This window comes from Streptomyces termitum, from assembly GCF_014650175.1.
Taxonomy (GTDB): domain Bacteria; phylum Actinomycetota; class Actinomycetes; order Streptomycetales; family Streptomycetaceae; genus Streptomyces; species Streptomyces termitum.
Map to the genome: position 1 here is coordinate 1 of NZ_BMUL01000023.1, position 88,827 is coordinate 88,827.

Below are 88,827 nucleotides of genomic sequence, written 5' to 3' on the forward strand. Positions count from 1 at the left end.
GCTCGCGATCCCGGCGTCCCGGCAGGCACGGGCGACACGAACAGCGATTTCGCCACGGTTGGCGATGAGCACCTTGCGCACGACGGCTCCTCAGACGTGTGTGGATCGGGTCCGCGCGCCCTCGGCACGCGGACGCAGCGGCAGATGCGCCTCTACGAGAGTCCCCTCCAGCGGGGAACTGCTGACGGTCAGCCGGCCGCCGATGTCCTCCATCCGCTCCGCCATCGAGCGGAACCCCTGGTGGCCGTGGCCCGGCCGCAGCGCGCGCCCCGAGTCGAAGCCGCGCCCGTCGTCCTCGACGCTCGCGTAGGCCCACCACCGGGTACAGCGGACGACGACCTTCACCTGGCGGGCGTCCGCGTGCGCGAAACTGTTGCGCAGCGCCTCGCAGACCACCAGGTACAGGTCCCGGCGCCGGGCGTCGGGGATCAGCCCCTCGTCGCCCGTCGTCCGGACGCTCAACCGGACGCCCTCGGGGGCGAGTCCGGCGGCGAACCGGCGCACGGCGGAACCGAGCGCGGGCAGCGCGGCCCGGCTCCGCTCCCCGCGCACCAGGGCGCGCAGCCGCAGCTCGGCCTCGCGCAGCGCGTGCCCGGCGGCGAGCAGCCGGCCGGTGTCCTGGGGGACCGGCGGCTCCGTCGCGCACCGCTCCACCATCGCCCGGGCGGCGGTGACGCCCCGGGCGACCTCGTCGTGGAGCTCGCGCGCGATGCGCCGCCGCTCGCCCCAGCAGCAGGCGCCCGGCCCGGCCCGCTCCACCGGCCCGGCCGCCCGGAGCGCCTCGCCCAGGGCCCGTACCGACGGCCCGTCCAGGCAGCCGCTCTCCATCATCTGGAGCACGGCACACTCCATCAACAGGGCGGAAGCGAGCGGGAGATGGGGACCGGCGGGGCCCGGTCCCGGCACGCCCGGCGCCCCGCCCCCGCCCCCGGGCCCTGAGCCGGGGACGGGAGGGGACGCCGGGCCGTAGGCGGCGGTGAGCACCGCACCGGCCCACCGCCTCAGGGGTTCGCGGACCGGGGCGTCCCGGTCCTCCGGGGGCAGCACGCCGGGCAGCGCCGCCTCGAACCGGCGCAGCACCGCCTCGACGTGCTCCCGCAGCGGCCCCGAAGGACCGCCCGCCTCGACGGGGACGAGGGCGCGGGCGACCCCGCCCCGGGGCGGGGCGCTGCGCGCCACCCGGTCCAGGCCCTGCTGGAGCGCCTCGGCGAAACCGGGGCCGATGAGGGTGCCCCAGCCGCCCGCGCCCGCCGGGGCGGTCATCGGGAGGAGACGGCCCGCTGGAACGCGCCGTCGAAGAACAGCAGCCCGTCCGCGTCACCACCCCGGCCGGTGCCGACCACGGTCCCCACGAAGAGGGAGTGGTCGCCGACGTCGTACGCCGTGGACAGCTCGCACTCCAGCCACGCCAGCGCCCCGTGCAGCAGGGGCGCGCCGGTGCGCGGACCCGGGGCCCAGTCGACCCCGGAGAACTGCTCGGGCCCCAGCGGGCGCTTCTTGTCGGCGAAGAACCGGGCCAGGGACTCCTGCCCCGCACCCATGATCGACACCCCGAAGTGCCCGGCGGCGCGGATCGCGCCGTGCATGACCGCGCTGTGGGCCACGCAGCACAGGACGGTCGGCGGGTCCAGGGAGACCGAGGTGAAGGCGTTGGCCGTCATCCCGTGGACGTGCTCCCCGCCGACGGACAGCACGGTCACGCCGGTCGCGAACCGGGCCATGACCTCGCGCAGCGACGCCGGCTGCGCGAGCTGCTCCCAGGAGGCGGCGACCTCCGTCGACACCGAATTCATGATGATTCCTTCGGATAATCCATGGAGGGAAACGTACGGGGCGGCGGGAATCCTCCGGTAACTCTCCGGTCTGCCGAATCCGGGCACCCCCGATTACCGGTGCGTGACCCGGTGCTGGCCGGTCGCGGAACGCCTCTCGGTAAGGTCGGGAAGCTTCGCCAAGACACTATGGAACCAGTGTGAGGGGTGTTCATGGAAACCGTCCCTGCCGATCAGCGGCTCGCCGAACCGTATCTTCTGGACTGGCTGTCCTCGGTCGGTCTCGACGTCCACTACGTACGGGCCGAGGGAAACACGCTCTACTACCGGGACGCGAACGGGGAGGAAATTCCCGTCGTCGATTTCGCGGGCGGTTACGGCTCGCTGATCCTGGGCCACAACCACCCGCGGATCACGGCGCACGCGCAGCGGCTGCTCGCCGCGGGCACCCCCGTGCACGCGCAGTTCTCCCGGCACCCGTACGCCAACGACGTGGCGCTCGCGCTGAACCGGATCATCCGGCGCGAGCTGGGCACGGACGAGTCCTACGCGGCGATCTTCGCCAACACCGGTGCCGAGGCCGTCGAGGCCGCCGTCAAGCACGCCGAGCTCGACCGGGGGATGCGCCTGCGGGACCTCGCCGGCGAACTGGCCGACCACCTGGCCGCCGCCCGGCTCGCGGTCCTCGGCGGCGCGACCGTCGCCCCGGAGGCGTACGCCCTGGCCGGGGTGGAGCGCCCGGCCGGGCCGGAGGACGGCTTCGGCGCCCTGACGGCGGCGGTGGAGCGGCACAACGCCCGGCAGCTCGACCGCCCGCCGGTCTTCCTCACCCTGGAGGGCGGCTTCCACGGCAAGCTCGTCGGCAGCGTGCAGCTCACCCACAACGAGGGCTACCGGGCCCCCTTCGCGGCGCTCGCCGCCCCGGCCCGCTTCGTCCCGGCCGGCAGCCCCGAGGCGCTCAAGGCGGTCGTCGAGGCCGAGCGGGCCACCGTCCTGGACCTGGTCGTCCGCGACGGTCAGGTCCACGCCGTCGAGCGGAATTCCCCGGTCTTCTGCGCCTTCGTCCTCGAACCCGTGCAGGGCGAGGGCGGCATCCACGTCCTCACGAAGGAATTCGCCCGCGAGATCCAGCGGATCTGTGCGGAGATCGAATGCCCGGTCGTCGTGGACGAGGTACAGAGCGGAATGGGCCGCACCGGCGATTTCCTGGCGAGTTCGGCACTCGGGCTGCGCGGCGACTACTACACCCTGGCCAAGAGCCTCGGCGGCGGAATAGCGAAGACCTCGGTGATGCTCACCCGCGGTTCCCTGTACCGCCCCGAATTCGAGCTGGTGCACAGCTCGACCTTCGCGAAGGACGCCTTCTCCTGCTACGTCGCGCAGGAGGTCCTGGAGATCCTGGAGGCCGACGGCGGCGCCGCGTACCGCACGATCCGCGAGCGCGGCGAGAAGCTGGAGGGCATGCTCCGGGCGGTCGCGGCCGACCACCCCGACGCGGTCAAGGACGTCCGGGGGCGCGGCCTGATGCTCGGCCTGGAGTTCCACGACCAGGCGGGCTCCGCCTCCGCGGCGATCCGGGAGAGCGCGGGCCTGCTCGGCTACACGGCCGCCGGATACCTGCTGCGCGAGCACCGCATCCGTACGTTCCCGACCGCGAGCGCCGTCAACACGCTGCGGTTCGAGCCGTCCCTGCTCCTGACGGACGCGGAGATCCGGCAGCTGGAGGAGGGCCTGCGGGCGCTCTGCGTGATCTTCCGCGAGGCGGACGGCGCGCGCCTGACCGGGACCCCGGCGGCGGCCTGACCCCGCGCACCGGGGCCGGAACCCGACCGGGATCCGGCCCCGGGACCCGGGGGCGTACATGAGGGGTCATACGGAGACGCGTCTGCCCCGGGGGTTCGGGGCGGCCGGCGGGGGCAGCAGGGTCAGGGTCGAGGAGCGGTGCTTGCCGCCGCCCCAGCCGGGCCGCCGCTCCAGGAGTTCGGGCCGGGCGGTGGCCACCGCCAGCAGCGGAGCCGTCCCCGCGTCGTCCGGGAGGGACGCGAGCCGGTCCAGTACGGCGTCGTCCGCGCGGTGCGCGTCGTCGACGACCACCACGACCGGTTCCAGCACGGCGGCGGCGGTCAGGAACTCCGCCCAGGCATCGAGGACTTCGCCGTCCGACGGTGGCCGCGCCGGGGCGGCGCCGGGGCCGAGGAGCGGGAGCAGCAGCCGGTAGAGCAGGGCGCGGCGGGCCTTCGGCAGCCGCAGCCGCCAGACGGCCGCGGCGAGCCGGGCCCGCGCGCCCTGGAGGCCGTCCCGGGGCAGGACGCCGCAGTAGCGGGCGAGGGTCGCCCGGGGGATCGACAGCGGGCCGGTGCCCGGGGCGCGCGCGATGAGCACGCGGGCCGTGGACCCCGGCTGCACGGCGATGCTCCGCTCGAACTCGGTGAGCAGATGGGACTTGCCGACGCCCGGCGCGCCCAGGACGGTCACCAGGTGCGGCACGGAGCTGTGCCGGGCCCAGTCGAGCAGGCCGTTCAGCACGCCCAGTTCGTGCTCGCGGTCGGTGCGCAGGGCGGCGTCGGCCCCCACCAGACCGAGGACCTGCCAGTCGTCCGAGCAGTCGTCGGCCGTCCGCGCCGCGACGAAGGACCCGGTCGCGAGCCGGGTGGCGCCGCTCATCCAGACCTCCCCGTCGGGTAATCGGCCGAGCATCGCCCGCGCGTCGTCCAGCAGGGAGCCCACCGCCGACGGCCGGCTGCCCTCGGCGGCCGCGGCGAGCCGCACCAGGGCCCGGCCGGTGGTCACGGCGGCCCGGAAGGCGGGCGCCCCGCCCGGGGGGAACCTCTCGCGCAGCGCCAGGGCGGCCCGTACGGCCCGCTCGGGGTCGTCGTCCCGGTGCCCGCCGACCCCGAAGAGGGCCAGGGTGAGCGAGCCGATCGCGGCGACCACCGTGCCGCCGAAGTGGGCGATGACGTCCTCGACGGCGTGCTGGGCGGTGTCGATCTCCCCGGGGGCGACCTCGTCCAGACTGCCCCGGCGCAGCCCCACGAGCAGGGCGCTTACGGGGATCCGCTCGGTCACGCCGGCCCGGCCGGTGCGCGGCGCCCCGGTGGGAGCGGGGGCCGGTTCGGGGGCCGGGGGAGCGGCGGCGGGAGGGTCGGCGAAAACAATGACGGAATCGACGGAAGCGATGGAAGCGACGGAGCCGACGGAGTCGATGGAAGCGACGGAGCCGACGGACGCGGAGAAGCCCGGGGGTTCGACGGCCGCCGGGGCCGCGGCGGTCCAGGTCAGCGCGGGGTCGTGGGTGAGGATCGCGTGCTGGAGGGTCCGCAGATCGTGCCCCGGCTCCAGGCCGAGGTCCTCGACCAGGGCCGATCGGACCCGCTCGTAGGCGCCGAGCGCGTCGGCCTGCCGGCCGCAGCGGTACAGCGCGAGCATCAGCTGCCCGCAGGCCCGCTCCCGCAGCGGCTCCGCCTCGGCCATCATCGTCAGTTCGCCGAGGAGCGAATAGTGGCGCCCGCACTCCAGTTCGGCGTCGAACAGGTCCTCCAGGACGTCGAGCCGGTCCCGGCGCGCGGCGTCCAGTTCCGGCCAGGTGATGCCGGACTCCGCCAGGTCGGCGAGGAGCGGTCCGTCCCACAGGTCGAGCCCCTCCCGCAGCAGCCGCGCCGCCTCGGCGGGCGCGGACGCGGCGAGCGCGGCCCGGCCCCGGGCCACCCGTCGGCGGTAGACCAGCAGGTCCACGTCGTCCGGGTCGACGCGGAGCACGTACCCCGGTGCCTTGGTGACCAGCTCCGGCGCGGTGGTGCCGGGCGGGGCGGTGGCGGCGCCGTCGGCGAGGACGGTCCGCAGCCCCCAGATCGCGTTGTGCAGGATCTTCCTGGCCGACGCCGGTACGTCCTCCAGGTCCCACAGCGCCTGGACGAGTTCGCTCGTGGCCACCACCCGGTTGGCGTGCAGCAGGAGATAACCCAGCGTCGCGCGCTGTTTCGTCCCGCCCAGGACGACCGGGCCGTCCGCCGCTATCGCTTCCAGTGGCCCCAGCAGTCTGAATTTCATGGCCCCCGCTCCAAGGAATGAAAGTGACGTGGGAGCGCATCGGGCGGACGAGGCGTAAGAATGAGAGTGTCGCCCGGCGCTTCTGATGCGCTTTCCGTGAAAATCTGCCCAAAGGTTCTCACGGGGGCCTTGAGGCGGTCTTGAGCAGGGAGTGACCGGAACCCGACCGTCCGATAGCCGGAAGGTGCTGGTCGGACGGGTTGCCGACGGACCTGCCCGGCGGGTCCCGCCGACTCCGGCGGCTGGAAGGGGCCGGGTGGGACCGGCCGCCGGCCGCGTGCCCGCCCGATGGTGACCGCCGGATAAGTAGGTGACTTCAAAGTGCCTTCTTCCCCGTTCCGGAACGCTGCCGCATGCTGGTTCCAAGAATTCCTGACGACGTCGCCTCACCGCGGGGCGGAGCTGCCGGATACCGAGAGGAATCGTTATGGCCGACAAAGTGGAATCCTTCTCGGAAATCGAGGACAAGTTCTTCTCCTACATCCAGGACATCGTCTACTGCACGATGATCACCGTGGACAAGAAGGCGCGCCCCCGGGCCCGGGTCCTGCTGCCCATCTGGGAAGTGGTCGACGGGAAGCCGATCGGCTGGCTGGCCGCCTACAAGACCCCGGTGAAGGTGGCGCACCTGGCCAACAACCCGCACACCACGTACTCGTACTGGAACCCCCGCCAGAACGCCGTCTTCATCGACAGCGTCTCCACCTGGGCCGAGGACCCCGAGACCCGGCGGTACGCGTGGGACCTCTACCGCAAGGGGAGCCCGGCGGGCGTCGGCTACAACCCGCTCAACTTCTGGCGCGGCGGCCCCGACGACCCCAAGTACCACGTGCTGCGCATCGACCCCTGGCGCGTGCAGGTGCTGCGCGGGTCGGACCTCAGCAGCCGCATCTGGACCGACGAGAGCAGGAGGTGAGGCCCCGGCACGGCGAGACGACGGCGCGCGGACGCGCGTCCTTCCGGTGGTGGGTGTGACTCCCGGCGCGGACAGGTGAGGGGATCCCTGTCCGCGCCGGGGCTTTTCCCGTGGAGCCGCACGCGCGAGGACCCGTACCGATCCTTCCGGTACGGGTCCTCGCGCGTGCGGCTCCGCTCAGGCGTCCGCGCCCGCCGGCAGTCCCGTGGCGGCGAGGCCCTCGACGACGAGGTCCGCGACACCGGCGGCGTGCGCGTCGAGGTAGAAGTGCCCGCCGGGAAAGACGCGCAGGTCGAAACCGCCCGTCGTGTGCGCCCGCCACCCGGCCGACGCGGCCGTGTCCACCACCGGGTCGCGGTCGCCGACCAGCGCGGTGACCGGCACGGGCAGCGGTGCCCCGCCGGACCAGCGGTAGGCGCCCAGCGCCCCGTAGTCGGCGCGCAGGGCCGGCATCACCATCTCCCGCAGTTCGGGGTCGTCCAGGACGTCCGGGACGGTGCCGCCGAGCGCGCGCACCGCGGCGAGCACCTCGGCGTCGGTGGTGAGGACGTCGTTGACGTGCGGCCGGGGCGCCGGGGCGCCGCGCCCGGAGACGTACAGCCGGCGCGGCGCGGGAAGCCCGTCGCGCAGCAGCCGCCGCAGCGTCTCGTACGCGACGACGGCGCCCATGCTGTGGCCGAAGAGGGCGTACGCCCCTCCGGTGAGGGGCCGCACCTCCTCGGCGAGGGCCCCGGCCAGCGCGTCGACGCTGTCGAAGGGCCGCTCCCGGCGCCGGTCCTGCCGGCCCGGGTACTGCACGGCGAGCACGTCCAGCCGTCCCGCCAGGGCCTTCACGAGCGGCAGGTAGGAGCTGGCCGCGCCGCCCGCGTGCGGGAAGCACACCAGCTTCACCGCGCCGTCGGGGGCCGTTCCGAACCGCCGGAACCAGATGCTGTTCACTGCGTCCCTTTCTGAAAGACCGCTTCCGCTCGCCCCTCCCGCTCCAGGCGGGGGAGCATGAACCGCCAGAAACGGCCGAGCCGTTGCGGCGAGAGCCATTCGGGGTTCTTCCGGCCGAGTGCCTCGAAGCCCACGGTCGACGCGGCCACCACCGTCGCCGCGTCCTCCGGCGCCGTGCCGTCCGCGAGGACGCCCCGGTCGGCGGCCGAGGCGAGCGTGCTGCCGATCCAGTCCTTCCACTGCCCGTGCAGGTCCACCTCGCCCCGCCAGGCCGCCTCGCAGCCCAGGGAGAAGCCGGCGCGCAGCACGACATCGTTGTTCAGCTGGTCGAACAGCTCGTGGGAGGCGTCGACCAGCAGGCGCAGGGGACACTCGGACGGCGCGGGCGTCCGGCAGGTGATCAGCCGGAGCCGGCGTTCGGCCTCCGCCTCGATCGCCTCCGCCAGGGCGCTCTTGCTGGGGAAGTGGAAGTGGAGCGCACCGCCGCTCACCCCGGCCCGGCTGCTGATGGCGGAGATCGAGGCGGCGACGAAGCCGTCCGTGTCGAAGATCTCCGCTGCGGACCGAATGAGCGTCCCACGCGTACGGACCGCGCGTTCCTGCTTTGCCATGGTGCTCTCCGTGGATGCCTGGGGCTCGGCCTGACGGGCCCTCAAGGCCGACCAGCGTAATGAACCGTCCCTGCGGTTTCCATCCGCCGGTTCGACGCCGTCCGGAACCATGCGGACCGCCGACCGGCCGGAACGGGGTTCGGACGGGGATCGCGGTGCGCCGCTCCGGCCCACCGCGACCGGTCCGCCGGGCCCGGCCGGGACCGGCGGACCGCACCCGCCGGGCCCGGTACGGCGTACCGGGCCCGAAGGGTCAACCGATCACTCGGGCAGCAGAGTTCCCGCGACCGGCCGGTCGATGGCCATGAGCCACCGGCCGTCCTCGCCGAGGCGCAGCACGTCGGTGCAGCTGCCCTCCAGCCGCACGGGCTCCCCGTCCGGACCGGTGCTGTCGACGCTGAACCGCACGCCGATCAGGGCCACGTCGCCGGCCACGTACGCATGGGTCACCTCGGCCTTCAGGAACGGCTTGGGCGCCAGGAACTCCTTGAAGAACGCCAGCCGCGCCTCGCCCGTCAGGGGAGATCCGGAGAAGTTCGAGATCGCGTCGTCCCGGTACAGAAGGTCGAACAGCGCCCCGTCGCCGGAGTTGAAAAGCTGAATGAAGATCTCGTTCTGGGTGTCGGTGTCTCCGGTGAGATCCGGGTTGTTGACGTCGAAGTCGACGGTGACGCCGGGAATGCTCATGGGAATGAGGCCCCACTTTCTTGATCATGGCATGTGATCGCCTGAGAGAGGTGCACGAAGAAGTTACCCAGCACTTCACCGAACACTTCTCACGCAGCGGTAACCCGCCACTCACCAGGGGCCTTCGGAGGCGATGACCCGGGCGTGAGCGGACGACGGAAGAAAGGAGACCGGGCGGCATTAAAGTCGGCCCGGAATCGAATGACGAAACGGCAGAGGAGAGCAGGATGGCCACGGTCGACATCGACTCCGGCACCCTACGGAAAGCGGTGCGGGAGCTCGTCCCCACCCTCCGGGCGAACGGACCCGCCACGGAGGAGCGAGGCTGGCTCGTCGAGGAGAACATCGAACTGCTGGAGCAGGCCGGCGTCTTCCGGTCCGCCGTCCCGCGCAGGTTCGGCGGCCTCGACCTCCCCCTCGCCGACCAGCACGCGGTCGTCGCGGAGATCGCCCGCGGCTGCGGATCGACCGGCTGGGTGGCCAACGCCTGGATCTCCAGCGCCTGGATCGTCTCCCAGTACCCCGACCGCGCCCAGGAGGAGATCTACGGGACGAGCGGCGGCTCCCTGAAGGTCTCCGGCGGCTTCACCCCGACCGGCCGCGCCACCCGCACCGAGGACGGCTTCGTCCTCAACGGCGGCTGGCGCTTCAACACCGGCATCCGCGCCGCCGACTGGAACATCCTCGCCGCCCTCGTGGAGCGCTCCGACGACGTCCACGAGGAGGTCTACGCGATCGTGCCCGCCTCCGCGATGACCCTCGCCGACGACTGGGACGTCACCGCCGCCGCCGGCACCGGCAGCTGCACCTCCTCGGTGAAGGACCTCTTCGTCCCCGCCCACCGCGTCGTGGACGGCTTCGAGGTCCTGGAGGGCCAGGTCGCCGACCGCGCCCACACCGCCGGCACCGGCCGGGAGTACGGGCTCACCGCCTACGTGATGGCGCTCTCCGCCGCCGCCTACATCGGCATGGCCCGCGCCGGCCTCGAACTCTTCCTCGACCGGCTCCCCGGCAAGAGCATCGCCTACACGCACTGGGAGGAGCAGCGGGCGCACCCGCACATCCAGTTCCAGGTCGCCGCCGCCGCCAACAAGATCGCCGCGGCCCAGGCGCTCGCCGACGACTGGACCCTGCGCATGCAGGGCGCCGCCGACGCCGACGAGCGGCTCGGCGTGAACGACCGGGTGGAGATCCGCAGCCGGATCACGTACGCCGTCCTGCTGGCGAAGGAGGCCGTCGACCTCCTGCACTCGGTCAGCGGCGCGTCCGTCATCCAGCGCGCCCAGCCCTTCCAGCGCGTCCACCGGGACATCCAGGGGCTCGCCCTGCACGGCCTGATGGCGCCGCTCGGCGGCTTCGAGGCGTACGGCCGGATCCTCGTCGGCCTCGACCCGGACACCGAGTTCTTCTAGACGGGACGGCAGGACCGGACGGCCGGAGGCCGGGGACGGGGGAGAGGGCCCCCGTCCCCGGCCTCCGGCCGTCCGCGTGCGCGCTCTCCGGCCGTCCGGGTGTACGGGCCGTCCCACTGCCACGCGAGGCCCGGCCGTCCGCGTGCGCGAGCCGGGCCGTCCGTGCGCGTGGGCCCGTCCTGCCGCCGTGCGGGGGCCCGGGACGCGACGAGGCCGCGGACCGGGCGCAGTGTGCGCTGCGCGCGGTCCGCGGCCTGCTGCCACGGGGGGCGGTCCGGCCGGCCCCGGCGGCCCGGGGACCCGTACGGGCCCGGGACCGGCCGGACCGGAACCGCCTACTGCTCGCCGTACGGGTCGTCGATCGCGTAGCGCCAGTTGCCGTCCGCGCCCTTGCGCAGGACGTCGACGCCCACGCCCGTCAGCAGCTCGGGCGCGCCGTCGTCGTCGACGGTGGCGATCGACCAGTCCACGATCAGCAGCGCGGTGTCACCCGTCACGAACGACTGGCGCGGCTTGGCGCTCATCTTCGGCTTGCGGGCCAGGAACTCCTTGACGGCCGCCTTGCGGGCCTCGCCGGAGAGCGGCCGGCCGGGCTCCCAGACGGCGACGGCCTCATCGGTGTACATCGCGTTCACCGCGTCGGCGTCCCCCGAGTTGAAGGCCGCCTCGTACAACGCGGTGTGCTTTTCCACATCGTTGGTCAGAAGACTCATGACGAGCTTTCCCTGCTTTCTTCAGACGTGACGCCGAGGAGTTGGCGTGTTTCCGGCGCAGAAGCGTTCCGAACGTATCCGGGACCGCCTCACCGGATGTCCACCGCCCAGTAACGGAACGGCGCCGGAACAGGGAAACCGCATCGGTTACCCGGTCATGAGCGGCTGTTGAGAGGAAATCGGCCGACCGGTTCTAAAGTCGGCGTTCGAGTGTGGTGACGTGATGACTCAGCTTTCACGCCGTTTCGAAGCCAGCCAAGAAAGGGCAGCCGACCGCGATGACGAGCAATGGCAATTCTGTGGAGAACCGGGCGCCGCGCGGGGACGAAGGAGCCGTGGCCGTCATCGGCATGGCCGGCAGGCTTCCGGGCGACTGTGGTCCGGCGGGCTTCTGGGAGCTGCTCCGCGACGGCGCCGACGCGATCACCGACGTGCCCGAGGGCCGCTGGAACACCTCCGCCGCCGCCCCCGGAGCGGGCGTCCGCCGGGGCGGGTTCATCGACGGCGTCGGCGACTTCGACGCCGCCTTCTTCGGGATCTCGCCGCGCGAGGCCGCCGCCATGGACCCGCAGCAGCGCCTCGTCCTCGAACTGGCCTGGGAGGCCCTGGAGGACGCCGGCGTCCTGCCCGCCGCGCTGCGCGACTCCCGTACCGCCGTCTTCGTCGGCACCCTCCGCGACGACTACGCCGGCCTCGCCCACCAGCACGGCGAACAGGCCCTCACCCAGCACTCGATGACCGGCCTCAACCGGGGCGTCATCGCCAACCGGGTCTCCTACCACCTGGGCCTGCGCGGACCGAGCCTCACCGTCGACGCCGCCCAGTCGTCCTCGCTGGTCGCCGTGCACCTGGCCTGCGAATCCCTCCGCTCGGGCGAGTCCGCCACCGCCATCGCGGCGGGCGTCAACCTCAACATCCTGGGCGAGAGCGCCGTCGCCGAGGAGCGCTTCGGCGGCCTCTCCCCGACCGGCACCGCCCACACCTTCGACGCCCGCGCCGACGGCTTCGTCCGGGGCGAGGGCGGCGCCGCCGTCCTCCTCAAGCCGCTGGACCGGGCCCTCGCCGACGGCGACCGGATCTACGGCGTCATCCGGGGCAGCGCGGTCAACAACGACGGCGCCACCCCCGGCCTCACCGTGCCCAGCCGCACGGCCCAGGCGCAGGTCATCCGCGCCGCCCACGAAAAGGCTCGAATCAGCCCCTCCGACGTGCAGTACGTCGAACTGCACGGCACCGGCACCCCCGTCGGCGACCCCATCGAGGCCGCCGCCCTCGGCGACGTCTTCACCGCCCACCGCGCCCCCGGCGACCCCCTCCTCGTCGGTTCCGCGAAGACCAACGTCGGCCACCTGGAAGGGGCCGCCGGACTGGTCGGCCTGCTCAAGGCCCTGCTGAGCCTCACCCACCGGCGCATCCCCGCGAGCCTGAACTTCGAGACGCCGAACCCGGCCATCGACCTCGACGCCCTCCGCCTCGCCGTGCCGCGCGCCCTCGGCCCCTGGCCGCACCCCGACCGCCCCCTCGTCGCGGGCGTCTCCTCCTTCGGCATGGGCGGCACCAACTGCCACGTCGTCGTCACCGAGGCCCCCGCCGCCGCGACCCCGGAGCCGGCCCCGGCGGACGGGCGGGGCGTGCTGCCCTGGGTCCTCTCCGCGAAGACGCCGGACGCCCTGCGCGCCCAGGCCGCGCGGCTCGGCACCTTCGCCGGCGGGGGAGCGGCGGGCACCGCCGACACCGGCCGCTCGCTGCTGGCCACCCGTACCCTCTTCGACGAGCGGGCCGTCGTCCTCGCCGACGCGAAGGAAGGTTTCCTCACCGGTCTCGACTCCCTCGCCCGGGCCACCCCCCACGCGGGCGTCGTCACCGGCCGGGTGCGGGACGGCCGGCTCGGCTTCCTCTTCACCGGCCAGGGCGCGCAGCGCGTCGGGATGGCGGGTGAACTGCACGCCTCGTTCCCGGTGTTCGCCGCCGCCTTCGACGAGATCGCGGACCTTCTGGACGCGGGTCTGGGCGGTTCGGTGCGTGAAGTGATCGCGTCGGGGGAGGGGCTGGACGAGACCGGTTGGACGCAGCCCGCGCTGTTCGCCGTCGAGGTCGCGCTCTTCCGGCTGGTGGAGTCCTGGGGTGTGCGCCCGGACTTCGTGGCCGGGCACTCGATCGGTGAGCTCGCCGCCGCGCACGTGGCCGGGGTGTTCTCGCTGGAGGACGCGGTCCGTCTGGTGGTGGCGCGGGCGCGGCTGATGCAGGCGCTGCCGAAGGGCGGCGCGATGGTCGCCGTACAGGCCACCGAGGACGAGGTGCTGCCGTTCCTCGACGACGCGGTGGCGGTCGCGGCGGTCAACGGCCCCGCCTCCGTGGTCCTCTCCGGCGACGAGACCGCCGTCCTCGCGGCGGCGGAGAAGCTCGCGGAGCAGGGCCGCAAGACCAAGCGGCTCTCGGTCAGTCACGCCTTCCACTCGCCGCTGATGGACCCGATGCTGGCGGAGTTCACGGCCCGCGCCTCCGAACTCGCCTACACGGCACCGGAGATACCGGTCGTCTCCACCCTCACCGGCGCGCTCGCCACCGGCGACGACCTGCGCACCGCCCAGTACTGGGCCGACCAGGTCCGGGGCACCGTCCGCTTCGCCGACGCCGTGGACACCCTGGCCGCCGAGGGCGTCACCTCGTACCTGGAGATCGGCCCCGACGGCGTCCTCTCCGCCCTCGCCGAAGGAGCCGTGCCCGCCCTGCGCCGGGGCCGCGACGAGGTCACCGGCCTGCTCACCGCCCTCGCCACCCTCTTCACCCGGGGCGTCCCCGTCGACTGGGAGGCGCTGTACGAGGGGACCGGCGCCCGCCGCGTCCCCCTGCCCACGTACGCCTTCCAGCGCGAGCGGTACTGGATCGACGCCCGCGGCACCGGCCGCGCCGCCCCCGCCCTCCCGGCCGCCCCCGCCGAGCGGACGGATTCCGCCCCCGCCCCCCGGGGCGCGCTCGGCGCCCGGCTGGCCGCGCTGACCCCCGCCGAGCGGTCCCGCGCCGTCACCGACCTGACCGCCGCGCACATCGCCGCCGTCCTCGGCCACGACGACGGGCGCCGCGCCGACGCCCGCACCTCCTTCAAGGACCTCGGCTTCGACTCCCTCATGTCCGTCGAGCTGCGCGACCGGCTCGCCGAGGCCACCGGACTGCGCCTGGCCGGCGGCCTCCTCTTCGACCACCCCACCCCGGAGGCGCTCGCCGCCCACCTGGAGGCCGGACTCACCGGCACGGCCGGCACCGCCGACGACGTACCGTCCCCCACCCCGCTCCAGGACGACGAGCCCATCGCCATCGTCGGCATGGCCTGCCGCTACCCCGGCGGCGTCGCCTCCCCCGAGGACCTGTGGCGGCTCGTCGCCGACGGCACCGACGCCATCTCCGGCTTCCCCACCGACCGGGGCTGGGACGAGGACCTGTACGACCGGGACCCCGAACGCTCCGGCAAGAGCTCCGTCGACGAAGGAGGCTTCCTCCACGACGCGGCCCTCTTCGACGCCGGCTTCTTCGGCATCTCGCCCCGCGAGGCCCTCGCCATGGACCCGCAGCAGCGCCTCCTCCTGGAGACCGCGTGGGAGGCCGTCGAGCGCGCCGGCATCGACCCGCACACCCTCAAGGGCAGCCGCACCGGCGTCTTCGTCGGCGCCACCGCCCTCGACTACGGGCCGCGCCTGCACGACGCCCCCCAGAGCGTCGAGGGCCACCTCCTCACCGGCTCCACCAGCAGCGTCATGTCCGGCCGCATCGCCTACCAGCTCGGCCTCGTCGGCCCCGCGCTCACCGTCGACACCGCCTGCTCCTCCTCCCTCGTCGCCCTCCACATGGCCGTCCGGTCGCTGCGCCAGGGCGAGACGACCCTCGCCCTGGCGGGCGGCGCGACCGTCATGTCCGCGCCCGGCATGTTCGTGGAGTTCTCCCGGCAGCGGGGCCTCGCCGCCGACGGCCGCAGCAAGTCCTTCTCCGCCGACGCCGACGGCACCTCCTGGGCGGAGGGCGTCGGCCTCCTCCTCGTCGAGCGGCTCTCCGACGCCCGCCGCCACGGCCACCGGGTCCTCGCCGTCGTCCGGGGGACGGCCGTCAACCAGGACGGCGCCTCCAACGGCCTGACCGCCCCCAACGGGCCCTCCCAGGAACGCGTCATCCGCCAGGCCCTCGCCGACGCCCGCCTCACCCCCGCCGACGTCGACGCCGTCGAGGCGCACGGTACCGGCACCCGCCTCGGCGACCCCATCGAGGCCGAGGCCCTGCTCGCCACCTACGGCAGCGGCCGGGACGACCGGCACCCCGTCTACCTCGGCTCCCTCAAGTCGAACATCGGGCACGCCCAGGCCGCCGCCGGCGTCGGCGGCGTCATCAAGATGGTGCAGGCCATGCGGCACGGCCTGCTGCCGCGCACCCTGCACGTCACCGAGCCCACCCCGCACGCCGACTGGCAGGCCGGCGCGGTCGAGCTCCTCACCGAGGCCCGCGCCTGGCCCGAGACCGGCCGCCCGGCCCGCGCCGCCGTCTCCTCCTTCGGCATCAGCGGCACCAACGCCCATGTCATCGTCGAACAGGCGGAACCGTGCGACGCGGCCCGGCCCCCGGCGGAGCGGGACGCCCCGGCATCCGGCACCGCACCCGTCCTGTGGGCCCTGTCCGCCCCCGACCGGACCGCCCTCGCCGCCCAGGCCGAACGCCTCCACCAGCACCTCACCGCGGCCACCGGCACCGCGGCCCCCGAGACCGCGGCCACCGGCGCCGCGGCCGCTGCCACCGCCCCCGGGGCCGACCCGGTGGACACCGACCCCGCCGCCGTCGGCCTCGCCCTCGCCACCACCCGCGCCACCTGGACCGAGCGGGCCGTCGTCACCGGCACCACCGCCGACGACCTCCGCACCGGCCTCGACGCGCTGCGCCACGGCCTCGACGCCCCCCACCTGGTGACCGGCTCCGCCGCCCGAGCGGGCCGCACCGCCCTCCTCTTCACCGGCCAGGGCGCCCAGCACCCCGGCATGGGCCGCGAACTGTACGAGACCCAGCCCGTCTTCGCCGCCGCCCTCGACCGGGCGTGCGCCGCCCTCGACCCGCACCTCGACCTCGGCCGCCCGCTGCGCGACGTCATGTTCGCCGACGCCGGTACGGACGACTCCGCGCCGCTCCACGAGACGCGCGCCACCCAGCCCGCCCTCTTCGCCCTGGAGACCGCCCTCCACGCGCTGCTCCGGGCCCACGGCCTCACCCCCGACGCGGTCGCCGGACACTCCGTCGGCGAGATCGCCGCCGCGCACGCCGCCGGCGTCCTCTCCCTCGACGACGCCGCCGCGCTCGTCGCCGCCCGGGGCCGGCTCATGCAGGCCGCCACCCCCGGCGGCGCGATGATCGCCGTCCAGGCCTCCGAGGACGAGATCGCCCCGACCCTCGCCCCGTACGCGGACCGGCTCGCCGTCGCCGCCGTCAACGGCCCCGACGCCGTCGTCGTCTCCGGCGACGCCGAGGCCGCCGAGGCCGTCGCCGGGACCTGGCACGCCCAGGGCCGCAAGACCCGCCGCCTCACGGTCAGCCACGCCTTCCACTCGCCGCACATGGACGAGATCCTCGACGCCTTCCGCGCCGTCGCCGAGACCCTGACCTACCACGCGCCGCGCGTCCCGGTCGTCTCCACCCTCACCGGCGCGCTCGCCACCGGCGACGACCTGCGCACCGCCGACTACTGGGTGCGCCAGATCCGCGGCGCCGTCCGCTTCCTCGACGCCACCCGCACCCTGGAGGACGAGGGCGTCACCGTCTTCGTCGAGGCCGGCCCCGACGCCGTCCTCACCGCCATGGCCGCCGGCTCCTTCCGCGCCCCCGGCTCCCGGGCCGTCGCCCTCCAGCGGGCCGGCCGCCCGCAGACCACCGCGCTCGCCACCGGACTCGCCACCGCCCACACCCTGGGCGCCCCCCTCGACCTGGCGTCGTTCTTCCCCGGCGCCGCCCGCGCCGACCTGCCCACCTACGCCTTCACCCGCGCCCCCTACTGGCTGCGGCCCGAGGCCCGCACCGACGCCCGCAGCCTCGGCCTCGACCCGGCCGGACACCCGCTCCTGGCCACCTCCGTCGAACTCGCCGACCGCGACGGCCTCGTCCTCACCAGCCGGCTCTCCACCACCGCCCACCCCTGGCTCGCCGACCACCGCATCCAGGACACCGTCCTCGTCCCCGCCACCGCCTTCGTCGAACTCGCCACCGCGGCGGGCCGCGCGGCCGGCGCCGAGCACCTCGCCGAACTCACCCTGGAAGCCCCCCTCGCCCTGCCCGGGGAACGCGACGCCGTCCGCGTCCAGCTCGCCGTCGCCGCCCCCGACGCCTCCGGCGCCCGCTCCTTCACCCTCCACTCCCGGCCCGACACCGACGAGGAGCAGGCCGCCTGGACCCGCCACGTCTCCGGCACCCTCGCCCCCGCCCCCGACCCGGCCGCCGAGGACCCCGCCTTCGACGCCCTGCGCGCCTGGCCGCCCGCCGGCGCCCGGCCCCGCCCCACCGACGACGCCTACCCCCGGCTCGCCGCCCTCGGCTACGGGTACGGCCCCGTCTTCCAGGGCCTGCGCGCCCTCTGGGACGGCGCCGACGGCAGCACGTACGCCGAGGTCGCCCTCCCCGACGAGCAGCACGGGGCCGCCGCCCGGTACGGCGTCCACCCCGCCCTCCTCGACGCCGTCCTCCACCCCGTCGTCCTCGACGCCGCCGACCCCGACGCGCCCGACACCATCCGCCTCCCCTTCGCCTGGAGCGGCGTCACCCCCTACGCCTCCGGCGCCACCACCCTGCGCGTCCGCGTCACCCCGACCGGCCCCGACACCGTCGCCCTGCACCTCGCCGACGCGGCGGGCGCCCCCGTCGCCGCCGTCGACACCCTCCTCCTGCGGCCCGTCGCCAAGGACCGGATCGCCCCCGCGCCCACCACCGACGGCCTCTTCACCGTCGCCTGGACGCCCCTCACCGGCCCGGCCGCCCCCACCGGACCCGCGCCGCGCGTCACCGAACTCCCCGACACCACCGACCCGGCCGCCCTCGCCGCCGACGGCGAAGAAGCCGACGTCCTCGTCGTCCGGATCACCCCCGACCCCGCCCCCCACACCCCGGCCGCCGCCCACGAGACGGCCGCCCGCACCCTCGCCCTCGCCCAGCGCCTCCTCGCCGACGACGACCTCGAACGGGCCGGCACCCGCTTCGCGTTCGTCACCACCGGCGCGGTCGCCACCACCCCCGGCGACCCCGTCCCCGGCCTCGCCGCCGCCCCCCTGTGGGGCCTGCTGCGCACCGCCCAGAGCGAGCACCCCGGCCGGATCGTCCTCGTCGACACCGACGGCGGCCCCGAGGCCGAGGAACGGCTGCCCGCCGCCCTCGCCGCCGACGAACCCCAGCTCGCCCTGCGCGGCACCCGGATCCACGCCCCCCGGCTCAGCCGCGACCGGACCCCCGCCCCCGACGGCGCCCCCCGCCTCGACCCCGACGGCACCGTCCTCGTCACCGGCGGCACCGGCGGCCTCGGCGGCCTCCTCGCCCGCCACCTCGTCACCGCCCACGGCGTCCGCCACCTGCTGCTCACCAGCCGCCGCGGCCCCGCCACCCCCGGCGCCGACCGGCTCGCCGACGAACTCACCGCCCTCGGCGCCCACGTCACCACGGTCGCCGCCGACGCCGCCGACCCCCTCGCCGTCGCCGCCCTCCTCGCCGGCATCGACCCCGACCACCCGCTCACCGCCGTCGTGCACACCGCCGGCGTCCTCGACGACGCCACCCTCGGCTCCCTCACCCCCGGGCAGCTGGCGGACGTCCTGCGGCCCAAGGCGGACGCCGCCTGGCACCTGCACGAGCAGACCCGCGACCTCGACCTCGCCGCCTTCGTCCTCTTCTCCTCCGTCTCCGGCCTCACCGGCACCGCCGGACAGGCCAACTACGCCGCCGCCAACACCTACCTGGACGCCCTCGCCGCCCACCGCCGCGCCCAGGGCCTGCCCGGCCTCTCCCTCGCCTGGGGCCTGTGGGACTCCAGCCACGGCATGGGCGCCCGGCTCGGCGAGGCCGACCTCGCCCGCTGGACCCGCGCCGGCATCACCCCCCTCGACCCGGACACCGGCCTCGCCCTCCTCGACACCGCGCTCGCCACCGACGACGCGCTCCTCGTCCCCGCCCTCCTCGACCCCGCCCGGCTGCGCGGCGCCGACGGCCGGCCCCCCGCCCTGCTCCGCGCCCTCGTCCGCTCCCGCCCCGCCCCCGCGCGGGCCGCGGCCGCCCCGAGCCCGGCGGCGGGCGGCACCGACGGCTGGGCCGGCCGGATCGCCGCCCTCCCCGAGGAAGAGGGCCGGACCGCCGTCTCCGACCTCGTCCGGGGCGCCGTCGCGGGCGTCCTCGGCCACGCCGCCCCCGACGGGATCGACCCCGACCGCGCCTTCAAGGAGCTCGGCTTCGACTCCCTGGCCGCCGTCGAACTCCGCAACCGGCTCAACACCCTCACCGGACTGCGGCTGCCCGCCACCGCCGTCTTCGACCACCCCTCGCCCGCCGCCCTCGCCGCCCACCTGCACCGGCGGACCGCGGGCAGCACCCCGGCCGCCGCCCCGGTCCGCCGCCCGGCCGCGACCGCCGACGAACCGATCGCCATCGTCGGCATGGCCTGCCGCTTCCCCGGCGGCGTCGCCTCCCCCGACGACCTGTGGCGGCTCGTCGCCGACGGCACCGACGCCATCAGCGCCTTCCCCGACAACCGCGGCTGGGACCTGGACGCCCTCTACGACCCCGACCCGGAGAAGACCGGCACCTCCTACACCCGCCACGGCGGCTTCCTCCACGACGCCGACCGCTTCGACCCCGCCTTCTTCGGCATGTCGCCCCGCGAGGCCACCGCCACCGACCCGCAGCAGCGCCTCCTCCTGGAGACCGCCTGGGAGACCTTCGAGAGCGCCGGCATCGACCCGGCCACCCTGCGCGGCACCCCCACCGGCGTCTTCACCGGCGCCATGTACGACGACTACGCCTCCCGGCTCGCCAAGAGCCCCGAGGAGTTCGAGGGCTTCCTCCTCGCCGGGAACCTCTCCAGCGTCGTCTCCGGCCGCCTCGCCTACACCTACGGCCTCGAAGGCCCCGCCCTCACCGTCGACACCGCCTGCTCCTCCTCCCTCGTCGCCCTCCACCTCGCCGCCGGCGCCCTGCGCCAGGGCGAGTGCGACCTCGCCCTCGCGGGCGGCGTCACCGTCATGTCCGGCCCCCACACCTTCGTCGAGTTCTCCCGCCAGCGCGGCCTGTCCACCGACGGCCGCTGCCGCTCCTTCTCCGCCGACGCCTCCGGCACCGGCTGGGCCGAGGGCGTCGGCCTCCTCCTCGTCGAGCGGCTCTCCGACGCCCGCCGCCGGGGCCACCGGGTCCTCGCCGTGCTGCGCGGCTCGGCCGTCAACCAGGACGGCGCCTCCAACGGGCTGACCGCCCCCAACGGCCCCGCCCAGGAACGCGTCATCCGCCAGGCCCTCGCCGGGGCGGGCCTCGCCCCCGCCGACGTCGACGCCGTCGAGGCGCACGGCACCGGCACCAGCCTCGGCGACCCCATCGAAGCCCAGGCCCTCCTCGCCACCTACGGCCAGGACCGGCCCGAGGACCGGCCGCTCTACCTCGGCTCCCTCAAGTCGAACATCGGGCACGCCCAGGCCGCCGCCGGCGTCGGCGGCGTCATCAAGATGATCCAGGCCATGCGCCACGGCACCCTGCCCCGCACCCTCCACGCCGAGAACCCCTCCCCGCACATCGACTGGGAGACCGGCGCGGTCGAACTCCTCACCGAGGCCCGCGCCTGGCCCGAGACCGGCCGCCCGGCCCGCGCCGCCGTCTCCTCCTTCGGCATCAGCGGCACCAACGCCCACGTCATCCTCGAAGCCCCCCAGGCCCCGACCCCGGCCCGGACCCAGGCCCCGGCCCCCGGCGACGACACCACCCCCCGCCCCTGGCTGCTCACCGCCAAGGACGAGCCCGCCCTGCGCCGCCAGGCCGAACGCCTCCACCGGCACCTCACCGACCACCCCGGCCACGACATCCACGACACCGGCCTCTCCCTGGCCACCACCCGCGCCGCCCTGGACCACCGCGCCGCCGTCCTCGCCACCGACCGCACCACCCTCCTCGACGGCCTCGCCGCCCTCGCCCGGGGCGAGACGGCCCCCGCCGTCGTCCGCGCCGCCCCCGGCCCCCGGGGCCGTACCGCCTTCCTCTTCACCGGCCAGGGCAGCCAGCGGCTCGGCATGGGCCGCGACCTGTACGCGGCGTCCCCCGTCTTCCGCCGGGCCCTCGACGAGGTGTGCGCCCACCTCGACACCGAACTGTTCCGCCCCGTCAAGGACGTCCTCTTCGCCCCCGCCGGCTCCGCCGACTCCGCCCTCATCGACCAGACCGCCTTCACCCAGGCCGCCCTCTTCGCCATCGAGGTCGCCCTCTTCCGCCTCGCCGAACACCACGGCCTCACCCCCGACTACCTCCTCGGCCACTCCATCGGCGAGGTCACCGCCGCCCACCTCGCCGGGGTCCTCGACCTCGCCGACGCCTGCACCCTCGTCGCTGAACGCGGCCGGCTCATGCAGGCCGCCCGCGAGGGCGGCGCCATGGCCGCCCTCCAGGCGAGCGAGGAGGAGGTACGGGCCCTGCTCGCCGACCACGACCCGAACGCCGTCGCCATCGCCGGACTCAACGGCCCCCGCTCCACCGTCATCTCCGGCGACGAGGCCCTCGTCGCCGAGATCAGCACCCTGTGGCGGGCCCGCGGCCACAAGACGAAGCGACTGCCCGTCAGCCACGCCTTCCACTCCCCGCACATGGACGAGGTCCTCGACGAGTTCCGCGCCGTCGCCGAATGCCTCACCTACCACGCCCCCCGCATCCCCGTCGTCTCCAACGTCACCGGTGTCCTCGCCACCACCGAGCAGCTCACCTCGCCCGGCTACTGGGCCGACCACATCCGCGGCGCGGTCCGCTTCCACGACGGCATCCGCCACCTGGAGGAACTCGGCGTCACCGACTACGTGGAGATGGGCCCCGACGGCGTCCTCACCGCCATGGCCCAGGACTGCCTGACCCGCGAGGCGGGCCTCCTCGCCCCCATGCTGCGCGCGGGCCGCCCCGAGACCGAGACCGCCGCGGCCGCCCTCGCCGGCACCGTGCTGCGCGGCGCCCGCCCCGACTGGGACACGTACTTCCCCGGCGCCCGCCGCACCGACCTGCCCACCTACTCCTTCGACCGCTCCCGCTACTGGCTGGAGGGCGACACCGCCCCCGGCGACGCCGAGGGCCTCGGCCTCGCCGCCACCGGCCACCCGCTGCTCGGCGCGGCCGTCCGCGTCGCCGACCGGGACGCGTACCTCCTCACCGGCCGGCTCTCCCGCCGCACCCACCCCTGGCTCGACGGCCACGCCGTCCAGGACACCGTCCTGCTGCCCGCCACCGGCCTCCTCGACCTGGCCCTGGCCGCCGCCGACCGGGTCGGCCTCGACCGGGTCGACGAACTGACCCTCGCCGCCCCCCTCCTCCTGCCCGAACGGGGCGCCGTCCAGCTCCAGCTCGTCACCGGCGAACCTGACGCCGACGGCGGCCGCGCCCTCGCCGTCTACGCCCGCCCCGACGGCGACGACGACGGCACCGAACAGCCCTGGACCCTGCACGCCGAGGGCCGCCTCGCCGCCGCCACCGGCACCCCGGCCCCCGAGGGGCTGCCCGTCTGGCCGCCGGCCGGCGCCACCGAGACCGACCTCGACGGCGTCTACGACCGGCTCGCCGCCGCCGGATACGGCTACCAGGACGCCTTCCGCGGCCTGCGCCGCCTGTGGACGGCCGGCGACGACCTCTACGCCGAGGTCGCCCTCCCCGACGACCACCGCGCCGACGCCCCCCGCTTCGGCCTCCACCCCGCCCTCCTCGACGCCGCCCTGCACCCGCTGCTCCCCGGCGTCACCGCCCCCGGCGGCACCTCCTGGCTGCCGTTCTCCTGGTCCGGCGTCGGCCTGCACGCCACCGGCGCCACCGTCCTGCGCGTCCGCCTCTCCCTCGACCGCACCGCCCCCGACGCGCTGCGCGCCGCCCTCACCGTCGCCGACGGCACCGGCGCCCCCGTCGCCACCGCGGACTCCCTCCTGCTCCGCCCCCTCGCCGAGGACGCCCTCCGCGGGGCCGGCACGACCGCCCGCGACGGCCTGTTCGCCCTCGCCTGGACCCCGCTGCCCGCCCCCGGACCCGTCCCGCCCGGCACCGCCCGGACGGAGATCGTCGACGACGACGCCGTACGCGCCCTGACCGCCGCGCTCGACGACGGCGCCGAGGCCCCCGCCCTCCTCCACCTCACCGCCGCCGCCGACGGTCCCGCCGTCCCCGGGGACGACCCCGGCCTGCCCGACCGGGCCCGCGCCGCCGTCCACCGCGTCCTGCGCACCGTACGGGCCTGGCTCGCCGACGACCGGCTCGCCCGCACCCGCCTCCTCGTCACCACCCGGGGCGCCGTCGCCACCGGCACCGAGGACGTCGCCGACCCGGTCCACGCCGGAGTCTGGGGCCTCCTCAGGTCCGTCCAGACCGAGAACCCCGGCCGCGTCGTCCTCGTCGACCTCGACCCGGCCGCCGCCCCCGCCGACCGTGCCGCCGAGGACCGGCTCCTCGACGCCGCCGTCGCGAGCGGCGAACCCCAGACCGCCGTGCGCGCCGCCGCCCTCGCCGTCCCGCGCCTCACCCGCACCACCCCGCCCGCCGAACCGCAGGCCGCCCCCGCCTGGGACCGGGGCACCGTCCTCGTCACCGGCGCCACCGGCGCCCTCGGCACCGTCATCGCCCGCCACCTCGTCACCGAGCACGGCGCCCGCCGGCTCCTCCTCCTCAGCCGCCGCGGCCCCGACGCCCCCGGCGCCGCCGAACTCCGCACCGGACTCGAAGCCCTCGGCGCCCACGTCTCCACCGCCGCCTGCGACGTCACCGACCGCGCCGCCCTCGCCGCCGTCCTCGCCGCGATCCCGGCCGAACACCCGCTGACCGCCGTCGTGCACACCGCCGGCGTCCTCGACGACGGCATCGCCGCCCAGCTCACCCCCGACCGCCTCGACACCGTCCTGCGGCCCAAGATCGACGCCGCCTGGCACCTCCACGACCTCACCCGCCACCTCGACCTCACCGCCTTCGTCCTCTACTCCTCCGTCGCCGGCCTCATCGGCACCGCCGGACAGGCCAACTACGCCGCCGGAAACACCTTCCTCGACGCCCTCGCCGCCCACCGCCGCGCCCACGGCCTGCCCGGCCTCTCCCTCGCCTGGGGCCTGTGGGCCGAGGCCAGCACCCTCTCCGGCGGCCTCGACGAGACCGACCTGCGCCGCCTGGCCCGCGTCGGCCTGCGCCCCCTCGCCACCCGCGAGGCCACCGCGCTCTTCGACGCCGCCCCCGCCACCGGCGAGGCCGTCCTCGCCGTCACCCGCCTCGACACGGCGGCCCTGCGCAGCCGGGGCGACGACCTGCCGCCCGTCCTGCGCGCCCTGGCCGGACCGGCCGCCCGCCGCACCGCCGCCACCGCGGGCGACGGCACCGACGGCCAGCCCCCGCTCGCCGAACGGCTCGCCGCCCTCGGCCCCGCCGACCGCGCCCGCACCCTCACCGACCTCGTCCGCGCCCAGGTCGCCGGCGTCCTCGGCCACGGCGACCCCGGCGGCATCGCCCCCGACCGCGCCTTCCAGGAGCTCGGCTTCGACTCGCTCACCGCCGTCGAACTGCGCAACCAGCTCAACCGGGCCACCGGACTGCGCCTGCCCACCACGCTCGTCTTCGACCACCCCACCCCGCAGGCGCTCGCCGCCCACCTCCTCGACGGCCTCGCCGTCCGCGAGGCGTCGCCCGCCGACCCCGTCCTCACCCCCCTCGCCGGACTGGAGGCGGCCATCGCCGCCGCCGCACCCGACCAGGAGGCCCGTGACCTCATCACCGCCCGCCTGCGGGACCTCCTCAGGACGGCCGAGACCGCGCACGGCGGCCCGCAGGACGCCCCCGAGGACGACCAGGACCTGGAGACGGCGAGCGACGAGGAACTCTTCGCGCTCCTCGACGACCTGGACTGACCCGCCGCCCGCCCCGCCCGGTGCCGCGCCGACCCCCGGCGCGGCACCACCCCCACGCCCCACGCCCGACGCACACACCACCACCCGGGAGCTGAATTCACGTGGCTGACGAGGTACAACTCCGCGAATACCTCAAGAGGGCCATCGCCGACGCCCGAGACGCCCGCAAGCGTCTCCGCGAGGTCGAGGACAAGGAGCAGGAGCCGATCGCGATCGTCTCCATGGCCTGCCGCTACCCCGGCGGCGTCGCCTCCCCCGAGGACCTGTGGCGCCTGGTGGCCGACGGCGTCGACGCCGTCTCCGACTTCCCCACCGACCGGGGCTGGGACCTGGAGCACCTCTACGACCCCGACCCCGAGAAGACCGGCACCTCCTACTCCCGCGAGGGCGGCTTCCTCTACGACGCCGACCTCTTCGACCCGGAGCTCTTCGGCATGTCCCCCCGCGAGGCCCTCGCCGCCGACCCGCAGCAGCGCCTCCTCCTGGAGACCGCCTGGGAGACCTTCGAACGCGCCGGCATCGACCCCGTCTCCCTCAAGGGCACCCGCACGGGCGTCTTCACCGGCGTCATGTACAACGACTACGGCTCCCGCCCCCACCTCCCCCCGGAGGGCTTCGAGGGCTACCTCTTCAGCGGCAGCGCGGGCTCCATCGCCTCCGGCCGCGTCGCCTACACGTACGGCCTCGAAGGGCCCGCCGTCACCGTCGACACGGCCTGCTCGTCCTCCCTCGTCGCCCTTCACCTCGCCGCCAACGCCCTGCGGCGCGGCGAGTGCGAACTCGCCCTCGCGGGCGGCGTCACCGTCATGTCCACCCCCGTCGCCTTCGTCGAGTTCTCCCGCCTGCGGGGCCTCGCCGCCGACGGCCGCAGCAAGTCCTTCTCCGCCGACGCCGACGGCACCGGCTGGGCCGAGGGCGTCGGCCTCCTCCTCCTGGAGAAGCTGTCCGACGCCCGCCGCCACGGCCACCGGGTCCTCGCCGTCGTCCGCGGCTCGGCCGTCAACCAGGACGGCGCCTCCAACGGGCTGACCGCCCCCAACGGCCCCGCGCAGGAACGCGTCATCCGCCAGGCCCTGGCGAGCGCCGGCCTCACCCCCGCCGACATCGACGCCGTCGAGGCGCACGGCACCGGCACCCGCCTCGGCGACCCCATCGAGGCCCAGGCCCTCTTCGCCACCTACGGCCAGGACCGGCCCGGCGACCGCCCCCTCCACCTCGGCTCCCTCAAGTCGAACATCGCCCACGCCCAGGCCGCCGCCGGTGTCGGCGGCATCATCAAGATGATCCAGGCCATGGAGCACGAGGTGCTGCCCCGCACCCTCCACGCGGACCGGCCCACCACCCACGTCGACTGGGACGCGGGCGCCATCGCCCTCCTCCACGAGGCCAGGCCCTGGCCCAGGACCGCCACCCCGCGCCGCGCCGCCGTCTCCTCCTTCGGCTTCGGCGGCACCAACGCCCACGTCATCATCGAGGAGCCCCTGCCCGCACCGGCGGAACCGGAGGAGACCCCCGGGAGCACGGACGGGCCGACCGCCCTGCCCGTCGTCCCGTGGACCGTCTCCGGCAAGACCGCCGACGCCCTGCGCGACCAGGCCCGCCGCCTCTACGCCCGCCTCACGGCGGACCTTGGCGTCTCCCCCCTGGACGTCGGCTTCTCCCTGGCGACCGGTCGCGCCTCGCTGGACCACCGGGCGGTGGTGACGGGCCGCGACCGGGCCGAACTCCTCGCCGGGGTCCGCGCCCTGGCCGAGGGCGGTACGGCCCCGGGCCTGGTCCACGGCGAGCGCGCGGGCGGCCGGCTCGGCTTCCTCTTCACCGGCCAGGGCGCCCAGCGCGCCGGAATGGCCCGTGAACTGCACGCCTCGTTCCCGGTGTTCGCGTCGGCCTTCGACGAGATCGCGGATCTCCTGGACGCGGGTCTGGGCGGTTCGGTGCGCGAAGTGATCGCGTCGGGGGAGGGGCTGGACGAGACCGGCTGGACGCAGCCCGCGCTGTTCGCGGTCGAGGTCGCGCTCTTCCGGCTGGTGGAGTCCTGGGGCGTGAAGCCGGACTTCGTCGCCGGGCACTCCATCGGCGAGCTCGCCGCCGCGCACGTCGCCGGGGTCTTCTCGCTCCAGGACGCGGTCCGCCTGGTGGTGGCGCGGGCGCGGCTGATGCAGGCGCTGCCGGAGGGCGGTGCGATGGTCGCCGTACAGGCCACCGAGGAGGAGGTGATCCCCCTGCTCGACGGTGCCGTCTCGGTCGCCGCCGTCAACGGCCCCGCCTCCGTGGTCCTCTCCGGTGAGGAGACGGCCGTCCTCGCGGCGGCCGGGAAGCTGGCGGAGCTGGGTCGCAAGACCAAGCGCCTGTCGGTCAGCCACGCCTTCCACTCGCCTCTGATGGACCCGATGCTGGCGGAGTTCACGGCCGTCGCCTCCGAACTCACGTACACGGCACCGGACATCGCGGTCGTCTCCACCCTCACCGGCCGGCTCGCGACCGGTGACGACCTGCGCACGGCCGCCTACTGGGCCGACCAGGTGCGGGGCACCGTCCGCTTCGCCGACGCCGTGGACACCCTGGCCGCCGAGGGCGTCACCTCGTACCTGGAGATCGGCCCCGACGGCGTCCTCTCCGCCCTCACCGAGGGCGCCGTGCCCGCCCTGCGCCGGGGCCGCGACGAGGCGGGCACCCTCCTCCTGGCGGTCGGATCGCTGTACGCGCGCGGCGTCCCCGTCCGCTGGGAGGCGCTGTACGAGGGGACCGGCGCCCGCCGCGTCCCGCTGCCCACGTACGCCTTCCAGCGCCGCCGGTACTGGCTCGAACCCCGCCCCGCCGCCGAGCCCTTCGGCGCCGGAGCCCCCACCACCGGGCACCCGGTCCTCGGCTCGCCCGTCACCGTGGCCGGGTTCAACCAGATCCTCTTCACGAGCCGGCTCTCCCTGCGCAGCCACCCGTGGCTCGCCGACCACGTCGTCCTCGGCTCGCCCGTGCTGCCCGCCTCCGCCCTCGTCGAACTAGCCATCCACGCGGGCGACCTGATTGGGCATCCGGCCCTCGACGAGCTCAACCTCCAGGTGCCGCTGGTCCTCCCCGAGGAGGGCAACATCCAGCTCCAGGTCAGGGCCGGCACCCCGGACGACAGCGGACGCCACTGCCTGTGCCTCTACTCCCGCCCCGACGACTTCGACGCGCCGTGGACCATGCACGCCGAGGGCTGGTACCTCACCGAGGAGCCCGAGGCCGTGACCGTCCCGGCCTGGGACGAGGACGCCGAGGACCGCACCACCGAGATCCGGCTCCCCGAAGGACTGCGGACCGACGCGGGCCGGTACGGGCTCCACCCCGTGCTGCTCCAGGCGGCCCTGCCGACCCGGCCCGTCGACCCCGAGGCGGGCACGGTCCCGGTGCCGGCCGACTGGTACGGCGTACGGCTCCACGCGACCGGTGCGACCGCCGTCCGGGCGCGGGTCACGGAGATCGACGCCGACTCCTTCTCGCTCCAACTGGCCGACGCCGAGGGTGACCTCGTCGTCTCGGTCGACTCCATCGTCTTCCGTGACGTGCCCAACGAGCAGTTCCGGGCCGCCGTCGGCGGCGACAGCACCGGCCGCGAGTCGCTGTTCCACCTGGACTGGACGCCCGCCGTCCTTCCGGACCCCGCCCCCGGCCCGCGCACGACGGCCGTCCTCGACCCGGACGGCACGGGCGGCACGGGCGAGGCGCGGTACCCGACCCCGGCGGCCGTCGCCGACGCCCTCGCGTCCGGCGCCCTCGCCCCCGGCACCGACGCGGTCCTGCTGCCGTGGCCCCCGGCCCGTACCGGCACCGACCGGGTCACCGCCGTCCACGACGCCACCCACAAGGCCCTCGGGGTCGTACGGGAGTGGCTGGCGGACGAGCGGCTGGAGGGGGTCCGGCTGGCCGTGGCGACCTCGGGCGCGGTCGCGACGGAGGAGAAGGAGGACGTGACCGACCTCGCGGGCGCGGCCGTCTGGGGCCTGCTCCGCTCGGCCCAGTCCGAGCACCCCGGCCGCCTGGTCCTCCTCGACACCGACACGACGGACCCCGAGGCGCTGTCCGGCGTCCTCGCCTCCGGCGAACCGCAGGCCGCCCTCCGCGACGGCAGGATCCTCCTGCCCCGCCTGCGCCGCGTCCCCGCCACCGCCCCCGGCAGGGCCCCGGCCTGGAAGAAGGACGGCACCGTCCTCGTCACCGGCGGCACCGGCACCCTGGGCGCCGAGATCGCCCGCCACCTCGTCGCGGAGCACGGCGCCTCCCGGCTCCTGCTCCTCACCCGCAGCGGCGGCGAGGCCGCGCACGTCCGGCCGCTCCTCGACGACCTGCGCGGCATCGGCGCCCACGTCACCCTCGCCGCCGTCGACGTCGCCGACCGCGCCGCGCTCGCCGAGGCCATCGCCGCGATCCCGGCCGAGCACCCGCTGACCGCCGTCGTGCACACCGCCGGCGTCCTCGACAACGGCCTGCTCCCCGCCCTCACCGGCGACCGGCTCGACGCCGTGCTGCGGCCCAAGGCCGACGCCGCCTGGCACCTCCACGAACTGACCAGGGACATGCCCCTCGACGCGTTCGTGCTGTTCTCCTCCACCGTCGGCGTCCTCGGCGGCCCCGGCCAGGCCAACTACGCCGCCGCCAACCACTTCCTGGACGGCCTCGCCGCCCACCGGCACGCCCACGGCCTGCCCGCGACCTCCATCGCCTGGGGCCTGTGGCAGCTCGGCGGCATCAACGCCCACCTCTCCGAGGCCGACCTCAACCGCTTCGCCCGCGACGGCTTCCGGCCGATCGCCCGCGTCGAGGGCCTCTCCCTCTTCGACCGCGCCACCGCCGACGGCCGGGCCGCGCTCGTCGCCACCCCGGTCGGCGTCTCCGCCCTCCGCGCCCAGACCCGCGTCCCCGCCCTCCTGACCGAACTCGCCGCCCCGTCCGGCCGCCGCGTCGCCGCCGGACCCGCCGAGACGGCCCCCGGCACGGCCGCCGACCCGGCCGCCGCGCTCACCGCCCGCCTGACCGGCCTGAGCGAGGTCGAGCAGGAGCAGCTCCTGCTCACCCTCGTCCGGACCGAGGTGGCCGCCGTCCTCGCCCGCACCGACGCCGGGGCCATCGCCCCGGACCGCGCCTTCCAGGACCTGGGCTTCGACTCGCTCACCGCCGTCGACCTGCGCAACCGGCTCACCACCGCCACCGGCACCCGGCTCCCCGCCACCCTCGTCTTCGACCACCCCACCCCGGCGGCCCTCGTCGCCCTCCTGCGCGAACGCCTCGTCCCGCGGGCCCCCGACGCCCGCCGCGCCCTCCTCGACGAACTCGACGCCATGGAAGGGAAGCTGGCCTCCCTCACCGGGGACGACGAGGACCGCTCGGCGCTCTCCGGACGCCTCCGCGCCCTCCTCGCCCGCGTCGAGGGGACGGGAGGAGCGGCGGCCGGCCGGCCGGACACGGCCGCCGACGCCGCCGCCGAGGCGATCGAGGCGGCCTCCGTCGACGAACTCCTCAGCCTCATCGACGGCGAACTCGGCCGCCCCTGATCCCCCTTCACGGCCCCACCCCGCACCCCGCCCCCGCCCCGTCGCCCGCCTTCCGCCCTTCGCCCGAGGAGAGCACGCACCCGATGTCCAGCCCGTCGAACGAAGAGAAACTCGTCGAGTACCTGAAGCGGGTCACCGTCGACCTGCAGAAGGCGAACCGCAGGATCGCCGAACTGGAGGCGGCCGAACCCGACCCCGTCGCCGTCGTCGGCATGGCCTGCCGCTTCCCCGGCGGCGTCGCCTCCGCCGACGACCTGTGGCGGCTCGTCGCGAACGGCACCGACGCCATCACCGACTTCCCCACCGACCGGGGCTGGGACCTGGACCGACTCTACGACCCCGACCCGGACCGCCCCGGCACCTCGTACACCCGCCGGGCGGGCTTCCTCCACGACGCGGCCCTCTTCGACGCCGGCTTCTTCGGCATCTCGCCCCGCGAGGCCCTCGCCATGGACCCGCAGCAGCGCCTCCTCCTGGAGACCTCCTGGGAGGCGCTGGAGCAGGCCGGCATAGACCCGGAGACCCTGCGCGGCAGCCGCACCGGCGTCTTCGCGGGCATCATCGAGCAGAGCTACCTGGGCCTCGACGGGCCCGAGGAGTTCGAGGGCTACCTGCTGACCAGCAAGCTGAGCAGCGTCGCCTCCGGCCGCATCGCCTACAGCCTCGGCCTCGAAGGCCCGGCGGTCTCCGTCGACACCGCCTGCTCGTCCTCCCTCGTCGCCCTCCACCTCGCCGTCCAGTCGCTGCGCTCCGGCGAATCCGACCTCGCGCTCGCGGGCGGCGTCACGGTGACCGCGACCCCCGGCGGCTTCGTCGACTTCTCCCGGCAGAGCGGCCTCGCCCCCGACGGCCGGATCAAGTCCTTCTCCGCCGACGCCGACGGCACCTCGTGGTCCGAGGGCGTCGGCATGCTTCTGGTCGAGCGGCTCTCCGACGCCCGCCGCCACGGCCACCGGGTCCTCGCCGTCGTCCGGGGCACCGCCGTCAACCAGGACGGCGCCTCCAACGGCCTGACCGCCCCCAACGGCCCGTCGCAGGAGCGCGTCATCCGCCAGGCCCTCGCCGACGCCCGCCTCACCCCCGTCGACGTCGACGCCGTCGAGGCGCACGGCACCGGCACCCGCCTGGGCGACCCCATCGAGGCGCAGGCCCTGCTCGCCACCTACGGCCAGGACCGGCCCGCGGACCGGCCGCTCCACCTCGGCTCCCTCAAGTCGAACCTCGGGCACACGGTCGCCGCCGCCGGTGTCGGCGGCGTCATCAAGATGATCCAGGCCATGGAACGGGGCGTCCTGCCCCGCACCCTGCACGTGGAGCGGCCCACCCCGATGGCCGACTGGGACTCCGGCGCCGTCTCCCTCCTCACCGAGGCCCGCGCCTGGCCGGAGACCGGGCGCGAGCGCCGCGCCGCCGTCTCCGCCTTCGGCGTCAGCGGCACCAACGCCCACGTCATCCTCGAACAGCCGCCCGCGCAGGACCCGGCGGCCCCCGAACCGGCCCCGGACGCGCCCCCGATGCCCGTGGTGCCCTGGCTGCTGTCGGCCAGGACGGCGGACGCCCTGCGCGCCCAGGCCCGCCGCCTCCACGACCACCTCACCGCCGATCCCGCCCTCTCCGCCCGGGACGTCGGTTTCTCCCTGGCGACCGGCCGCGCCTCGCTGGACCACCGGGCGGTGGTGACGGGCCGCGACCGGGCCGAACTCCTCGCCGGGGTCGCGGCCCTGGCCGACGGCGGTACGGCCCCGGGGCTCACCCACGGCGAGCGCGCGGGCGGCCGGCTCGGCTTCCTCTTCACCGGCCAGGGCGCGCAGCGCACCGGCATGGCCCGTGAACTGCACGCCTCCTTCCCGGTGTTTGCCACCGCCTTCGACGAGATCACCGCCCTCCTCGACGCGCACCTGGACGGTTCGGTCCAGGACGTCATCGCCTCGGGGGAGGGGCTGGACGAGACCGGCTGGACGCAGCCCGCGCTGTTCGCCGTCGAGGTCGCGCTCTTCCGGCTGGTCGAATCCTGGGGCGTGCGCCCGGACTTCGTCGCCGGGCACTCCATCGGCGAGCTCGCCGCCGCACATGTCGCCGGGGTGCTCTCCCTGGAGGACGCCGTACGCCTCGTGGCGGCCCGCGCGACGCTGATGCAGGCGCTGCCGGAGGGCGGCGCGATGGTCGCCGTACAGGCCACCGAGGAGGAGGTCCTTCCCCTGCTCGACGGCGCCGTCTCGGTCGCCGCCGTCAACGGACCCGCCTCCGTGGTCCTCTCCGGCGACGAGACCGCCGTCCTCGCGGTGGCCGGGAAGCTCGCGGAGCAGGGCCGTAAGACCAAGCGGCTCTCGGTCAGTCACGCCTTCCACTCGCCGCTGATGGACCCGATGCTGGCGGAGTTCACGGCCCGCGCCTCCGAACTCACCTACGCGGCCCCCCGTATCCCGGTCGTCTCCACCCTCACCGGCAAGGTCGCCACCGGCGACGACCTGCGCACCGCCCAGTACTGGGCCGACCAGGTCCGGGGCACCGTCCGCTTCGCCGACGCCGTCGAGACCCTGGCCGCCCAGGGCGTCACCGCCGCCCTGGAGATCGGCCCCGACGGCGTCCTGTCCGCCCTCGCGGCCGACCTCGTCCCCACCGCCGTCCCCCTGCTGCGCCGCGACCGGCCCGAGGCGCCGACCGCCGTCGCCGCCGTCGGCCGGCTCCACCAGCACGGCGTACCCGTCGACTGGCGGGCCCTCTTCCCCACCGGCAGCACCCGCGTCGACCTCCCCACCTACGCCTTCCAGCGGGAGCGGTACTGGGTCCAGGCCGCGCCCGCCTCGGCCGGGGCCGCCGGACTCGGGCTCCGGCCCACCGGGCACCCGCTGCTCGGCGCGGCCGTCGCCCTCGCGGGCACCGACCGGACCGTCTTCACCGCCACCTTCTCGCCCCGCACCCACCCGTGGCTCGCCGACCACACCGCCGGGGGCTCGGCGGCGCTGCCCCCGGCCGCGCTCGTCGAACTCGTGATCAGGGCCGGGGACGAGAGCGGCACGGCCGTCCTCGACGAACTGGTCCTGGACGCGCCCGCGCTCCTCGCCCCCGGCGGCGCCCACCAGCTCCAGGTCGCCGTGGACGCCGCCGACGGCACCGGCCGCCGCCCCTTCACCGTGCACGGCCGCCCCGACGACCCCGACGCCCCCTGGACCGCGCACGCCCACGGCACCCTGAGCGCGGCGACGGGCACCCCGGCCGGGGCCGACCCGGCCGCCTGGCCGCCCGCCGGGGCCGAGGAGATCGACCCCGGCACCCTGGCGGGGGGACTCGCCGCGTCCGGCCTCGCGCACGGCCCCGCCTTCCAGGGGCCCACCGCCGTGTGGCGCCGGGGCGACGAACTGTTCGCCGAGGTCGCGCTGCCCCCGGCCGCGACCGCCGGCCCCGGCACGGCCTCCGACGGCTTCACGCTCCACCCCGCCCTCCTCGACGCGGCCGTACGCCCCCTGACCGCGGCCGTACGGGAGGACGGCGCCCCGCTCGCCGGCCACTGGCACGGCGTACGGCTCCACGCGACCGGCGCCACCGCCCTCCGCGTCCGCATCGCCCCGGCCGCCCCCGGCACGTCCCGCGTCGAGCTGACCGACACCACCGGCCGGCCGGTCGCCACCGTCGACGGCCTCGCGGTGCGGGCGGTCGCCGGGGACGCGCTCGCCCGCGCCGCCGCCCGCCTCGACGACGAGCTGTTCCACGTCGCCTGGACACCGCTGGCCACGACGGGGGAGACCCCCGGGGACGCCCCGGCCCCCGCCGTGCTCGGCGCGGGCGGCGACTTCGCGGACCCCGCCGAGGCGGCCGACGCGGTCGCCTCGGGCCGTACCCTCCCCCTCGTCCTCCTGCGCGTCGCACCGGAACCGGCGGGCTCGCTGCCCGGCTCCGTCCACGCCACGACGGAGAAGGCCCTCGGGGTCGTACGGGAGTGGCTGGCGGACGAGCGGCTGGAGGGGGTCCGGCTGGCCGTGGCCACCTCGGGCGCGGTGGCCGCCGCGGACGGGGAGGACGTGACGGACCTCGCGGGCGCGGCGGTCTGGGGCCTGCTCCGCTCGGCCCAGTCCGAGCACCCCGGCCGCCTGGTCCTCCTCGACACCGACACGACGGACCTCCAGGCGCTGTCCGGCGTCCTCGCCTCCGGGGAGCCGCAGGCCGCCCTCCGCGACGGCAGGATCCTCCTGCCCCGGCTGCGCCGAATTTCCGCCGCCCCCGGCCGTGACCCGGTGTGGAACCCCGACGGCACGGTCCTGATCACCGGCGGCACGGGCAGCCTCGGCGCCCTCTTCGCCCGCCACCTCGTGACCGCGCACGGCGTCCGCCACCTCCTCCTGACCAGCCGCGGCGGCCCCGCCGCCCCCGGCGCCCGGGAACTGGCCGCCGAACTCACCGCCCTCGGCGCCCGCGTCACCGTCGCCGCCTGCGACACCGCCGACCACACCGCGCTCGCCGGCCTCCTCGCCACCGTCCCCGCCGACCTGCCGCTCACCGGCGTCGTGCACGCCGCAGGCGTCCTCGACGACGGCCTCCTCGCCACGCTCACCCCCGACCGGCTCCACGCCGTGCTGCGGCCCAAGGCCGACGCCGCCTGGCACCTGCACCAGCTCACCCGGCACAGCACGGACCTGACGGCCTTCGTCCTCTTCTCCTCCGTCGCCGCCGTCGTCGGCGGCCCCGGCCAGGCCAACTACGCCGCCGCCAACCACTTCCTGGACGGCCTCGCCGCCCACCGGCACGCCCACGGCCTCCCGGCGACCTCCGTCGCCTGGGGCCTGTGGGAGCAGACCGGCGGCATGAGCGGCCACCTCGGCGAGGCCGACCTCGGGCGCATCGCGCGCAGCGGCTTCCTGCCGGTCGCGCAGGACCGGGGGCCCGCGCTCCTCGACCGGGCGCTCGCGCTCGGCCGGCCGGACCTCGTCGCCACCCCGATGGACCTCGGCGTCCTGCGCGAACGGCCCGACCGGATCCCCGCCGTGCTCACCGCCCTGGCGCCCGCGCCCGTCCGCCGCGCGGCGGACGGCGGCGGCCCGGAGGAGGAGGGCTCCCCGGCCGACCTGGTCGCGGGCCTCGACGGGCCCGCGCGCGAACGGGCCGTCCTCGACGCGGTCCTGGCCCGGATCGCGGCCGTCCTCGGCCACGCCGACACCCGGGGCATCGGCGCCGACCAGCCGCTGACCAAACTCGGCTTCGACTCGCTGACCTCCGTCGAGCTCCGCAACCGGCTGAGCGCCCTGGCCGGCGCCAAGCTGCCCGCGACGCTCGTCTTCGACCACCCGACCCCGGCCGCGCTCGCCGCCTTCGTCTCCGCCCGGCTGCCCGGCGGGACCGGCGCCGAGGACGGCCCGGAGGCCGCCGCCGTGGACTTCGCGGCGGAGGCGGTCCTCCCGGACGACATCCGCCCGGCGGCCGTCTCCGTCCCCGCCGGCACCGCCGCCGCGCCGCGCCGCGTCCTGCTCACCGGGGCCACCGGCTTCCTCGGCGCCTTCCTGCTGCGGGACCTGATGCGGACCACCACGGCGACGGTCCACTGCCTGGTCCGGGGCGCCGACGAGGCCGAGGCCCTGAAGCGGCTGCGGGCCAACATGGAGTGGTACCGGCTGTGGGACGAGGTCGACGAGAGCCGCCTCTCCCTCGTCCTCGGCGACCTTGCCGAGGAGCGGCTCGGCCTCACCGAGGAGCGGTTCGACGAGCTGGCGCGGGAGGTGGACGTCGTCTACCACAACGGCGCCCGCGTCCACTGGCTCCAGCCGTACACCGCGCTGCGCGACGCCAACGTCCGGGGCACGCGCGAGGTGCTGCGCCTGGCGGCCCGGCACCGCACCGCCCCCGTCCACCACGTGTCGACGGTCGGAGTCTTCGACGGCGTCCGGGAGGAGGGCGTGCCGCTGCGCACCACCGACCCCACCGGCCCCGCCGAGGCGCTCCCCAGCGGCTACCTCCAGAGCAAGTGGGTCGCCGAGCAGCTCATCGGCGCCGCGCGCGAGCGGGGCCTGCCGGTCTCCGTCTACCGGGTGGACGTGATCTCCGGCGACACCCGCACCGGGGCCTGCCAGACCCGCGACTTCGTGTGGCTGAGCCTGAAGGGCATCCTCCAGTCCGGTGCCGTCCCGGCGGACACCGAGGGCCGGTTCCACCTCCTGCCCGTCGACTACGTCAGCGCCGCCATCACCACCCTGTCGCGGCGCCCGGACGCCGCCGGCCGCACCTTCCACCTCTTCAACCGCAGCTCCCTCGGCCTCGGCCGGTGCGTCGCCCACCTGCGGGAGGCCGGCTACGACCTGGCCGAGCTGGGCTGGGAGGAGTGGAGCGAGAAGGTCGCCGGGGACCCGGGGAACGCGCTCCGGCCACTGCTGCACGCCTTCGAGATGATGACCTCGGACACCGACGGCTTCTATCCGCCGATCGACACCTCCGAGACCCTCGCCGCCCTCGCGGGGACCGGCGTCGACTGCCCGCCCCTGACCGCCGAACTCTTCGCGCGTTACGTGGAGTTCTTCGTGGAGGTGGGCCACTTCCCGCCGGCTCCGGGCCGCGTGCCGGCGGGCGGGTGACCGGAGGTCCGGGGCGGGTCTCTTCAACTCCCGCCCCGGACCGCCGACTTGACACATCCTTTACCCCCTTTGCCTCCGGAACACCGGACCCTGGCGTTCCGCTGACACCATCGGCGCCATGGTCGATTCGGACGGATTACTTCGGGGCAAGGTCGTGCTGATCACGGGGGCGAGCAGCGGCATCGGCGCCGCCGCCGCCCGCGTCTTCGCGGGGGAGGGGGCGGCGGTCGTCCTCGCGGCCCGCCGCGAGGCGCGGCTCGCCGCCCTCGTGGCGGAACTGACGGACAAGGGCCACCCGGCCTCGGCGGTGCTGTGCGACGTGACGCGGGCCGAGGACGCCCGGCGCGCGGTCGCCCACGCGCTGCGCCACCACGGCAGGCTCGACGGGGCCTTCAACAACGCGGGCCGGGGAGGCGACCTGACGCCCCTCCACGAGATGGACGACGACGTCTACGACGCCATCCTCGACACCAACGTGCGGGGGCTGTGGAACTGCCTGCGCGCCGAGATCGCCGCCATGCTCCCCACGGGCGGCGGCGCCATCGTCAACAACAGCAGCGTGGGCGGGCTCGTGGCCATCCCCACCGCCGCCCCGTACGTCGCCTCCAAGCACGCCGTCGTCGGCTTCACCCGGGCCGCCGCCGACGAGTACGCGGGCCGGGGCGTCCGGGTCAACGCGGTGGCGCCCGGCTCCACGCTCAGCGAGATCACCGCCGACTGGTACGCGCGCAACCCCGGCCTCCAGGACCGGATCCACGCCTCCGTCCCGCAGGGCCGCACCGCCGCGCCGGAGGAGGTCGCCGAGGCCGCGGCCTGGCTGCTCAGCGACCGCTCCTCGTACGTCACCGGCACCGTCCTGCCGGTGGACGGGGGGTACGTCAACCGCTGAGGACGCGCGGCAGAGGGGGTGGTGCCCCGGTCCGGCCGGACCGGGGCACCACCCCCTTCGCGCGCTCCCGCGCCGGTGGCTACGCCGGCCGGCGCAGGTCCATGGCGACGGAGAAGGCGCGCCTGCCGTGCTGCGTGCCGGTGATCTCGACGTGGGACGGGCCCTCGTCGGAGGCGGCGACGACGGCCGCGTCGATCCAGCACGGCGCGTCGAACTCGACGTACCGGTCGAAGGTGCACATCAGGCGGACGGGGTGCCGGTCCGGTCCGGCGGTCGCGTGCAGGGCCTGGTGGGCCGCCTCGACCAGGGCCAGGCCGGGCACGTGGTCGACCCGGTGGTCGTACAGCGCGAGGTTCGACGTGTCCACGCGCAGCTGCCAGCGGTCCGGCCGGCCGGACGGGGCCAGGACGACCTCCTCCTCGCGGACGCGGCCCACGGTGCGCGGCGCCAGCGGCGCGGGCGGCGCGGCCTCCCCCCACGGGGCGTCGGCGTACGGGCCGCGCAGCCGGCGGTAGGTCGCCGGGGCTATCCAGCTGAAGGACAGCCGGGCCTCGGCGACCGGCCGGCCCTCGGACAGGATCGACTGCTCCAGCCGTAAGGAGCGCGGCCCGGCGCGCTTGACCGTCACAAGAATGAACAGGGTGTCCGGTTTGTTTCCGGAGCAATAAAAATCCTCGGAGACGCCGAAGTCCATGACTCCCAGCAGGGTCTGGTGCGACAGCGGCACCTCCGCCTCGGCGTGCCCGATGAGCAGGCCGCTCTGCCGCATCGTCTGGGCGAGCAGCAGCGGGACCGAGCCCCCGTACACCCCGGAGTCGGGCCAGCGCGCGCTCACGGAGTAGCGATCCCCGCCCAGCGGAGCCCAGTTGGTGAGCAGGACCGCCTCCGGGTCGTGCAGGTGCACGAGCTCTTTGGGGACGGTGCGGACGGGGCTCGCGGCCCGGTGGGCGACGGTGACGTCCCGTCGACGATCGGCGAGCAGTGCTTTGGACATGATCCCCCCTGGGGTCAGGCCGAGACTGGGTACCTGATTCCGGTGCGAGATAAGATACCGGCTAACCGGTCCTTTTCAAGGGACGGTTGGAGACCGCACGTATACAAAAAGGGGTGACTGTGGCACAGCAGGAACGCGCGATCCGGACCAGGCGGGTCATCCTGGAGGCCGCCGCCGCGATCTTCGACGAGCACGGCTACAAGTCGACGACCATCGCCGAGGTCCTCGCGCGGGCCGACGTGACCAAGGGCGCGCTCTACTTCCACTTCCCCTCCAAGGGGGACCTGGCGCGCGGCGTCCTGGAGGCCGCCGTGACCACCGACGGCGTCCGGCCGCAGGCCCTCAAGCTCCAGGAGGTGATCGACACCATGCTGCTGCTGGCCCACCGGCTGCCCCGCGAACCGATGCTCAGCGCGGCCCTGCGGATGGCCCTCGACCTCTCCGCGCGCCGTCAGTTCGGCACCGCCTGGCCCGAGTGGACCGAGCTGATCGCCGGCATGCTCGGCGACGCCAAGGGGCGCGGCGAGGTCCTGCCGCACGTCGACGTGGCGGACGCCGCCCGCATGATGGTCTGCGCCTGGACCGGCGTCCGCGTCGTCTCCGAGGCGCTCCCGGAGCAGCCCGAACTCTCCGGCGAGATCGCGCTCCTGCTCCAACTGCTCCTGCCGGCCGTCGCCGCCCCCACGGTCCTGCCCCGCCTGGAGGTCTCGGCCGCCCGCGCCGCCCACCTCTACGCCGACATGCCGGCCTGGCGGGCCGAGGCGGCGGAGGCTGCCGCGGCGTCCGGCCTGGTGCACTGACGCGCCCCGCCCGGCCGGGGGAGGGGCGGCGCCTTCGCGCGCCCTCATCCCAGCCGGGCGGACGGCCCGCGCCACGGCACCACCACGCCGTCCCCGTCGTCCCCGCGCCCCTCCGGGGGCTCCTCCGCGGCCATCACCGCGGCCATGCCCGGCGGCACGGCGGAGGCGGGCGGCATCCGGGGCGGACTCAGCACCCGCTGGTGCAGCCACTGCACGTCCGGCGAGGGTTCGAGCCCCAGCTCGTCCCGCAGGATGCGCCGCACCTCCCGGTAGGCGTCCAGCGCCTCCGCCCGCCGGCCCGCCTGGTGCAGGGCGGCGATCAACTGCCCGTGGAACCACTCGTTGAGCGGGTAGTCGTGCACCAGCGCCCGCAGTTCCGGTACGAGTTCACGCAGCCGCCCGAGCCGGGCCACCGCCTCCACCCGCAGCTCCAGTGCCCTGATCCGCAGCTCTTCCAGGTGGACCACCCGCCCGCCGAGGACACCCCCGGCCGGTACGTTGGCGAGCGCGGGGCCCCGCCACAGGGCGAGCGCCCGCCCGAGCGTCTCGGCCGCGGCCTCGCACCGCCCGGCCCGTAACTCGTCCCGGCCCCGGGCGACCAGCCGCTCGAACACCTTCACGTCGATCGCCGACTCGTCGACCCGCAGCAGGTATCCGCCGAACCGCGTGGTCAGCGGCGACTCACCGGCCTCGGGCCGGGGCAGCAGCCGGCGCGCGTGGTGCACGTAGGTCTGGACGGTGTTGAGCGCCGAGCGCGGCGGGTCGTGCGGCCACAGCTCCTGGATGCACGTATCGGGGGTCACCAGGTCGTTGGCGTGGACGAGCAGCAGCGCCAGGATCTGCGAGACCTTGGGCGTCCCGCCGGGCAGGACCTCCCCGTCGTCCCCGATGATCTGGAACGGCCCGATGAGTCTGAACCGCATCACGCATTCCCCTTCCCGGTCATGACGTGCCGAAGGGCCCGCCGGTGGAGGCCCGTGCGGCAAGCCCTCTCAAATGAAACCACACATCCGGTTTGTTTATGGTTCGCTGCGGAAGCATTCACCCCTGCCGGAAACCCTGCTCAACACCCCTGAAACAAGTGGGACATGAGCCACGGAAGTCACCCGCTCAGCGGGACGCCCCCACCCCCGCCCCCGTCCGCCGCTCGCGGACCGCGATCCGGGCCAGCTTCGTCAGCATCATGCCGTTGCGGACGGAGACGAGGTAGTCGACGGGAAGCCCGTGCATGCGGGTGCCGGGGCCCCGCAGCGGATGCCATTCGAGCAGGAAGAGGGTGTGCTCGCCCCACGGGACCAGGTTCATGGCGATCCGCGCCGCCCCGAAGGGGTCCGCCTTCGCCTCCAGTTCGAGCCGCCGCCCCGGCTCGCAGATCCGGACGACGCAGGTGTCGTCCAGGGTGAGCGGACCGACGCCCACCCGGACCCGGAGCCGGGCCCCCACCGCGGGCCAGTGCGGATCGGCGGCGATGACCCGCTGCGTCCCCGAGACCCACTCGCCGTAGCGGTGGCCGTCGGACAGCAGCTCCCACACCGTGGACGGCGGACTCAGGATCAGACGGCGATTGCGGGACACCGTACGAACGCCTCCTCGGCTCTCCACGGAAGACCGGACCCCGGGACCGGCCGGGCGACCGGGCACCCGAGAACGCCCCGGAGAACCCCCACCCGCCCCGACGCTAACCGCCCCACCCGCCCCACCCCGCCCACCACCCCGCGTGTCGGCCCGCCGTCCCCCGCCCGGAGGCGGCGAGGCGCGGTCGCACCCGCCTGAACGGGCCCATCGCCTTCGGGCACCTGTGCGACGATCGCCCCATGCCGCTCCCTCCTTCCCGCCCTCCTTCCCGCCCCTCCTCCGTCCTGGCGGCGCTGCTGGACCGCTCGGTGGCGCGGATGGCGGAGGCCGCGGCGGACGCCCGGTGGTACGACCGGGAGGCGATCCGCGCCGCCGCCGACATCTGGGACAACAACCTGCGCCCGCTGTTCTGGGCGGCGAGCACGTCCGACGCCGCCGAACGCGAGCGGCGGGCGACGGCCGTACTGGAGTGGATGGGCGGCTACAGCGACCGGCGACGCGCGTGGATGACCGAACAGGCCGCGCTCGCCGGACACGACGTCGGCCCGTTCCTCCCGCCGTTCCGGGACCTCCCCGGACGCGACCACCAGGGACACGTCATGGCGCCGCACCACCGGTTCGAGCCGTCGAGCACGGCCGGACTCGCCCTCGACTACGACCTGGAGACCGCGTCCGTGCGCCACTTCCAGGTGGAGCGGGCCGGCCCGCTCCTGACCGGATACCTCCAGCTCCGCGCCGACCGCCGGTTCCCCGTCGAGGACGACGGAGAACCCGCCCTGCTGAACGTGTGGCTGGACGGCGTCACGGAAGCCGTCTTCACCCTGGCCGACGCGCGGGGCGGCGTCGCCCTGGAGCCGGGAGCGGACGGGGTCGCGGTCCTCCTGGGCCCCGGCGGCCGGATCCGGGCCGCCCGCGGCGAGCACCGCCTCGACGACCGCTCCTGGCACCTGTCCGACGCCGGCCGCCGCGCGGACGCGGCCCGCCCGCCCCGCGTGCCGCGCCCGCTGCCCCGGCCGCCCGGCGAAGCCCCGGGGCCCGGCGCGGACACCGCCGCCGCCCTGCTGCGCTTCGCCATGCTGGAGCTCCGCTCGGTGCGGTACGCCGAGCAGGCGGACCGGGTCCCGGTGTCCGACCTGTGCCGGGCCTTCGCCGGAGCGGGCGGCGAGGTCCTGGCCGCAGGCGCCCGGGACGACTCCCGCCGCGAGGCGGCCTTCCTCGACCTGATCCGCGCCTGGGCCGAGCGGGGCGGTCCGCGCCTCGCCCGCTGGTTCGCGTCCGCGCTCGGCGACCGCCGGGACCTGCTCGGAGAACTCCCGGAGCGCGAACGGCCGGTGCCCTCCCTCGCCGACGCCCCGCCCCCGCCCGCCGCGCCCACCCGGGCGGTGCTCCTCCTGGCCGCCTGGACGGCCGCCCACACCCGCCACGGCAAGGAGCACCGGGCCCTCGCGCGGCTCCAGTTGGCCCTCCCGCCCCGCTCCGACGCGCCCCCCTCGGGGCCCTGGCGGATCAGTACCGGGGACGGCACCGCACCGGAGGTCTTCCGGCTCCGTACCGCCGCCTTCGACGGCCCCGGACCCCTCGTCAGGACCCGGACCGGCACCGCCCGCGCCTTCGACCTGCACGGGGGAGCCCTGCACGTCGGCGCCGAAGGCGGCTGGAGCGCGGCGGCGGACTGACCGGGGACTTGGCATGATGCCGGGTATGACGAAGGCGCAGCGCATCGCGGGTTTCCGCGCGACCGGCGGTTCGGGGACCGCCCCCACCACCCGGTTCGGCGGTCGGCCGGCGTGGCTGGCCGGGCCGCAGCGGCCGGTCAGTGCCGCGTGGGGCCGGCCGATGCGCTTCATCGGGCAGATCGCCCTGGGGCCCGTCCTCGGGCCGGTGGGCGAAGGACGGCTGGCGTACCTCTTCGTCACCCACGCCGACCACGGGGAGGACTTCTTCGACCCCGACGTCATCGACCCCGAGGGCGGCGAGAACGCGGTGATCGTGCAGCCGGGCGGCGCCCACGACGGGCCGGTCCTCCCGCTGACGGCCGGACCGACCCTCTACGACGGGACCGGCGCGCCCGCTGCCTACACCCCCGACCTCCGCCCCGCCGAGGAGACCGGCGACGGCGACCGGATCGGGGGGACGCCCTCCTTCTTCCAGGGCGACCCCCACCCGGGCGACGACTCCTGGCGGCTCCTGCTGCAACTGGACACGAACTGGACCCCGTTCCGCCTCCACCTCGGCGCCGCGCCGCGACTCTTCGCCTTCGTCTCCGCCGACGGCACCCGGGGCCGGCTCCTGGTCCAGGACTCCTGACCGGTCCGGCCCGCGGCTCAGAAGTCGCCGTAAGCGACCTGCCAGGTGGGCAGGCCCATGCGGCGCCATACCGCGACCACCCGGTCCCGGTCGTCGAGCGACACGCGGACCGCGTAGCGGGGCCGGACGTGGGCGTCGAACAGTTCGGCCTTGACGATGTCGTCGGAGCGGCCGTCCCCGGAGGCCCGCATCCACAGCTCGTCGTAGGGGACCTCGTACCGCTCCAGCCACTCCTCCGTCAGCGCCCGGTGGTCCTCGCTGCGGCCGGAGAGCAGCACGACGCGGTCCCCGTGGGCGCCGCGGAAGGCCCGCAGGGCGTCCCGGACCGGACCGTTGAGCAGGTCCAGGCCGCAGCGGGTGAAGTCGTACGGCCCCCGGTCGCCGCGCAGCGCCAGCGTGCCGTCGATGTCGCACAGCACGGCCGGCGGCAGCGCCGGATCGGGGACGTACGGGGTGACGCCGGGCCGGTCCGCGAGCCATGCGGCGGTCAGCCGCCAGCCGCCGCGCACCGCCTTGGCGTGCTTCTCGGCGAGGATGCGGATGATCTCCTCGCCCACCGGCCGCTCGCGGGCCGCGTCGCGGCGCAGGCACTCCTCGACCGGCACATCGGTGAAGTCGTGCACGACGAAGTCGGCCGCCCGGCCGGTCAGGGCCGCCTTCAGGCGCCGCGGGATGTGCGGGGTGAGGTGGGTGTTGTCGACGACGACGTCGAAGCCGTCGTCGACGGCGGCGCGCACGGCGGCGTCCTGGATGTCGAGCACCGTCCGCTCGTGGTCCCGCGAGCGGTCGCCGCCCGGCAGGTCGAGCATGGTGCGCAGGTCGTCGAGGTTGACGCGGCGCATCCGGCCCGCCGCCTCCGCCTGGAGGGCGCGGGCGGCGGTCGTCTTGCCGGAGGCCGGCAGTCCGGTCATCACGTGGACCACGGGCACGGTCAGTTCTCCTCGTCGGTGTTGAAGGGATCGGCGGTCTCGGGGCGCAGGCCGCGCCACACGAGCAGGTCGGTCGGGCGGCCGTCGAGCCGCAGGAACAGGGCGGAGCGCAGCACCGGGTCGGCCAGCTCCTTCACCGCGCGGGCGAAGGCGCCCCGGTCGGCGGCGAGCGGCGCGAGCCGTGCGTACGCCTCGTCGACGGCCCGCTCCCGGACGGTGAACTCCTCCTCCAGGCCCGCCACGACGGACCGCACCCAGGCGTCGAACTCGTCCGGCACCTGCTCCAGGAGGGCGTCCAGCGGCCGGCCGCCCCGCGCCCGGACCCCGCCGAGCTCCGCCATCGACAGGCCGAGGCCCTGCGCGAGGCGCTTGGCGGAGGTGCCGGCGAAGCGCTGGACGCCGTGCCCGCGCCAGATGTCCCGGGCGGTGATCCCGGTGAGGATCTTGTGCAGCCGCACGTACTCGGCGAGCTTGGCCTTGGCCCGTACACCGGACGCGAAGCGCAGCACGAAGCCCTCGGCGTCGGTGCCGGTGGCGGCCGAGCCGTCGGGCAGCGTGTTCGTCTCGGTCAGCTTGACGAGCGCTTCCAGCGGCATGGGCGGGTGCACGGTGACGACCGACCCGACGCCCTCCCACGCCGCCGCGGCCTCGCCGAGCCCGAGCTCCGCGCCGTCCGGGCCGAAGGCGGCGAGCAGGACCAGGTCCCGCCGGTCGCCGTAGTGCACGACGATCCGGTTCTCCGGGTAGACGATCTCCATCAGGTACGTCACCCCGGGCACCAGCCGCGCGGTGTCGGCGGCGTCCAGCCGGCGCTGCGCCCACGTCGCCTGGGTGCTGGTGAAGGAGCCCTTGGAGGCGACCCGCCAGCGGCCCTCGTAGTGGAAGACGAGACCGAGGCTCCCGTCGACCTTCTCGTACACCTCGAACGGCTCGTCGGGCAGCGCGGGCGCGTGCGGCAGCCGGGCCTCGTGCTCGGAGACGTTGAAGAACTTCGGCAGCGGGAGGGCCACGATCCGCCCGCTGCGGTCGTCGGCGACGAGGCCGCGGCAGCGGGTGGTGACACGGTTCCAGACGCCTTCGTACTGGCAGACGCGCGTGTACGTGTAGATCGACAGCGGCAGTTCGGGATGCGACGTGCGGGTCACATGCCCGGCTTCGAGCGCCGCGGCCAACTCCTGGGGCGGCAGCAGCGCGTCGAGCGTCAGGTACGCCTGGCTCATGGATTCCCTCCCGTGTGCGAGGAGGCCCATTCTTCTGTGCGGGCCGCCGCCCCGACCAGCGATTTAGCGCCCGCCCACGGCCCCCCGCACCGGCCCCCGGCCGCCGTGCGGCGCGGCGCCCGCCTCCCGCCCGGCCGGTGCGGGCACGGCCGCGTCCCGGCGGGCGCCGTGCCCCTCCGGCGGACCGGCGGGCTCCCGCAGCGCGGGCACCCGGTCCAGGTGCCGCAGCAGCCGGGCCAGGGCGGTGTGCGCCTGGGGCGCGTCGAGCCGGGCCTCCAGGTGCGCGAGGGCGCGCCGGACCCGGTACCGGGCGCGCCCGGTGCGCCCGGCCCGGTGGTCGGCGAGGACCAGGGCGTACTGCGCGAGGGCGGTGGCCCAGGTGTCGTGGCCCCCGGCGGGCTGGGCGAGGGCCCGGCGCGCGGTGCGGGCCGCCGCGGCGGGGGCGGTGCGGGTCTGGATGACGGCCAGGGCGGCGAGGCTGACCATGGGGCCGGGGCCGCCGGGGGAGTGCTCGGGGACGGTGTCGGCGGCCTGCCGGTAGAGCTCGGCGGCCGAGACCAGGTCGCGCCGCTTCCAGGCGAGCGTGCCGTGCGCGTGGGCGATCCGGCCGACGAGCGCGTCGTCGCCCGCGAGGACGGCCGCGGGCCAGGCGAGTTCCAGCAGGCAGCGGGCGGTGGCCGGGTCCGCGTCGGCGGCCAGCCAGCCGGCCAGCCACTGCCCCCGCGCGGTCAGCGCGCTGTCCGGGGGCAGCAGCGGGAGCAGGGCGAGGAGACGGGCGACGCCCTCCGCGCCCCGGTGGTGCGCCGCCCACCAGAACCAGAGGTGGAGGACGGTCTCCACGGCCGTCTCGGCGTGCACGGGGTGCCGTGCCGCGTGGTCGAGGAAACCGCCCAGGTCGTCGAGGCCGTCGCGGACGAGGCCCACGGCCTGCTGCTGGAGCCCGGTGTTCCACAGGGTCTCCGCGACGGCCGCCGTGCTCCGGCAGTGCCGGGCGTGCCGGGCCCGCGCCGCCGCGGACTCGCCGGCCGCCGCGAGCCGTTCGGCCCCGAAGTCCCGGGCGGCCCGGCCCATGAGGAGACGCGGCTCGCGGAGCGGCCTGGGGGGTGCGGCGGCGGGCGGCCCGGGGGCGCGCAGCACGCCGACCTCGGCCAGGGCGGCGAGTGCGCGCGGCACGTCGGCGGGGGCGAGGTCCGCCTCCTCGCAGACGAAGACCGCTGCCTGCTCGGTGAAGGAGCCGGTGAAGACGCTCAGGCGCCGCCAGACCGTGCGCACGACCGGATCGCACAGGGCGTGCACGGCGCCGATCGACGCCCGGACCGACCGGTGCCGCAGCAGGGGCGCGCCGGGCGCCGCCAGCCAGCACTGCCCGCCCCGCAGCCGGGTGGCGAGCCGGCCGGGCCCGAGCCGCTCCAGCTGCGCCGCGGCCAGTTCGAGCGCCAGCGGCACCCCCTCCACGAGCGCGCACACCCGGGCGGCCGTCGCCCGGTCCACCGCCCCGGCCAGGCCCCGCCGCTCCGCGAGCGCGCGGAACAGCTCGGCGGCGGGCGCCGGGGCCAGCGGCGGGAGCCGCAGCACGTGCTCGCCGCCGACGCCCAGCGGGCGGCGCGCCGTGACCAGCACCCGCAGGGCCGGTACGTCCGCGAGGAGCGCGCGGACCAGTCCGGCGCAGTCGGCGAGCACGGGGTCGACGTCGTCGAGGACGAGCAGCGGCGCGCCGCCGGGCAGGGCCCGCACGGCCGCCGCGAGTCCCGGGAGCGCGCCGCCGCCCGGTCCGCCGCCGGCCGCCGTGTCCAGCTCCCGGGCGATCCGGGTGGCCAGCGCCCGGGGACCGGCCGGGACGCCGTCGTGCCAGCGGACGCGCACCACGGTCCGGTGCGGCCCGCCGGGCGGCCCGACCGTCGCCTCCCGGCCCGTCGCCTCCCGGACCAGCCGGCTCTTGCCGACTCCGGCCGCGCCCGTCACGGTGACGAGCCGGTGCGTCGCCAGCGCCGTTCCCAGCGCGGCGAGTTCGCCGTCCCGCCCGATCAGGGCGCCCCCACCGACCTGGCCTGCTGCCCACACGTTCGCCACTCCCACCGTCGGATCGACCTCACCGTCACGACGCCGGCCCCCGGCCCGCCGACCGGTCGGGATTCGCTGGGGAATCCGCAGGTCGTGGATGCAGAACCGTCACTGCAAAGGCGTCACCGCACCCCAACGCCCCACCCCGGCGGGAGGTAGCGCCGGGGCCCGACAGATCACCCGTCCCAGTGAAGGGGACGGCACGTCCGGGGGAGGCGAAGGGGGTGGCGGAGCGGTGGCGGGACGGGGCGGTGGTGGGACGGCGGCTCAGTCGGCGAGCGACTGCCGCACCGCCAGGGACTCGCTGCCGGTCCAGTACGTGACCTCGGGCGCGGCGTCGACGTTCAGGAACGGCGCGCCGGCGGGCAGCGCCACGTCCTGCTCGTACCCCTCGGGCGAGAGGCTGACGCCCATCTTCTCCACCGCGTCCGTCGGCGCGCCGGTCCGGAAGAGGCGCACGCCCGCGTACGCCTTCCCGCCCGGCCGGACCAGGAACTCCTCCAACTGGGACGGCATCAGCGAGGTCCGGTGGCGCGCGTCCCCGAACGTCACGGCCGGATACCCGCCCAGGACGCACGGCTCGTCACCGGTGTGGGTCGCCGTGAGCAGCAGGTGCTGGAGCGAGTCGTGCGGCGAGGACGAGGCGGTGATCGTGAAGGTGTCGTCGGTGCACGGGGTGCCGGGAACGCCGTCGCCCCCGACGTCGCCCGAACCGCCGCCCGTGCCCTTCCCCTTGCCGCCGCCGCTCTTGCCGGGCGCGGTGGTCGGGGCGGCGGGAGAGGACGGGGCGTCGTCGGGCGCGGCGGACGCGCTCGGGGTCGTACCCGTACGCGTCCCGGTGGCGCCGGACGACGGCGCGCCCGCCCCCTCGGCCCCGCCGCCGGGCCCGCAGGCGGCGGTCGAGAGCACGGCGGCGACGGCCGCGGCCCCCAGGGCACAGGTCTTCAGGATCTCGCGTGCGAGGCGCATGGTGGTTCCCCCGTGGTACGTCGCGTGGCGCGGAGCGATGGAAGTGACGGCCCGTCAACGATCCGCCGGGGCGCGGGTGATGGAGTCCCCGTTCCCGCTTCCCGGCGATCCTCCGGTCCGTCGTGGCCTTTGACGGTACGGTCCGCCGGGCGGCCCCGCGTCCGGTGCGGGGTGGAACTTCCGGGCCGACCTCCGCCGTACCCCCGCGGCCCCTCGGCTCGGCGCCGTACGCCCCAGGTTGACGGGAAGCGGCCCGTGGCGGTCCCTTCTGCGGCTCCGGTCCACCCCCGCGTACCGGCACGTCTCCGGAAGTCGACGGGAGCCCGGCACCACGGCGGGATGCCCGGCCCGCCGGTCCTTCCTAAGGTCGTCGTACCGGCCGGCCGGGGAGGGCGCGCGGGCTTCGCCCCCGCCGCTCCGCGGGCCGGCGCGCCGGGCGCGCACGGGGGGCCGCCGGCGGGCGCGGGCGGTGGCGGCGACGGGGGACGCGGCCGCCGCCCACGGCACCGGGGACCGGCGGACCGCCGGTCCCCGGCACCGCCGCCGGGCCGCGACGGGACGGCCGCGCCCGCCGCCGGGCGCGCACGACTCACCTGGAGGGGCGAGCAGTTGGGGACCGTCGTCTACCCTGTCGGGATGTCCGCGCTGGAGGCCCTCCGCCCACGGCTCGCGGCGGTGGCCCTGGCCGTCGGGTTCGCCGTCGCGGGCTGTCTGATCGGCACCTTCTACCACCCGGCGCCCTGGCCGCCGTTCGACCGCTGGGCCTACGCGTTGACCCTGCTGACCGCCCTGCCCCTCGCCCTGCGGGAGCGGTGGCCGCTCGGGGTGCTCGCGGCCACGGCGGCGGCGTTCGCCGCCTACCTGCTCCTCGGCTACCAGCCCTCGCTCAACTTCTGGTGCCCGGCGGTCGCGTTCGTCTCCGTCGCCGCCGGGGAGCGGCGCGGCCGGACGGCCTGCGGGGCGGTGGTCCTGGCGGCGGTCATCGCCCTCAGCGGGGCGTGCGGCCGGCTGCCCTGGCCCGTGACGGCCGTGCAGGCGCTGATCGTCCCCGCCGTCGCCTGCGCCTTCGGACTCGCCCAGCGCCGGCTGGCCCGGCGCAACGCGGAACTGCGGCGGCTCACCGTCCTCCTCGACGAGCAGCAGCGCCAGGAGGCCCGCCGGGCCGTGCTCGACGAGCGGTTCCGGATCGCGCGCGAACTGCACGACACGATCTCGCAGCACATGACCATCGTCACCCTCCAGACGGGCCTCGCCCAGTACACCTTCCGCTCCGATCCCGACGCCGCCCACCGGGCCCTCGGCGTCGCCGCCACGGCCGGCCGGGACACCCTGGACGACCTGCGCCGCCTGCTGCTCGTCCTGCGGACGTACGACCTCGCGGACCCGGACGGCGGGCCCGGCGCGCCCGGCCCGGACGCCCCGATCCCCGACGACCTGCTCGCCGACATCGGCCGCATCCCCGCCCTCGCCGAACGCCTGGAGGCGGCCGGTCTGCGCGTCGAGGTCGGCTTCTTCGGCCCGCGCCGCCCCCTCCACCCCGGCGTCGAACTGTGCGCCTACCGCGTCGTCCAGGAGGCGCTCACCAACGTCGTCAAGCACTCCGGGGCCCGCGCCGCCGCCGTCACCGTCGCCTACCGGGACCGCGAACTCCGGGTCACCGTACGGAACGAGGGGCCCCCGGGCCCGGACCCGTCGCGGCGGGCGCACGGGGCCGGCTCCGGCCGGGGTTCGGGGCACGGCTTGATCGGAATGCGGGAACGGGCGAAGATCTGGCACGGCTCGCTGACCGCCGAGGCGCGCCCCGGGGGCGGGTTCGAGGTGTGCCTCCGCCTCCCCCTGGAGGAGCCCGCCCGCCCGGACCGGGGGCGGAGCGGCTGAACCGAGGCGCGAACGCCTCCCGAGGCCGAGGAGCACTGTGGCCCGCATCCTGGTGGTGGACGACCAGCACCTGATCCGCTCCGGCATCGTCGCCCTGCTGCGCACGGTGGCCGGGCTGGGCCCGGTCGTGGAGGCGGCGGACGGCGAGGAGGCCGTCGCGGCGGCCCGCGCGCACCGCCCCGACCTGATCCTGATGGACATCAAGATGCCCCGGCTCAGCGGCCTCGCCGCCGCCGAGCGCATCCTCGCCCTCGGCCTCGACCCGGCCCCGCGCGTCCTCGTCCTCACCACCTTCGACGACGACGCGTTCGTCTACGCCGCCCTGCGCGCGGGCTGTAGCGGCTTCCTCCTGAAGGACATGCCGCCCGAGCAGCTCCTCAACGCGGTCGAGGCGACCCTCGCCGCCGACCTGCTCGTCGCCCCGGCCCGCATCCGCCGCCTCGTCCAGAAGCACGTCGGCCACGACCCGCGGCCCGCCCGGCCCGCCCCCGACGCGACCCACCTGCTCACCGGGCGCGAGATCGAGGTCCTCGCCCTGGTCGCCCAGGGCCTCGCCAACGAGGAGATCGCCGAGCGGCTGTGCGTCAGCGACTCCACCGTCAAGACCCATCTGCACCGCCTGATGGCCAAGCTGAACCTCCGCAGCCGCGCCCAGGCCGTGGTGTTCGCCTACGAGACCGGTGTCGCCCGGGTCGGCGGCCGCCCCGAACTCCCGGACGCCTGACCCCGAACACCCCTTGCGCTCAAGGGAGTCGAGGGCTGTCGGCCGGGGCGTCCGGCGTGCAGAATCACCCCATGACGATCACGGCGGACACACCGCCCGCGCGGCCCGGGCCCGGTAGGCTCCTCCGGGAGGTCCTGACGGGCGCGGCGGTCGGCGGGGCGGTCGCCGCCTTCGTCGTCGGCTGCGTGCTGGAGCGGGCGTCGCTGGTCGTCCTGGGGCCGCTCCTGGGCGCCGCCTACGGCCTGCTCCTCCTCGCCACCCGGCCGCGCCGACGCCGCGAGGCGGCGGTCGCACCGCGCACGGCGCTCGCCCGGATCGAGGCCCTGGAGGCCGCCGGGGGCGAGGCCACCGACATGCCGACGCGGTTCGAGCTGAGCGTCGTGCCGGACGGCGCGCCCGCCTTCCGCGTCGAGATCCGGCAGGAGGTCCACGTCGCCGAACTGGCCGACCTCCGGGCGGGCGGGGCCGTGGTGGTCACGTACCCGCCGGACCGGCCGGAGCGGATACGGATCGTGCGGCGGCCGACGCCGGAGTGGGAGGAGCGGGCCGCCGGAGCGAGCCTGGACCCGGCGCCCGGCCCGCTCCTGGGCGGGGAGGCCGCCGGGTACCGGGAGGAGGGGTACCTCGTCCTGCTCGGGCTGCTGCTCGGCGTGGCCGCCGTGCTCCTGCCGCTGCGCGCCGAGCTGTTCGGCCTCGCCGGGACCGCCCCCGCCCGCCCCGGTCCCGCGGCGACGGCTTCCGGGGGCGGCTCCACGACCACCGTCACGTCGGGCATGGGCACGGTCGTCCTCGGCCCCGGCAGGTCGATGCTCGACCCGGGCGAACTCCGCGCGGCCGTCGAGTCGTTGACCGAGCGGCCGGAGGGCCGCCGGGCGCTCACCCTGGTCGTCAGGGAGCGGCTGCTGACGGTGGTCCTCGCCCCGTCCGGAGGGACGCGGACCGGCGGGTTCGACCCGCGCTCCCTGCCGTACGACCGCCTCCCCGCCCTGGTCGAGGAGGCCGGCGCGGGGGAGTGGCAGGTGACCGCCGACGCGCTCGCCGGCCCGCTCGTCCTCCGGATCGTGGTGACGGGCGACGGCGGCGCGCGGACGCTGGAGGCGGACGGCCGGGGCCGGGTGCTGCGGCGCACCGGAGACTGACGGAAGCGGGAGAAGGGGGAACTCCGGTGGACTGGAACGTGATTCTCAGGCTGTGGTGCGCGGTGTGGGGCGTGCTCGCGCTCGCCGGGTACGGTGCCGCGCTGGCCGGGCTGACCGGGGAGCGGCACACCGTCCGGGCGACGGGCCGCGTCGTGCGGGTCCGCGAGCCGCGCCACGGCGGGAGCCGCAGGGACGGCGTGTCGGTGGTCGTCGCCTACCGCGACCCGGACTCCGGGCGGGAGGTCGTCGTGACGAACGAGGGGGAGCGCGGCACGACCTTCAGCGCGGCCTGGGAGGGTCGGGAGGTCGGGATCGCCCACCCGGAGGGCAGGCCGCACGCGTACCGCTTCACCCGTGTCGGCGAGCGGCCCGGCCGGGGCCTGGGGCGCCCCGGCCTCGCCCTCTTCCTGGCCTGCGCCGGCCTGGTGGCCCTCGTCGCCGTCGAGCGGGGCTGGCCGTGGGCCCTGATCGGCGGCGCCGGGCCGTGCGCGGTCTACGCGGCCGTCCTCCTGCCCGGAGCGGCGCGGGACCGGCGGAAGCGGCGCGCCGAACTGGCCGCGATGGAGGCCGTGCGGGGGCGGATCGTCGCCGTCCTGCGGGACGTGAGCGTCGACCAGGACGACGGCCACGTCCTGACCACCCTCACCCCGGTCGTCTCCTTCACCACCCGCGCGGGCGCGGTCGTCACGGCCCACTGGGGCGGGAGCCTGCCGGATGCCGCGAGCGCGCGCGGCCGCGAGGTGACGGTCCATCACGCACCGGATGATCCGGCCGACTTCACGCTCGACATGGCGGCCGAGCGCCGCTCCTGGAAGGGGGACGCGGCGCTGCACGTCCTGACCGTCGCCGTGCTCGCGGCGACGGCCGTGACGGGAGCGGTGCTGCGGTGAGCGCGGCGCGCGCCGCGCGGGGCCGTCAGGGCTGGAAGGGCATGGTCCAGCAGTTGCCGCCGGCGGGCTTGCCGGCGAGCCGGTCGGCCAGCCAGGAGACGGCGTCGCCCTGGTCGGTGACGAGCGGCACCAGGTGGTTGGTGAGGATCTTGTCGCCGAGGTTCGGCAGGACGACGGCGTCGTAGGTGACGGCGGCGCCCTTGGCGCACCAGTCGACGGCCAGCTGCCGGGCCTGTGCGTGCGGCACGATGTCGTCCTGGGTGCCGGTGGCCAGCCGGACCGGTCCGGACGGCTTGAGCCTGCCGATGCGCTGCTTGTCCAGCGCGGCCCTGGCCCGGGGGTCGGCGGCGATGACGGTGCCCAGGGAGGCGCCGCTGACGGTCCACTTGCCGCTCTTGGTGAAGCCGTAGCCGAGGATCGCGTCGCCGACGCACATGGTCGAGGCGTCCGCGAGGGCGGCCCGGCCGGTGGCGCTGACGTTCGCGTCGACCACCGCGCGCAGGTCGGGGTCGGACTGGGCGAACCCGTTGATCGCCCAGGCCAGCGCTCCGGCGAGGGCGCTGCCGTCGATGCCGTTCATGACGGCGGTGAGGTCCGCCGGGGGAGCGCCGGAGTAGGTGCCGGAGAGGGGGACGTCGGGGGCGTAGGAGGACTGGAGCTCGGCGGCGGCGGCACTGGCGCCGCCGCCCTGGCTGTAGCCGTAGAGGCCGGTGCGGGAGGCCGGGGTGACGGAGGCGCCGGGGACGGCGCGGGCGGCGCGCACCGCGTCGAGCAGCGCGTGCGCCTCGTCGACGCGGTTGACGTAGGTGTGCAGCCGGTCGGTGGTGCCGAGCCCGGCGTAGTCGGTGACGACGACCGCCGCGCCGGTGGCGAGCAGCCGGTAGACCGACAGGGCCTCGTAGCCGACCGACAGGGTGTCGCCGGTGAGGGTCAGCGGGTGCTGGAGGGCGAAGGACGGGGCGCACTGGTCGCCCTGGCCCATGGTGCCCGAGGCCACCGCGACCAGGGGGCGCGGCCCGCCGCCCTTCCAGGCGGCGGACGGCTCGATGTAGGCGCCGGTGACGGCGACGGCCGCCCCGGTCGAGTCGGTGGAGCGGTACATCAGCCGGGTCGCGGTGCCGGGCATGGGGCGGCCGTCCAGGCCGGGGATGGACAGGCCGAGCGGCAGGGGCTCGGTGCGGATCAGGGCGCCGTTCTCGCCGGGGAGTTCGGCGGGCGGGGTGTAGAAGGCGGGGATGGTGACCCCGCGGGAGACGACGGGCCCGGGGGCGTCGGTCCCGGCGGAGGAGGCCGGGGCGGCCGACAGTCCGACGCAGACGGCGCCGCCGAGGACGCCGGCCAGCAGGCGGCGGCCGGTGCGGGGGGTACGGGGGGCGTGGGGAGTGCGGGGGGTGCGGGAAAGAATGCTCCTGCGGCTCAAGGAGTGCTCCTCGCTCGTCGTTCGGGTGGGGCGCCCGAAGTGGGGGAGTGTCGTGGGCATGCCAAGGCGTCGCCGGTACGCGGCTGTTACCCACGGGTTACTTACTGGAGCGTAAGTTTGCCGGGCGGCCGGTGACAAGACGTCTGCACGGCCCGCTTCCGGGCCGCCCCGCCCCCGCCGGAGGGGCCCGTCAGACCCGCTCGCCCGCCCGCACCACGCCCGCCTCGTAGGCGGCGATCACCGCCTGGGCCCGGTCGCGGACCCCGAGCTTGGTGAAGAGGGCGGTGATGTGGTTCTTCACCGTCGACGGGCTGATGGCCATCGCCGCCGCGATCCCGGAGTTGTCCAGACCGGTCGCGATCAGCCGCCACACCTCCCGCTCGCGCGGCGTCAGCGCGTCGAGCACGCCCTCCGGGAGCGTCCCGGCGGCGGGCCGCGCCGGGTGCCGGGGCGCCGTCACGTACGAGGAGATGAGCCGGGTCAGCAGCCGGGGCGCCACCACCGCCTCCCCGGTGTGGACCACGTGCAGCGCCGTGACCAGCTCCTCGGGCGAGACGTCCTTGGGCAGGAAGCCGCAGGCGCCCGCGCGCAGCGCGGCGACCACATGCTCGTCCATGTCGAAGGTGCTCAGCGCGAGCACCCGGCACCCGGGCGCCTCCCGGGTGAGCCGCTCCGTCGCGGCGATGCCGTCCAGGACCGGCATGCGGATGTCCATGACGACCACGTCCGGCCGCAGCCGCACCGCGAGCTCCACGGCCCGCGCGCCGTCGGCGGCCTCGCCGACGACCTCGACGGTGGGCTCGGGCCCCAGCATGAGCACCAGCCCCCGGCGCACGAGGAGCTGATCGTCGGCGATCAGCACCCGGATGACACCGTCGCCCCCGCCCGTCGCCGGACCCCCCGCCGCACCGCCCGCCACCGCGTCCGCCGCCGGGACCGCCCCCGTACCGCCCGCGCCACCGCCCGCCGCTCCGGCCGCCCCCGTACCGCCGCCGTCCCCCGTGCCGTCCACGGTCCCGCCCGCAGCCCCGCTCATCGCCCCGCTCCCTTCTCCCCGGGCAGCGGCAGCCGCGCCGCGACCCGGTAGCCGGCCCCGTCCCGGAAGCCCGTCTCCAGGCTTCCGCCGTGCAGCGCGACCCGCTCGCGCATGCCGATCAGACCGTAACCGGAGCCGGGCGGCGGTACGGCCCCGGAGGGCGCCCCCGCCCCGTCGTCCAGCACCTCCACCGCCGCCTCGTCCTCCCCGTACACGAGGAGCACGCGCGCGCGTGCGCCGTTCCCCGCGTGCTTGCGGGTGTTGGTCAGGGCCTCCTGGACCACCCGGAACAGGGTCAGCTCCACGCTCGCCGGCAGCGGCCGGGAGGCGCCCCGCACCTCGAAGCCGGTGGGCAGGCCCGCCCCGGCCGACTCGGCGACGAGCCGCTCCAGGTCCGCGACGCCCGGCTGCGGCGAGGTCGGCTCCGCCCCGGTGTCGTCGCCGGCCCGCAGCACGTCGAGCAGCTGCCGCATCTCGCCCAGCGCCGTGCGCCCCAGGTCCTCCAGGGTGACGAGGGCCTCCCGGGACAGCTCCGGGTTCCGGTCGAGGTTCGCGCGGGCGCCGCCCGCCATCAGCCGCATCGTCGTCATGTGGTGCGCGACGATGTCGTGCATCTCCCGGGCGATGCGCCGCCGCTCGTCGGCCACGGCCCGCTCGGCGAGCAGCCCGCGGTGCGCCTCGACCTCCCGGTGCCAGCGGCCCGCCCCGAGCCCGACCGCGATGACGAACAGCACCGCCGCGCCGTTCCCCGCCAGCGTCAGGAGCACGTCCCGGGGCCAGGGCCGCCCGGCGGCCAGCGGCAGCACCGCGCCCACCAGGGCCGCCGGCACGTAGACGGCGGGACCCCGGGCGCGCACGACGGAGTAGAGGGCGACGGTCAGGGCGGCGTTGAAGCCCTGCCCCACCGGCCAGGTCAGATGCCCGGCGAGCCCGGCGGCCAGGACGGCGGCCAGGGTCGGGAGCGGGGCGCGCCGCCGCGCGAGCAGCGTCAGCGCGGACACCGTCACCAGCAGGCAGCCGGCCACCGGCACGGACCCCCGGGTGGCCTGGCTGGTGAGGGTGAAGCCGATCAGGTCGAGGACGGCGGCGCCGACGGCGACCAGCGCGTCGCTCCGCGTCCAGGGCGTCGCGTCCCCGCCCGGCCCGGGACGCCGCCCGGTGGTTCCCGGCACGGCAGGAGTCATGGCCATCGCGTTCTTCTTCCCCGGCTTCCTTCGGCTGCTCTCGTACGGCTCCCGGGCGGGGCCCGTCCGGCCACCCGAACGCCCATTCTCCCCCGCCCCCGGGCCCGTCCGGCGGGGACCGGGGGAGGAACCCGGCCTGGGAGCGGGCTCCCACCGGGGGCTCCGGCGGCACCGGGCTCCCAGTCCGCTTCTCGTCCCCGGTGCGGAGGATCCGGCGCGTCCGCGCTGATGTGCTGGAAGCGGCCCCGGGACACCGGCGCCGCCCCCCCCGCACCCTCCCTCTTCCCCCTCTGCCGGAGGCAGTACGTGATACGCGCCCTGACCGGGTTCTCCACCCGCCATCCCTGGAAGGTCATCGCCCTGTGGTCGGTGGTCGGCATGCTCCTCGCCGTGGTCGCCGGGGCGCTCGGGCCCCGCGCCACCCAGGCGCGGAGCGCCGACTTCCTGCCCCGGGGGTACGACTCCGCCGCCGCGCTCCGGATCGCCGAGGAGAGCTTCGGCGTCACGTCCGACGCCGGCACCGTCACCGTCCTCGTCGCCCGCCCCGACGGCGAGCCGCTGACCGGCCCCGACCTGAAGCGCGTCGACGCCGTCGCCCGGGAGATCGGCAGCCGCCGCGTGACGATGCCCGACCCGGCGGACACGGCGACGAAGGAGGACGACCAGATCCCCTTCCTCCTCGTCGACCACTCGCAGACCCCGCGGGTCGGCGCGGCGATGGCCGCCCCGGACGGCACCTTCGAACTGATCCCGGTACGTCTGGTGGGCAACACCAACGACACCGGCATGCACAGCCTCTACCGCACCTTCCGCGCCCAGACCGAGGCGGCGTTCGCCGCGGAGGGACTGCGGACCGGATTCACCGGCGGCCTCGCCGACACCGTCGACACCCTGGACGCGGAGGAGACGACCCGGATCGTCACCGGCCTCCTCATGATGGGCCTGATCGTCCTCGTCCACGTCCTCGTCTTCCGCAGCGTGCTCGCCGCGTTCGTCCCGCTCCTCGCCGTCGTCGTGGTGAGCGGCGCGGCGACCGGCGCGGTCGTCGCGGGCTCCCTCCTCACCGGCATCTCCCTGGACGCCTCCACCCCCGGCCTGATCGGAGTCGTCCTCATCGGGATCGGAGTCGACTACTTCCTGTTCCTTCTCTTCCGCTTCCGGGAACTGCTGCGGGAACGCCCCGACGCGCCCGCCCGCGCCGTCGCGGCCGAGGCCGGCGCCCGCGTCGGCACCGCCGTCACCTCCGCCGCCCTCACCATCGTCGCCGCCTTCGCCACCCTGGGCACCGCGACCTTCGGACAGTTCCGGGTGCTCGGCCCCTCCGTCGCCGTCTCCGTGCTCGTCATGCTCCTCGCCGCCCTCACCCTGATGCCCGCCCTGCTGGCGGTCACCGGCCGCCGCATGTTCCGGCCCTCCCGCGCCCTGAAGCACCCGCCGCGCACCGGCCTCGCCGACCGGACCGCCGACCGCGTCGCCCGCCGCCCGCTGACCGCCCTCCTCGCCGGCACCGCCCTCCTCGGCGCGCTCGCCGCCGGCCTCGTGGGCATCCGCATGGACTTCGGGCAGGGCGGCACCCCGTCCGGGACCCGGGCCGCCGCCACCGCCGCCGAGATCGCCCGCGCCCTCCCGGCCGGCGTCTCCGACCCGGCCTCCGTCTACGTCACCGCCCCCGACGGCCGCCGGATCACCGCCGGGGACCTGGGCGGACTGCCCGCCGCGCTGGCCCGGATCCCCGGCGTCGGCGAGGTCGGCGCCCCCGTCCCCGCCCCGCGCGGCGACGCCGTCCGCATCGACCTCTACCCGACGGCGGACTCCCGGACCCGGGAGGCCCGCGACCTGGTCTCGGGCCCGGTGCGCGCCGCCGTGCGGGCCCACACCCCGCAGGGGCTCGAAGCGCACGTCGGCGGCACGGCGGCGGTCCTCGCCGACATGTCCACCGCCGTCGACAAGGACCTGAGGACCGTCTTCCCGGTGGCCGCCGGCCTGATCTCCCTCATCCTGCTCGTGCTGCTGCGTAGCCTGCTCGCCCCCGTCGTCCTGATGCTCTCCGTGGGCCTCTGCTTCGCCGCGACCCTCGGCGCCGCCACCCTGGTCTTCCAGCACGGCCTCGGCGAACCGGGCGTCGACTTCACCCTGCCGCTGGTGCTGTTCCTCTTCGTCGTCGCCATCGGCACCGACTACAACATCCTCATCGGCGACCGCGTCCGCGAGGAGATGGAGCGCCCCGGCCCGGCCCGCGCGGCGGTCGCCCGCGCCGTGCGCCACACCGCGCCGGCCATCGCCACGGCCGGCGTCGTCCTCGCCGCCTCCTTCGGCAGCCTCGCCACCGGGTCGAACCCCTCCACCCGCCAGATCGGCTTCGCGACCGGCCTCGGAATCCTGCTCTCCGCCTTCGTCCTGTCGATCGTGCTCGTCCCGGCCGCCGCCGCGCTCCTCGGCCGCCACCTCTGGTGGCCCGTCCGCCCCGGCCGCCGCCGCACCGAACCGCCCGCGCCCGGCCCCGCCCCCACCCCGCCCCACCGGCCCGAACGGCTCCCCACCGGGCTCTGAACCGCCCGGCCCCCGGGCGAGCCGGGCCCTTCTCCGGCCCTGCCTCGCCCCGGCACACGTGCCGGGGCGAGGCAGGGCCGGAGATAATTTTTGCAGGCTCTGCATTTTTGCGTAGCATGCACGCATGACGGAAGGCGTGACCGCCCGGGGCGGGCTGAGGGAGCGGAAGAAGAAGGCGACCCGCGCCGCCCTGGTGGAGGCGGCCGTACGGCTCGCGGCCGAGCACGGCGTCGAGCACGTCACGGTCGACGCCATCAGCGCGGCCGCCGGGGTGTCGACGCGCACCTTCTTCAACTACTTCGACTCCCGCGACGAGGTCTTCGTCATGATCGGCGCGGACTCCGGCGAGCGCGTCCGCCGGGCCGTCCTCGCCGCCCCCCGCGCGCTCTCCCCCCTGGAGGCGCTGCGCGAGGCGCTGGCGGCCGAACTGGAGGAGATCGAGCGGCAGCGGGACCTGTGGCACCTGCACGCGGAGGTCCTGCGCGCCGCCCCCCAACTGCTCGCCCGGAGCATCGGCGCCCACATGGCCGACGAACTCGGGCTCGCGGAGGCGCTGGCGGAGCGCATCGGGGAGGGCTCGCCCCTCTTCACCCCGGACCGCCCCGCCTTCTCGACCGCCGAGGACCAGCGGCGCAGACAGGAGATCGGGCTCTACCCCCGCCTCCTGGCCGCCGTCGGCACGACGGCCGTCCGCGTCGCCGTCGAGCACTGGTGCGTCCGGCAGGGCGAGGTCGGCTTCGCGGACGTGTTCCGCGAGACCTTCGCCCACGTCGCCTCCGGCCTCGCCGACCCGGCCGCCCGGTCCTGACCCGGCCACCCTCCCTCCGAGGGAAGACCCTCCTGCCCCGGGAGCCGCCCCCGCGCGGCTCCCACCCCTTGAACGAACACCTGAAAGAGAAGCAGTGAACTCAACAGCGGCGCCGGTCGAGGCGTCCCCGACCTCCATGTCGGACCGACAGATACTCCAGGCCATGTCCGGGCTGATGGCGGGCATGTTCGTGTCCATCCTCGCCGGCACCGTGGTCGCCAACGCCCTGCCCCGGATCATCGCCGACCTCGGCGCCACCCAGTCCTCGTACACCTGGGTCGTCACCGCCGAACTGCTCGCCATGACGGCGACGGTGCCGCTGTGGGGCAAGCTCGCCGACCTCTACAACCAGAAGCTGCTCCTCCAGATCTCCCTCGGCCTCTTCGTGGTCGGCTCGCTGCTCGCGGGCTTCTCCCACGACGTCAGCCTGCTGATCTTCAGCCGGGTCGCCCAGGGCATCGGCGCCGGCGGCCTGACCGCCCTCGCCCAGGTCGTCATGGCGGCGATCATCCCGCCCCGCCGGCTCGGCAAGTACGCGGGCATGTTCGGCGCCGTCTTCGCCGTCGGCACCGTCGCCGGACCGCTCATCGGCGGCGTCCTGGTGGACACCTCGTGGCTGGGCTGGCGCTGGTGCTTCTTCATCGGCGTCCCCTTCGCCCTGCTCGCCATCTTCCTGCTCCAGCGGACCCTGAAGCTGCCGGTCGTCCGCCGCGAGGCGAAGATCGACTACCTCGGCGCCTTCCTCATCGTCGCCGGCGTCTGCGCGCTCCTCATCTGGGTGACGCTGGCGGGCAACAGCTTCGACTGGGCGTCCTGGCAGACCGCGGCCCTGACCGGCGGCGGCCTGGTCCTCCTCGTCGCCGCCGTGTTCGTCGAGTCCCGGGTGGACGAGCCGATCATCCCGCTCGGCATCTTCCGCAACCGCACGGTGACCCTCACCACCGTGGCCAGCCTCTTCGTCGGCCTGGCCATGTTCGGCGGCACCGTCTTCCTCTCCCAGTACTTCCAGATCTCGCTCGGCAAGTCCCCGACGGTCGCCGGCCTGATGAGCCTGCCGATGATCCTCGGCCTGCTGGTCTCCTCGACCGTCGCCGGCCAGATCATCAGCAAGACCGGCCGCTGGAAGGTCTACCTGGTGGCGGGCGGCATCCTGATGACCGCCGGCCTCGGCCTCCTCTCCACGATCGGCGCCGACACCCACTTCGGCCTGCTCAGCCTCTACATGGCGGTCATGGGCGTCGGCGTCGGCATGCTGATGCAGAACCTCGTCCTGGCCGCGCAGAACGACGTGGCCGCCGCCGAACTCGGCGCCGCCACCTCCGTCCTGTCCTTCTTCCGCAGCCTGGGCGGCACCATCGGCACCAGCGTCCTCGGCGCGATCCTCGCGAGCCGCGTCGCCACCGAGATGAGCAAGGGCCTCCAGGAGGCCGGCGTCCCCGCCCAGGGCGGCGGCTCCGGCCACGGCGCCGTGCCGGACATGACGACCCTGCCCGCCCCGATCCGCGAGATCGTGGAGCAGGCGTACGGCACCGCCACCGGCGAACTCTTCCTCGTCGCCACCCCCTTCGCGCTGCTGGCCGTGATCGCGGTCCTCTTCGTCAAGGAGAAGCCGCTCAAGACGACCAGCGGCATGGAGCGCCTCGCCGAGGAGTCCGGCGCCGCCGGCCGCCCGAGCACGGACGGGACGCCCGTCCCCGTCGAGAAGGGCTGACCCCTCCCGTACGGCACGCACGGCCCCGGCACCGGACGCCACCGCGGCCTCTCCCACCGTCCCGGTGGGGGAGGCCGTCGCCGTGTCCGGCCCCGTCCCTTCCCGCCTCCCGGCCCCTCCGTGGGACACAGCCGGATAACCGTGCCGTGAAAGCCCGGTGGAGGACCCGGCCGCTGTGCTGGGGTGGAGGGGATCATGACGGTGCGGTACTCCCGCCGCCGCGACGCCCGGCCCGTTTCCCGGGCGGGCCGCGACGGCGGGCCACAAGGGAGGCGTGATGCAGGCGGGGTGGACGGGGAGCGCGCGCCCGGGGGACCGGATCGGCCCGTACACGGTGCTCTCCGAACTGGCCAGCGGCGGCATGGGCCGGGTGTACGTGGCCCGCTCGCCCGGCGGCCGGACGGTCGCCGTGAAGACGCTCCTCACCTCCGACGGCGGGAACATCGCCCCCGACGACCGGCGCCGCTTCGCCCGCGAGGCGGCCCTCGCCCAGCGGGTGCACGGCCCCTTCACCGCCGGGATCGTGGCCGCGGACGCCGAGGCGCCCGTCCCCTGGATAGCGACCGAGTACATCCCCGCCCCGTCCCTGCGCGACCTCGTCGTCTCCCGGGGCCCGCTGCCCGTCGAGGCCCTGCCGTGGATCGCGGCCGGCACCGCCGAGGCCCTCGTCGGCATCCACGCGGCGGGCCTCGTCCACCGGGACGTGAAGCCGTCCAACATCCTGCTGCCCGGCGACGGCCCCCGGGTCATCGACTTCGGCATCTCGCAGGCCGCCGACCTCACCCGCACCGGCACCGCGCTCGGCACCATCCCCTTCGCCGCCCCCGAGCAGGCGCGCGGGGAACCGACCACCCCGGCGTCGGACGTCTTCTCGCTCGGCGCCACCTTCTTCTTCCTCGTCACCGGCCGCAGCCCCTACCGGGGCATGGGCGAGGGCACGGCGATGGAGCAGCTGGTCCGCGCCGCCGAGGCCGACCTCGACCTGACCGGGCTGCCCGCCGGGGCGGCCGCGCTGATCCGGCCGTGCCTCGCCGTCGAGCCCGCCGCACGCCCCACCCCCGGCGCCCTGCTCGCCCTGGTCGAACCCGTCCTCGCCGCCCGGCCCCGGGCGCACGGCGCCGCCGCCTGGCTCCCCGACGACTGGTCCGACGCCATCGAACGGCACCGCAGGCAGCGCACCGAGGAGGCCGACGAGGCCCGGCGGACGGTCGGCCCCGACGCCGCCACCGCCCGCACCCCGCGCCCGGCTCCGCCGCGCACCCGGCGCCTGCCCCGCCCGGCCCCGGCCCGGCGGCGCACCGGCCCCCTCCTCGGCGTCGCCCTGGCCGCCCTCCTCGCCGGCGGGGGCGGCGTCTACCTGCTGAGCCGCCCCGACGAGCCCCTCGTGGTCCGGCAGGACCTGCGGCTGGCCCTGGTGGAGCAGTCGGAACAGGGAGAGTGCACGGACAAACTGGCCCCGCCGACCTTCTACGACAAGAAGCAGAACATCTGCTACCGGATCTCCACCCGGGACGCCGACCGCATGAGCGTGCGGCGGCTCAAGCAGGTCCGCACCCAGTTCGACACCCAGTTCGCGGTCATGGTGACCTTCGAGGAGGGCGACGGACAGCGGTTCTCCGCCCTCACCGCCCGGGCGGCCACCCGGCAGCCGCCCCAGAACCAGATCGCCATCGTCCTCGGCGACCGCCTGATCAGCGCCCCTCTGGTCAACTCGCGCATCGACGGGGACGAGATGCAGATCTCCGGCGCCTTCAACCGGACCGAGGCGGACTCCCTGGTGAAGGAACTGGGCGGCTAGGGCCTGTCTGACAATTCCCGCCGGGTCCGGCCCGCCCGGCACGCACTCCCCCAGAGGGGGGACCCCCAGCCGTACGGCCGAAACACCCAAGTAGCTCCGCTACGAGGGTGCCCCGGCCGCACGCCGATCGCACGCACCGAACGACCCGGCCTGATCCGACGCGAATTATCAGACAGGCCCTAGAGCGTTTCCTTCGGATCGGGCCGGGTCCGGCCCGCCCAGTACGCGGTCCGCACCAGCCCCTCCTCGAAGTCCCGGCGCGGTAGGCGCAGTCCGAGGGACTCCTCCAGGGCGTGGAAGTACAGGGCGAAAGTGTCGGTCAGCCCGGGGTGGTCCAGTTCGGCGCGGCGCAGGGCCCGGTTGTGGAAGTCGAGCACGCCGCCCCTGATGTGGGGGGCCCGGCCGCGCTCGTACCAGATCAGCTCCAGCACGCTCTCCGGATCGTCGGAGACGAGCCGGCCGCCCCTCAGGTAGTCGAGGGTGTAGATGGCCTTCGCGGAGGTGGCGGACAGCCACACGCTCTCCTCGATGCCGAGCGCCGCGTACGCCTCCTTGTCGGCGAAGGCCCCCGGCGGGGAGTCGTGGTGCAGCAGGAACGTCCACTCGCCCTCCCGTCCGTAGGCGCAGCTCTCCCACTGGCGGTCCCAGTGGCTCCGGCCGCCGTCCTTTGCGAGCAGGTCCTTCAGCCGGGTGCCGGCCGCCACCTGCGCGGGATCCGCCCCGTACAGCAGGGCCAGCCGCTCGGGGTCCACGGTCCGGCCCGGCGCCGCCCGGTAGAACGCCAGGGTCGTGTAGGGCGCCTGCTCGTGCCAGGACTCGGCCACCCAGGCGAAGCCCTCCAGCGGGTCGCGCCCGCAGGCCGCCACCGTCCCGGGGTCGTCGAGACCGCCGTCGCGGAACCTCCTGCCCCAGGCCGGGTCGATCCGCCCCAGCGCGTCGGCGACCTCCTCCGGGCCGCCGCCGCGCCGGCGTATCGCGTGCTCGGCGAGCAGGTACAGCACCTGCGCGAGCTCACGGGCGACGAACTGCTCCTGGACGGCGGCGTACCGGCCGCGCACGGTCCCGTCCCCGGGCAGGAACAGGAACAGCCGGTCGTCGCCCTCCCCCTCCGCCAGGTCGGCCCACTCGTCCCACTCCTCCTCGGAGGGGGCGAAGGCCGGCGGCCCGGACTCCCGGAGAAGGGGGTGTCCGTCCGCCGTCCGGCGCCACGACTCCATGATCTCCCGCTCGGTGATCTTCATGCCGCCAGCATAGGAACCGGCACCGACAGCGCCCCCGGGCTCACCGGCCGGAGCGCGCCCCGCGCGGGTCGATCGGAGTGAGGACGCCCAGCCGGTCCTCGATCGCCCCGGCCGCGTCCAGGCACAGGTCCTCACGGAACGCGCGCCCCACGACCTGGACCCCCAGGGGGAGTCCGTCGGCCGTGCCGGTCGGCACGGCCACGGCGGGCAGGCCGGCGAAGCTGGTCGCGGTGCACAGCCGCATGCCCGCCCCGACCCGCTCGTGCCCGGCCCGGTCGCGGGACTCGAGACCCGGTGCGACCGGCGGCTCGGTGAACGACGGGCCGAGCAGCAGCGGATACGTGTCGAGGAACCCGGCCCACGCGCGGCGGACGCCCATCCAGGTGCCCGTCAGCCGCACCAGCTCGTCCGCGTCCGCCGGCGAGGTCCGCTCCATCGACATCCCGATGTACCGGTCCCCGCCCGGCCCGAGCAGCGTGCGCACCATCGGCCAGGCCGGGGCGAACTCGGTCATGACGATCCGGCCGTACGCGTCGAGCGCCTCGTCCAGCCGGGGCACGTCCGGCACCTCGCGCACGTCGTACCCGGCGTCGCGGAGCGCGTCGGCGGCGGTCTCCACGGCCTTGCGGACGGCCGGATGGACGCCGTGCCCGCCCGGGTCCGCGACCACCGCGACCGGGACCGGGCCGGGGAGCCGCGCGCCGTACGCGGGCACCGGCACGGCCCGGGGGTCGCGCGGATCGGTCCCGGCCAGCACCTCGTACGCCAGCCGCAGATCGGCCACGGTCCGGGCCAGCGGCCCGTCGGTGACCAGGAACTGGGAGGCGGGCCCGGGGTCGTCCGGGCCGAGGACGCGGTGGTCGGCCGGGAAGCGGCCGGTGGACGGCTTCAGCGCGGCCACGCCGCAGAAGTGGGCCGGGACGCGGAGCGAGCCCCCGGAGTCGTTGCCGAGCCCGAGCGCGGCCATGCCCGTCGCCACGGCGACCGCGTCGCCCCCGCTGGAACCGCCCGGAGTCACGGCCGGGTCCCACGGGTTGACCGTGTCGCCGAAGAGTTCGCTGCGGGTGTGCATCCCCGCCAGGATCAGGGTCGGCACGTTGCCGCGCCCGACGGGCACGGCGTCGGCGGCCCGCAGCCGCGCCACCGGCGGTGCGTCGTCCGGCGTCACCAGGTCGCGGAAGCGCTCCGCGCCGAACGTCGTCGGCACGCCCGCGACGGCGGTGCTCTCCTTCACCGTGAAGGGCACGCCCGCGAGCGGCCCCAGCGCCTCGCCGGCCGCCCTCCGGCGGTCGATCCGCCGGGCGGTCTCGCGGGCGGAGTCCGCCAGGACCCGCGTGAGCGCGTTCACGCGCGGGTCGGTCTCCGCGATGCGGTCGAGGTGGCTGTCGAGCAGTTCGACCGCCGAGACGTGCCCGCCGCGCACGGCCTGTGCCTGGGTCGTGGCCGGCAGTTTCCACAGGGCGTCCTCCGCCATGGTCTTCCTTCCCCTCCGACGTTCCGATGCGCTCGCATCGAAACCATGGCCGACACCGTACCCCGGTACCGATGCGGGTGCATCGAATAAACCGCGCCGTTGTTAAGGTGTGCCGCACGACGGCGGACGAGCGAGGGAGACGACCCGGGATGCCCAGACAGGTGGACCACGCGGGCCGCCGCCGCCTCATCGCGGAGGCCGTCTGCCGCCTCGCGGACGAGCACGGCCTCGAAGGCGTGACCCTCCGCGACGTCGCCGCCCGCGCCGAGGTCTCCATGGGCGCCGTCCAGCGCTGCTTCCGCACCAAGGAGGAGATGCTCGTCTTCGCCCTCGGGCACATCGGCGCCCGCATCGGCGAACGCGTCCGGGCCCGCCTCGTCCGCAGCCCCGCCCAGTCGGCCGGCACCACCCTCGGCCACGCCGTCGCCGAGGTCTCGCTCCTCGCCGAGGAGCACCGCGCCGAAGCCCGGGTCTGGCTCGCCTTCGTCGCCCAGGCGGCCGTCAGCGAGGCGCTCGCCGGGACGCTGCGCGCGTCGTACGCGGCACTGGAGGAGGCGTTCGCCCGCCTCGTCGCGGAGGCGGCCGGGGACGCCGGCCGCGCCGCCCCCCTCGACGCGCGCCGCAAGGCCCGCACCCTCCTCGCCCTCGCCGACGGCCTCACCGCCCACGTCCTCATCGGCCGCCTCACCCCCGACGAGGCGCACGGCCTCCTCCACGACCACCTGGCCGCCCTCTGGCCCCGCGTGACCGGGCCCGGCCCCGACGGCGGCAACCACCGCCCTCCGGACGGCACTTGAGGTCGTGACCATGAAACGGACCACGCCCCCGCGCCCGCTCGACGTCGAGGCCCTCTTCCCCGAGCTCGCCGCCCACCGGGGCACGACCACCCGCCTGCACCCGCGCCCCGGCCGCCCGGACGCGTCGCAGAGCTCCGTCGGCGGGCCGATGCTGTGGCCCGCCGACGAACCGTGGCCGGTCTGCACCGCCGCCCACCCCCGCGACCGCGGACGGCGCCCCGAGGACATCCGCCGGGAACGGGACCTCCTCGCCGAGGCCAGGAAGCGGGAGCCGTACGAGGGGCTGACCGAGGAGGAGCGGCGCCTCGTCGAGGAGTGGGACCGGACCCACCGGGTGCCGGGACCCGACGGCGCGAAGTCGGACGGCACGGAGCCGCTGCCCATGATCGGCCTCGCGCAGCTGTACCGCCGGGACGTCCCCGACCTGCCCGAGGGACCGGACGGCCACGACCTGCTCCAGGTGTTCTGGTGCCCCTTCGACGCCCACGGCCCCACCGGGTACGGCGTCTTTCTCCGGCTCCACTGGCGCGGAGCGGAGCGGACGGCGGCCGGGGAACTCCTGACCGAGCCGCCGTCACCGCCCGTCGTGGGATACCAGGGGTACGTCCCCGATCCCTGCGCGCTCCACCCGGAACGGGTCGTCACCTACCCCTTCGCGGGCCTCCTGCCCGAAGAGCTGCGCGACCGGATCGACGCCTGGGAGGAGGCCCTGGAGGAGGAGGCCGAGGAGCGGGAGGAGGAGACGGGGGAGGAGACCGACCCGGTCGGCTACCAGTACGACCTGTCGATCCCGCCGGGCTGGCGCGCGGGCGGATACGCCTCCTGGCACGCGACCGACCCGTCCCCGATGGACTGCCCGGCCTGCGCCGCCCCCATGCGCCTGCTGCTGACCGTCGACAGCTCCGAGTGGGACGGCGGGAGCGGCAGCTGGACCCCGGTCGAGGAGCGGGACCTGCCGCCCTTCCCGCACGCCCTGCCCACCGGGGTCACCGTCGGGAACCACGGCGAGCTCAACGTCTTCGCCTGCCCCGCCGACCCCGCGCACCCGCCCCGCTGGAGCGTGCAGTGACCCTTCCCCTCAGGGCGCCGCCAGCTCGTCCAGGGCCGCCACCCACAGGCCGGGCAGATCGGCCGCCCCCGCGAGCGACGGATCGTGGACGACCGTGACGCGGGCGGTGCCCGCCGTCCGGGTGAGGGAGAAGTAGCCGAGCATCCCGGGGCTGTTCAGGGCGAAGACGCCGCCGGCGAGCAGGGACGCGCCGAACACCCGGTAGGCGCCGTTCAGATGGACGCTGCTGGCGGCCAGCCGGAAGCCGGCCCGCTCCACCGTCCGGCCCAGCAGGCGCGGCGGGACGCGGCACAGGGCCCGCCAGCCGCCCTCCCGCAGTCCGGACTCCTTGTGGCCGAGGGACTGCGCGGCCACGTCCGCCAGCCGCCGCTCCGGCCGGGGCTCGCCGCACGGCAGCCGGACGATCGCCGGGAGCGCGGCGTTCCCCGGCGCGAGCCGGGCCGCCCCGGTGCGCACCGACATCGGCATCACCACCCGCAGGTCCCGCACCCGGCCCGCCCGCCGCCGCTGGGAGGCCGCGAGCGCGCCGGCCACCGACGCGAGGTGCACGTCGTTGACGCCCACCCCCCACCGCGCGGCCACCGCCCGCAGCCGCGCGTCCGGGACGTCCGCGTACGCCATGGCCGCCGGCCCGCTCGGCACTGCCTCCGACCCGGCCGGGACCGTCCGGCGCACGGACGGCCTGCCGAACGGCTGCCCGCGCAGCCACCCGGCGGAGGAGCGCCCCGGCACGGGACGGTAGGGGTACGGCCCGGTGACGGGCCCGTCCGCGAGCAGCGCGGCCAGCAGGTGCGCCGCGCCGACGCCGTCGGTGACGGCGTGCTCGACGCGGAAGCACAACCGCTGCACCCCCGCGCTCCGGCAGCCCAGCAGCCGCAGGTCCCAGCCGGGCACCAGAAGCCCGGAACCCGGGCGGTCCGGTGCCGGGCGGCCGGGCAGCGGCCGGGCCAGGGCCGCGTCGGTCGCCTCCGCCAGCCGGCCGTCCGCCCGCGCCTCCCCGCCGACGTGCAGGCCGGCGTCGGGCGGTGCGGTACGGGTCCACGCGCGCGCCCCGGGGACCGCCGCGACCCCCAGCGCCGCCAGCCCGTGCGCCCGCTCGGCCACGCGGGCCCGCAACGCGTCGAGAGTGAACGATTCGGCGGGGAAGTCCAGCACGTGGCCGACCATGAACGGGGCGGGCCCCCGGGCCGAGACGCGCGCCAGCGCGCGGTCCAGCGCGTTCATCTCCCCCACCGGGGCGACGGCCCTCCCGGCACAGGCCCCGCCCGCGCCCACCGAACTCTCCGACACCATCCCGGACCGCACGAACCACCTCGTATCCTCACGTCCGTTCGATACACGGAACCCCTTGTCGAACGAGCCACGGGACCAAGGGACACGGGAGGCCGGGAACAGGCTTCCAGCCGGGAGAACGGGCGTCCGAACGGCAACCGGACAGCGTCCGGCGGAGTTCCCGCCAACGTCCGCCGACCGGCTGCGCCCCCGCCCCGCGATCCGCTCCACTGGTCCGGCAGCCGCGCGGGACGCGGACGGACGGGAACGGCGGGAGCGGATTCCGGCATGGAGACGACCGGCACACGACCGACCACCCGAGCCCGCCCCCACCCTCCCGGCCCCGACGCCCCCGACCGCGGCGGCTTCGGGCCCGACGCGCCCGGCCCCGAGGCCGTCAGGGCCACGTGCCGCTTCGCGGGCGGCCGTGCGGGAGCCCGTACATGAGCGCGCGCCCCCGCCCCGGCGGCCGTCGCCGCCCGGCCCCGCGCCGCCCGCGCCCCGCTCCCCGTACGGGCTCCGCTTCCCGCCCGCGCCCCGCTTCCCGTACGGGCTCCGCGTCCCGCGTGGGCGGGTTCGTCCGCAGGGTCCGGCGGGCCTCGGCGCCCGAACTGCTGGCCCTCCTCCTGCTGGCCGCCCTGCTGCTGAGCCTGGCGGCCGACGCGCTGCGGTGGCTCGCCGCGCACCCGTGGATCCCGGCCCTCCTGGCGCTCGCCGGGGCGGCGGCCGGCGCCGCGTGGGCGCACCAGCGCCGCGAGGCCGCCCGCCGGAACCGGCTGCGGGAGCGCGGACTGCGGTACGCGCTGCCGTCGATCGACGCCCTCCACCACCGCCAGTTCGAGGAGGCGGTACGGGACCTGATGCGCCGTGACGGCTGCCCCCGGGCCGACCGGGTCGGCGGCGCGGGGGACAACGGCGCCGACGTGAAGGCCACCGACCCCTTCGGCCGCCTCTGGGTCATCCAGTGCAAGCACCGCGCGGCCGGCCGGGCGGGCGCCCCGGTCGGCACCCCCGACCTGCACGTCCTCAACGGCACCGGACGCCCCGTCCACGGGGGCGACGTCGTCGTCCTGGTCACCAACGGCCGCTTCACGGGCCGGGCCGTCGACTTCGCCCGCTCCCAGCGCCTCCACCTGGTCGACCGCGACCTCCTCGCCCGCTGGGCCGCCGGCTCCGCCCCGCTCTGGGAACTCCTCGGCACGATCCCCTCCCCGCGCCGCCCCGACTAGTCGGCGGCGCCGTCCGGCAGGCGCGGGGGAGTGCCCCGGGTCCACACCACGCGCAGCGCCGTGGCGGAGATCCGCCAGCCGTCGGCCGTCCGGACCAGCTCGCTGTCCGTGTGTCCGGCGGAGACGAACAGGCCGTCCGAGCCGTCCGCCAGGATGTGCGTGCTCAACTGGGCGCCCCGGGCGGTGGCCCGGTCGCCGTCCACCTCGACGGTGAGGCCGGTGCCCAGGTGCACGGTCCGGTCGAACAGGGCCATCCCCCGCCGGATCCGCTCCAGGACGGCGGCCCGGCCGCGCACGGTCCCGATCGGCATCTCCGCGGTGACGTCCTCGGTGTGGAAGGCGCGGGCCCACTCCTCGTCGAAGACCCCCTCGTCCAGGGAGAGCAGGTAGCGGCCCATCAGATCGGTGATCTCGGCGCGGTCGGTCAGCATCCGCACCCGCCGCAGCGTCTCGTCGGCGTCCGTGTCCGTGTGCGTACTGGTGTACGTGTCAGTGTCCATGGCGAAAGCCTCGTTCCTCAAGCAAGGTTGAGGTCAAGCCCCCTTCCCGGAAGTCCTCGGAAGTCCTCGGAACCGCCGGAACCGTGGGAACCGCCCCCGGTCGCGGAGGGTCGCGCTCCGCGGCCGGGGGCCGTACGTCAGAGCGCGGAGACGTAGTACCGCTCGACCGTCATGCGGGCGTTGGCGGCGGCGCCGACCCGGCTGCCGGCGGTCTCCCGGGCCAGGGTGTAGAAGGAGTCGACGTAGTCGGGGTCGTCGGTCCACCACGAGGCGGGCATGGCGTCCACGATCGCGTCGACGAGCGGGATGTACGCGCCCTGGTCGGTGACGGTCAGCAGGACCGCGGCGAGGGCCTTGGCGAGCGAGGAATAGTTGGTGTCCCCGTCGTCCTCCATCAGGACCACGTCGGCCAGGCTGTACTTGTAGTTCGACCAGTTGACCAGGATCTGGTTCGGGTAGTACGTCGTCCCCGCGTCGTCGAGGTACGGCATGGTGACCGTGTCGACGCGGACCTTGCCGTCCGTCCCGAAGCCGGTGACCAGGCTGAAGATCTCGGCGCTGCTCTTGAACCAGGGCTCCTTGACGTCCCCCACGCTGATCGACTTGATCCGCGTCGTCCAGAAACCGGCGGCGGCGCCGGAGGAGGAGACCGTGGCGGGGGCGGCCGGAGCGGTGAGCCCCCGCGCGGCGAGTTCCCCGTCGATCACCCGCAGGCCGGCGGCGAGCGCCGCCTCCCCGTCGACGCCGACGACGTAGACCGGCCGGTCCGGCGCCTTTGCCGCGTCCAGCTCGTGCGCGTTGCCCGCGCTGTCGTACGCGACGACCACCTCGGCGTCCTCGTCGGCGGGCGCCGACGCGACCAGCGGCTCCGCGTCCGCGAGCGCGGCCGCGTCCACCGCCCGCCCGACGAGGCCCACCCGCAGCAGGGACGGCGTGCCCGCGCCGAGCCCCTTCGCCTCGGCGACATCCGCCTCGGCCCCGGCCAGCACCGCCCGGAACCGCTGGGCGGACGCGCTGCGGGACTTCCCGCTCAGGGTCATCAGGTCCACGTCCTCGCCCGCCAGGGCGGCCTTCGCGACCTGCCGGTCCCACGTCGGCTCGCCGAGCGAGCGGGCCAGGGCGCGCGCCGTCGCCGCCTCGATCGCGGCGACCGGCGAACCCGGGGCGGGCGCCGCGACCGGGCGGGCGGACGCCCCGGCCGCCACCGCGGTTCCCTGGAGGGTGGTCAGGGCGAGGGCGCCCAGGGCGAGTCCGGTGAGTGCCGCGCGGAGCTGTCTTCCAGCGAACAAGTCGTCCTCCAGAAAAGGGCGTTGCCCGGATCCGGGCATGCCGGGAACACCGCCGCGCGGTCGCGCGGCGGGCGTGTTCGTGCAGGTGCGGCGTCATTCTGGAGGACCCGCGTCTACGCGGATAGACCTCCTCTCGGCGATTGGTGGACAGTGGTGCCGGAGTGCCGGGAATGTTCTTGCGGAAAGAAGCGGCAAAGGGTCGACAGGCCGCATCCCGTACGGGCGGAGCCACGGCTTTTCGCCCCGTACGGCTCGGCCGCCCCGGCCCGCCCGCCGCCGTTCCGTACGATCACTCCCTGATGTGCCCCCGTGACACACGGTCCCGAACGGCCCGCCGTGCGAAACGATCCGGGAAAAGTCGGCGAACCGTGTCGAGAACCCGCGCCCCGCTCCGTCCCAGGGGTGAGCGCGACCGCGAGGGGTCGTACGAGCGAGGAGAACGATCATGGCCAAGTACCTGCTGCTGAAGCACTACCGAGGCGCCCCGGCCGCGGTCAACGACGTGCCGATGGACCGCTGGACCCCCGAGGAGATCGCGGCCCACATGCGGTACATGAACGACTTCGCGGCCCGGCTGGAGAAGACCGGCGAGTTCGTCGACGGCCAGGCGCTCGCCCCCGAGGGCACGTGGGTCCGCTACGACGGCGAGGGCCGCCCGCCGGTCACCGACGGACCGTTCGCCGAGACCAAGGACCTCATCGCCGGCTGGATGGTCATCGACGTCGACGACCACGCCCGCGCGGTCGAACTCGCCGGCGAACTGTCCGCCGCCCCCGGCGCGGGCGGCGAGCCCATTCACGAGTGGCTCGAACTGCGCCCCTTCCTGACCGAGCCGCCCGTCATCACGGAATGACCCCGCACGGGGCACCGGAGTACGGGATGCCGGAGCGCGGAACGGCACCGCGCGGAACGAGGCCGCAGGGAACGGCATCGCACGGAACGACACCGAACGGAATGGCACCGGACACCATGGCACCGCACGGAACGATGCCCCCGATCGACGAATCCCTGCTCAGGAGCCTCACCCCGGAGGTGCTCGCCGCCCTCGTCCGCCGCGGAGCCGACTTCGCGGCGGCCGAGGACGCCGTGCAGGACGCCCTCGTCGAGGCGGTCCGGGTCTGGCCGGCCGACCCGCCCCGGGACCCGAAGGGCTGGCTGGTCACCGTGGCCTGGCGCAAGTTCCTCGACGCGGCCCGCGCCGACACCGCCCGGCGGCGGCGCGAGGACCGCGTGGAGGAGGAACCGGCGCCCGGCGCCGTGCCCGGCGCGGACGACACCCTCCAGCTGTACTTCCTGTGCGCTCACCCGTCCCTCACCCCCGCCTCCGCCGTCGCGCTCACGCTGCGCGCCGTCGGCGGCCTGACCACCCGGCAGATCGCCCGCGCCTACCTGGTGCCCGAGGCGACGATGGCGCAGCGGGTCAGCCGGGCCAAGCGCACCGTCTCCGGCGTGCGCCTCGACCGCCCCGGCGACGTCGCCACCGTGCTGCGCGTCCTCTACCTCGTCTTCAACGAGGGCTACTCCGGGGACGTCGACCTCGCCGCCGAGGCCATCCGGCTCACCCGGCAGCTCGCCGCGCGGGTCGACCACCCCGAGGCGGCCGGACTGCTCGCCCTCATGCTCCTCCACCACGCCCGGCGCCCCGCCCGCACCGACCCCGACGGCTGCCTGGTGCCGCTCGCCGCGCAGGACCGCACCCGATGGGACACCTCGGCCATCGCCGAGGGCATCGGGATCCTCCAGCGGGCCCTCGCCCGCGACCGCCTGGGCGAGTTCCAGGCCCAGGCCGCCATCGCCGCCCTCCACGCCGACGCGCCCACCGCCGAGGAGACCGACTGGCCGCAGATCGTCGAGTGGTACGACGAACTGGTCCGCCTGACCGACAGCCCGGTCGTCCGGCTCAACCGCGCGGTCGCCGTCGGCGAGGCCGACGGGCCGCGGGCCGGCCTCGCGGCCCTCGCCGCGCTGGACGACACCCTGCCCCGCCACACCGCCGCCGCGGCCTACCTCCACGAACGCGCCGGCGACGTGGAGACGGCGGCACGGCTGTTCGCCGAGGCGGCCCACCGGGCGACCAACCTCGCCGAACGCGACCACCTGACCCGCCAGGCCGCCCGGCTCCGCGCCCACCGCCCCGCCGGCCAGAGGGGCACGGATCACCCCGGCGGGTGACCCCTCCCGTTCAAACGGGGCGCGCGAAGCACCCGGCGCGCGGGCGGCGACCATCCGCGCCCCCGCGCACCACCGGACGCCGTTGGGGCGCGGACGCCTGCGGGCAGGATCGCCCAGGACCCCGACAGAACAGAAAGGCCCCCCGTGGCGAGTCAGTTCCAGCACGACAAGTTCCTCGACATGTTCCAGGCGTTCGACGCCGACGGGAACGGCTACCTCGACGAGCGCGACTTCCAGGCCCTCGCGGAGCGCTGGCGGGCCCTGCCCCGGGTCCGGCCGGGCTCCGAACTCGCCGGACGCGTGGACACCGTCGTACTGGGCTGGTGGGACCACCTCGCCACCCACGTCGACACGGACCACGACGGCAGGGTCGACATGGACGAGCTCCTCACCATGGTGGACATGCTGCACACCATGCGCGAGGTCGTCGCCGCGACCGCCGAGACCATCTTCGACGCCGTCGACGAGAACGGCGACGGCCGCATCTCGCCCGAGGAGCACCAGCGGCTGGTCGACACCTGGCACGGCCGCAGCGTCGACACCACCGGCGTCTTCGAACAACTCGACCGGGACGGCGACGGCTACCTCAGCCGCCCCGAGTTCACCGCGCTGTGGATCGAGTTCTGGATCAGCGACGACCCCGCCGACCCGGGCAACCAGCTCTGCGGCCCCGTCCCCACCACCCGCACCTGACACCGCCCGACCGGTGGCCCCCGGTCCCGGCGCCCCGCCGCTCCCGGCACCCTCACCCGTCCCGGTGGTGCGGGGCGCCCCGCCGTCACGTTCCGTGCCCCGCCGCCGTTGACGGGGGAGCACGCAGTGAACCAGGCCCGCCGCGACGGGCCGCGCGAGACAGGTGTACAGACATGCGAACCGAGGCCGCCCAGCGGATCGAGCTGGTCTTCTCCCTCTTCGACGCCAACGGCAACGGGGTCCTCGACTCCGAGGACTTCGACCTCATGGCGGACCGCGTCGTGAAGGCGGCCGCCGCGTCGGACGACGACGCCAAGGCGGCCATCCGGGCCGCCTTCCGCCGCTACTGGAAGACGCTCGCCACCGAGCTGGACGCCAACGGGGACGGCGTGATCAGCGTCGAGGAGTTCCGCCCCTTCGTGCTCGACCCCGAGCGCTTCGGCCCCACCGTCACCGAGTTCGCCGAGGCCCTCTCGGTCCTCGGCGACCCCGACGGCGACGGCCTGATCGAGCGCCCGCTGTTCGTCGACCTGATGACGGCGATCGGCTTCGAGGAGCCCAACATCCACTCCCTCTTCGACGCCTTCGAGCCCGACGCCGAGGACCGCGTCACCGTCACCGCCTGGGCCGTCGGCATCAAGGACTACTACGCCCCGGACAAGGCCGGGATCCCGGGCGACCGGCTGGTGACCGTCCCCACCGCCTGACCCGGGCCGCGCCCGCCCGTCACCGGCCGCGCTTGTGCGCGAACACCCAGCGGTTCCCCTCCAGCGCGTCGTTCGGCTCGGGGAGGGGACCGCGCCCGTGCCGGAGCGTGAACCCGAAGGGGGTGCACGTCGAGACGGACCAGCCCGCGGCGGTCAGCGCCCCCGCCGAGTCGGGACGCGGCCCCAGGTCGAAGAGGCGGAGCAGGTCGATCCCGATCCGCTCCCGCGTCGCCGTGTAGATCGAGCTGTCGCGGTACGCCAGCAGGTCCTTCTCCAGCTTCACCTCGAAGGCCAGCGAGCCGCCCCCGGCGGTCAGCCGGTCCACCGTGCCGAGGAGGCCCGTCTCGACCGGCCCCGGCAGGTAGAACAGCAGGCCCTCGGCCAGCCAGACGCTTGGCGCGGCCGGGTCGAAGCCGGCCGAGGTCAGCGCCCCGGCCCAGTCGTCGCGCAGGTCGACCGGCACGGTCACCCGCCGCGCCCGGGGGACCGCCGAAAGGTCCGCGAGCACCCCCTCCTTGAACGCCAGGACGCCCGGCCGGTCGATCTCGTAGACGACGAGGCCGGGCGGCCAGTCCAGCCGGAAGGCCCGGCTGTCCAGGCCCGCGCCCAGCAGCACCACCTGGCGGGCGCCCGTGCCGGTCGACCGGAGCAGGAAGTCGTCGAGGACCCGGGTCCGCAGGCCGAAGTAGCGGGCGAACCGCCCCCACAGCGGGTCGCCGTCCCCGGCCGGGACCTGCCGGGGCCGTACCGGCCACCGCGCGGACACCGGCGCGGCCCGCACGAAGTGCTCCGCGTAGACGTCCCGGGCCAGGCTGTCCGGACGGTGGGTCTCGATCGCCCGCGCCGCGGCCACCAGCAGGGCGGTCAGCCCCACGCCCCCCTCCACGCCCGCGGCGCGTACCCCGCCCGCCGCGTCCTTCGTGTCCTCCGTGCGCGTCTCGCTCATCGGCTTCCTCCCTCGGGGATCAGGACGGGTTTGACCACGAGGCCCGCCTCGCAGTCGCGCTCGGCCTCGTTGACCTCGGACAGCGGATAGGTGCGGATCAGCCGGTCGAAGGGGAACCGCCCGGCCTGCCACAGCCCGGTCAGCCGGGGGATCAGCAGTCCGGGGACCGCGTCCCCCTCGCAGATGTGGCGGACGGAGCGGCCCCGGTCCAGCGTCCCGGGTTCGAGCGGCAGCACGCCGGGCAGCCGGGCCACCAGGCCGAGGGTGCCGGTGGGGCGCAGCGCCCGCAGCGCGTCGTTGACCAGCTCCGGCGAGGCCGTGGTGTCGAGCGCGTACCGCGCGCCGCCGTCGGTCAGCCGCCGGATCCGGTCGGGCAGCCCGGCCGTCCCGGCGGGCAGCGGGACCGCGCCGAACCGCTCGGCCAGGGCCAGCCGCCGGGGATGCCGGTCGACGGCCACGACCGGCGCGCCGGCGGCCCCGGCCGCCATCACCGCCGCCAGCCCCACCGCCCCCGCGCCGAGGACGACGAGCGGATCGCCGGGCCCGGCCCGGAAGGAGTTCAGTACGGCCCCGGCGCCGGTGAGGAAGCCGCAGCCGAGCGGCCCGAGCAGCGCGAGGGGCAGCGCGGGATCGACCCGGACGGCGTTGCGGGCCCGCACGAGCGCGTACCGGGCGAACGACGACTGGCCGAACCAGCGGGGCGCCAGCGCGTCCCCGGCCGCGTCGGTGAACCGGGGCGGATGCTCCGGGCGCCCGCCGAAGAGGTTGAGGGCGGCGAACGAGTCGCAGTAGGCGGGGGCCGCGCCCCGGCAGGCGGGGCAGTCCCCGCAGGAGTCGAAGCTCAGCACCACGTGGTCGCCGACCCCGATCGCACCGCCCGGCCCGTCGCCCGCCGCCACCACGATCCCGGCCCCCTCGTGACCGAGGACCGCCGGCAGCGGGCTGCGGCCTGCCGACCGCCGGACCGCCAGGTCGGTCCGGCACATCCCGCAGCCCGCGATCTCCACCAGCAGCTCACCGGGCCCCGGCTCCCCGGACAGGGCCACCTCCTCGACCGCGAACGGCCCCTCGTACGAGCGCAGCACGGCCGCGCGGAACCTCGTCACGGCTCCTCCCTGGGGCGGTGGACGACGAACGGCCGGAGGTTCCCGTAGAACCCCCACGGCCCGCCCGCGACGCCGACGCCGCTCTCCTTGACGCCCGCGAAGGGCTGGGCGAGGGACAGCTCGGCATGGTGGTTGATCCAGGCCGTGCCGCATTCGAGCCGCTCCGCCACCGCCCCGGCCCGGTCGAGGTCGGTGCCCCACACCGAGCCGCCCAGGCCGAAACCGGTGCCGTTGGCCGCGGCGACGGCCTCGTCGAGGCTCCGGTACGGCAGCACGGGCAGGACCGGCCCGAACTGCTCCTCGGTCACCACCGGACTGCCGGGCGGGACGCCGGTGAGGACGGTGGGCGCGAAGAAGTACCCCGGCCGGTCCAGCCGCCGGCCCCCGGCCGCGGCCCGCGCGCCGTCCGCGAGGGCCCGCTCGGTGACCCGCTCGACCCGGGCCAGCTGGGCGGCGTTGTTGACCGGCCCCAGCCGGGTGCCCGGGGCGAGACCGGGGCCGACGGCGACGCTCCGCGCCCGCTGTGCGAGGGCCTCGACGACTTCGGCGTGCAGCCGGGCCGGCACGTACACCCGCTTGACCGCCATGCAGACCTGACCGCAGTTGCGGAACGCGGCCCAGAACAGCCGGTCCGCGATCCGGTCCACCTCGACGTCGTCCAGCAGGACGGCCGCGTCGTTGCCGCCGAGCTCCAGGGTGACCCGCGCCAGCGAGTCCGCCGCGGCCCGCGCGACCGCCCGCCCGGTCGGCACCGAGCCGGTGAAGGTGACGTGGCGGATCCCCGGGTGGGAGGCGAGCCGGGCGCCGAGGGGCTCGTGGCCGGTGACGACCGTCAGGACGCCCTCGGGGAGCGCGGCGGCGAGGACGGCGCCGAGCGCGCGGGTGGCGAGCGGCGTGAACGGCGACGGCTTGAGGACCATGGTGTTGCCCGCCGCCAGCGCGGGCGCGAACTTCGCCGCCGCGAGCTGGAGCGGGAAGTTCCACGGGACGATCGCGGCGACGGGCCCGAGGGACCGCCAGCGGACCTCGCTGTCCACCGGCCGGCCGTCGTCGATCCGCCGGGTCCTGGGAGCCAGCCCGGCGAAGTAACGCAGCCGGGCCGCCGTGCGGGCGACCTCCGCCGCCGACTCGGCGAGCGGCTTGCCCTGCTCCCGGGTGAGCAGCCGGGCGAGGTCGTCGCCGGCCGCCTCCACGGCGTCGGCCGAGGCGAGCAGCGCGGCGGTACGGGCGGCGGGGTCGGCCCGCCAGCCGTACCAGGCCCGCCGGGCCTCCTCGACGACACCGTCCAACGCGTCCGGCCCCTGGTCGGGCGCCTCGGCGAACACCTCCCCGGTGGCCGGGTCGACGACACCGAACCGCCCCTCCCGCCGCCGACCGCCACCGACCGGGGGAGCCGCCCGCCGCGCGGGCCGGGGACCGGGGCGGGAATCGGGCCGGGAGACGGACACGGGATCGAGCCGGGAGCCGGGGACGGGCCGGGAGCCGGATACGGGATCGAGCTGGGAGCCGGGGACGGGCTCGGACCGGGAGCCGGAGACAGGGCCGGTACGGGAGTCGGGGCCGGCATCGAGGCCGGGATCGACCCCGGAGCCGGAGCCCGGAGGGAGGCCGGTACGGGAATCGGGCCGGGGACCGGGTAGGGGTACGGGCGCGGACGTCGGCATCCCGGCGTCAGCTCGCGGCGGCGGCGACGTCGGCCGCGTACTCGCGCGCCTGCCGGTCCATCTCGGCCCGGAAGGCGGCCACCAGGTCCGGCCTGATCCTTCCCGCGTCGCGGTCGCCGCCCTGGCAGACCGCCCCGCGCACCCCCACGATGTCCGTGCCCATACGGGTCAGCGCCCCGAGGTCGGCCTGCCGGACGCTGCCCGCGAGCGCGGCGAGCAGATCGGCCGCGTGGGCGCGCCGGACGAACTCGGCGCAGACGTCCGGCGGCAGGTGGTCGAACAGCCGCGTCCCGTCCTTCACGGCCGTGTCGAGCATGGCCGCGTCGGCACCGGACCGGGCGGCGATGTCGGGGACGGAGAGCGGGTTGACGCAGCCGACGCGGTGCGCGTCGGCGTAACCGGAGGCGACCACCAGGGCCTCCGGACGGTGGTCCTTCACGGCCCGGACGACCGCCCGCATCACCTCGACGCCCTGCTCGGGCGTCGTACACCCGTAGAGGCCGACCTTGATGTACGTGGCGCCGGAGACCACCGCGCCGAGCGCGGCCTGCGCGACCGTGCCGGGCTTGTACGGGACGTCCCCGACGGTCGCGGAGACCGGCTTGTCCGCCGGGACCGCGTCCCGGACCTCCCTGATGACCCAGGGGAAGTTGGCGCCGAGCGACCCCTCGGCGGGCCTCTTCACGTCCACGATGTCGAGGTGTTCCGCCGCCTTCGCACAGTCGAGGGCCTCTTCGACGCCGTCCGGGGAGATGAGAAGCAACACCATGAGCTCCTTCCGCCGCACGCCCGCCCGTCCGTGGGACGCGGGACAGGGGGGTGCGGATCGCCTGGTTCATGTGCGGTGCGCTCATCATTTCCGCCGCCCCCGCGCGCCGGTAGAGCGCGCGGAGTGCCCGAGGGGCGCTCACGCCGCGCCGAATGCGCCGCGTGCACCGGCGTAAGCCGGAGCACAGGCTCTCTTTCTCAGGCGGGACCTGCCCGGGACCCGCCCGGTGCGAGGACGGCAGCGGAACGGCCCCGAGATTTCCGGCCCCCGGCATGACCGGCCGCCGCCGGGCCCGGTGACAATGCGGCTGTCTTCGGCCCGGTCCGCGCTCCGCGCACCGGGCCCCGCGGAACGGGGAAGGGAGCGACGCCATGGGATGGGTCGTGGGAACGGGCGCGGTCATGGGACTGCTGGTGATCACCCTGGGCGTCGCCGCCCTCCGGACGGGCTGGGTCCTGCCCGTCTCCCGACGGCACGTCACCCGCCCCCGCCTCTACGGGGCCGGCGCCCTGGTCCTCGGCGCCTCGCTCCTGCTGCCGGGCCTCTCCGCCCTGCGCCTGCTGCCCGGTGTCTCGGAGGAGACCCGCCTCCTCGGCGGAACCGGCCTCCTGCTCGCCGGTCTGCTCCTGCTCCTCGTCAGCCAGCTGTCACCGCTCCACCGCGACCGGCGAAGCACCCTGTAGAAAACGCCGCCCCGCCCGCCGCCCCGCCAGCCACCGGGCACCGGCGGCGGGCCCTCGGCCAGGATGCCAGGACCAGGCGGAACAGGAAGTCCCCGCTCAGCTCCCGGCGGGTACGTACTCAGGCGACCGTCCCCGGCGGAACGGGAGGGGGATAGCCTCCGCGCATGGCAGAGAGCGAAGCGGAGAAGAAGGAGCACCGGCCCCTCGTCTGGACGGCGGGCCGGCTGCGGGAAGCGCTCAGGGACGTCCCCGACGACGCCCTCGTGCACATCGCCGTCGCGCCGGTCCCCGGCGCCCTCGACTACGACGACCGGGTCCTGATCGGATACGGGGCCGCGACGCTGGTCCGCCCGGCGACCGACGAGGAACCGGCACGGACCGAGATCGAGCACACCCTGTTTGCGGACTGGCCGGCCGGCGCCTACGAGAACACCTACCCGTGGGCCGACGACGGCGGGCAGGGCTGCGACGACGAGTAGCGCGAATGAGGACCGCCCGCCGCACGGGTCCGCCCCGTATCCGTGCGGAGGACGGGTGTCGGCCATGTCACCCTCTCCGAGCCACCTGTCTGAAAAAGATACTTCGTGCGTCGATATATGCTCGCTCCATGACGCGACCGAACCCGTCCCTGACGGAACCGCAGTACTTCATCCTCGCCGCGCTCCTGGACGGCCCCCTGCACGGCTACGGCATCATCAAGGCCGCCGAGCAGGCCACCGGCGGCCGGCTCCGCATCGCCGTCGGCACCCTCTACGGCGCACTGGAGCGGCTGGAACGCGCCGGCCTCGTCACCCCCGGCGAAGAAGAGATCGTCGACGGCCGGGCACGCCGCTACTACCTGCTCACCGAGGAGGGCACCGCCGCCCTCGACCGGGAGGCGCTGCGCATGCGGCAGGCGGCGGCCGTCGTCCTCGGCCGCACCCGGGACACCGGGGTGGCCCCCGCGTGAACCGCCTGCTGCTCGCCGCCTACCCCAAGGAACACCGCGCCCGGCAGGGGGACGAACTGCTGGCCTGCCTCGCCGAGGCGTACCCCGGCCGCTCCTGGCCCCCGGCCCGCGAGGTCGCCGCCCTGACGCGCGCCGGAGTACAGGCCCGCGCCCGCGCCGTCGTCGACGACACGGCCCGGCCCTGGTGGCTGGACGGCATCCACCTGGCCGCCCTCGTCCTCGCCGCCCTGGCCCTCGTCCCGTACCTCCAGGACGTCTGGCACTGGGCGCTGCGCATCGACCCCGGCACACACGCCATCGCCTTCCGCTTCTCCGGCTGGTACCCCTGGGCGGAGGGCGAGGGCGGCAGGACCCGGCTGCTGCCCTACGGACTGCTCCCGCTGGTCTGCCTCCTCGCACTGCTGCGCGGCAAGGCGTGGATCGCCCTGCCCGCCGCCGCGACGATGATCTACGCGGGCGCCTCCTTCCACCACAGCACGCTCTTCGGCGACGAGGGCAAGGCCGGCCTCGGCTACTACGGCCTCGGCGCCCCGATCACCGCCCGCGACCTGGTCCTGTCCGCGACCCTGTGCGCCGCCTGCGCCGTACTGGCCCTCTGCCGCCCCGGCCGCCTGCGCCGCCACTCGTACCGCTGGCTGCTCCCCCTCCTGCTCGCCCTCTTCGTCGCCGGCGGCCTGCACGTCATCGCCGTCAGCCCGTCCTTCCAGCGCGGCATGTTCCTCCTGGAGATCGCCGGACTGCTCACCGCGTGGGTGGCGACGGCGGCCACCGGCGACCACCGCTGGCTGATCCCCGTCGCGGCGTTCGCGTTCGTCCGCGTCCAGGCGATCGTCGTCCAGCCGGACGGATTCATGCGGTCCCTGCCGGACCTGGTCGTCCTCCTGCTCCTCGTCGCCCCCCTCCCGGCCCTGGCCATCGCCGCCCAGCGCCGCCAGGACCGCGCCCTCCTCGGCTGAGCCACCCGCCCCGCCCCTCCCGCAGACAGAGAAGAACGATGTCCCAGCACGACCTCCTGACCCCGACCGGGCCCACCGCCCCGGCACCCCGGACGGCTCCGGCGGCCCGGTCGTGGCTCCCGGCCCCGCTCCACCTCCTGGCGTTCCTGGCGCTCTACCTGCTCGCGGTCTGCACCCCCTTCGGACAGCGGGCGGAGAACGCCCTGCTCGACGGCGACGCCGGCGCCGGACCCGCCTGGATCTACGACCTCTCGGGCGCGGTCTACGGCTCCACGCCCCTGCCGCCCCTCGAACACAGCGCCATGCCCACCCTGCTCGCGGGCCTCGCGCTCATCGCCGCCGTCACCGTGGTCCGGCGGCGCTGGTGGCAGGGGTGCGCGGCGCTCGGGGTCGTCGTGGCCACGATCGGTGCCAAGGAGGTCACCCGGACGCTCCTGCCCCGCCCCGACCTGGTGGGCGCGAGCGACCTGCTCACCGAGGCGAGCTTCCCCAGCGGACACGCCGCCGTGCCCGCCGCCCTGGCCCTCGGCACCGCCCTCATCGCCTCCCCGAGGCTGCGCCCCTACGTCCTCACGGTCGGCACCCTGTGGTTCGCCGTCACCGCCGCCGCCGTCCAGGCCACCTACCACCACCGGCCCAGCGACGTCCTCGGCTCCGCCCTCCTGGCCTGCGCCTGCTACGCCCTCGCCACCCGTCTGCTGCCCCCGACCGGCGAACCGGCCCCCGCGCACCCCCGCGCCCTGCCCGCCGTCGCCCTGGCCCTCGCGGCGATCGGCGCACTCCTCGCCGGAGCCCGCGACGACTCCCTCGTACAGTCGCTGACGTTCGCGGCGGCGGGCTTCCTGAGCGCGGCCCTGCTCCACTTCACGGCGACCCGGCACGCCCCGCGCCCCTGAGCCCCCCACACCCTCCCCGGGAGAACGCCCACGCGATCCCGTCCGACCCGACCGACCGGGCCGGGCGGGATCCCGGCGTCTCGGGGCACACCCGCCCGGCCCCGCCGGAGAAAACCGCTCGTGGGCCTCCCCGGCGGTGGGGTACGGTCACGGGCATGTTCTTCATGCAGCAGATCTACGGCTGACGACACGGCAGGGAAGCGGCCCCCCGCCTCCCCTCCCCGCACGCCCCGCGCCCCCGCGACCGAGACCCTCGGCGGGGGCGGCGCACGGGCCTGCCCGTCCTTCCAGACCGAGACCTGAAGCGAGCGAACACCCATGTCACGTCGCCGTGCCCACATCGCGATGGCCGGAATCCCCGCCGTCAGCCACATCCGCCCCAGCCTGGACGTCATCCGCGAACTGGTGGCCCGAGGCCACCGGGTCACCTACGCCAACGACCCCGCGGTCGCCGACCTGATCACCGCGACCGGCGCCGAACTCGTCCCCTGCGCCTCGGTCCTGCCGGTCGCCGACAACGACTGGCCCGAGGACCCCGTCGCCGCGATGGACCTCTTCCTCGACGACGCCGTCCAGGCGCTGCCCCAGCTGCGCGCCGCCTACCGGGACGACCCGGCGGACCTGTACCTGTACGACATCGGGGCCTACGCCGCCCGCGCCCTCGCCGAGGAGCAGGGCCGGCCCCTCGTCCAGCTGTCCCCGACGTTCGTGGCCTGGGAGGGGTACGAGGAGGAGATCGGGGCCCACCTGCGCGCCCTGCCCGGCGCCGACGCCCACCGGGCGAAGTTCGCGCGGTGGCTCGCCGCCTGCGGGGCGTCCACCACCGACGTGGACGCCTTCTCCGGGCGCCCGCCGCGCTGCCTGGCCCTGATCCCCGGCGCGATGCAGCCGCACGCCGACCGGGTCGACACCGACACGGTGACCTTCGTCGGCCCCTGCTTCGACCCGCGTACGGAGACAGGCGACTGGACCCGTCCCGCCGGAGCGGAGAACGTCCTGCTGGTCTCCCTGGGCTCGGCGTACACCCGGCAGCCGGAGTTCTACCGCCAGTGCCTGGCGGCGTACGGGGACCTCCCCGGCTGGCACGTCGTCCTCCAGATCGGCCGGCACACCGACCCGAAGGAACTCGGCGGGATCCCGGCCAACGTCGAGGTCCACCCCTGGGTCCCGCAGCGCGCGATCCTGGAGGACGCGGACGCCTTCGTCACCCACGCGGGCATGGGCGGCTGCGGCGAAGGACTCCGGGCGGGCGTCCCGATGATCGCCGTGCCCCAGGGCGTCGACCAGTTCATGAACGCCGACCGGCTCGTGGAACTGGGCGTCGCCCGCCGTGTCGACACCGGCGAGGCCACGGCCGAAACCCTCAGGGCGGCCTTGCTCGACCTGACCGGCGACCCGGAGGTCGCCCGCCGCTCGGCCCGCCTGAGCGCCGCCACCCGCACCGAGGGCGGCACCGCGCACGCGGCCGACCTCATCGAGGCCCTGCTGCCCTGACCCGACCGCCGGCCCCGCCCCTGTCCCGGGCGGGGCCGGCGGTGTCTCGGCTACGGCGTGACCACGCGGTAGCTCAGCGCCTGCCCGGGCAGGTTGCTCTGGGCCAGCGAACCGCTGGCCCACGCCCAGGAACCGCCGCACCCGGCCTGCGGGTAGAGCACCAGGGACGCGGAGCCCGAGGCGATCTGGACCGAGGAGACCGGGTCCGCCAGCGTGTGGCACGTACCGAAGTCACCGAGGTCGGCCTCCGTCACGGCACCCGTTCCGTTCGTCCCGCCGTAGAGGTGGCCGCCCAGCCGCAACGGCGGCCAGCCGGCGGCGTGCGCCGTCCCGGCGCCGATGCCGATCAGAGCCGCCGTCATGACCGCGGCAGCGGCGGCACCGCGCTTCCTCGCTCGGGAAGAGACCATGTACCCCATCTTTCCGTGTGCGGGCGGAGCCGGGCAGGCGCCGCCGTGTCCGTCCGGTCGGATGCATCCGGAACAAGATTCTTGCAGGTTCAACCAATCGTGGGGAGGGTGCGGGCGGACCCGCTTCCGCACGGCGATCGTTTCCGGACAGGAGCTTCCGGTTCGTCCCCGCCCCGGCGATCCCTCGGGGAAAAAACGGTGCGAGCGACGCGCGGTGCCTTCGATACGATGCCGACGGCCTGCGGAGACCGCCCGTCGCCCCCATCCGACGCCGTCGTCCCCCGCCGCCTCCCGAACAGGGCCCGCCGTGGCAGCGCCACCGGCGCCGTACGTACGAAATGGAGCATCCGAGGATGACCCGCCACCTGGTAACCAGCGCGCTTCCCTACATCAACGGGATCAAGCATCTGGGCAACATGGTCGGGTCGATGCTCCCGGCGGACGTGTACTCCCGGTACCTCCGCCGGCGCGGTCACGACGTCCTCTACATCTGCGCCACCGACGAGCACGGCACCCCCGCCGAGCTCGCCGCCAAGGAGGCCGGACTGAGCGTCGCCGACTTCTGCGCGCAGGCGCACGACGCGCAGAAGGCCGTGTACGACGGCTTCGCCCTGGCCTTCGACCACTTCGGCCGCAGCTCCTCCCCGCAGAACGCCGAGATCACCCAGCACTTCGCGCGCAGGCTCCACGAGAACGGCTTCATCGAGGAGCGCGCGATCCGCCAGGTGTACTCGCCGGTCGACGGCCGCTTCCTGCCGGACCGGTACGTGGAGGGCACCTGCCCGCACTGCGGATACGACAAGGCCCGCGGCGACCAGTGCGAGAACTGCACCCGCGTCCTCGACCCGACCGACCTGATCGACCCGCGCTCGGCGATCAGCGGCTCCACGGACCTGGAGGTCCGCGAGACCAAGCACCTCTTCCTGCTGCAGTCCAAGCTCCAGCACGAGGTCGAGGAGTGGATCGCCACCGTCGGCGACCAGTGGCCGCACCTGTCCACCTCCATCGCCCGCAAGTGGCTGACCGAGGGCCTGAACGACCGCGCCATCACCCGCGACCTCGACTGGGGCGTCCCCGTCCCCGCCGACACCTGGCCGGAGCTCGCGGCCGAGGGCAAGGTCTTCTACGTCTGGTTCGACGCCCCCATCGAGTACATCGGCGCGACCCGCGAATGGGCGGACGCCGCCGCCGACGGCGAGACCCGCGACTGGAAGTCGTGGTGGTACGAGGCGGACGACACCGTCCACTACACCCAGTTCATGGCGAAGGACAACGTCCCCTTCCACACCGTGATGTTCCCGGCGACCGAGATCGGCGTCCGCGAACCGTGGAAGAAGGTCGACGTCGTCAAGGGCTTCAACTGGCTCACCTACTATGGCGGCAAATTCTCCACCTCGCAGAAGCGCGGCGTCTTCACCGACGCGGCCCTCGACATCCTCCCCGGCGACTACTGGCGCTATTTCCTCATCGCCAACGCCCCCGAGTCCGACGACTCCTCCTTCACCTGGGAACACTTCACCGCCACGGTCAACAAGGACCTCGCCGACACCCTCGGCAACTTCGTCAACCGCGTGCTCTCCTTCTCCCGCAAGCGATTCGGCGACGAGGTCCCCGCCGGCCACCCCGCCGGAGAGGCGGAGGCGAAGCTGGGGGAGGGCATCGCCCAGCTGCTCGCCGAGTACGAGGAGCACATGGAGGCCCTCCAGTTCCGCAAGGCCGCAGCCGCCCTGCGCGCCCTGTGGTCCGCGGGCAACTCCTACCTGGAGGAGAAGGCCCCCTGGCTGGAGATCAAGACCGATCCCGAGGGCGCCGCGCTCACCCTGCGCACCGCGATGAACCTCATCCACCTGTACGCGGTCGTCTCCGAGCCCTTCATCCCGACGTCGGCCGCCGCCATGCGCGGGGCCTTCGCCCTGGCGGACGACACCGCGACCTGGGTGACCGCCGCCCAGGCCACGTCCCTGGACACCGTCCCGGCCGGCACCGCCTTCATCGTGCCCCCGGTCCTCTTCGCGAAGATCACGGAAGAAGACCTGGCCTCCTACCGCGAACGCTTCGGCGGCAGCCCGACCACGGCCTGAGCCGGCCGTCCCCCTACGAGGCCCCTCGGCCCCTCCCGCGAGGGAGGGGCCACCCACGGGGACCCGAGTTGACATGGGATGACGTGCTCCGTAGTGTTCTCCGAGTTGTCACGGAGCCGGAACGGTTCTGCGGCAGCCACTCCGCCGCGTCAGCGGCACCTCAATCCAGCACGGCCTCCCTCCCGGGATGAATTTCGGCATGCCGAAATTCAATTCGAAAGGCTCGATTATGAGCCGGTCGGGGAATCCGCTAAGGTT

General features: G+C 75.6%; 59 protein-coding genes and 1 pseudogene. 32 read left to right on the top strand and 28 right to left on the bottom strand.

Features of this window, described 5'->3' with window-relative positions:
- From IE219_RS29115 to IE219_RS29125, 3 genes are all read right to left on the bottom strand, one after another.
- Positions 1-81, bottom strand: an 81-nt coding sequence (locus IE219_RS29115) for a biotin carboxylase N-terminal domain-containing protein (protein WP_308434054.1), incomplete at its 3' end; no start/stop codon positions are given.
- Between the two features lie 9 nt (positions 82-90).
- A complete protein-coding gene (locus tag IE219_RS29120; RefSeq protein WP_189982915.1) occupies positions 91-1,263 on the bottom strand; it encodes a sensor histidine kinase in 1,173 nt (390 codons plus the stop codon).
- Entirely contained in the window at positions 1,260-1,793 is a 534-nt protein-coding gene (locus IE219_RS29125; RefSeq protein ID WP_189982917.1) for a flavin reductase family protein, read from the bottom strand. Before IE219_RS29125 ends, IE219_RS29120 begins: the two co-directional genes overlap by 4 nt.
- Before the next feature lie 192 nt (positions 1,794-1,985).
- Here IE219_RS29125 and IE219_RS29130 point away from each other — a divergent pair, with 192 nt between their 5' ends.
- Positions 1,986-3,575 carry an aspartate aminotransferase family protein gene (locus IE219_RS29130; protein ID WP_189982918.1) on the top strand — a complete coding sequence of 530 codons (1,590 nt, stop codon included), beginning with the start codon at positions 1,986-1,988 and terminating at the stop codon, positions 3,573-3,575.
- Positions 3,576-3,641: 66 nt separating this feature from the next.
- Here IE219_RS29130 and IE219_RS32360 read toward each other — a convergent pair whose 3' ends face one another.
- Positions 3,642-5,819, bottom strand: a complete 2,178-nt coding sequence (locus tag IE219_RS32360) for a BTAD domain-containing putative transcriptional regulator (RefSeq protein ID WP_189982920.1) — start codon at positions 5,817-5,819, stop codon at positions 3,642-3,644.
- A 427-nt stretch (positions 5,820-6,246) separates the two neighbouring features.
- Between IE219_RS32360 and IE219_RS29140 the strand changes: the two genes are divergently transcribed.
- Positions 6,247-6,735: a pyridoxamine 5'-phosphate oxidase family protein gene (locus tag IE219_RS29140; RefSeq protein ID WP_189982922.1), complete on the top strand. Its 489-nt coding sequence runs from the start codon at positions 6,247-6,249 to the stop codon at positions 6,733-6,735.
- Between the two features lie 177 nt (positions 6,736-6,912).
- Here IE219_RS29140 and IE219_RS29145 read toward each other — a convergent pair whose 3' ends face one another.
- The 3 genes from IE219_RS29145 to IE219_RS29155 form a co-directional block, all read right to left on the bottom strand.
- Entirely contained in the window at positions 6,913-7,674 is a 762-nt protein-coding gene (locus tag IE219_RS29145; protein ID WP_229850152.1) for a thioesterase II family protein, read from the bottom strand.
- Positions 7,671-8,285 carry a ScbR family autoregulator-binding transcription factor gene (locus tag IE219_RS29150; protein ID WP_189982927.1) on the bottom strand — a complete coding sequence of 205 codons (615 nt, stop codon included), beginning with the start codon at positions 8,283-8,285 and terminating at the stop codon, positions 7,671-7,673. Before IE219_RS29150 ends, IE219_RS29145 begins: the two co-directional genes overlap by 4 nt.
- A 261-nt stretch (positions 8,286-8,546) precedes the next feature.
- A complete protein-coding gene (locus IE219_RS29155; RefSeq protein WP_189982929.1) occupies positions 8,547-8,972 on the bottom strand; it encodes a YybH family protein in 426 nt (141 codons plus the stop codon).
- Positions 8,973-9,199: 227 nt separating this feature from the next.
- Here IE219_RS29155 and IE219_RS29160 point away from each other — a divergent pair, with 227 nt between their 5' ends.
- Complete coding sequence (locus IE219_RS29160; RefSeq protein ID WP_189982930.1) at positions 9,200-10,384, top strand: acyl-CoA dehydrogenase family protein; 1,185 nt, start codon at positions 9,200-9,202, stop codon at positions 10,382-10,384.
- A 335-nt stretch (positions 10,385-10,719) separates the two neighbouring features.
- Here IE219_RS29160 and IE219_RS29165 read toward each other — a convergent pair whose 3' ends face one another.
- Positions 10,720-11,097 (bottom strand): YybH family protein, encoded by a 378-nt coding sequence (locus IE219_RS29165; protein ID WP_189982931.1) that lies wholly within the window; start codon positions 11,095-11,097, stop codon positions 10,720-10,722.
- A gap of 278 nt (positions 11,098-11,375) precedes the next feature.
- Between IE219_RS29165 and IE219_RS29170 the strand changes: the two genes are divergently transcribed.
- The 4 genes and pseudogenes from IE219_RS29170 to IE219_RS29185 all read left to right on the top strand — a co-directional run bounded on the left by IE219_RS29170 (position 11,376) and on the right by IE219_RS29185 (position 38,179).
- Positions 11,376-25,202 (top strand): type I polyketide synthase, encoded by a 13,827-nt coding sequence (locus IE219_RS29170; protein WP_189982932.1) that lies wholly within the window; start codon positions 11,376-11,378, stop codon positions 25,200-25,202.
- A 119-nt stretch (positions 25,203-25,321) separates the two neighbouring features.
- Positions 25,322-30,733, top strand: a pseudogene (locus IE219_RS29175) (SDR family NAD(P)-dependent oxidoreductase); the annotation flags it as partial.
- Complete coding sequence (locus IE219_RS29180; protein WP_444545653.1) at positions 30,733-37,290, top strand: type I polyketide synthase; 6,558 nt, start codon at positions 30,733-30,735, stop codon at positions 37,288-37,290. The pseudogene IE219_RS29175 and the gene IE219_RS29180, both read left to right, overlap by 1 nt.
- A gap of 118 nt (positions 37,291-37,408) precedes the next feature.
- On the top strand, positions 37,409-38,179 hold the full coding sequence (locus IE219_RS29185) for an SDR family NAD(P)-dependent oxidoreductase (RefSeq protein WP_189982935.1): 771 nt from the start codon (positions 37,409-37,411) through the stop codon (positions 38,177-38,179).
- Positions 38,180-38,258: 79 nt separating this feature from the next.
- On the opposite strand, the gene IE219_RS29190 is transcribed toward IE219_RS29185, so the two are convergent.
- Complete coding sequence (locus IE219_RS29190) at positions 38,259-39,173, bottom strand: ScbA/BarX family gamma-butyrolactone biosynthesis protein (protein ID WP_189982936.1); 915 nt, start codon at positions 39,171-39,173, stop codon at positions 38,259-38,261.
- 113 nt (positions 39,174-39,286) lie between these two features.
- Here IE219_RS29190 and IE219_RS29195 point away from each other — a divergent pair, with 113 nt between their 5' ends.
- Complete coding sequence (locus IE219_RS29195) at positions 39,287-39,973, top strand: ScbR family autoregulator-binding transcription factor (protein WP_229850154.1); 687 nt, start codon at positions 39,287-39,289, stop codon at positions 39,971-39,973.
- Positions 39,974-40,017: 44 nt separating this feature from the next.
- Here IE219_RS29195 and IE219_RS29200 read toward each other — a convergent pair whose 3' ends face one another.
- Positions 40,018-40,896, bottom strand: a complete 879-nt coding sequence (locus IE219_RS29200) for an AfsR/SARP family transcriptional regulator (RefSeq protein WP_189982937.1) — start codon at positions 40,894-40,896, stop codon at positions 40,018-40,020.
- Between the two features lie 187 nt (positions 40,897-41,083).
- On the bottom strand, positions 41,084-41,548 hold the full coding sequence (locus tag IE219_RS29205; RefSeq protein WP_189982938.1) for an SRPBCC family protein: 465 nt from the start codon (positions 41,546-41,548) through the stop codon (positions 41,084-41,086).
- A 239-nt stretch (positions 41,549-41,787) separates the two neighbouring features.
- Here IE219_RS29205 and IE219_RS29210 point away from each other — a divergent pair, with 239 nt between their 5' ends.
- Both IE219_RS29210 and IE219_RS29215 read left to right on the top strand, forming a co-directional pair.
- Positions 41,788-43,224: a hypothetical protein gene (locus IE219_RS29210; RefSeq protein ID WP_189982939.1), complete on the top strand. Its 1,437-nt coding sequence runs from the start codon at positions 41,788-41,790 to the stop codon at positions 43,222-43,224.
- Between the two features lie 25 nt (positions 43,225-43,249).
- Complete coding sequence (locus IE219_RS29215; RefSeq protein WP_189982941.1) at positions 43,250-43,855, top strand: YwqG family protein; 606 nt, start codon at positions 43,250-43,252, stop codon at positions 43,853-43,855.
- Positions 43,856-43,872: 17 nt separating this feature from the next.
- Here the strand turns inward: IE219_RS29215 and IE219_RS29220 are convergent, their stop codons facing one another.
- The 4 genes from IE219_RS29220 to IE219_RS29235 form a co-directional block, all read right to left on the bottom strand.
- Complete coding sequence (locus tag IE219_RS29220; RefSeq protein ID WP_229850157.1) at positions 43,873-44,784, bottom strand: phosphatase domain-containing protein; 912 nt, start codon at positions 44,782-44,784, stop codon at positions 43,873-43,875.
- Positions 44,785-44,786: 2 nt separating this feature from the next.
- On the bottom strand, positions 44,787-46,004 hold the full coding sequence (locus tag IE219_RS29225) for a T4 RnlA family RNA ligase (protein WP_189982943.1): 1,218 nt from the start codon (positions 46,002-46,004) through the stop codon (positions 44,787-44,789).
- Positions 46,005-46,067: 63 nt separating this feature from the next.
- Entirely contained in the window at positions 46,068-48,065 is a 1,998-nt protein-coding gene (locus tag IE219_RS29230) for an ATP-binding protein (RefSeq protein ID WP_189982945.1), read from the bottom strand.
- 267 nt (positions 48,066-48,332) lie between these two features.
- Complete coding sequence (locus tag IE219_RS29235; protein ID WP_189982947.1) at positions 48,333-49,034, bottom strand: DUF4232 domain-containing protein; 702 nt, start codon at positions 49,032-49,034, stop codon at positions 48,333-48,335.
- A 636-nt stretch (positions 49,035-49,670) separates the two neighbouring features.
- Between IE219_RS29235 and IE219_RS29240 the strand changes: the two genes are divergently transcribed.
- The 4 genes from IE219_RS29240 to IE219_RS29255 all read left to right on the top strand — a co-directional run bounded on the left by IE219_RS29240 (position 49,671) and on the right by IE219_RS29255 (position 53,665).
- Positions 49,671-50,912 carry a sensor histidine kinase gene (locus IE219_RS29240; protein ID WP_189982949.1) on the top strand — a complete coding sequence of 414 codons (1,242 nt, stop codon included), beginning with the start codon at positions 49,671-49,673 and terminating at the stop codon, positions 50,910-50,912.
- A 37-nt stretch (positions 50,913-50,949) separates the two neighbouring features.
- Positions 50,950-51,636, top strand: a complete 687-nt coding sequence (locus tag IE219_RS29245) for a response regulator (protein WP_189982951.1) — start codon at positions 50,950-50,952, stop codon at positions 51,634-51,636.
- Between the two features lie 71 nt (positions 51,637-51,707).
- Positions 51,708-52,775: a hypothetical protein gene (locus tag IE219_RS29250; protein WP_189982953.1), complete on the top strand. Its 1,068-nt coding sequence runs from the start codon at positions 51,708-51,710 to the stop codon at positions 52,773-52,775.
- 26 nt (positions 52,776-52,801) lie between these two features.
- Positions 52,802-53,665: a DUF3592 domain-containing protein gene (locus IE219_RS29255; protein WP_189982956.1), complete on the top strand. Its 864-nt coding sequence runs from the start codon at positions 52,802-52,804 to the stop codon at positions 53,663-53,665.
- A gap of 25 nt (positions 53,666-53,690) precedes the next feature.
- Here IE219_RS29255 and IE219_RS29260 read toward each other — a convergent pair whose 3' ends face one another.
- The 3 genes from IE219_RS29260 to IE219_RS29270 all read right to left on the bottom strand — a co-directional run bounded on the left by IE219_RS29260 (position 53,691) and on the right by IE219_RS29270 (position 57,311).
- Positions 53,691-55,085, bottom strand: coding sequence for a lipase family protein (locus tag IE219_RS29260; protein ID WP_229850158.1), 1,395 nt, complete (start codon positions 55,083-55,085; stop codon positions 53,691-53,693).
- Positions 55,086-55,275: 190 nt separating this feature from the next.
- Positions 55,276-56,004, bottom strand: a complete 729-nt coding sequence (locus tag IE219_RS29265) for a response regulator (RefSeq protein WP_373298911.1) — start codon at positions 56,002-56,004, stop codon at positions 55,276-55,278.
- Positions 56,005-56,117: 113 nt separating this feature from the next.
- Entirely contained in the window at positions 56,118-57,311 is a 1,194-nt protein-coding gene (locus tag IE219_RS29270; protein WP_189982961.1) for a sensor histidine kinase, read from the bottom strand.
- Between the two features lie 300 nt (positions 57,312-57,611).
- Here IE219_RS29270 and IE219_RS29275 point away from each other — a divergent pair, with 300 nt between their 5' ends.
- The 4 genes from IE219_RS29275 (at position 57,612) to IE219_RS29290 (ending at position 64,172) form a co-directional block, all read left to right on the top strand.
- Entirely contained in the window at positions 57,612-59,855 is a 2,244-nt protein-coding gene (locus tag IE219_RS29275) for an MMPL family transporter (RefSeq protein WP_189982964.1), read from the top strand.
- 124 nt (positions 59,856-59,979) lie between these two features.
- Positions 59,980-60,663, top strand: a complete 684-nt coding sequence (locus IE219_RS29280) for a TetR/AcrR family transcriptional regulator (RefSeq protein WP_189982966.1) — start codon at positions 59,980-59,982, stop codon at positions 60,661-60,663.
- Positions 60,664-60,799: 136 nt separating this feature from the next.
- Entirely contained in the window at positions 60,800-62,374 is a 1,575-nt protein-coding gene (locus IE219_RS29285) for an MDR family MFS transporter (protein WP_189983014.1), read from the top strand.
- A 277-nt stretch (positions 62,375-62,651) separates the two neighbouring features.
- The gene (locus IE219_RS29290; RefSeq protein WP_229850173.1) at positions 62,652-64,172 is read left to right on the top strand and encodes a serine/threonine-protein kinase; all 1,521 of its coding nucleotides are present in this window, start codon (positions 62,652-62,654) and stop codon (positions 64,170-64,172) included.
- A gap of 179 nt (positions 64,173-64,351) precedes the next feature.
- Here the strand turns inward: IE219_RS29290 and IE219_RS29295 are convergent, their stop codons facing one another.
- Entirely contained in the window at positions 64,352-65,413 is a 1,062-nt protein-coding gene (locus IE219_RS29295; protein ID WP_189982970.1) for a hypothetical protein, read from the bottom strand.
- A gap of 40 nt (positions 65,414-65,453) precedes the next feature.
- The gene (locus IE219_RS29300; RefSeq protein WP_189982972.1) at positions 65,454-66,887 is read right to left on the bottom strand and encodes an amidase; all 1,434 of its coding nucleotides are present in this window, start codon (positions 66,885-66,887) and stop codon (positions 65,454-65,456) included.
- A gap of 149 nt (positions 66,888-67,036) precedes the next feature.
- On the opposite strand from IE219_RS29300, the gene IE219_RS29305 reads away from it, so the two are divergent.
- Together IE219_RS29305 and IE219_RS29310 are read left to right on the top strand one after the other, a co-directional pair.
- A complete protein-coding gene (locus IE219_RS29305; RefSeq protein WP_189982974.1) occupies positions 67,037-67,684 on the top strand; it encodes a TetR/AcrR family transcriptional regulator in 648 nt (215 codons plus the stop codon).
- A 10-nt stretch (positions 67,685-67,694) separates the two neighbouring features.
- Positions 67,695-68,753, top strand: coding sequence for a hypothetical protein (locus IE219_RS29310; protein WP_189982976.1), 1,059 nt, complete (start codon positions 67,695-67,697; stop codon positions 68,751-68,753).
- 9 nt (positions 68,754-68,762) lie between these two features.
- On the opposite strand, the gene IE219_RS29315 is transcribed toward IE219_RS29310, so the two are convergent.
- Positions 68,763-69,977 carry a hypothetical protein gene (locus IE219_RS29315; RefSeq protein WP_189982978.1) on the bottom strand — a complete coding sequence of 405 codons (1,215 nt, stop codon included), beginning with the start codon at positions 69,975-69,977 and terminating at the stop codon, positions 68,763-68,765.
- 614 nt (positions 69,978-70,591) lie between these two features.
- Here IE219_RS29315 and IE219_RS29320 point away from each other — a divergent pair.
- Positions 70,592-71,254 (top strand): restriction endonuclease, encoded by a 663-nt coding sequence (locus IE219_RS29320; RefSeq protein ID WP_229850160.1) that lies wholly within the window; start codon positions 70,592-70,594, stop codon positions 71,252-71,254.
- On the opposite strand, the gene IE219_RS29325 is transcribed toward IE219_RS29320, so the two are convergent.
- Together IE219_RS29325 and IE219_RS29330 are read right to left on the bottom strand one after the other, a co-directional pair.
- Positions 71,251-71,754 (bottom strand): nuclear transport factor 2 family protein, encoded by a 504-nt coding sequence (locus IE219_RS29325; RefSeq protein WP_189982982.1) that lies wholly within the window; start codon positions 71,752-71,754, stop codon positions 71,251-71,253. The two genes, IE219_RS29320 and IE219_RS29325, sit on opposite strands and share 4 nt — an antisense overlap.
- A gap of 137 nt (positions 71,755-71,891) precedes the next feature.
- Positions 71,892-73,043 carry a DUF3103 family protein gene (locus IE219_RS29330; protein ID WP_229850162.1) on the bottom strand — a complete coding sequence of 384 codons (1,152 nt, stop codon included), beginning with the start codon at positions 73,041-73,043 and terminating at the stop codon, positions 71,892-71,894.
- Positions 73,044-73,488: 445 nt separating this feature from the next.
- On the opposite strand from IE219_RS29330, the gene IE219_RS29335 reads away from it, so the two are divergent.
- The 4 genes from IE219_RS29335 to IE219_RS29350 all read left to right on the top strand — a co-directional run bounded on the left by IE219_RS29335 (position 73,489) and on the right by IE219_RS29350 (position 76,615).
- Positions 73,489-73,896, top strand: a complete 408-nt coding sequence (locus IE219_RS29335) for a YciI family protein (RefSeq protein WP_189982986.1) — start codon at positions 73,489-73,491, stop codon at positions 73,894-73,896.
- Between the two features lie 143 nt (positions 73,897-74,039).
- Complete coding sequence (locus tag IE219_RS29340; protein WP_189983017.1) at positions 74,040-75,215, top strand: RNA polymerase sigma factor; 1,176 nt, start codon at positions 74,040-74,042, stop codon at positions 75,213-75,215.
- A gap of 144 nt (positions 75,216-75,359) precedes the next feature.
- Positions 75,360-75,908 carry an EF-hand domain-containing protein gene (locus IE219_RS29345; protein ID WP_189982988.1) on the top strand — a complete coding sequence of 183 codons (549 nt, stop codon included), beginning with the start codon at positions 75,360-75,362 and terminating at the stop codon, positions 75,906-75,908.
- Between the two features lie 173 nt (positions 75,909-76,081).
- On the top strand, positions 76,082-76,615 hold the full coding sequence (locus IE219_RS29350) for an EF-hand domain-containing protein (protein WP_189982990.1): 534 nt from the start codon (positions 76,082-76,084) through the stop codon (positions 76,613-76,615).
- Between the two features lie 19 nt (positions 76,616-76,634).
- Here IE219_RS29350 and IE219_RS29355 read toward each other — a convergent pair whose 3' ends face one another.
- The 4 genes from IE219_RS29355 to IE219_RS29370 form a co-directional block, all read right to left on the bottom strand.
- Positions 76,635-77,561, bottom strand: a complete 927-nt coding sequence (locus IE219_RS29355; RefSeq protein ID WP_189982992.1) for a class I SAM-dependent methyltransferase — start codon at positions 77,559-77,561, stop codon at positions 76,635-76,637.
- Positions 77,558-78,646, bottom strand: coding sequence for a zinc-binding dehydrogenase (locus tag IE219_RS29360; protein ID WP_189983019.1), 1,089 nt, complete (start codon positions 78,644-78,646; stop codon positions 77,558-77,560). Before IE219_RS29360 ends, IE219_RS29355 begins: the two co-directional genes overlap by 4 nt.
- Before the next feature lie 17 nt (positions 78,647-78,663).
- Positions 78,664-80,115: an aldehyde dehydrogenase family protein gene (locus IE219_RS29365; RefSeq protein WP_189982994.1), complete on the bottom strand. Its 1,452-nt coding sequence runs from the start codon at positions 80,113-80,115 to the stop codon at positions 78,664-78,666.
- Between the two features lie 223 nt (positions 80,116-80,338).
- On the bottom strand, positions 80,339-81,097 hold the full coding sequence (locus tag IE219_RS29370) for a (5-formylfuran-3-yl)methyl phosphate synthase (RefSeq protein ID WP_189983020.1): 759 nt from the start codon (positions 81,095-81,097) through the stop codon (positions 80,339-80,341).
- A 374-nt stretch (positions 81,098-81,471) separates the two neighbouring features.
- Here IE219_RS29370 and IE219_RS29375 point away from each other — a divergent pair, with 374 nt between their 5' ends.
- From IE219_RS29375 to IE219_RS29400, 6 genes are all read left to right on the top strand, one after another.
- Positions 81,472-81,783, top strand: a complete 312-nt coding sequence (locus IE219_RS29375; RefSeq protein ID WP_229850165.1) for a hypothetical protein — start codon at positions 81,472-81,474, stop codon at positions 81,781-81,783.
- A 164-nt stretch (positions 81,784-81,947) separates the two neighbouring features.
- Positions 81,948-82,262, top strand: a complete 315-nt coding sequence (locus IE219_RS29380) for a DUF6225 family protein (protein WP_189982996.1) — start codon at positions 81,948-81,950, stop codon at positions 82,260-82,262.
- A 128-nt stretch (positions 82,263-82,390) separates the two neighbouring features.
- Complete coding sequence (locus IE219_RS29385; RefSeq protein WP_189982998.1) at positions 82,391-82,732, top strand: PadR family transcriptional regulator; 342 nt, start codon at positions 82,391-82,393, stop codon at positions 82,730-82,732.
- Positions 82,729-83,688 (top strand): hypothetical protein, encoded by a 960-nt coding sequence (locus IE219_RS29390; RefSeq protein ID WP_189983000.1) that lies wholly within the window; start codon positions 82,729-82,731, stop codon positions 83,686-83,688. The genes IE219_RS29385 and IE219_RS29390 overlap by 4 nt, the downstream gene beginning before the upstream one ends.
- Before the next feature lie 38 nt (positions 83,689-83,726).
- A complete protein-coding gene (locus IE219_RS29395) occupies positions 83,727-84,584 on the top strand; it encodes a phosphatase PAP2 family protein (RefSeq protein ID WP_189983002.1) in 858 nt (285 codons plus the stop codon).
- A gap of 318 nt (positions 84,585-84,902) precedes the next feature.
- Positions 84,903-86,078 carry a macrolide family glycosyltransferase gene (locus IE219_RS29400; protein ID WP_189983004.1) on the top strand — a complete coding sequence of 392 codons (1,176 nt, stop codon included), beginning with the start codon at positions 84,903-84,905 and terminating at the stop codon, positions 86,076-86,078.
- Positions 86,079-86,128: 50 nt separating this feature from the next.
- Here IE219_RS29400 and IE219_RS29405 read toward each other — a convergent pair whose 3' ends face one another.
- A complete protein-coding gene (locus IE219_RS29405; protein WP_229850167.1) occupies positions 86,129-86,440 on the bottom strand; it encodes a hypothetical protein in 312 nt (103 codons plus the stop codon).
- A 401-nt stretch (positions 86,441-86,841) separates the two neighbouring features.
- Between IE219_RS29405 and metG the strand changes: the two genes are divergently transcribed.
- Positions 86,842-88,569: a methionine--tRNA ligase gene (gene metG, locus IE219_RS29410; protein WP_189983008.1), complete on the top strand. Its 1,728-nt coding sequence runs from the start codon at positions 86,842-86,844 to the stop codon at positions 88,567-88,569.
- Positions 88,570-88,827 lie beyond the last annotated feature (258 nt).

Excerpts from the sequence above, each read along its gene's own strand:
- IE219_RS29280 (WP_189982966.1), top strand. The coding sequence starts at position 59,980 with ATGACGGAAGGCGTGACCGCCCGGGGCGGGCTGAGGGAGCGGAAGAAG.
- IE219_RS29160 (WP_189982930.1), top strand. The coding sequence starts at position 9,200 with ATGGCCACGGTCGACATCGACTCCGGCACCCTACGGAAAGCGGTGCGG.
- IE219_RS29285 (WP_189983014.1), top strand. The coding sequence starts at position 60,800 with ATGTCGGACCGACAGATACTCCAGGCCATGTCCGGGCTGATGGCGGGC.
- IE219_RS29385 (WP_189982998.1), top strand. The coding sequence starts at position 82,391 with ATGACGCGACCGAACCCGTCCCTGACGGAACCGCAGTACTTCATCCTC.
- IE219_RS29200 (WP_189982937.1), bottom strand. The coding sequence starts at position 40,896 with ATGCGGTTCAGACTCATCGGGCCGTTCCAGATCATCGGGGACGACGGG.
- IE219_RS29215 (WP_189982941.1), top strand. The coding sequence starts at position 43,250 with ATGACGAAGGCGCAGCGCATCGCGGGTTTCCGCGCGACCGGCGGTTCG.
- IE219_RS29350 (WP_189982990.1), top strand. The coding sequence starts at position 76,082 with ATGCGAACCGAGGCCGCCCAGCGGATCGAGCTGGTCTTCTCCCTCTTC.
- IE219_RS29130 (WP_189982918.1), top strand. The coding sequence starts at position 1,986 with ATGGAAACCGTCCCTGCCGATCAGCGGCTCGCCGAACCGTATCTTCTG.
- IE219_RS29120 (WP_189982915.1), bottom strand. The coding sequence starts at position 1,263 with ATGACCGCCCCGGCGGGCGCGGGCGGCTGGGGCACCCTCATCGGCCCC.
- IE219_RS29405 (WP_229850167.1), bottom strand. The coding sequence starts at position 86,440 with ATGACGGCGGCTCTGATCGGCATCGGCGCCGGGACGGCGCACGCCGCC.
- IE219_RS29300 (WP_189982972.1), bottom strand. The coding sequence starts at position 66,887 with ATGGCGGAGGACGCCCTGTGGAAACTGCCGGCCACGACCCAGGCACAG.
- IE219_RS29210 (WP_189982939.1), top strand. The coding sequence starts at position 41,788 with ATGCCGCTCCCTCCTTCCCGCCCTCCTTCCCGCCCCTCCTCCGTCCTG.
- IE219_RS29125 (WP_189982917.1), bottom strand. The coding sequence starts at position 1,793 with ATGAATTCGGTGTCGACGGAGGTCGCCGCCTCCTGGGAGCAGCTCGCG.
- IE219_RS32360 (WP_189982920.1), bottom strand. The coding sequence starts at position 5,819 with ATGAAATTCAGACTGCTGGGGCCACTGGAAGCGATAGCGGCGGACGGC.
- IE219_RS29395 (WP_189983002.1), top strand. The coding sequence starts at position 83,727 with ATGTCCCAGCACGACCTCCTGACCCCGACCGGGCCCACCGCCCCGGCA.
- IE219_RS29225 (WP_189982943.1), bottom strand. The coding sequence starts at position 46,004 with ATGAGCCAGGCGTACCTGACGCTCGACGCGCTGCTGCCGCCCCAGGAG.
- IE219_RS29250 (WP_189982953.1), top strand. The coding sequence starts at position 51,708 with ATGACGATCACGGCGGACACACCGCCCGCGCGGCCCGGGCCCGGTAGG.
- IE219_RS29290 (WP_229850173.1), top strand. The coding sequence starts at position 62,652 with ATGCAGGCGGGGTGGACGGGGAGCGCGCGCCCGGGGGACCGGATCGGC.
- IE219_RS29355 (WP_189982992.1), bottom strand. The coding sequence starts at position 77,561 with ATGAGCGAGACGCGCACGGAGGACACGAAGGACGCGGCGGGCGGGGTA.
- IE219_RS29170 (WP_189982932.1), top strand. The coding sequence starts at position 11,376 with ATGACGAGCAATGGCAATTCTGTGGAGAACCGGGCGCCGCGCGGGGAC.
- IE219_RS29185 (WP_189982935.1), top strand. The coding sequence starts at position 37,409 with ATGGTCGATTCGGACGGATTACTTCGGGGCAAGGTCGTGCTGATCACG.
- IE219_RS29235 (WP_189982947.1), bottom strand. The coding sequence starts at position 49,034 with ATGCGCCTCGCACGCGAGATCCTGAAGACCTGTGCCCTGGGGGCCGCG.
- IE219_RS29270 (WP_189982961.1), bottom strand. The coding sequence starts at position 57,311 with ATGGCCATGACTCCTGCCGTGCCGGGAACCACCGGGCGGCGTCCCGGG.
- IE219_RS29190 (WP_189982936.1), bottom strand. The coding sequence starts at position 39,173 with ATGTCCAAAGCACTGCTCGCCGATCGTCGACGGGACGTCACCGTCGCC.
- IE219_RS29315 (WP_189982978.1), bottom strand. The coding sequence starts at position 69,977 with ATGAACGCGCTGGACCGCGCGCTGGCGCGCGTCTCGGCCCGGGGGCCC.
- IE219_RS29380 (WP_189982996.1), top strand. The coding sequence starts at position 81,948 with ATGGCAGAGAGCGAAGCGGAGAAGAAGGAGCACCGGCCCCTCGTCTGG.
- IE219_RS29165 (WP_189982931.1), bottom strand. The coding sequence starts at position 11,097 with ATGAGTCTTCTGACCAACGATGTGGAAAAGCACACCGCGTTGTACGAG.
- IE219_RS29295 (WP_189982970.1), bottom strand. The coding sequence starts at position 65,413 with ATGAAGATCACCGAGCGGGAGATCATGGAGTCGTGGCGCCGGACGGCG.
- IE219_RS29400 (WP_189983004.1), top strand. The coding sequence starts at position 84,903 with ATGTCACGTCGCCGTGCCCACATCGCGATGGCCGGAATCCCCGCCGTC.
- IE219_RS29155 (WP_189982929.1), bottom strand. The coding sequence starts at position 8,972 with ATGAGCATTCCCGGCGTCACCGTCGACTTCGACGTCAACAACCCGGAT.
- IE219_RS29375 (WP_229850165.1), top strand. The coding sequence starts at position 81,472 with ATGGGATGGGTCGTGGGAACGGGCGCGGTCATGGGACTGCTGGTGATC.
- metG (WP_189983008.1), top strand. The coding sequence starts at position 86,842 with ATGACCCGCCACCTGGTAACCAGCGCGCTTCCCTACATCAACGGGATC.
- IE219_RS29150 (WP_189982927.1), bottom strand. The coding sequence starts at position 8,285 with ATGGCAAAGCAGGAACGCGCGGTCCGTACGCGTGGGACGCTCATTCGG.
- IE219_RS29240 (WP_189982949.1), top strand. The coding sequence starts at position 49,671 with ATGTCCGCGCTGGAGGCCCTCCGCCCACGGCTCGCGGCGGTGGCCCTG.
- IE219_RS29325 (WP_189982982.1), bottom strand. The coding sequence starts at position 71,754 with ATGGACACTGACACGTACACCAGTACGCACACGGACACGGACGCCGAC.
- IE219_RS29335 (WP_189982986.1), top strand. The coding sequence starts at position 73,489 with ATGGCCAAGTACCTGCTGCTGAAGCACTACCGAGGCGCCCCGGCCGCG.
- IE219_RS29140 (WP_189982922.1), top strand. The coding sequence starts at position 6,247 with ATGGCCGACAAAGTGGAATCCTTCTCGGAAATCGAGGACAAGTTCTTC.
- IE219_RS29310 (WP_189982976.1), top strand. The coding sequence starts at position 67,695 with ATGAAACGGACCACGCCCCCGCGCCCGCTCGACGTCGAGGCCCTCTTC.
- IE219_RS29305 (WP_189982974.1), top strand. The coding sequence starts at position 67,037 with ATGCCCAGACAGGTGGACCACGCGGGCCGCCGCCGCCTCATCGCGGAG.